107 protein-coding genes and 1 riboswitch (2 of these 108 running past the window's edge) are annotated in these 115343 nt (G+C 63.8%); of the genes, 45 read left to right on the forward strand and 62 right to left on the reverse strand.

Features of this window, described 5'->3' with window-relative positions; genetic code table 11:
- From B4400_RS04645 to B4400_RS04680, 8 genes are all read right to left on the reverse strand, one after another.
- On the reverse strand, positions 1–61 hold the start of the coding sequence (locus B4400_RS04645; protein WP_078307917.1) for an MCE family protein. The gene continues 1343 nt to the left of window position 1, outside the view; 61 of the gene's 1404 nt are visible here — the first part of the coding sequence; its start codon is at positions 59–61; the stop codon falls past the left edge of the window.
- Positions 58–1116 carry an MCE family protein gene (locus B4400_RS04650; RefSeq protein WP_078307915.1) on the reverse strand — a complete coding sequence of 353 codons (1059 nt, stop codon included), beginning with the start codon at positions 1114–1116 and terminating at the stop codon, positions 58–60. The genes B4400_RS04645 and B4400_RS04650 overlap by 4 nt, the downstream gene beginning before the upstream one ends.
- Entirely contained in the window at positions 1109–2143 is a 1035-nt protein-coding gene (locus B4400_RS04655) for an MCE family protein (protein WP_078307914.1), read from the reverse strand. Before B4400_RS04655 ends, B4400_RS04650 begins: the two co-directional genes overlap by 8 nt.
- Positions 2143–3342, reverse strand: a complete 1200-nt coding sequence (locus B4400_RS04660) for an MCE family protein (protein WP_078307912.1) — start codon at positions 3340–3342, stop codon at positions 2143–2145. The genes B4400_RS04655 and B4400_RS04660 overlap by 1 nt, the downstream gene beginning before the upstream one ends.
- 7 nt (positions 3343–3349) lie before the next feature.
- Positions 3350–4156 carry an MlaE family ABC transporter permease gene (locus B4400_RS04665; protein ID WP_078290273.1) on the reverse strand — a complete coding sequence of 269 codons (807 nt, stop codon included), beginning with the start codon at positions 4154–4156 and terminating at the stop codon, positions 3350–3352.
- A 53-nt stretch (positions 4157–4209) separates the two neighbouring features.
- The gene (locus tag B4400_RS04670; protein WP_078290254.1) at positions 4210–4977 is read right to left on the reverse strand and encodes an MlaE family ABC transporter permease; all 768 of its coding nucleotides are present in this window, start codon (positions 4975–4977) and stop codon (positions 4210–4212) included.
- 236 nt (positions 4978–5213) lie between these two features.
- Positions 5214–6119 carry a 3-oxoacyl-ACP reductase gene (locus B4400_RS04675; protein ID WP_078307910.1) on the reverse strand — a complete coding sequence of 302 codons (906 nt, stop codon included), beginning with the start codon at positions 6117–6119 and terminating at the stop codon, positions 5214–5216.
- Positions 6120–6213: 94 nt separating this feature from the next.
- Positions 6214–6405: a ferredoxin gene (locus tag B4400_RS04680; RefSeq protein ID WP_005062259.1), complete on the reverse strand. Its 192-nt coding sequence runs from the start codon at positions 6403–6405 to the stop codon at positions 6214–6216.
- A gap of 242 nt (positions 6406–6647) precedes the next feature.
- On the opposite strand from B4400_RS04680, the gene B4400_RS04685 reads away from it, so the two are divergent.
- The 3 genes from B4400_RS04685 to B4400_RS04695 are packed head-to-tail and all read left to right on the forward strand — an operon-like array spanning position 6648 to position 10494.
- Positions 6648–7826 carry an acyl-CoA dehydrogenase family protein gene (locus B4400_RS04685; protein WP_078307908.1) on the forward strand — a complete coding sequence of 393 codons (1179 nt, stop codon included), beginning with the start codon at positions 6648–6650 and terminating at the stop codon, positions 7824–7826.
- A gap of 16 nt (positions 7827–7842) precedes the next feature.
- Positions 7843–8940 carry an acyl-CoA dehydrogenase family protein gene (locus tag B4400_RS04690; RefSeq protein WP_078307906.1) on the forward strand — a complete coding sequence of 366 codons (1098 nt, stop codon included), beginning with the start codon at positions 7843–7845 and terminating at the stop codon, positions 8938–8940.
- A 9-nt stretch (positions 8941–8949) separates the two neighbouring features.
- A complete protein-coding gene (locus tag B4400_RS04695) occupies positions 8950–10494 on the forward strand; it encodes a long-chain-fatty-acid--CoA ligase (RefSeq protein ID WP_078307904.1) in 1545 nt (514 codons plus the stop codon).
- Between the two features lie 24 nt (positions 10495–10518).
- Here the strand turns inward: B4400_RS04695 and B4400_RS04700 are convergent, their stop codons facing one another.
- Complete coding sequence (locus tag B4400_RS04700) at positions 10519–11634, reverse strand: NAD(P)H-dependent flavin oxidoreductase (RefSeq protein ID WP_078307902.1); 1116 nt, start codon at positions 11632–11634, stop codon at positions 10519–10521.
- Between the two features lie 3 nt (positions 11635–11637).
- Positions 11638–13290, reverse strand: coding sequence for an acyl-CoA synthetase (locus B4400_RS04705; RefSeq protein ID WP_078307901.1), 1653 nt, complete (start codon positions 13288–13290; stop codon positions 11638–11640).
- Positions 13291–13372: 82 nt separating this feature from the next.
- On the opposite strand from B4400_RS04705, the gene B4400_RS04710 reads away from it, so the two are divergent.
- A complete protein-coding gene (locus tag B4400_RS04710; protein WP_078290246.1) occupies positions 13373–14182 on the forward strand; it encodes a crotonase/enoyl-CoA hydratase family protein in 810 nt (269 codons plus the stop codon).
- A 32-nt stretch (positions 14183–14214) separates the two neighbouring features.
- Complete coding sequence (locus tag B4400_RS04715) at positions 14215–14832, forward strand: LON peptidase substrate-binding domain-containing protein (protein ID WP_078307899.1); 618 nt, start codon at positions 14215–14217, stop codon at positions 14830–14832.
- A 5-nt stretch (positions 14833–14837) separates the two neighbouring features.
- Here B4400_RS04715 and B4400_RS04720 read toward each other — a convergent pair whose 3' ends face one another.
- The gene (locus B4400_RS04720) at positions 14838–15869 is read right to left on the reverse strand and encodes an LLM class F420-dependent oxidoreductase (protein ID WP_078308514.1); all 1032 of its coding nucleotides are present in this window, start codon (positions 15867–15869) and stop codon (positions 14838–14840) included.
- Positions 15870–15946: 77 nt separating this feature from the next.
- On the opposite strand from B4400_RS04720, the gene B4400_RS04725 reads away from it, so the two are divergent.
- Genes B4400_RS04725 through B4400_RS04740 form a run of 4 tightly spaced genes read left to right on the forward strand, consistent with a single transcriptional unit; the run spans position 15947 to position 19609 of the window.
- Positions 15947–16945 carry a Zn-ribbon domain-containing OB-fold protein gene (locus B4400_RS04725; protein ID WP_139359990.1) on the forward strand — a complete coding sequence of 333 codons (999 nt, stop codon included), beginning with the start codon at positions 15947–15949 and terminating at the stop codon, positions 16943–16945.
- On the forward strand, positions 16945–18012 hold the full coding sequence (locus tag B4400_RS04730) for a thiolase family protein (protein ID WP_078307896.1): 1068 nt from the start codon (positions 16945–16947) through the stop codon (positions 18010–18012). Before B4400_RS04725 ends, B4400_RS04730 begins: the two co-directional genes overlap by 1 nt.
- A 2-nt stretch (positions 18013–18014) precedes the next feature.
- On the forward strand, positions 18015–19211 hold the full coding sequence (locus B4400_RS04735; protein WP_139361259.1) for a thiolase family protein: 1197 nt from the start codon (positions 18015–18017) through the stop codon (positions 19209–19211).
- Positions 19208–19609 (forward strand): nuclear transport factor 2 family protein, encoded by a 402-nt coding sequence (locus tag B4400_RS04740; protein ID WP_078307891.1) that lies wholly within the window; start codon positions 19208–19210, stop codon positions 19607–19609. Before B4400_RS04735 ends, B4400_RS04740 begins: the two co-directional genes overlap by 4 nt.
- Before the next feature lie 61 nt (positions 19610–19670).
- Here B4400_RS04740 and B4400_RS04745 read toward each other — a convergent pair whose 3' ends face one another.
- Entirely contained in the window at positions 19671–21017 is a 1347-nt protein-coding gene (locus B4400_RS04745) for an FAD-dependent oxidoreductase (RefSeq protein ID WP_078307888.1), read from the reverse strand.
- Between the two features lie 122 nt (positions 21018–21139).
- Between B4400_RS04745 and B4400_RS04750 the strand changes: the two genes are divergently transcribed.
- On the forward strand, positions 21140–21628 hold the full coding sequence (locus B4400_RS04750) for a nitroreductase family deazaflavin-dependent oxidoreductase (RefSeq protein WP_078307885.1): 489 nt from the start codon (positions 21140–21142) through the stop codon (positions 21626–21628).
- Positions 21629–21633: 5 nt separating this feature from the next.
- On the opposite strand, the gene B4400_RS04755 is transcribed toward B4400_RS04750, so the two are convergent.
- On the reverse strand, positions 21634–22155 hold the full coding sequence (locus B4400_RS04755; RefSeq protein ID WP_078290238.1) for a gamma carbonic anhydrase family protein: 522 nt from the start codon (positions 22153–22155) through the stop codon (positions 21634–21636).
- 140 nt (positions 22156–22295) lie between these two features.
- Here B4400_RS04755 and B4400_RS04760 point away from each other — a divergent pair, with 140 nt between their 5' ends.
- Together B4400_RS04760 and B4400_RS04765 are read left to right on the forward strand one after the other, a co-directional pair.
- Entirely contained in the window at positions 22296–23483 is a 1188-nt protein-coding gene (locus tag B4400_RS04760) for a 3-ketosteroid-9-alpha-monooxygenase, oxygenase component (protein ID WP_078307883.1), read from the forward strand.
- A 61-nt stretch (positions 23484–23544) separates the two neighbouring features.
- A complete protein-coding gene (locus B4400_RS04765; RefSeq protein WP_078307880.1) occupies positions 23545–23985 on the forward strand; it encodes a hypothetical protein in 441 nt (146 codons plus the stop codon).
- A 1-nt stretch (position 23986) separates the two neighbouring features.
- Here the strand turns inward: B4400_RS04765 and dtd are convergent, their stop codons facing one another.
- From dtd to B4400_RS04790, 5 genes are read right to left on the reverse strand one after another with little or no spacing between them, the layout of a single operon-like run.
- Positions 23987–24418 carry a D-aminoacyl-tRNA deacylase gene (gene dtd, locus B4400_RS04770; protein WP_078307877.1) on the reverse strand — a complete coding sequence of 144 codons (432 nt, stop codon included), beginning with the start codon at positions 24416–24418 and terminating at the stop codon, positions 23987–23989.
- A gap of 1 nt (position 24419) precedes the next feature.
- On the reverse strand, positions 24420–25724 hold the full coding sequence (locus tag B4400_RS04775; protein WP_078307875.1) for an FAD/NAD(P)-binding protein: 1305 nt from the start codon (positions 25722–25724) through the stop codon (positions 24420–24422).
- A gap of 28 nt (positions 25725–25752) precedes the next feature.
- Positions 25753–26928, reverse strand: coding sequence for a sulfotransferase family protein (locus tag B4400_RS04780; RefSeq protein ID WP_078307872.1), 1176 nt, complete (start codon positions 26926–26928; stop codon positions 25753–25755).
- Between the two features lie 16 nt (positions 26929–26944).
- Positions 26945–27730 (reverse strand): SDR family oxidoreductase, encoded by a 786-nt coding sequence (locus B4400_RS04785; RefSeq protein ID WP_078307869.1) that lies wholly within the window; start codon positions 27728–27730, stop codon positions 26945–26947.
- The gene (locus B4400_RS04790) at positions 27730–28902 is read right to left on the reverse strand and encodes a DUF1214 domain-containing protein (RefSeq protein ID WP_078307866.1); all 1173 of its coding nucleotides are present in this window, start codon (positions 28900–28902) and stop codon (positions 27730–27732) included. Before B4400_RS04790 ends, B4400_RS04785 begins: the two co-directional genes overlap by 1 nt.
- A gap of 119 nt (positions 28903–29021) precedes the next feature.
- On the opposite strand from B4400_RS04790, the gene B4400_RS04795 reads away from it, so the two are divergent.
- The 3 genes from B4400_RS04795 (at position 29022) to cysC (ending at position 32967) form a co-directional block, all read left to right on the forward strand.
- Positions 29022–29933 carry a helix-turn-helix domain-containing protein gene (locus B4400_RS04795; RefSeq protein WP_078307864.1) on the forward strand — a complete coding sequence of 304 codons (912 nt, stop codon included), beginning with the start codon at positions 29022–29024 and terminating at the stop codon, positions 29931–29933.
- 170 nt (positions 29934–30103) lie between these two features.
- Positions 30104–31057 carry a sulfate adenylyltransferase subunit CysD gene (cysD, locus tag B4400_RS04800; RefSeq protein ID WP_078307861.1) on the forward strand — a complete coding sequence of 318 codons (954 nt, stop codon included), beginning with the start codon at positions 30104–30106 and terminating at the stop codon, positions 31055–31057.
- Positions 31057–32967 (forward strand): adenylyl-sulfate kinase, encoded by a 1911-nt coding sequence (cysC, locus tag B4400_RS04805; RefSeq protein WP_078307858.1) that lies wholly within the window; start codon positions 31057–31059, stop codon positions 32965–32967. The genes cysD and cysC overlap by 1 nt, the downstream gene beginning before the upstream one ends.
- Here cysC and B4400_RS04810 read toward each other — a convergent pair.
- The 4 genes from B4400_RS04810 to napA all read right to left on the reverse strand — a co-directional run bounded on the left by B4400_RS04810 (position 32949) and on the right by napA (position 35750).
- On the reverse strand, positions 32949–34085 hold the full coding sequence (locus tag B4400_RS04810) for a glutamate--cysteine ligase (RefSeq protein ID WP_078307856.1): 1137 nt from the start codon (positions 34083–34085) through the stop codon (positions 32949–32951). The two genes, cysC and B4400_RS04810, sit on opposite strands and share 19 nt — an antisense overlap.
- A gap of 8 nt (positions 34086–34093) precedes the next feature.
- On the reverse strand, positions 34094–34813 hold the full coding sequence (sodC, locus tag B4400_RS04815) for a superoxide dismutase[Cu-Zn] (RefSeq protein WP_078307853.1): 720 nt from the start codon (positions 34811–34813) through the stop codon (positions 34094–34096).
- A gap of 63 nt (positions 34814–34876) precedes the next feature.
- Positions 34877–35341 carry a LytR C-terminal domain-containing protein gene (locus B4400_RS04820; protein ID WP_078290226.1) on the reverse strand — a complete coding sequence of 155 codons (465 nt, stop codon included), beginning with the start codon at positions 35339–35341 and terminating at the stop codon, positions 34877–34879.
- Positions 35342–35402: 61 nt separating this feature from the next.
- Positions 35403–35750: a nucleoid-associated protein NapA gene (gene napA / locus B4400_RS04825; protein WP_078290225.1), complete on the reverse strand. Its 348-nt coding sequence runs from the start codon at positions 35748–35750 to the stop codon at positions 35403–35405.
- A 177-nt stretch (positions 35751–35927) separates the two neighbouring features.
- Here napA and B4400_RS04830 point away from each other — a divergent pair, with 177 nt between their 5' ends.
- From B4400_RS04830 to B4400_RS04840, 3 genes are read left to right on the forward strand one after another with little or no spacing between them, the layout of a single operon-like run.
- Complete coding sequence (locus B4400_RS04830) at positions 35928–36521, forward strand: peptide deformylase (RefSeq protein ID WP_078307850.1); 594 nt, start codon at positions 35928–35930, stop codon at positions 36519–36521.
- 14 nt (positions 36522–36535) lie between these two features.
- Entirely contained in the window at positions 36536–37435 is a 900-nt protein-coding gene (locus B4400_RS04835; protein ID WP_078307847.1) for an N-acetylglutamate synthase, CG3035 family, read from the forward strand.
- A 9-nt stretch (positions 37436–37444) separates the two neighbouring features.
- Complete coding sequence (locus B4400_RS04840) at positions 37445–38245, forward strand: exodeoxyribonuclease III (protein WP_078307844.1); 801 nt, start codon at positions 37445–37447, stop codon at positions 38243–38245.
- Positions 38246–38378: 133 nt separating this feature from the next.
- Here B4400_RS04840 and B4400_RS04845 read toward each other — a convergent pair whose 3' ends face one another.
- Positions 38379–41039 carry a MinD/ParA family ATP-binding protein gene (locus B4400_RS04845; RefSeq protein WP_502688382.1) on the reverse strand — a complete coding sequence of 887 codons (2661 nt, stop codon included), beginning with the start codon at positions 41037–41039 and terminating at the stop codon, positions 38379–38381.
- A 425-nt stretch (positions 41040–41464) separates the two neighbouring features.
- On the opposite strand from B4400_RS04845, the gene B4400_RS04850 reads away from it, so the two are divergent.
- The 4 genes from B4400_RS04850 to B4400_RS04865 all read left to right on the forward strand — a co-directional run bounded on the left by B4400_RS04850 (position 41465) and on the right by B4400_RS04865 (position 44096).
- Positions 41465–42229 (forward strand): DUF5336 domain-containing protein, encoded by a 765-nt coding sequence (locus tag B4400_RS04850; RefSeq protein ID WP_078307819.1) that lies wholly within the window; start codon positions 41465–41467, stop codon positions 42227–42229.
- A gap of 166 nt (positions 42230–42395) precedes the next feature.
- Positions 42396–42695: a hypothetical protein gene (locus B4400_RS04855; protein WP_078307817.1), complete on the forward strand. Its 300-nt coding sequence runs from the start codon at positions 42396–42398 to the stop codon at positions 42693–42695.
- A gap of 38 nt (positions 42696–42733) precedes the next feature.
- Positions 42734–43048 (forward strand): hypothetical protein, encoded by a 315-nt coding sequence (locus B4400_RS04860; protein ID WP_052616297.1) that lies wholly within the window; start codon positions 42734–42736, stop codon positions 43046–43048.
- A gap of 238 nt (positions 43049–43286) precedes the next feature.
- The gene (locus tag B4400_RS04865) at positions 43287–44096 is read left to right on the forward strand and encodes a DUF6585 family protein (protein WP_078307816.1); all 810 of its coding nucleotides are present in this window, start codon (positions 43287–43289) and stop codon (positions 44094–44096) included.
- A gap of 167 nt (positions 44097–44263) precedes the next feature.
- On the opposite strand, the gene B4400_RS04870 is transcribed toward B4400_RS04865, so the two are convergent.
- The 13 genes from B4400_RS04870 to B4400_RS04935 form a co-directional block, all read right to left on the reverse strand.
- Positions 44264–44995: a hypothetical protein gene (locus B4400_RS04870; protein WP_078307814.1), complete on the reverse strand. Its 732-nt coding sequence runs from the start codon at positions 44993–44995 to the stop codon at positions 44264–44266.
- 100 nt (positions 44996–45095) lie between these two features.
- Entirely contained in the window at positions 45096–46259 is a 1164-nt protein-coding gene (locus tag B4400_RS04875) for a hypothetical protein (RefSeq protein WP_139361262.1), read from the reverse strand.
- Complete coding sequence (locus B4400_RS04880) at positions 46256–46975, reverse strand: hypothetical protein (protein ID WP_078307809.1); 720 nt, start codon at positions 46973–46975, stop codon at positions 46256–46258. The genes B4400_RS04875 and B4400_RS04880 overlap by 4 nt, the downstream gene beginning before the upstream one ends.
- A complete protein-coding gene (locus B4400_RS04885; RefSeq protein ID WP_139361263.1) occupies positions 46972–48189 on the reverse strand; it encodes a hypothetical protein in 1218 nt (405 codons plus the stop codon). Before B4400_RS04885 ends, B4400_RS04880 begins: the two co-directional genes overlap by 4 nt.
- Positions 48190–48446: 257 nt before the next feature.
- A complete protein-coding gene (locus B4400_RS04895) occupies positions 48447–49376 on the reverse strand; it encodes a sensor domain-containing protein (RefSeq protein WP_078307797.1) in 930 nt (309 codons plus the stop codon).
- A gap of 596 nt (positions 49377–49972) precedes the next feature.
- On the reverse strand, positions 49973–50551 hold the full coding sequence (locus B4400_RS04900) for a hypothetical protein (RefSeq protein WP_078307794.1): 579 nt from the start codon (positions 50549–50551) through the stop codon (positions 49973–49975).
- Complete coding sequence (locus B4400_RS04905; protein WP_139361265.1) at positions 50548–56331, reverse strand: putative adhesin; 5784 nt, start codon at positions 56329–56331, stop codon at positions 50548–50550. The genes B4400_RS04900 and B4400_RS04905 overlap by 4 nt, the downstream gene beginning before the upstream one ends.
- Before the next feature lie 91 nt (positions 56332–56422).
- A complete protein-coding gene (locus tag B4400_RS04910; RefSeq protein ID WP_078307788.1) occupies positions 56423–56698 on the reverse strand; it encodes a hypothetical protein in 276 nt (91 codons plus the stop codon).
- Positions 56699–56802: 104 nt separating this feature from the next.
- The gene (locus B4400_RS04915; protein ID WP_078307785.1) at positions 56803–57312 is read right to left on the reverse strand and encodes a YbaB/EbfC family nucleoid-associated protein; all 510 of its coding nucleotides are present in this window, start codon (positions 57310–57312) and stop codon (positions 56803–56805) included.
- A gap of 28 nt (positions 57313–57340) precedes the next feature.
- Positions 57341–57604, reverse strand: a complete 264-nt coding sequence (locus B4400_RS04920; protein ID WP_078307782.1) for a hypothetical protein — start codon at positions 57602–57604, stop codon at positions 57341–57343.
- A gap of 134 nt (positions 57605–57738) precedes the next feature.
- The gene (locus B4400_RS04925) at positions 57739–59229 is read right to left on the reverse strand and encodes a 9-bladed beta-propeller domain-containing protein (protein ID WP_139361266.1); all 1491 of its coding nucleotides are present in this window, start codon (positions 59227–59229) and stop codon (positions 57739–57741) included.
- Between the two features lie 37 nt (positions 59230–59266).
- Positions 59267–59728, reverse strand: coding sequence for a hypothetical protein (locus B4400_RS04930; protein WP_078307776.1), 462 nt, complete (start codon positions 59726–59728; stop codon positions 59267–59269).
- A complete protein-coding gene (locus tag B4400_RS04935) occupies positions 59728–60600 on the reverse strand; it encodes a hypothetical protein (protein ID WP_139361267.1) in 873 nt (290 codons plus the stop codon). Before B4400_RS04935 ends, B4400_RS04930 begins: the two co-directional genes overlap by 1 nt.
- Before the next feature lie 85 nt (positions 60601–60685).
- Here B4400_RS04935 and B4400_RS04940 point away from each other — a divergent pair, with 85 nt between their 5' ends.
- From B4400_RS04940 to mbtN, 3 genes are read left to right on the forward strand one after another with little or no spacing between them, the layout of a single operon-like run.
- Complete coding sequence (locus B4400_RS04940; RefSeq protein ID WP_078307771.1) at positions 60686–60955, forward strand: acyl carrier protein; 270 nt, start codon at positions 60686–60688, stop codon at positions 60953–60955.
- Complete coding sequence (mbtM, locus tag B4400_RS04945; protein WP_078307768.1) at positions 60952–62544, forward strand: long-chain-fatty acid--ACP ligase MbtM; 1593 nt, start codon at positions 60952–60954, stop codon at positions 62542–62544. Before B4400_RS04940 ends, mbtM begins: the two co-directional genes overlap by 4 nt.
- Positions 62545–62558: 14 nt before the next feature.
- The gene (mbtN, locus tag B4400_RS04950) at positions 62559–63707 is read left to right on the forward strand and encodes a mycobactin biosynthesis acyl-ACP dehydrogenase MbtN (RefSeq protein WP_134073672.1); all 1149 of its coding nucleotides are present in this window, start codon (positions 62559–62561) and stop codon (positions 63705–63707) included.
- Positions 63708–63725: 18 nt separating this feature from the next.
- Here mbtN and B4400_RS04955 read toward each other — a convergent pair whose 3' ends face one another.
- The 13 genes from B4400_RS04955 to B4400_RS05015 all read right to left on the reverse strand — a co-directional run bounded on the left by B4400_RS04955 (position 63726) and on the right by B4400_RS05015 (position 72856).
- On the reverse strand, positions 63726–64508 hold the full coding sequence (locus tag B4400_RS04955; protein ID WP_078307762.1) for a hypothetical protein: 783 nt from the start codon (positions 64506–64508) through the stop codon (positions 63726–63728).
- Positions 64505–65383, reverse strand: a complete 879-nt coding sequence (locus B4400_RS04960) for a beta-ketoacyl-[acyl-carrier-protein] synthase family protein (protein ID WP_078307759.1) — start codon at positions 65381–65383, stop codon at positions 64505–64507. Before B4400_RS04960 ends, B4400_RS04955 begins: the two co-directional genes overlap by 4 nt.
- 119 nt (positions 65384–65502) lie before the next feature.
- Positions 65503–66351, reverse strand: a complete 849-nt coding sequence (locus B4400_RS24290) for a hypothetical protein (protein WP_134072930.1) — start codon at positions 66349–66351, stop codon at positions 65503–65505.
- Positions 66352–66899: 548 nt separating this feature from the next.
- Positions 66900–67181, reverse strand: coding sequence for a hypothetical protein (locus B4400_RS04970; protein ID WP_078307754.1), 282 nt, complete (start codon positions 67179–67181; stop codon positions 66900–66902).
- 118 nt (positions 67182–67299) lie between these two features.
- Complete coding sequence (locus B4400_RS04975) at positions 67300–67590, reverse strand: hypothetical protein (RefSeq protein ID WP_078307751.1); 291 nt, start codon at positions 67588–67590, stop codon at positions 67300–67302.
- 39 nt (positions 67591–67629) lie between these two features.
- Positions 67630–67896 carry a hypothetical protein gene (locus B4400_RS04980; RefSeq protein ID WP_052616321.1) on the reverse strand — a complete coding sequence of 89 codons (267 nt, stop codon included), beginning with the start codon at positions 67894–67896 and terminating at the stop codon, positions 67630–67632.
- A 59-nt stretch (positions 67897–67955) separates the two neighbouring features.
- Positions 67956–68774: an ESX secretion-associated protein EspG gene (locus tag B4400_RS04985; RefSeq protein ID WP_078307748.1), complete on the reverse strand. Its 819-nt coding sequence runs from the start codon at positions 68772–68774 to the stop codon at positions 67956–67958.
- Positions 68771–69859 (reverse strand): PPE domain-containing protein, encoded by a 1089-nt coding sequence (locus B4400_RS04990; protein WP_078307745.1) that lies wholly within the window; start codon positions 69857–69859, stop codon positions 68771–68773. The genes B4400_RS04985 and B4400_RS04990 overlap by 4 nt, the downstream gene beginning before the upstream one ends.
- Positions 69860–69902: 43 nt before the next feature.
- Complete coding sequence (locus B4400_RS04995) at positions 69903–70190, reverse strand: PE family protein (protein WP_078307742.1); 288 nt, start codon at positions 70188–70190, stop codon at positions 69903–69905.
- A gap of 44 nt (positions 70191–70234) precedes the next feature.
- Positions 70235–71575, reverse strand: a complete 1341-nt coding sequence (locus tag B4400_RS05000; protein WP_078307840.1) for a hypothetical protein — start codon at positions 71573–71575, stop codon at positions 70235–70237.
- Positions 71576–71658: 83 nt separating this feature from the next.
- Positions 71659–71973, reverse strand: coding sequence for a hypothetical protein (locus tag B4400_RS05005; protein ID WP_057964170.1), 315 nt, complete (start codon positions 71971–71973; stop codon positions 71659–71661).
- A gap of 83 nt (positions 71974–72056) precedes the next feature.
- Positions 72057–72482, reverse strand: coding sequence for a YbaB/EbfC family nucleoid-associated protein (locus tag B4400_RS05010; RefSeq protein ID WP_502688376.1), 426 nt, complete (start codon positions 72480–72482; stop codon positions 72057–72059).
- A complete protein-coding gene (locus tag B4400_RS05015) occupies positions 72479–72856 on the reverse strand; it encodes a hypothetical protein (protein WP_286151029.1) in 378 nt (125 codons plus the stop codon). Before B4400_RS05015 ends, B4400_RS05010 begins: the two co-directional genes overlap by 4 nt.
- A 149-nt stretch (positions 72857–73005) precedes the next feature.
- On the opposite strand from B4400_RS05015, the gene eccA reads away from it, so the two are divergent.
- From eccA to B4400_RS05030, 3 genes are all read left to right on the forward strand, one after another.
- On the forward strand, positions 73006–74820 hold the full coding sequence (eccA, locus tag B4400_RS05020; protein ID WP_078307739.1) for a type VII secretion AAA-ATPase EccA: 1815 nt from the start codon (positions 73006–73008) through the stop codon (positions 74818–74820).
- A gap of 232 nt (positions 74821–75052) precedes the next feature.
- Positions 75053–76081 (forward strand): MinD/ParA family ATP-binding protein, encoded by a 1029-nt coding sequence (locus B4400_RS05025; protein ID WP_502688377.1) that lies wholly within the window; start codon positions 75053–75055, stop codon positions 76079–76081.
- Positions 76078–76641 (forward strand): hypothetical protein, encoded by a 564-nt coding sequence (locus B4400_RS05030; protein WP_078307736.1) that lies wholly within the window; start codon positions 76078–76080, stop codon positions 76639–76641. Before B4400_RS05025 ends, B4400_RS05030 begins: the two co-directional genes overlap by 4 nt.
- 77 nt (positions 76642–76718) lie before the next feature.
- On the opposite strand, the gene eccE is transcribed toward B4400_RS05030, so the two are convergent.
- On the reverse strand, positions 76719–78368 hold the full coding sequence (gene eccE / locus B4400_RS05035) for a type VII secretion protein EccE (RefSeq protein ID WP_078307733.1): 1650 nt from the start codon (positions 78366–78368) through the stop codon (positions 76719–76721).
- Positions 78369–78557: 189 nt separating this feature from the next.
- Here eccE and eccB point away from each other — a divergent pair, with 189 nt between their 5' ends.
- On the forward strand, positions 78558–80063 hold the full coding sequence (gene eccB / locus B4400_RS05040) for a type VII secretion protein EccB (protein WP_078307826.1): 1506 nt from the start codon (positions 78558–78560) through the stop codon (positions 80061–80063).
- Positions 80064–80066: 3 nt separating this feature from the next.
- Here the strand turns inward: eccB and eccD (B4400_RS05045) are convergent, their stop codons facing one another.
- Positions 80067–81560: a type VII secretion integral membrane protein EccD gene (gene eccD, locus B4400_RS05045; RefSeq protein WP_078307730.1), complete on the reverse strand. Its 1494-nt coding sequence runs from the start codon at positions 81558–81560 to the stop codon at positions 80067–80069.
- A 116-nt stretch (positions 81561–81676) separates the two neighbouring features.
- Here eccD (B4400_RS05045) and eccCa point away from each other — a divergent pair, with 116 nt between their 5' ends.
- Genes eccCa through mycP form a run of 3 tightly spaced genes read left to right on the forward strand, consistent with a single transcriptional unit; the run spans position 81677 to position 88649 of the window.
- Positions 81677–85711, forward strand: a complete 4035-nt coding sequence (eccCa, locus tag B4400_RS05050; protein ID WP_176112804.1) for a type VII secretion protein EccCa — start codon at positions 81677–81679, stop codon at positions 85709–85711.
- The gene (gene eccD / locus B4400_RS05055) at positions 85708–87207 is read left to right on the forward strand and encodes a type VII secretion integral membrane protein EccD (RefSeq protein ID WP_078307724.1); all 1500 of its coding nucleotides are present in this window, start codon (positions 85708–85710) and stop codon (positions 87205–87207) included. The genes eccCa and eccD (B4400_RS05055) overlap by 4 nt, the downstream gene beginning before the upstream one ends.
- A 26-nt stretch (positions 87208–87233) precedes the next feature.
- A complete protein-coding gene (mycP, locus tag B4400_RS05060; protein WP_286151025.1) occupies positions 87234–88649 on the forward strand; it encodes a type VII secretion-associated serine protease mycosin in 1416 nt (471 codons plus the stop codon).
- Positions 88650–88712: 63 nt separating this feature from the next.
- Here mycP and B4400_RS05065 read toward each other — a convergent pair whose 3' ends face one another.
- Positions 88713–89432: an SDR family NAD(P)-dependent oxidoreductase gene (locus tag B4400_RS05065; protein ID WP_286151526.1), complete on the reverse strand. Its 720-nt coding sequence runs from the start codon at positions 89430–89432 to the stop codon at positions 88713–88715.
- Positions 89419–90204 (reverse strand): 2OG-Fe(II) oxygenase, encoded by a 786-nt coding sequence (locus B4400_RS05070; RefSeq protein WP_286151024.1) that lies wholly within the window; start codon positions 90202–90204, stop codon positions 89419–89421. The genes B4400_RS05065 and B4400_RS05070 overlap by 14 nt, the downstream gene beginning before the upstream one ends.
- Positions 90205–90350: 146 nt before the next feature.
- Here B4400_RS05070 and B4400_RS05075 point away from each other — a divergent pair, with 146 nt between their 5' ends.
- From B4400_RS05075 to B4400_RS05085, 3 genes are all read left to right on the forward strand, one after another.
- Positions 90351–91031: a hypothetical protein gene (locus B4400_RS05075; RefSeq protein WP_078307713.1), complete on the forward strand. Its 681-nt coding sequence runs from the start codon at positions 90351–90353 to the stop codon at positions 91029–91031.
- A 188-nt stretch (positions 91032–91219) separates the two neighbouring features.
- Complete coding sequence (locus tag B4400_RS05080) at positions 91220–91612, forward strand: hypothetical protein (protein WP_286151023.1); 393 nt, start codon at positions 91220–91222, stop codon at positions 91610–91612.
- Complete coding sequence (locus tag B4400_RS05085; RefSeq protein WP_078307708.1) at positions 91609–92157, forward strand: hypothetical protein; 549 nt, start codon at positions 91609–91611, stop codon at positions 92155–92157. The genes B4400_RS05080 and B4400_RS05085 overlap by 4 nt, the downstream gene beginning before the upstream one ends.
- Here B4400_RS05085 and B4400_RS05090 read toward each other — a convergent pair.
- Entirely contained in the window at positions 92120–93445 is a 1326-nt protein-coding gene (locus B4400_RS05090; protein ID WP_078307705.1) for a hypothetical protein, read from the reverse strand. The genes B4400_RS05085 and B4400_RS05090 overlap by 38 nt on opposite strands.
- An 18-nt stretch (positions 93446–93463) precedes the next feature.
- The gene (locus tag B4400_RS05095; RefSeq protein WP_078307702.1) at positions 93464–95200 is read right to left on the reverse strand and encodes an MFS transporter; all 1737 of its coding nucleotides are present in this window, start codon (positions 95198–95200) and stop codon (positions 93464–93466) included.
- 281 nt (positions 95201–95481) lie between these two features.
- A riboswitch (TPP riboswitch) is annotated at positions 95482–95590 on the forward strand.
- On the opposite strand from B4400_RS05095, the gene thiC reads away from it, so the two are divergent.
- The 3 genes from thiC to B4400_RS05110 all read left to right on the forward strand — a co-directional run bounded on the left by thiC (position 95582) and on the right by B4400_RS05110 (position 98713).
- On the forward strand, positions 95582–97213 hold the full coding sequence (thiC, locus tag B4400_RS05100) for a phosphomethylpyrimidine synthase ThiC (protein WP_078307823.1): 1632 nt from the start codon (positions 95582–95584) through the stop codon (positions 97211–97213). Its footprint overlaps the riboswitch before it by 9 nt.
- A gap of 2 nt (positions 97214–97215) precedes the next feature.
- A complete protein-coding gene (thiD, locus tag B4400_RS05105; RefSeq protein WP_139360133.1) occupies positions 97216–98046 on the forward strand; it encodes a bifunctional hydroxymethylpyrimidine kinase/phosphomethylpyrimidine kinase in 831 nt (276 codons plus the stop codon).
- 31 nt (positions 98047–98077) lie between these two features.
- A complete protein-coding gene (locus B4400_RS05110; protein ID WP_078307699.1) occupies positions 98078–98713 on the forward strand; it encodes an alpha/beta hydrolase family protein in 636 nt (211 codons plus the stop codon).
- 6 nt (positions 98714–98719) lie between these two features.
- Here B4400_RS05110 and B4400_RS05115 read toward each other — a convergent pair whose 3' ends face one another.
- Positions 98720–99340, reverse strand: coding sequence for a TetR/AcrR family transcriptional regulator (locus tag B4400_RS05115; RefSeq protein ID WP_078307696.1), 621 nt, complete (start codon positions 99338–99340; stop codon positions 98720–98722).
- A gap of 106 nt (positions 99341–99446) precedes the next feature.
- A complete protein-coding gene (locus B4400_RS05120) occupies positions 99447–100964 on the reverse strand; it encodes a PucR family transcriptional regulator (protein WP_078356002.1) in 1518 nt (505 codons plus the stop codon).
- A gap of 158 nt (positions 100965–101122) precedes the next feature.
- On the opposite strand from B4400_RS05120, the gene B4400_RS05125 reads away from it, so the two are divergent.
- The 6 genes from B4400_RS05125 (at position 101123) to B4400_RS05150 (ending at position 109869) form a co-directional block, all read left to right on the forward strand.
- Positions 101123–102559 carry a gamma-aminobutyraldehyde dehydrogenase gene (locus B4400_RS05125; protein ID WP_078307636.1) on the forward strand — a complete coding sequence of 479 codons (1437 nt, stop codon included), beginning with the start codon at positions 101123–101125 and terminating at the stop codon, positions 102557–102559.
- A gap of 2 nt (positions 102560–102561) precedes the next feature.
- Entirely contained in the window at positions 102562–104505 is a 1944-nt protein-coding gene (locus B4400_RS05130) for a primary-amine oxidase (RefSeq protein ID WP_078307634.1), read from the forward strand.
- A 2-nt stretch (positions 104506–104507) separates the two neighbouring features.
- On the forward strand, positions 104508–105398 hold the full coding sequence (locus B4400_RS05135; RefSeq protein WP_078307632.1) for a universal stress protein: 891 nt from the start codon (positions 104508–104510) through the stop codon (positions 105396–105398).
- Positions 105391–106932 (forward strand): APC family permease, encoded by a 1542-nt coding sequence (locus B4400_RS05140; protein ID WP_078307630.1) that lies wholly within the window; start codon positions 105391–105393, stop codon positions 106930–106932. The genes B4400_RS05135 and B4400_RS05140 overlap by 8 nt, the downstream gene beginning before the upstream one ends.
- Positions 106933–107068: 136 nt before the next feature.
- A complete protein-coding gene (gene gabT, locus B4400_RS05145; protein ID WP_078307627.1) occupies positions 107069–108418 on the forward strand; it encodes a 4-aminobutyrate--2-oxoglutarate transaminase in 1350 nt (449 codons plus the stop codon).
- Positions 108415–109869: an NAD-dependent succinate-semialdehyde dehydrogenase gene (locus B4400_RS05150; protein ID WP_078307625.1), complete on the forward strand. Its 1455-nt coding sequence runs from the start codon at positions 108415–108417 to the stop codon at positions 109867–109869. The genes gabT and B4400_RS05150 overlap by 4 nt, the downstream gene beginning before the upstream one ends.
- Position 109870: 1 nt before the next feature.
- Here B4400_RS05150 and B4400_RS05155 read toward each other — a convergent pair whose 3' ends face one another.
- Positions 109871–110821, reverse strand: a complete 951-nt coding sequence (locus B4400_RS05155; RefSeq protein ID WP_078307623.1) for a TauD/TfdA dioxygenase family protein — start codon at positions 110819–110821, stop codon at positions 109871–109873.
- A 95-nt stretch (positions 110822–110916) separates the two neighbouring features.
- Between B4400_RS05155 and B4400_RS05160 the strand changes: the two genes are divergently transcribed.
- Positions 110917–111633: an NUDIX hydrolase gene (locus tag B4400_RS05160; protein WP_078307621.1), complete on the forward strand. Its 717-nt coding sequence runs from the start codon at positions 110917–110919 to the stop codon at positions 111631–111633.
- A 15-nt stretch (positions 111634–111648) separates the two neighbouring features.
- Here the strand turns inward: B4400_RS05160 and B4400_RS05165 are convergent, their stop codons facing one another.
- The 4 genes from B4400_RS05165 to B4400_RS05180 form a co-directional block, all read right to left on the reverse strand.
- Positions 111649–112044, reverse strand: coding sequence for a hypothetical protein (locus B4400_RS05165; RefSeq protein ID WP_078307619.1), 396 nt, complete (start codon positions 112042–112044; stop codon positions 111649–111651).
- A gap of 39 nt (positions 112045–112083) precedes the next feature.
- A complete protein-coding gene (locus B4400_RS05170; protein WP_078307689.1) occupies positions 112084–113580 on the reverse strand; it encodes a M28 family metallopeptidase in 1497 nt (498 codons plus the stop codon).
- 128 nt (positions 113581–113708) lie between these two features.
- Entirely contained in the window at positions 113709–115208 is a 1500-nt protein-coding gene (locus B4400_RS05175) for a M28 family metallopeptidase (protein ID WP_078307617.1), read from the reverse strand.
- A gap of 20 nt (positions 115209–115228) precedes the next feature.
- A protein-coding gene (locus tag B4400_RS05180; RefSeq protein WP_078307614.1) for an ABC transporter crosses the window boundary here: on the reverse strand, positions 115229–115343 show its end. It continues 638 nt past the right edge of the window; only the last 115 of its 753 coding nucleotides appear in the window; the start codon falls outside the window, past its right edge — the gene reads right to left on this strand; the stop codon is at positions 115229–115231.

Genomic DNA, 115343 nt, shown 5'->3' on the forward strand with positions numbered 1-115343 from the left:
CGAGCATCGCGTAGGCGCTCTTCCGGATCCAGGGTGTAAAACGGTTCGGTTGTGTTGTCATGGCGATTTCGGCCTCATGACTTGGCGTTCGCCGATCAGACCATTCAGGTAGTCCGAGAGGCTGGCGGGCAGCTTGCCGGGCTGGAAGTAGGTGTCGAACATGACGGCGGTCAGTGTCGCGGGCGGGAAGCCGTAGACGTTGACGTGGAAGCCCGGCCCCGAGGACACAACCTCGCCGAGAGCGGTGCCGTATCCGGGCAGACGCTTGAGCGCCTCACTGATATGCGCCTTACGGTCCAAGAGGTCATCGAGCACGACATTCAGTTTCTCCATGGTGGGCCGGAACTCTTGGCGGTTGTCGGCCACGAATCCACTGAGCTGCTGTGAGAGTCCCTGCACACGATTGATCAGCTCGCTGATGGCCAGGCGCCGCTCGTCGAGCGCGGCGAATAGCTGATTACCATCGGTGACAAGCTTGTTCACCTGCCCGGCACGCTCGGAGAGAATCCCACTCACCGACTTGGCACGGTTCAACAGCTGCTCGAGGGCGGCATCACGGTCATTCAGCGTGCGTGAGAGCGAGGCGACTCCGTCTAGGGCACCGCGCAGCTGCGGGGTGGCGTCACGCATCGCATCCGTGATGACTTGCAGCGACTGGTCGAGTTGCGCCTTGTCGATCCCGCCCGCCGACGCGCCCAGGTCGCTCAGCGCACTGTTGAGCGTGTACGGAGTTCTGGTGCGGCCCAACGGAATCTCGGTGATGCGGCCAGCTCCCGCCGGTGTCACCGATAGCGATTTCTCACCCAACACGGTAGTGGTCCTGATGGCGGCCAGCGACTGGTCACCCAGACGGATCGAGCGATCCACGGTGAAGTCCACGCGAACCGTGTTGCCCGCCAAGGACACATCCTTGACCTGACCCACCTTGATACCCGAGACGAAGACGTTACCGCCCGGCTCCAGGCCACCGGAGTCCGCGAAGAATCCGGTGTACTGCCTGCCCTGCGGCCAGAACGGAAGACCCGTATAGCCGAACGCGACCAGCACCAGCATCGCCACCACGGCGATGCCGAAGATTCCGGTGCGTACCGGATCTTTCTCCTGTAAGTCACTCATTTTTGAAGGCACACCTGCCCTTCGATGGGTCGGGTGGTCCACCAAACGGGATCAGCCAGTCGGTTCCGACGGGTCCATTGACCTTGATCCGGATGGAGCAGTAATAGATGTTGAAGAACGATCCGTAGGCGCCAAGAGCGTTGAGCCGCAGGTAGTTCTCCGCCAGGTTCTCCACGACGACGTTGATATCGGCCTTACGCTCATCCATCCGGGTTGCCAGTTGGCGCGTCTGTTCGATGGTGCCCTTGATGTACGGGCGAGTGTCCTTGAGCACGGACTCCAGCGATGAGGCCGTTGAGGCGAGTGGCGGCAGCGCTCCGGCGACCACATCGCGCTGTTGCGCCAGCCCCGAGACGAGCTGCTGTAGCTGATCGACGCTCGATGAGAATTGGCTGCTCTTCGAGTCAACGGTGCCGAGCACGTCGTTGAGGTGATTGATCACATCGCCGATCAGCTGATCGCGTTCGGCCAATCCCGAGGTGAACGAGGATGTATCGCCGAGCAATTGGGAGAGCGTTCCCCCTTGCCCCTGCAGAATCTGAATGAACGCGTTGCTGATCTCGTTGACCTTCGCGGCGTCGAATCCCTTGAGCACGGGCCGAAGTCCGCCAAGCAGTGCATCCAGATCGAGAGCGGGCTGGGTGTGCTCCTTATCCAGCGTTCCTCCGTCGGGCAGCTTACGCAGCTCTCCGGGGCCCGACGAGATCTCCAGATACCGGTCACCGACCAGGTTCTCGTACCTGACAATCGCCCGGCTGGAGCTGTAGAGCTGGTACTTGGAGTCGACGTCGAAGGTGACCTCGACCGTGTTGTCCGGATTGAGCGAGACGTCCTTGACGCGACCGACCGGCACGCCGGCGATGCGGACCTTCTGACCGGACCGCAAGTCGGATGCCGTGGTGAAGATCGCGTGGTACCGCTTGCCGGAACCGAATCGGAACTCACCGAAGGTGATGATCAGTCCCGCCGCCACCAGCAGCATCACCACGGTGAAGACGATGACCTTGATCTGTGTACCGCGCAGCATCAGAACTCACTTCGCTTCGCGAAGGCACCGTTGTAGAGGTACTGCAGAGTGTCAGGAGCGTTGACTTGCAGCTCCTCCAACGGCTTGTACGGGATATACGCGTTATCGGTCACCAGGAAGGGCGATCGGTACCACGACCCGTTTTGCGCCTTGGTGGGAATATTCGGGAGGCCACGGCAATTGGGGCCACCGGAGCCGTTCACGATGGGCAGGCTATCCGGATAGGTATAGACCGGTGCGCCGAGCGGAAAGCTGTTGCTCAGGAATAGACCGGGCCGCACACCGCCGATGAGCGGGGTGAAGGTCACCAATGCCTTGGAGATCGCCTGCAGCGTGCAGGGAATCTCCGGCGAGTATCTACCGAGCAGCGTGATGGGGGCGCGCAGTCGTTGCAGCGCCGCGGTGAGGTCCTTCTCGGCCGGAGCCAGGGTTTCGTATCCGTTGTTACCCAGTCCAATTGCCGCAAGCAGTGTGGCCTTGAGATCCTGCTGTTGATCCACGATAGTGCGGCTCAGCGTCGGCAGATTGTCGAGGATGCGCACGATATCCGGAGCGGCATCGCCATAGATCTGCCCTACCTGACCAGCCTTCTGAAAATCCTGTTGCAGGGCAGGAAGTTTGGGATTCAGTTGATCCAGGTATTGATCGAGCTCGACGAGACCCTGCCCGAAATTGTCTCCGTTGCCGCGCAACCCTTCACCGACGGCGGTCAGGGTGGCGTTGAGATTGACCGGATCGATCTTTCCGAGCAGTCGCGTCAGGTTCTCGAACACCGTGTTGACTTCCAGGGCCACCGCCTCGGCGGTTACCGTCGCCCCCGCTCGCAGCGGCGAGCTCGACGGCTGTTGCGGGGCAAGAAATTCCACCGACTTCGCACCAAAGATGGTGGTACCCGCGATACGCACCGTGGCATTGGACGGAATCAGCCGCAGATCTTTGGCATTGACCGCGAGCTCCAACTTGGCCTGTTCGTTGGCATAGGAGATCGACTTGACCTTGCCAATCTGCAGTCCGTGGAACTTGACCTTGCCGCCCTCTTCCATCACCAGGCCCGCGCGGGGCGAGACGACAGTGATGGGCTTGGTGTCGGAGAAGGCGTCGTTGTACGCCAGGTAGGTCAACACAGTCAGCGCCACCAACACGGCGGCGAGCACCGTGCCGGCTAGCCGGACGGACCGGCGCGACGAGTCTCCTGACATGTGGTTCCTAGCCCGAGAGATTGAAGTTGCCGGACCCGCCGTAGACGGCAAGTGAGATGAACAGGGTGACAAGCACAACCACGATGAGGGAGGTGCGTACGGCCTGACCGACCGCGACACCCACACCCACCGGGCCGCCGGAGGCATTGAATCCGTAACTGGTGTGCACCAGCATCACGACCACCGACATGACGATCGCCTGCAGAAACGACCACAGCAGATCGGTGGGCACCAAGAAGGTGTTGAAGTAGTGGTCGTACACACCCGGGGACTGGCCGTTGATCATCACTGTCGTGGCGCGCGATGCGAAGAACGCCGCCAGCACCGACAGCGAATACAGCGGGACGATGGCGATAAGCCCGGCCACCAAACGGGTGGATACCAGATACGAAACCGCGTGGACCGCCATCGTTTCCAGGGCGTCGATCTCCTCCGAGACGCGCATGGCGCCGAGCTGGGCGGTCGTTCCGGCACCGATCGTCGCCGCCATCGCGATGCCCGCCACCACCGGAGCGATGATGCGCACGTTCAGGAACGCAGACAGGAAGCCGGTGAGCGCCTCGATGCCGATATTGCCCAGCGAGGAGTAGCCCTGTACCGCGATGACGCCACCGGACGCCAGGGTAAGGAACACGGCGACGCCGACCGTGCCCCCGATCATCACCAGCGCACCGGTGCCCATGGTGATCTCTGCGAGCACCCGGATGGTTTCCTTGCGGTATTTCGTCAGCGCTGCGGGGATGTAGCTCAGCGACTGCGCGTAGAAAAGTGCCTGCTCGCCGAATTTGTCGAACGAGCGTCCCAGACCACGCATATACCGAACGGTATAGGAGGTCACGGTGTGCGTCGAAAGATACGGTCCGGTCACTAGTGCTTCACCAGGACCCGCACGCCAATGGCCGTCATGACCACGTTGATGACGAACAAACAAATGAAGGCGTAGACGACGGTCTCGTTGACCGCATCGCCGACGCCCTTGGGTCCGCCCTTGACGGTGAGCCCGCGATAACAGCCAACAAGGCCGGCGAAGATGCCGAACAGGAAGGCCTTGATCTCCGAGATCATCAGCTCGCCCAGGCCGGTCAGCACCGTCAGGCCGTTGATGAAGGCGCCCGGGTTAACTCCCTGCAGGAACACCGAGAACACGTAGCCGCCGACCATGCCAATGGCGCATACGAGGCCGTTCAGCAGCAGCGCGACGAAGGTCGACGCCAGCACCCGCGGTACCACGAGCCGCTGGATCGGATCGATGCCCAGCACCTGCATCGCGTCGATCTCCTCGCGGATGGTGCGGGCACCCAGGTCGGCGCAGATCGCCGTGGCGCCGGCGCCCGCGACAACGAGCACCGTCACCACCGGACCGAGCTGTGTCACGGTGCCGAAGGCGGTGGCTGCACCGGAGAGGTCGGCCGCACCGATCTCGCGCAGCAGGATGTTGAGCGTGAAGGCGACCAGGACCGTGAACGGGACGGCGACCAAGAGCGTCGGCAACAACGAGACCCGCGCGATGAACCACGTCTGATCCAGGAATTCCTGACCCTGGAACGGGCGGCGGAACATGTTACGGAACGTGGCCAACGACATGGAGACGAAGCCGCCGACGGCGCGCGCCGGCGCCGCGAGCTGCTGCTTCAACCTTTGCTCCTGTCTCACACATCCCGGTACTGCCGAAGACTCGCCCCTATGATCCGGTTAACGATCGACGTGTACCTACCACGCTGTGAGGCGCATCATATTAACGAGAAAAAATTCTTAGTGTCAATTCATGTCCGGGCAGGCAAATCGCACGCCACGTCCACTTTATGCTGGGATTTTGGTGCGATAAATAGAACCGGTTCTAATCTTGGCCGTGCCCCGTACCGTAACGCTTGTTAACCTTCAGACATCAGCGCGGTCGCCGAGAACGTTCGCTTGGGGTCATGTCCAGCAAAGAAATCGGCCAGCGCCGAATTCAGTGCCGGCGGATCCCACGCATCCAACTCCGCAGTGAACTTCGCTTCCACTGTAGGCGCTGCCAACAACGTCACGGTGGGTCCGTACACGATGAACAGCTGACCGTTCACCGCCTCGGCCGCGGGCGAGGCCAGGTAGCGCACCAAAGTCACGACGTGTTCGGGGGAAAGTGGATCGATCGAGTCCTCGGGTGCGTCACCAAAGACATCGGCGGTCATCGCCGTACGGGCGCGTGGGGCGATGGCATTGGCCCGCACCCCGTAGCGTCCGAGGGCACGCGCGGCCGACAGCGTCAGCGCGGTGATACCGGCCTTGGCGGCGCCGTAGTTGGCCTGCCCTTCCGGCCCCAGCAGGCCGGCTTCAGACGACGTGTTGATGAGGCGGCCGTACACCGGGGCTCCCGCGACCTTCGACGCTCCACGCCAGTAGGTGGCGGCGTTGCGAGTCAGCAGGAAGTGTCCGCGCAAGTGCACGTGGATAACGGCGTCGAACTCCTCATCCGACATGTTGAAGAGCATCCGGTCGCGCGTGATGCCCGCGTTGTTGACCACGACATGCAGGCCACCGAGCGATTCGGCGGTGGAGATCAGCTCGTCGGCGGTCGTGCGCTCACCGATGTCACCGGCGACCGTCACACCCTTGGATCCCACAGCGGCGATCTCGTCGAGCACATCGCTGCGCTCCAGAGCGGGCGCGATGTCGTTGACGATGACTGTCGCTCCGGATCGGGCCAGACCGATCGCCTCGGCGCGGCCGAGTCCCGCCGCGGCTCCGGTGACAATGGCGACGCGGCCACTCAGGTCGGCATCAGCAATCGCGCTCATACAAATTTCCCTTCAGTCCCATGCTTGCGACGCACCCCCATCCCGCCGGCCCCGCGCCGCCGAGTGCGGACGGGCCGGTGATTTACGAATGCCTCTAGTCTTTGCGAATCAAAGCGGCGCGCGGGCACTCCGCGATCGCCTGCTCGACCAGATCTTCCTGATCGGCCGGTACTTCCTCTTGCAGGATGACGACATAGTCGTCGTCATCGACGTCGAACACCTCTGGAGCGATCCCGAGACATACCAAGTTGCCTTCACAACGGTCAGGAACTACACCGACACGCATTGGAAACCTCTTTCCGGCGCTGTATGACTCGGCGAGCCGACGTCATCGTCTATTTGGGCTGTATCGCCAGACTACGACACGTGACCCACGACACAACCCTGGTAACACCAGGATCTCTGGGCTGAGTTTGTGCCGTGGCGCCGCATCTGGACTCCCTAGACTAGAACGTGTTACAACTCTTGTGTCAACGTGGGTCACACCTGAGGGCTCACGACAGCCGACGGGCAGCAGAAGGAACACACATGCATATCGCCTACACGCCCGAGCAGGAAGAGCTGCGCCGCGAACTACGCGCGTACTTCGACAAACTGCTGACCCCGGAGCGACGCGAGGCCTTGGCCTCGAATCAGGGTGAATACGGCACCGGCAACGTCTACCGCGAGACCGTCGAGCAGATGGGTGCCGATGGCTGGCTGGCCCTGGGCTGGCCCAAGGAGTTCGGGGGCCAGGACCGTTCGGTGATGGATCAGCTGATCTTCACCGACGAGGCAGCGATCGCCGGTGCTCCGGTGCCGTTCCTGACCATCAACAGCGTCGCGCCGACGATCATGCACTACGGCTCCGACGAGCAGAAGAAGTTCTTCCTGCCCAAGATCGCCGCGGGCAAGCTGCACTTCTCCATTGGCTACTCCGAGCCGGGCGCCGGTACCGACCTCGCTTCGCTGCGTACTTCGGCCGTCCGTGACGGCGATGACTACGTCATCAATGGCCAGAAGATGTGGACCAGCCTCATCGAGTACGCCGACTACATCTGGCTGGCGGTGCGTACCAACACCGAGGTGAAGAAGCACCGCGGCATTTCCATGCTCATCGTGCCCACCACCGCCGAGGGCTTCTCGTACACCAAGGTCCGCACCATGGCCGGGCCCGGCACCAGCGCCACCTATTACCAGGATGTGCGTGTTCCGGTGTCGAGCCGAGTCGGTGAGGAGAACGCGGGCTGGAAGCTGGTGACCAACCAGCTGAATCATGAGCGAGTGGCCCTGGTTTCCTCGGCGCCGATCATCACGGCGCTGCGCGAGGTACGCGAGTGGGCACAGAACACCAAGGGCCCGGGCGGCCGGATCATCGATTCCGAATGGGTTCAGCTGAACCTGGCCCGCGTGCACGCCAAGGTCGAGTACCTCAAGCTCATCAACTGGGAGCTGGCCTCCAACACCGATGCCGCTCCCTCCCCCGCCGACGCCTCCGCCACGAAGGTCTTCGGCACCGAGTTGGCCACCGAGGCCTACCGTCTTCTCATGGAGGTTCTGGGGACGGCGGCAACGCTGCGTCAGGGCTCCCCCGGCGCGCAGCTGCGCGGCCGCGTCGAGCGGATGCACCGGGCCTGCTTGATCCTCACATTCGGCGGCGGCACCAACGAGGTTCAACGCGACATCATCGCGATGACCGCCCTCGGCCAGCCTGCCGCGACACGCTAGAAGGGACTGCACTGCAATGGATTTCTCCCTTACCGAGGCACAGACCGATCTCGCCGGTCTGACCCGCACCATCGCGTCGGCGATCAGCACGCCGGAACGTCAGAAGGAACTCGACAAGCAGGACAGCCGGTTCGACTGGCAGCTGTGGACCAAGCTCGTCGAGGCCGACATCCTGTCCACCGCGGCACCCGAGTCGGTGGGCGGTGGGGGGTTCGGCGTCCTCGAGCAGTCCTCTATCCTCGTCGAGCTGGGCCGTGAATTGGGCGCCGTCCCGTACCTGGAGTCGGTGGTGCTCGCGGCGGGTGCACTTGCGGCGTTCGGTTCCGAGGCGCTGCAGAATGATTGGGCCGCACCGGCTGTCGCCGGCAAGAAGGTCCTCACCATTGCGCTCGAGGGTGAGCCGGGCGAGGGACCGGTGGCCGCCCGTACCGAAGGCGCCGGCTATGTCCTGACCGGTAATCGTGTCCTGGTGCCGTTCGGCGTCGAGGCCGATGCCTACCTGGTGTCTGCCGAGACCGAGACCGGCACCGCGGTATTTCTGGTGGCGGCCGACGACGCCGGCGTCACCCAGGAAACGTTGCACACCACCGGTAAGGACAGCTCCGCTGAGCTGATCCTCTCCGAGGTTCCCGTTCCGGCCGACCGCAAGGTCGGCGGCGTGGAGGTTGTGGAGTGGCTGCGGCTGCGGGAGTCCTTGGGCCACAGTGCCTATCAACTCGGAGTGCTGGAGCGGGCGCTGGAGCTGACTGCCGACTACGCACGCACCCGTGAGCAGTTCGGCAAGCCGATCGGCGGCTTCCAGGCGGTCGCTCAGCGGCTGGCCGACGGGTACATCGACGTCAAGGGCTTGCGCCTCACCTTGTGGCAGGCCGCATGGCGGGTCTCGGAAGATCTACCCGCCGATGTCGATGTCGCGACGGCCAAGTTCTGGGCCTCAGATGCCGGTCACCGTGTCGCGCACACCGCGGTTCACGTGCACGGCGGCGTGGGCATCGACGAAGACCACCCGGTGCATCGCTACTTCCTGGCCGCCAAGCGGGGCGAGTTCGCCTCCGGCAGCGCGACGGAGCAGCTGCGCCGTATCGGGCGCGAGCTCGCCAACACGCCTGCCTAGTATCTGGTTGTGAGCACCCCGGAAGACGCAACGGTCACTCAGCTGCTGATGAACCTGGCCGATGTCGAGGACCGGGGGCTGCACTTCGAAGGTTCATTCACGTCATGGCGAGATCATGTGGCTGAAAGTCGCCGCCTGGCATCAGTATTGCGCGCACGTCTGGATCTCTCGAAGCCCCCTCATATCGGAGTTCTGCTGGAAAACACCCCGGCCTTCTCCCATCTGTTGGGCGCCGCCGCGCTCGGCGGCCTGGTCTTGGTGGGCCTCAACCCCACTCGGCGGGGTACGGCGCTGCAGCGAGATATCGACTTGGCCGACTGCCAGTTGATACTCACCGACTCCGCGAGCGCATCCCTGCTGGATGGGGTCGACTACGTCGATATCGATTCTCTCGCTGGACAGTCCGCGGCTGCGGTGGATGTTCCCGAGGTGCGGCCGGATGACCTGTTCATGCTCATCTTCACCTCGGGTACCAGCGGCGACCCCAAGGCCGTCCAGATCACCCACGCCAAGGTTGCCTCTGCGGGAATCATGCTGTCCACACGCTTCGGCCTCGGCACCGCGGATGTCTGCTACCTCTCGATGCCGATGTTCCATTCCAACGCGGTGCTCGCGGGCTGGTCGGTTGCCCTCGCCGCGGGAGCGTCGATTGCACTGCGGCGCAAATTCTCCGCGTCGGGCTTCATCGAGGACGTCCGCACGTACGGAGCGACATACGCCAACTACGTGGGCAAACCCATGTCGTACGTGCTGGCGACACCCGAGCAGCCCGATGATGCCGAGAACCCGCTGAAGATCATGTACGGCAATGAAGCCGCTGCCGGGGACACCGATCGATTCGCGCAACGATTCGGCGCATTTGTCATTGACGGATTTGGATCGACCGAGGGCGGCGTCGCACTGGGGTGGGCACCCGGCACTCCCCCGGGTGCCATCGGGCCACTCACGCCGGAGGTCCGCATCCTGGACATCGAGACCGGAGAGCCCTGTCCCCCGGCAATTTTCGACGGCAGCGGCAAGTTGGTGAATGCCGCACAGGCCACCGGTGAGCTGGTGAACATCACCGGGCCCGGGCGATTCACCGGCTACTACAAGAACCCCGAGGCCGATGCCGAACGCATGGTCGAGGGCAAGTACCGTAGCGGCGATCTCGCCTACGCCGACGAAGACGGATACGTGTACTTCGCCGGGCGCCTGGGCGATTGGCTGCGCGTCGACGGCGAGAACCTGGGCACCGCCCCCATTGAGCGGGTACTACTGCGTCATCCGGATATCACCGAGGTGGCGGTCTACGGCATCCCCGACCCCACCGTGGGTGACCGGGTGATGGCGGCGCTGGTGGTACGCAACGGATTCCAGGCATCCGAACTCGGCGGATTCCTTGCCGCCCAAGAGGATCTCGGCCCCAAACAATGGCCCTCATTTGTGAGGGTGAGTCAGACTCTGCCACGTACCGCGACGTTCAAGGTGATCAAGCGACAGTTGTCCGCCGAGGCGTTGGAGACCAGCGACCCGCTGTGGCGGTTCGCTGGGGGCACCTACGTGCAACCCTGACGCCGAGTGAGTGGCAGGTAAAAGCTAGCCGCGGATCTGGTTCAGCCTGTCGACCGTGCTCTCGAAACCTGCCACCAGATCGGCCACGATCGCCGCGGTGGGCCGAATCTCGTTCATCCGCCCGACAATCTGTCCCGCCGGGAAGCAGACCGTCTCCGGGTCGTGCGCACGATTCATCCGCTCATGGGCCCCGCTGACGAGAATGTTCTGCAGCGGCATGGGCAGCGGTGTCGGCGCGTCCTCGGCGTCCCAGGCCTGCGTCCACTTGGTCTTCAGCAGCCGTGCGGGCTTCCCGGTGTAGATGCGGGTGCGCACGGTGTCGCTGGAGGTCGCCTTCAGCAGAGCCTGCTGCACCACCGAATCGCCACCGGCGGTGACGGTTCCGAGGTCGTACTCGGCAGCGGTCAGCCAGATCGAGCCGGTCCACACGCCCGAGGCGCCCAGCGCCAGGGCCGCCGCGGCCTGCCTGCCGCTGCCGATACCGCCGGCCGCCAGCACCGGGGCGCTGCCGTCAAGTGCGTCCACGATCTCCGGCCACAGCACCATGGATGCCACATCGCCGGTGTGCCCACCGGCCTCATAGCCCTGGGCGACCACGATATCGACACCGTTTTCGACATGGCGCCTGGCATGTTCGGCCTTACCCGCCAGCGCCGCCACCGGCACACCATGCTCATGCGCCTGGTCGATCACGTCCTTCGGCGGAGACCCGAGTGCATTGGCGATCAGTTTGATCGGATGCTTGAGCGCCACCTCCACATGCGAGCGGGCCACCGAATGCAGCCAGCCCAGCACACCGGCCGACTCACGTTCACCCGGCAGTGGGGGCACGCCCAGGTCGGCAAGCGTCTTTTCCACGAAGTCCTTGTGCGCCTGCGGAATCAGCTTGTCGATATCCACCGCGGTGCCCTCGGTGGGCACCTTGGCCGGCATCACGATGTCGACACCGTATGGCTTGCCGTCGGTGTTCTCGTCCATCCAGTTCAGGATCGCGTCCAACTCATCGGGATCGTTGAAGCGGACACAACCGAGCACACCCATGCCGCCCGCGCGGGTGATGGCCGCGGCGACCTTTTCCGATGGTGTGAAACCGAATATCGGGTAACGGATTCCAAACCGCTCGCACAGATCGGTATGCATGGCTCAGGCCCCCGTGTTGACGTGCTTGGTGTTCACGAGGTCTACCTTCTCGGTTTCCGAGACCTCCTTGGCCCAGCGGTAATCGGCCTTGCCCGCCGGGTTGCGCTTGACCGTGTCGACGATCCACACGCTGCGCGGCACCTTGTATCCGGCGATCTCCTTGCGCGCGTGGCTGTCCAGGTCCTCGAAGGTGAGCGGCACGCCGTCGCGCACCGCGATCACGGCTCCCACATGCTGGCCCCACTTTTCGTCGGGCACCCCGACGACAACCGCGTCGAACACCGCGGGGTGGCCCTTCAGAACGCTCTCCACCTCTTCGGGGAACACCTTCTCGCCGCCGGTGTTGATGGACACCGATCCGCGTCCGAGCATCGTGACGGTGCCGTCGGCTTCGACAGTGGCCCAGTCGCCCGGGATCGCATACCGCACACCGTTGAACGTTTTGAACGTCTCGGCGGTCTTCTTCTCGTCCTTGAAGTATCCGACCGGAATGTGGCCACTCTTGGCGATCAGGCCGCGCACCCCGGAACCGGGCTCGATCGGATTGCCATCCTCATCGAGAACCGTTGTGGTGGAACTGATTTTGACAGTCGGACCACCGGGGTGCATCTGCCCCTTGGTGACGGTGGACAGGCCGCCGGTGCCGGTCTCGGAGGCGCCGATCGCATCGGTGATCACCCGGTTGGGCAGCAGCTCCAGGTAGCGCTCCTTGACCGTCTGTGAGAACAGTGCGGCACTACTGGCCAGCACCCACAGTGAGGACAGATCGCGTGCGCGGCCCGTCTCGGTATCCAGAGCGTCGATGAGCGGTCGGCCAATGGCATCGCCCGCGAAGAACAGCATGTTGATCTTGTGCTTCTCGATGAGTTCCCACACCTCTTCGGGGTTGAACTCCGGTGCGAGCACCGTGGTCCGGCCCTGGAACAGGGCCATGAAGGTCGCCGCCTGGGTGGCACCGTGGATCATCGGCGGGATCGGGAAACCGATGAACGGTGCCGCCTCAGCACCCTGCTTGGCCAGATCCCATTCGCCTTCGATGTACTCGCCGGTGACGTAGTTGATGCCGCCGAACAGCGAGCGGTAGATGTCCTCGTGCCGCCACATCACGCCCTTGGGGAAGCCCGTGGTTCCTCCGGTGTAGATCAGGAAGATGTCATCGGGGCTGCGCTCTTCGAAATCGCGTTCCGGGGCCCCCTGGGCGAGAGCGTCCGCGAACGCGACGCCGCCGTACGACGAGTAATCCAGGTCTGTTCCGTCCTCCACCACGATCGCGGTCTTGACGTTCGGCGTGCTCGGCAGGACGTTGGCGACCTTGTCGCTGTAGCGGCGCTCGTGCACGAGGGCCGCCATATCGGAGTTCTCGAACAGGTAGTGCAACTCGGCTTCGACGTACCGGTAGTTCACGTTGACCGAGATCGCGCGGATCTTGACGATGGCGGTCAGCGCAACGACGATCTCGATACCGTTCCGGCAGTACAGGCCCACCTTGTCGCCGGGGCCCACGCCCTGGCTCTGCAGGTAGTGCCCCAACCGATTGGACTGCTCTTCAAGCTCGGCATATGTCAGCTTTCGATCGCCAGAAATGATGGCAACACGATCGGGCATAGTGTCGACTGAATGCTCAATGAGGTCGGCAATGTTAAGGGCCATGTCCATAAATTAGAACGTGTTACATTTTTAGACAAGCCCCGGCCCCGCTGAAGGGGTTCCTCTTGGACGGAAACACGGAGGAAAGACCATGACTGAGACAGTGACCGAGCAAGACGCACCCCACGCTCTGGTGGAGTTACGCGACCATGTGTTGATCGTGACAATGAACCGCCCGCACGCGCGTAACGCCCTCTCCGGGGAAATGCTGGAGATCATGACGCAGGCCTGGGACCGCGTCGACAACGATCCCGAGGTTCGCGTCTGCATCCTGACCGGCGCCGGCGGCTACTTCTGCGCGGGGGCCGACCTCAAGGCCATGAACAAGCGCGCCCCAGGTGATCAGTTCTCGGACGGCAGCTACGACCCCTCGGTCATCCCCGGGCTTCTCAAGGGCCGCCGCCTGACCAAGCCGCTGATCGCCGCGGTGGAGGGACCCGCGATCGCCGGCGGCACCGAGATTCTGCAGGCCACGGACATCCGCGTCGCCGGAGAGAGCGCCAAATTCGGTGTCTCCGAGGTGAAGTGGAGCCTGTACCCGATGGGTGGATCGGCAGTGCGCCTCCCCCGCCAGATCCCGTACACCGTTGCCGCCGACATTCTGCTGACCGGACGGCACATCAAGGCTCCCGAGGCCAAGGAAATCGGACTCATCGGGCATGTGGTGCCCGATGGGCAGGCACTGGAGAAGGCCCTGGAGCTGGCAGCGATGATCGCGGCGAACGGACCCGTCGCCGTGCAGGCCGTGCTCAAGACCATCCGCGATTCGGAGGGCCTGCACGAGAACGAGGCGTTCAAGGCCGATACCAAGGTGGGCATCGGCGTCTTCACCAGTAACGACGCCAAAGAGGGCCCACGCGCCTTCGCCGAGAAGCGCGCCCCCAACTTCACCGGGACGTAAGACACCACGCATAGTGTGGGCGGGTGACGCCCATGTTCCCGCTGCAGTCGGTACTGCTGCCCGGCGAGCCGCTGCCGCTGCGCATCTTCGAGCCGCGCTATGTCGCCCTGGTCCGCGACGTCATGGCTGCCGACCACACCTTCGGTGTCGTTCTGATCGCCCGCGGCCGGGAGGTCGGTGGCGGAGACATCCGGCATGACATAGGAACCGCCGCCCGGGTCCTCGACTGCGAGTCACTCGGGGCAGAGCGCTTCGCGTTGCGCTGCGAGGGCGCACATCGGATACGAATCACCCAGTGGCTCGATGACGATCCGTATCCGCGCGCCGAAACCGAACCCTGGCCCGATGAACTCGATGAACGGGTACTGCCGTTGAGCGCCATCAATGAGGTGCAGGCACGTATCGAGAACCTGCTGCGCCGGGTCGCAACCGCACAGCAGGTCCGGCTCCCCCGCCGCTGGTCAATCGCCACTGGACTGCCGAGTGGTGCTCAAAAGCGGTTGTACGCATTAGCATCTCGCGTGCCGATGGGTCAGGCCGACCGGCATGCCGTACTGGCCGCACCGACTCTGGCGACGCGGGTCACCGCGCTGAACGAGGCCGTCGACACCGTCAACGCGATGCTCGACTTCCGCGAGGTTCAGCGCTAGAGCTGTTACGTCAGCGCCGACAGTTGCTTGACGTGCTCGACGCTGCGGCAGCCGACCACCAGCATGGTGACCCCTGCGGCCTCCCACGCCCTGATCTGCTCACGCACCTCCGCCTCCGTTCCGACGATCGTGGTGTCGAGCACCAGCTCGTCCGGAATCGCCTCGGCCGCTTTGTCCTTGCGATTGGTGCGGAACAGCTCGGTGACCTCATCGACCACCTCGCCGTAACCCATGCGCCGATATACCTCGGCGTGGAAGTTCAGTTCGACCGCGCCCATGCCGCCGATGTACAAGGCGGAAAACGGCTTCAGCTGATCAAGCACCGAGCGGCGATCGTCGGTGACGATGACCTGCGCGGTGGCGGCAATCTCGAAATCCGCACGGCTGCGCCGGGCGCCGGGACGCGCGAAACCCTCGTCGAGCCATTCGTTGTACATGTCGGCGAGCCGCGGTGCGTAGAACATGGGCAGCCAGCCGTCGGCGATCTCAGCGGTCAGCGCGACGTTCTTCGGCCCCTCGGCCCCGAGGAAGATCGGGATATCGGAGCGCAGCGGGTGCACGATCGGCTTGAGAGGCTTGCCCAGCCCGGTGGCCTTGTCCCCGGTCAGCGGCAGCGGATAGTGCGGTCCGGCGCTGCGCACGGGCTCCTCACGGGCCAGCACCTGCCTGATGATGTCGATGTACTCACGAGTGCGAGCCAGGGGTTTGGGGAATGGCTGCCCGTACCAGCCCTCCACCACCTGGGGTCCCGATACGCCCAGCCCAAGGATGTGGCGGCCACCGGAGAGGTGATCCAGAGTCAGGGCCGCCATGGCGCACGCCGTCGGCGTTCGTGCCGAAAGCTGAATAACCGAGGTGCCCAACCGGATACGGCTGGTGTCCGATCCCCACCAGGCCAGCGGGGTGTACGCGTCGGAACCCCAGGCCTCGGCCGTGAAGACGGCATCGAATCCACCCTCTTCGGCGGCGGCCACCAGTTCAGCCGCATTGTCCGGCGGGGAGGCCGACCAGTACCCCAGCTGCAATCCGAATTTCATGGCCCGACTGTAACCGGCCGGATATGCCGCGACCACCACCCTTGCGAAAAAAACTAGAACTTGTTCTACTCGGAGGTGTGACAGTCAGCCAAAGCAGCACAACCGGGCTTACCTCCCCGCTGCCGCTCCTCTCAGCCCCCCTCGAACTGTCTTTTGATTACACCCGTTCGGTGGGACCGACCCTCTCCAAGTTCTTCACCGCCCTGCGCGATCGGCAGATTGTCGGCACCCGCGGCAGCGACGGCCGGGTTCACGTACCCGCGGCCGAATACGACCCGGTGACGTACGCGCCACTGACTGAGGTGGTGCCGGTGTCGAGCGTGGGCACGGTTCAGTCCTGGTCGTGGCAGCCCGAACCACTGGAGGGCCAGCCGCTGGCCAAGCCGTTCGCCTGGGCTCTCATCACACTGGACGGTGCGGACACCGCACTGCTGCACGCCGTGGATACCGGGGCGGCGGGTTCCGCCGGAATCGAGACGGGTGCCCGCGTACACGCGGTGTGGGCGGACGAAACCGTCGGCGCGATCACCGATATCGCCTACTTCGCACTCGGAGATCGGCCGGTTGACGTTCCGGCCCCCGCATCGGACCAGGAGCCGGTGACCATGCAGGTCACTCCCATCCGGCTGGAAGTTCAGCACATCACCTCCCCCGAAGAAAGCGCCTACCTGCGCGCGCTGGCCGAGGGCAAGCTCCTCGGCGGCCGCACCGGCGCGGGTGGACGGGTCTACTTCCCGGCTCGTGGTGCCGACCCCCTGACCGGTGAGCCCACCTCCGATCTGGTGCAGGTGGCCGACAAGGGCGTCGTGACCACCTTCGCGATTATCAACATCCCGTTCCCCGGCCAGCGCATCAAGCCGCCGTATGTGGCCGCGTATGTGCTGCTCGACGGTGCCGATATTCCGTTCCTGCACCTCGTCTACGACATCGACCCGGCGGACGTCCGCATGGGCATGCGGGTCGAGGCCGTGTGGAAACCCAAGGAGGAGTGGGGATACGGGATCGACAACATCCAGTACTTCCGCCCCACCGGTGAACCCGACGCCGACTACGAGACCTACAAGGATCGGATCTGATGAGTTCCGCTGCCCCCGCAGTAGCAGTTGTGGGCTTCGCCCATTCCCCACACGTGCGCAGCACCGAGGGCACCACCAACGGTGTCGAGATGCTGGTGCCCTGTTTCCGTCAGATCTACGCCGATCTCGGAATCACCAAGTCAGATATCGGTTTCTGGTGCTCCGGGTCGTCCGACTATCTGGCCGGGCGCGCCTTCTCGTTCATCTCCGCGATCGATTCGATCGGTGCGGTGCCGCCCATCAACGAGTCCCATGTGGAAATGGACGCGGCATGGGCGCTGTACGAGGCCTACATCAAGATCCTCACCGGACAGGTCGAGACCGCGCTCGTCTACGGATTCGGAAAGTCCTCTGCCGGCACTCTGCGCAGAGCCCTGGCCTTGCAAACTGATCCATACACCGTCGCGCCGCTGTGGCCCGATTCGGTGTCCATGGCAGCACTGCAGGCGCGACTCGGCCTGGATTCGGGCAAGTGGACCAAGGAGCAGATGGCACAGGTTGCCCTCGACGCCTTCGGCCACGCGACGCGCGTGGACTCCGAGGCCCCGGCATCGAGCGTCGACGAGCTGCTGGCACGCGATTACTTTGCCGATCCACTGCACAAACATGACATCGCGCCCATCTCTGATGGCGCCTCGATCATGGTGTTGGCCTCGGCTGACCGTGCCCGCGAGCTGCGCGAAAACCCCGCCTGGATCACCGGATTCGAGCATCGCATCGAGACACCGATACTCGGCGCCCGTGACCTGACGGCTTCTCCGTCGACAGCCGCGTCAGCGGCCGCCGCGACCGGCGGCGATACCGGCTCCATCGAGGTGGCCGAGTTGTATGCGCCGTTCAGCCACCAGCAGCTGATCCTCGCCGAGGCCATCGGCCTCAAGGACTCCACGACCATCAACCCTTCGGGTGGCGCGCTGGTGGCCAACCCGATGTTCTCAGCCGGGTTGGAGCGGATCGGCTTTGCCGCACAACATATCTGGAATGGTTCGGCACAGCGGGTGCTGGCTCACGCGACCAGCGGGCCCGTACTTCAGCAGAACCTCGTCGCCGTGCTGGAGGGTAAGTAATCGTGGGTGCATCCAAGAACCTCGCTGCCGTCATCGGCACCGGGCAGACCAAGTACGTCGCCAAGCGCCACGATGTCTCGATGAATGGCCTTGTCCGCGAGGCGATTGATCGGGCGATGGCCGATGCTGGTGTCGGCTGGGACGATATCGACGCCGTTGTCGTAGGTAAGGCCCCCGACTTCTTCGAGGGCGTGATGATGCCCGAGCTGTTCATGGCGGACGCGATTGGCGCGACCGGAAAGCCCATGATCCGGGTGCACACCGCCGGTTCGGTCGGTGGATCCACCGGTGTGGTCGCGGCCAGCCTGGTGCAGTCGGGCAAGTACCGCAGAGTCCTCGCGCTGGCGTGGGAGAAGCAGTCCGAATCGAATGCCATGTGGGCGTTGTCGATTCCGGTCCCATTCTCCGTGCCGGTGGGTGCTGGTGCAGGCGGCTACTTCGCCCCGCATGTGCGCGCATACATCGAGCGTTCCAAGGCCCCACTGGACACCGGAGCCATCGTGGCGGTCAAGGACCGGCTCAACGCGGCGAAGAACCCGCTGGCGCACCTGCAGCAGCCCGATATCACCGTCGAGAAGGTGATGGCCTCCCCGATGCTGTGGGACCCGATCCGCTTCGACGAGACCTGCCCGTCCTCGGACGGCGCATGCGCAATCGTCGTGGGAGACGAAGCGACTGCCGATCGCCGTATCACCGACGGCCATACGGTCGCCTGGGTGCACGCCACCGCGCTGCGCACCGAGCCGCTCGACTACACCGGGCGCGACCGGGTGAACCCCCAAGCCGGACGCGATGCTGCGGCAGCGCTGTGGCGCGACGCCGGAATCACCAGCCCGATCGACGAGATTGACGCCGCGGAGATCTATGTGCCGTTCTCATGGTTCGAGCCGATGTGGCTGGAGAACCTGGGATTCGCGGCCGAGGGTGAGGGTTGGAAGCTGACCCAAGCCGGTGAGACCGCCATCGGCGGCAAGATCCCCGTCAACGCCTCCGGCGGCGTGCTCTCCTCCAACCCGATTGGCGCCTCCGGACTTATCCGGTTCGCCGAGGCCGCCATCCAGGTGATGGGCAAGGCCGGTGACCATCAGGTGCCGAACGCCAAGAAGGCATTGGGTCACGCGTACGGCGGTGGCTCGCAGTACTACTCGATGTGGGTCGTAGGGGCAGAGAAGCCCGTAGTGAATGGGAGCAAGGCATGAGCCTCGCAGACGAAGCGGGCAAGCGGTCCCGCGCGGCCGTCGAAGCCCGCGACAAGCAGGCCTGGGTCGACAACTTCGCCGAGGACGGCGTGGTGCAGGATCCGGTGGGTCCGTCGCCATTCGATCCAGAGGGCAAGGGACATCGCGGCAAGGAGGCCATTTCGGCCTTCTGGGACAACATCATCGCCCCCACCGAGAATCTCGACTTCATCTTTGATGCCACCTACGATTGCGGCACCCATCAGGCCAACGTGGGCCGGATCGTCACCACGATGAACGGTTACCAGATGACGGCCGAGGGTGTTTTCACCTACGAGGCCAATGACGAGGGCAAGCTCGTCGTGTTGCGCGCCTATTGGGAATTCGACAAGGTCGCCGGGACCGCGCGCAAGATCTAAGTCCGCAGATCCACATAAAGACCCCCGCGCTCGTAGCGACGGGGGCCTTTATGTCTTCGCGCTAAGAGGCCTGGCGCCCGGCGCTGATCATCTCCTCGCGCGGTACCACTTTGATGCGTTCGCGGCCCTGTTCCTCGCCGAGGGCTACCTCGTGAGCATCGAGCCGTTCCCACTCCTCCCAGGTGGTGTAGTCAATCCCGCTGCCCCGCAGATGCGCGAAAATCGCATCAGGGTCGGAGATTTCGGCGGGTTGAATACCCGGGAGGTCTGCGAGGAGGCTGGCAATCGTCTCGGCGGCATCGGATTTGGTGTGTCCGATCAACCCCACGGGTCCGCGCTTGACCCAGCCCGTGACGTAGGTCGATTCGACCGGAATTCCGTCGATATCGAGCACCCGCCCGGCATCGTGCGGGACAACCCCGGCGTGGTGGTCGAACGGCAGATCCGCCAGATGCGAGGAGATGTACCCGACGGCCCGGTAGACCGCCTGCACCGGCCAATCGGTGTATTCGCCTGTTCCCCTGACCGTCCCGTCGCCGATGAGCTCAGTGCGCTCGGTGCGCAGGGCTTCCACCCTGTCGATTCCCAGCACCGCCGCGGGCGACTGGCACAGGTGAATGTGAATGCGATGCGGAGCGCCGGTGGGCTCCTGATCGAGGTACTTCATCATGGTGTCGACGACAAGCTTGGTGGCCTTACTGGAATTGATGGCCTGCTGGCTGCCCTCGTCAATCTCAAACCCCTCCGGGTGCACGATGACGTCCACACTCGGCGAGTGGGACAGCTCGCGAAACTCCATGGGGCTGAACTTGATCTGAGCCGGACCGCGCCGCACGAAGACGTGCACATCGGTCGCCTGGTTGAGCGCCAGACCCTGATAGACGTTGGCGGGGATCTCGGTGCCCAGCTGTTCATCGGCGGGCTTGGCCAGCATGCGCGCGATATCCAGGGCCACGTTTCCGGCACCCAGCACGGCGACGCTCTTGGCGGTCAGCGGCCAGTCCCGTGGGACATCGGGATGACCGTCGTACCAGGAGACGAAGTCGGCGGCCCCGTAGCTTTCCGGAAGGTCGATGCCGGGGATCTCGAGCTCACGGTCCGCACGCGCACCGGTCGAGAAGATCACCGCGTCATAGAAGCGCCGCAGATCCGAGAGCTTGATGTCGGTGCCGTAGTGGACATTGCCGATGAACCGAATCTCGTCACGGGAGAGCACCCGGCGCAGCGCCTTGATGATCTCCTTGATCCGGGGATGGTCAGGAGCCACGCCATAGCGCACCAGGCCATAGGGCGCGGGCAGCCGGTCGAACACATCGACCTGGGCCTGCTCGTACTCCTTGGTGAGGATGTCGGCGGCGTAGATACCGGCCGGACCTGCGCCGATAACCGCGACTCGGATCTTCCTCATGCCATCCCCTTTTGATTCGGACATCGATTAGGTAGGCAAGCCTAAAAATAATGCGAGAGAAAGTGGGACGCACGTCCAGAGATCCCGGTCACACCCCGGTCGGATCTCAGTAACCTGGCCATGTGGTCATCGCGCTGATCGTCGCCGGTGCCGTCCTCGCGGTGCCCCTCGCCCTGTTCGCCCTGCTCGTCGCGGGCATCCGCCTGCAGATCCGCCCGATTCTCAACGCAATCCGGCGATTCAACCGCGCCGTGACCAACCCGAGGGTCATGTCCGCCGCCGGAACCGACGCCACCTCCACGGCCGTCATCCGGCACAACGGCAGGCGCAGCGGCCAGGCCTACGAAACGCCAGTGGAGGCCTTCGACGCCGCGGACAGCACGGTGCTGATCCTTCTGCCCTATGGACAGTCGGCCGACTGGGTGCGCAACGTGACCGCCCAGGGCGGCGCTGAATTACTCCGCGCAGGCGAGCGACTCACGCTGGCCAACCCTCGGGTGGTCCCTACCGTGCAGGTGCGGTCGCAGCTCCCGGCCAAGGAGCTACGGATGATGCGCGTGTTCAACGTGCCCGAATGCCTGCAGCTGACCAAGACACCGGGGCGGGCGTAACGCCGCTATGTGTCCAAACCGGCCAAATAACGCGTTCCCAGCGCCTGGTAAGCGGCCGGAACGCCCTTAGTCAGGAACTCTGCCGCAGTGCCCGCGACAGGCCCCTTGACCTTCGCGGGTGAACCCATGACCAGCACATCCTCGGGGATCTGAGTGCCGCCGAGCACCAACGAACCCGCGGCCACCATGCTGCGCGAGCCGATGGAGGCGCCGTCGAGCACCGTCGCGTGATTTCCGATCAGGGCGCCGTCACCCACGGTGCAGCTGTGCACCAGACACATATGCGCCACTGTCGCGCCCTCACCGATGTCTACCGGCATCCCGGGATCGCTGTGCAGCACCGACCCGTCCTGAATGTTGGCTCCCGCCCGGATCACAATCGGGGCGTAATCGGCGCGGATGACCGTGTTGAACCAGATCGAAGCGCCGGCTTCGACTGTGACGTCTCCGATAAGACAGGCGGTCGGCGCGACGAACGCCTCCGGGTGGACGCTCGGGCTTTTTCCGTCGAGTGAGTACAAAGGCATGCGCAGACCCTAGCCAAGGCCACTATTTCCGCTTGTGGCAGGCATATTTCTTGCGCTCCGGGGGGCCAAAACTGTAACCTGTTCTAGTTGAAGATGGTCGCCACAGCGGCCAGCATCGAAACACTGGAGGCAGCCCCGCCATGAGCACAGATACCGCAGGAATCGGCGTTCGCGAGATCGACGTCGGCGAGCTTCCGACGCGCTATGCCCGTGGTTGGCACTGCCTCGGCGTCGCAGAGTCGTTCAGGGACGGGGAGCCGCACGCCATCGACGCGTTCGGCACCAAGCTGGTCGTATTCGCCGATACCCAGGGCGATATCAAGGTGCTCGACGGCTACTGCCGCCACATGGGCGGCGACCTGTCCCAGGGAACCGTCAAGGGCGACAACGTCGCCTGCCCGTTCCATGATTGGCGGTGGGGCGGAGACGGCAAGTGCAAGCTCGTCCCTTACGCCAAGCGCACGCCCAAGCTGGCCCGCACCCGCAGCTGGACCACCGACGTGAAAAGCGGTCTGCTGTTCGTTTGGCATGACGCCGAGGGCAACGGTCCGACGGATGACGTTGAGATTCCGGAGGTTCCGGAGTTCGCGGACGACGGCTGGACCACCTGGGACTGGAACACCATCGTCATCGAGGGTTCCAACTGCCGCGAAATCGTGGACAACGTCACCGATATGGCGCACTTTTATTACATCCACTTCGGATTCCCGACGTTCTTCAAGAACGTCTTCGAGGGTCACATCGCCTCGCAGTATCTGCGTACCGTCGGCCGTCCCGACGTGCAGTTGGGCGGTTCCTCGCAGTACACCGGTGAACAGATCCTTGATTCGGAGGCCTCGTACTTCGGGCCGTCCTTCATGATCAACTGGCTGCACAACAACTATGGCGGCTACAAGGCAGAGTCGATCCTGATCAACTGCCACTACCCGATCGACCAGAATTCGTTTGTCCTGCAGTACGGCGTCATCGTCCAGAAGCCCGAGGGCATGGACGAGAAGATGACCGGCAAGCTCTCGCGCGCGATGACCAAGGGTGTGGGACAAGGCTTCCTGCAAGACGTCGAGATCTGGAAGAACAAGACCCGCATCGATAACCCGCTGCTGGTCGAGGAGGACGGCGCCGTCTACCAGATGCGCCGCTGGTACTCGCAGTTCTACGTCAACAAGGCCGACGTCACTCCGGAGATGACGGACCGCTTCGAGCTCGAGATCGACACCACCAAGGCCAACGAGTTCTGGCATGGTGAGGTCGACGAGAACCTGAAGCGCCAAGCGGACGAAAAGGCCGCGGCCGAGGCCGAAGCTCCCGCCGAGGCGACGCAAAGCTAGTGCGATGACCGAAGTTTCAGCAGGGTCTTCCTTGACTGAGAAAAATACCAGCCCTCCGAGCGTGGAGGAGCTGGCTCAGTCGATGCTGGCACTGCATGGCGCCCATGGGGAAGACGAGGCTCATGAATCCGCTGGATCGGGGCGCTCGAATGGCCACTGGTCGAAGGCGCCTGCATTCGAACACGATCCAGAGCGGGCCGCGCAGCTGCATGAGGCCACCGAGGGCGACAAGCAGCGGTACCTGACCTCCGGCCTTCAGGAAGTCGACTGCCGGTTCTGCCATGGCTCGGTGATGGTGAAGAAGCTCAGTCTCAATCACACTGCTGTGCAATGGAATACCGCGGCGGCCGGGCGGTGCGCCTTCTTCGCGCAGATGCGTGAGGAGGGCACCAACACGGCGCGGGTGCGCGGGTGCCCCCGCCTGTCCGACAGCATTGCGCATGCAGTCGCCGAGGGCTGCCTCGACCAGATCTGCACGGCAGCACCGCCCGGGGACGGCTGATCTACAGCTCCAACAGCACGGTCACCGGACCGTCGTTGATCAGTTCAACCTGCATGTGCGCGCCGAAGACCCCCACCTCCACGTGTGCACCGAAGTTCCGCAGGGCGTCCGCGAACGCCGCCACGACAGGTTCGGCGACATTTCCGGGCGCAGCCGCGTTCCACGCCGGACGACGCCCCTTCTTCGTGTTGGCATACAGCGTGAATTGACTGACCACCAGTATCGGAGCACCGAGGTCGGCAGCGGACTTCTCATCGTCGAGAATGCGCAGTTGCCACAGTTTTTCTGCGAGTTGCGCGGCCATACCGGCATCGTCATCGTGGGTGACGCCCACGAGCGCCAGCAGTCCTTGACCTTCGGGGCGGATCGCGCCGACCACCGCCCCGTCCACGGACACTGACGCCGAGACAACTCGCTGCACCAGAACACGCACGTTACGACCCTATCAGCGCCGCCAATCGCTCCGCCTGCGCCCTGATCTCCGCGAATGCCGTTGTTTCCCAGAGATTTCCGCGCCGCAGCGGACCGAGTGTCCACATCGGCACCACCGCAGGAAGAAGCCGTCCTTCGGCGTCGGTATCCAACCCCAGGTTCAGTGGCCCGGGTCTCACCAAGCCGTCGGCAAGGAGTTGGCTCCACAGCGGATCGGCGGCGGCGGTGATGTCGTATTGCGGGCCGGTGCAATTGATCACCGCACCTATGTCGAGGACCTGGCCCGTCGACAACGTCGCCCGGACTCCGGTGCCGGCGGCAACGGTATTCACCAACTCCGCACAATAGAGCCGCAACCCCCCGTCGCCGAGGTACCGATCGACCTGAGCGGCGGTCCGCGGCGCCATCCGGTGGCGGTGAATATCCCACAGCCTGCGGTACTTTCGCAGGAAATGAGACCGCTCCTCGTCGGTCATGGCCATCCAGAGCGCACCGGCATGCGGGCGCAGCGCGTCCACCGCAACACACGCGTCGCCACCCTGGGCGATCACGTCCTGGACATAGCGCACAGAACGCTCCAGCACCTGCCCACGATCGATAGTGAAGGCAGGTGCCGGCACCCGCGACGACGGATCCTGACGATGCGCTCGTGGCAGCAGCCCGCTGCGGGAGATCGCGTGCACGACACGATCCGGCCGCCGCAGTGTGCAGGTGAGGTCGGCCATCGTCAGACCTGTTCCGATGAGCAGTAAATCGCCGTGCTCCGGAAGGCCGTCGAGTGCACCCGGGCGCCAGGGGTCGCTCACGAAGAGTGCACTATCACGCAACCATTTTGGCGCCCAAGACGTTCCGGGAGTATTAGGCCCGGCCGCGAGAATCACGGCGTCAGCGCGCACCCTTTCGCCATTGCACAGGGTGATCGCGAGTCCGTGGCCGTGCGTGGCTACCGCAACAACGCGGCGATGAACACGGGTCACCCGATCGCCGCGCGCCCCGTCGAAGGCGCTGGAGAGATAACGTCCGAACAGCCCCCGGGGAACGAAATCCTCGGGACCCGCGCCCGATAGACCATTGCCGCCCAGCCAGGCCACGAAATCCAGGGGCTCGCTGGCGTCGGCGCTGAGCTTGCCAGCAGGAACATTCAGGAGATGACGCGGATCGGTGGTGCGATAGGGAACTCCTGGCCCGGTACTCGCGTCGGGGTCGATCACGGTCAGACGCAGCGCCCTGGAGTCCCTGCGCCGCAGTAGATGTAGGGCAGCCATTGTTCCCGCCGCGCCGGCACCGACGACGGCGACATGTGTCATGGACGAGCCATGAGCGCGAAGACCAACATCACAGCCCCGCGAAGCGCTCCACCACCGCTTCCTTGCTCAGCCCATAGTCGGCCAGCGAGTAGACGTGCTTGGGTGCGCGCGGGCCCTTTTGGCTCTCATCGTTCATCTTCTGCATCTCGACCAGCGCGGACGCCGACAACTCCAGTCCGAAGTGTCGGTAGATGGATTCGACAGTGCCAATCGGGTCTGAGATGAAGTCGAAGTAGTCGACATCGCAGAACTGTGCCTCGTCATACTTGGTACGCGCGGACTTGAACGACTCCAGGCCGCGGGCCCACGTGTCCAGCTGATCAGCGCCGAGAGTGGCACCCACGAAGGTCTCCGACCAGCCCGCCGTCGCATGCTCGTTGAGCGAGCAGACCGAGGCAATGATGGTCTCGGCCGGGCGATGTGTCTGGATAACCAACGCGTCCGGGTATACCTCCATGAGCGCATCGAGAGCGAAAAGATGACTCGGATTCTTGAGTACCCAACGCTTTTCGATGTCGTTGAGACCGATCAGCTGCAAGTTGGCCTTGTAACGCCGGTACGCCGGTGTCCAGTCCTGTTGAGACAGCCACTGGGCGTAGGTGGGCACGTGCGCAAGACATTCATAGGACACCGAATGCACCGACTGCCGCAACAGCTGCCAGCATTCCTCGACCTCGCTGGCCGACATGTAATGCAGGCCCATGAATTCCGGGTTCTCCACATGGTGCTTGGAGAACTGCGCCTCCAGCTGCTGGTACACGGGGTTGGTGTCCCAGGTGTCGCGGGCCGGCCGGGGCTGCGGGAAGTCGGCCAGCCACATCTCCAGCCCCTGATGCATCGGGTCGGCGTTGAGGAGGCGATGCAGCGCGGTGGTGCCGGTACGAGGCAGGCCGGTGACGAAGATGGGCCGATCGATCGCTACCTGTGCATGATCGGGATGTGCCTTGAACGCAGCCTCGCTGAGCAGCCGTGCCCCCAATGCGCCGCGCAGGAAGACCCGAGACATCTTGGAGCCCAACGGAGTCAGCCCGGCCTCGCTGTGATAGGAGTCCAGTAGCACCCCTAGCGCTTCGCGATAGTTGTCGACAGACTCGTCCCCGAAGTCATCCAGACCGATGAGCCGGGTGGCCGACTCGTGTAGGTCGTCCACGGTGCCGACGCTGGTGCGCTGCGCGTTCGATTCAGAGTTCTCGTCAAAACTCATACTGATCTCCTTGAGGCTAGGCGTGGAATTCGCCGCAGTTGACATCGAGGGCCTGGCCGGTAATGCCGCTCGCCAGGTCGGACGCGAGGAACAGCACGGCGTTTGCCACCTCGTCAGTGGTCGGCAGCCGCTTGAGATCGGAGTTCGCCGCTGTGTACTCGTAGATCTGTTCGACGGTGCCGCCGTACTTCTTGGCCTGATGTTCGAAGTAGCCCTTGAGGTTTTCACCCCACATGTAACCGGGCACAACTGAATTGACCCGAACTCCCTGCGGCCCAAGCTCTGTAGCCAGCGATTGGGACATGGCCAGCAGCGCTGCCTTGGCGATCTTGTAACTGCCATAGCGGATCTGCGAGTGCCGGATGACCATCGAATTGATGTTGACCACCGCACCGTTCGATTGGGCGAGCACTGCGGCCAATTTCTGCGTCAGCCGCAGCGTACCGACCACGGTGAGTTCGACGCTATCGCGAATATGCTGGTAGTCCGTCTTCTCCAGGGATTTCATCGACGGGATGCTGAAGGCGTTGTTGACGAGAACATCAACGCCGCCGAAGGTCTCGGTCGCGCGTTCGACAAGATTGGCGACGCTGGCCTCGTCGGTGATGTCCGTGGCCACGGTGAGGGCCCTGCGTCCGGTAGCGGTGATCTGTTCGGCCACCTCGTCGAGGCGTGATTGCGTACGTGCCGCGAGAACGACATCCGCGCCGGCCGCCGCGAACTTGGTGGCCAATGTGGCGCCGAGACCGGGGCCGATGCCGGACACGACGACAACCTTGCCGGCGAAATCAAGGAGACTCATCAGCCCAACATCCTTGCGCCGATCGCGGTCTGGCGCTCGGCGATACGGCTGCGCCAGCCCTCCGCGCTGATCTGATTCAGTGCGTAGTGCGGCAGTTTCGCGGGGACATCGCCAATCGCGACCACCTCGACCGTCGGGCCGTCGTCAGCCGTGAGCTGCCGGTCGGCGCGCTGCCACCGGAACTGAAGGTACGCACGGCGGTGCCCCAGGGTCTCAATCCAGTTGGTCACACCGGGATTGGCACTACTCACCACCATCCGGATGTTGCCGTCCGGGTCGACCTGAGCCTGGCTCGAGTTCAGCGAGGTCTGATGGTTGATGTAATCGAGCGAGATGTACCAGAGGCTTCCGAGCTGGAAACCTTGGTACGGCGCATCTGATTTGGGAACGGTGATGATCATCGCCTGATCGTCGGCCAAGTCATAGTGACCCACCGAGGAGAATTGAGTGGCCAAACCACCGGGAGTGAGCCGCGGCTCCGTCATGGTGTTGACAGGCAAGTTGTCGTAGTACCATTTGGGGAACTGCAGCCACGTCTTGACTCGGTTGACCAGCTGCTTACCCGCACTCGCATAACGCTTTTCGATCTGTTCCTTCGTCAGCGGGGCCGGCGCTGTGCCTGCCGTATCCACCCGCGCGATGGCAAGACTGCCGCGTTGCTCACGCCAGTCGCTGTACACCTCGCGCATGACCAGTTGCGCCGGCCCCGGCCCGAGGGTGAAGTAGTTGGGCCGCGACTCGCTGACCGGCCCTGGCCCAAAACGAACCTCGAAGCTACCGTCACTCTCGATGTGGATTTGGCGATCATCGAAGGCGACGGCGCTGCCGGGCACATTCTTGTCGGTGTAGTCGCCGCCGCCAAGCACCTGGAAGCTCAAATCGGTAGTGGTACCCCGCTTTCCGGTGACCACGTATTCGTGTTCACCGTTGACACGAGCACCGAAGTAGAGGGTGTCGGGGTTATCCAATCCCATCTTCGTGAACGGCCCGGTGCCGGAAAGCAGGAACGGATGATCACGGTCGGTGTGAAACGCCATATGGGTGCAGGCCGCAATCCCCTGCGCCAGATACTGGAGCCCCTCAAGCAGATCGGCTTCGGTGTCGATGTGGGGTGCCGCGACGATCAGCTCCTCGGCTTCCGCAATCGCGGACGTGAATGCCTCGCTGTACATGGCGCTCCTGACTGGTACAAATTTGTACCGCAGTGGTAGAATGCCCTCCGACAGTAGAGCGCTGCGCCCGGGTACGTCAAGAATGCCAGGAACCGCACAGCGGCACAGGAGGTTTCACGTTGGCCGAAGATCGAGGCAGGACGTCCCCACCCACCGAACGCGTCATGGCCGTACTCAACTTCATGGCGCAGCACCGCACCGAACGCTTCGGGCTCTCCGAATTGGCACGTCGCCTCGACCTCAGTAAGCCCACCTGCCTGGGCATCGTGGCCACCCTTACCGACGCCGGGTACCTCATCAGGGACGACCGCGATAAGACGTACAGCCTGGGTCCCGCGCTTATCCGCGTCGGTAGAGCAGCGCAGGAGTCGCTGCGCGCGAAACCGGCGAGCCGGGATCAATTGCTCACGCTTACGCGAGAATTCGGACATACCGCGGCCTTGTCCGCGGTAGTCAGCGATCGGGTGACCGTGCTGGAAGTAGTCAGCGACCCCGATCACCCCGTGCGGGTCGAGGTCGGCCAGAGCTATCCGTTCACTCCGCCGGTCGGCCTGATGTTCGTGCTCTGGGATACCGATGACACCATCACCTCCTGGCTGGCCAAGGACCCGACCGCGCCCGGCCGCGCGGCGGATGACCGGCTACGCAAGGTCATCGAAGAATGCCGCGCCGACGGCTATCTCGTCGAACTACTGACACCCGCCGGCCGACAGCTGTATTCACTCATGGCCGGAGTGCCCGGTGACATCCCCAACGAGTTGCGCGCCCTGCTCGGGGAGATCGTGTCGGGCATCGGCGAGCGGGTGTACCTGCGCAGCGAGAACTACACCGTCGGGTCGGGGGCAAAGGTGCGCCACCGGGTGAATGTCATGTCGGCGCCGGTCTACGACCACAACGGCAAGCAGGCAATGGTCGCGAGCCTTTACATCGGCGACGACCTCACCGACGCGGAGATCACCGCCCGGGCCAGGGCGCTCGTGCGCACCGCGGACGGAATCACCGAACACATCGGCGGCATCAAACCCGCCTGACGTCGGCCCTCTCGCCGTCCCTCACCTCCCGCCGAGTGTGCGCACCACTGCCCACACTCGGCGGTTTTGTATGTGCATCCCATTGACACCCAACGAGAACACGTTCTACTCTGGGCTGGACCGAATACGAACCGATACGGTACATATTTGGACCGAATGGAGTTGTGGAAATGCCGACATCGCCAGGTGTTCTTCGCCCAAGAGGCTCATCACCAGCCAAGTCATACGAGTTATCGCACGTGAACGCCCTGGAAGCCGAGGCGGTCTATATATTCCGCGAAGTTGCGGCAACCTTTGAAAGACCCGTCCTGCTGTTCTCCGGCGGCAAGGATTCGGTAGTCATGCTGCACGTCGCAGCCAAGGCATTCTGGCCATCCCCGCTGCCCTTCCCCGTCATGCACATCGACACCGGGCACAATTTCGACGAGGTCATCGCCTTCCGCGATGAAACCGTCAGCCGCTACAGCCTGCGTCTGGAGGTCGGCAGCGTGCAGGACGACATCGACTCCGGCGCCGTCGTCGAGGAGACCGGACCAGGCGCCACTCGTAACCGTCTGCAGACCGCGACCCTGTTGCGCAGCATCAACGAGCACCGCTTCGATGCCGTGTTCGGCGGCGCGCGCCGCGACGAGGAGAAGGCCCGCGCCAAGGAGCGGGTGTTCAGCTTCCGCGATGAATTCGGCCAGTGGGACCCCCGCGCCCAGCGCCCAGAACTCTGGAACATCTACAACGGCCGCCACCGCAAGGGTGAACACATCCGGGTGTTCCCGCTGTCGAACTGGACCGAGCTAGACATCTGGCAGTACATCGAACTCGAGAACATCACGCTACCGCCGCTGTATTACGCGCACAGGCGCAACGTGGTGGAGCGCGACGGAATGCTGTTGGCAGACACCAAGTTCCTTACTCTGCAACCAGGCGAGGAGCTTATCGAGAAGTCGGTTCGGTTCCGGACCATCGGCGATGCCACCTGCACGGGAGCCGTCGAATCCATCGCGACGACCGCCAGCGCGGTAGTGGAAGAGGTTGCCGCCACCCGCATCACCGAGCGGGGAGCCACCCGTGCCGACGATCGGATCTCCGAGGCCGGTATGGAAGACCGCAAGAAAGAAGGCTACTTCTGATGTCCGTGCATGCCATCGAAACCACCGAGCCGGCCCAGGAGCTCATCCGCATCGCCACCGCGGGCAGCGTCGACGACGGCAAGTCCACCCTCATCGGCCGCCTGCTGTACGACTCGAAGTCGATCTTCGCCGATCAGCTTGCCGCCGTGGAGGCCAGCAGCAAAGCCAAGGGCGAAACACACACCAACCTGGCACTGCTGACCGACGGCCTGCGCGCCGAACGTGAGCAGGGCATCACGATCGATGTCGCACACCGCTATTTCTCCACGCCCGTGCGTAAATTCATCATCGCCGACACACCCGGGCACGAGCAGTACACCCGCAACATGGTGACCGGCGCGTCGACCGCTGACCTGGCCATCATTCTTGTCGATGCCCGTAACGGCCTCACCCAGCAGACCCGCCGGCACGCGTTCATCACCTCACTACTCGGTGTGGAGCACGTGGTGTTGTGCATCAACAAGATGGATCTGGTCGACTGGTCACCCCAGCGATTCGACGAAATCAAAGAGGAGTTCCGCAGATTCGCCACCAAACTGGAGCTGCATGACCTCACGGTCATTCCCGTGTCGGCGTTGCTCGGCGACAACATCGTCACCCGGTCTACCAACACACCGTGGTACGAGGGCCCGCCGTTGTTGCATCATATTGAGCAGGTACATATTTCGTCGGACCGCAACCTCATCGACGCACGATTCCCCATCCAATACGTCATCCGTCCTCAGGGCGGTGCGGCGGCACCCGGTGCCGATCAGATCACCGATCTGCACGACTTCCGGGCCGTGGCCGGAACGGTCGCCAGCGGTGTGTTCAAACCCGGCGATGAGATCGTCGCGCTGCCATCTGGTTTCACCTCAACGGTGTCGGCGATCTGGGGTCCTGGCGGATCCGTTGTAGACGAGGCATTCGCCGGCAGCGCGGTGAGCGTGCAACTGGCGGACCAGCTGGACCTGGGCCGCGGCGACATGCTCTGCCGTCCCAACAACCGGCCGCTGGTCGGCGCGCAGATCGATGCCATGGTGTGCTGGTTCACGGATGTGTCCACGCTGTCCGAGGGATCGCGCTTTGTGCTGCAGCATGCCAATTCGACCGTGAAGGCGACCATCGCCGGGCTTGACTACCGGCTCGATGTGAACAGCCTGCATCGCGACCAGGAGGCAAAGGAGCTGAAACTCAACGAGATCGGACGCGTGCAGCTACGGCTGCAACGGCCGATCATGTTCGACCCCTACCGGCGCAACCGGACCACGGGCAGCTTCATCCTGGTCGACGAGGCCACCAACAACACGGTGGCGGCGGGCATGATCTCCGGCCCGACACTGCACCAATCCAAGGTGGTCTGGCACTCGTCCGCGGTTTCACGCGACGAACGCTCCACCAAGGGCGGGACGATATGGATCACCGGACTCTCCGCTTCCGGGAAGTCCACCGTAGCAGTCGAATTGGAGCGACGGCTGGTGGCGATGGGCATCCCTGCCTACCGACTCGACGGTGACAATCTGCGACACGGTCTCAACGCCGACCTCGGGTTCTCCGCCGCCGACCGCGCCGAGAACGTACGCCGTGTCGGTGCCGTCGCCCAGATTCTTGCCGACTCCGGCGTTGTCGCCGTGGCCGCGCTCATCAGTCCGTATCGGGCCGATCGGGACAAGATCCGGGCCCAGCATGAAGTGGCCGGGTTGCCGTTCGTCGAGGTGTTCGTCGACACCCCGGTCGAGATCTGCGAGCAGCGCGACCCGAAGGGCATGTACGCCAAGGCGCGCGCGGGTGAAATCAGCGATTTCACCGGCGTCAACGCACCCTACGAGGCTCCCGAGGAGGCCGAACTGGTGCTGCGCCCCGACGATCACGCGGAGGGGAACCCGGAGGAGCAGGCTGCGGCGATCCTGGACTACTGGCTGTCGGTGTAGCGCTCGGGCTCCAACTCGTTGACCACCGAGTCCACCACCGCACCCAGATCGCCGTCATGCTCTTCGGCCACACGCCGCTGGCGCTGATAGGAGCCTCCGTGGCGGTAGATCTCCTCCACGGCGGCCAGTTCCGTCTCGCATTCCAGCAGCCGTGCGATGGGTTGCAGCCGCGTCAGCAGATCGTCGAGGTCTTCGGTCACCAATCTTTCGTTACTGTCCTCGTCCAGGATGATGACCGCGTCGAGGCCATAACGCGCACTGCGCCATTTGTTTTCCTGCACATGCCAGGGCGGCATGGTGGGCAGGGATTCCCCCGCCTCCAGCTTTCGATCCAGGTCCACCACCAGGCAATGAGTCAGCGCCACCAGCGCCTCGAGTTCGGCGACATTGGAAATCCCGTCGAAGATCCGAACCTCGACCGTGCCCAGCGCCGGTGAAGGCCTGATATCCCAACGAATTTCGTTGAGCTGGTCGATAATTCCGGTCTTCATCTGATCATCGACGAAGCCCTCAAACTGCTCCCAGGTCTGAAAGTGGAACGGCAGACCGGCGGTGGGCAGCTGCTGGAACATCATGGCCCGGTTACTCGCGTACCCGGTGTCTTGCCCCTCCCACATCGGGGAGGACGCCGACAGCGCCAAAAGGTGCGGGTAGTAGTTGAGCATCGATGTGACGATGGGCATCACCTTGTGCTTGGAGGAGACACCGACATGCACGTGCACGCCCCAGATCAGCATCTGCCGCCCCCACCATTGCGTGCGGGCGATCAGCTCGTCGTACCGCGGCGCATCGGTGAGCTGTTGCGCCGACCAACGGGCGAAGGGATGTGTACCGGCGCAGAACAACTCCATACCCATCGAGCGCACGGTCGGTCGCACCGTCGCAAGGGTCGCCTGCAGGTCCTGCATCGCTTCGGCGACGGACCCGCAGATACCTGTCACCACCTCGATGGTGTTACGCAGCAGCTCCTTGTGAACGTGCGGGTTCTCACCGATCGCCGCCAGCACCGCGGAGGCTTCGTTGGTGAGGTCCCTGGTCTGGGCGTCGACGAGCGCGAACTCCCACTCCACCCCCAGCGTGGGCCGCGGTGACCCGCGAAATTCAATCGGACGGGCCACCCTACCGGCTAGCCCGCGTCGATGAGACCGCAGGCCACACGCTTGCCTGCGTCACCGGTCGACTTCGTGGTGTCATCGGGGCCCGCTGTGCCGTTGGCCTGGGTGTACCGCTCCGGCGGAATGTTGGCGAAGTTGTCCGCCTTCTCGTGAATGATGATCGCGGTGCCGTTGCCGGCGGTCAGATCGTCCTTGGTGAACGAGTCCGCCGTGGTAACCAGCTCACCGGAGCCGTCCTTGAGGATGTTCAGCGACACCAGGTCGCCGCTGGACGGATGACCGGTGTAACCGGGCACGTTGAAATGTCCGCCCGCGGACAAGAAGTCACCCGGGGTGCCGCCGGCCGGTGCGGTGGAGTTCGGGTCGCACTTCTTGAAGGAGTGAATGTGCAGTCCGTGGAACCCGGGGGTGAGCTTGCCGTTCTCCGTGGTCTTCACCGTGATGGTGGCGAAACCGTCCTGGAAAACGAACTCCGCCGTCGCCACCGGCGTGCCGTCGGCGAGCTTGAGCGTGGCATTGAGCTTTTCGCCCGACGGGATCGGCCGCTCGCCGCCTCCATGACCACCGTGCTCACCCGCGCTCGACGGCGCGGTGGAACCTGTCCACACCGGAGGCGTGGTGCCCGGCGTGGTGCTGGCCGGCTGGTCCGGGGAGCATCCACTCAGGGACAAGGCAACGGCAGCAAGGGTTCCGGCGGCGAGAACGGCGGGCTTAACCATGGGCCTCATCATGCCATCTCTCCTACAGCGCGTAGCACCCAGTGGTAGACCTGAAGTGCTGATCCGTCAGATCATTCAGATGGCGACAGCGACCACGACACCCGGCGGCTGTTCGACGAGCTCAGGTGCACGCGGCGCGGCCTGAACGCCGAGCACCTTGGCGATTTCATGGGCGGCTTCTTCTTCTCCGGCAGTCTTGCCGAAGAAGACGGTCGTCACGTTCACCTCAGGCATGGGCAGGTTGCCTACTTCGGCGACCTTCCAGCCAGCAGCCGCGACCTGATCGGCGGCACCCCGCGCCAAGTCGGGCACTGAGGTGGTGTTGTAGACACGAACCTCGGGCTTCGGGGCGGGAGGCGGTGTCGTCGACTTGGGGGCTGCGGCGGCGCTGACCGACGTGGACGTCGAGTCGGACGACGCGGACTTATCGGATCCGAGGGCGTTGAAGCCGACGAGCAGGAAGATCACGCCGAGAAACAGCAGCACCATCACCATGGCACGTAGCGGCAGGCCATGAGAATCGGGTACGCGTTCGTTCATCGTGAATCCACAATACGGTCCATGGGCGCCAGCACCTATTCAGCCGGCTACGCCGAGACCTCTATGTGACCTCAAACCCCAGGCGGCGTGCCGCGCGGGCCTTCTGACGGCTTGCGCGCAGTCGGCGGAGCCGTTTGACCAGCATCGGATCCGCTGCCAGGGCCTCTTGACGATCCACCAGGGCATTCAACACCTGGTAGTAGCGGGTGGCCGACATGCCGAACAGCTCCTTGATGGCGTCTTCCTTGGAACCCGCGTACTTCCACCACTGCCGTTCGAAGGCCAGAATGTCATGCTCGCGCCGACTCAGACCGGCCGCAATCTCGACTCCGTCCGAGCCGACGACAGGCGAGTCCTGACCAGCGTCTGCAGCCTTTGACTGCTCAGCTCGCGCCTGGGCGCCGTCCATAAAAGCTCCTGACCCAACCGGGGCGTTCGTTGTCTTGTCTGTCGATCGATCGCGTTCACTGCAACACCAAAAATTACAACACTGTGGTTCGGCGATATTTAACCACGCTCAAACCGCAACGGCGGCTAGCCAACCCCGCGCGTCGGCCGCGAATACCAAGCCGATAGCTTGCCTTCCGTGGCTATTGTTCCTATTCGCATCGTCGGCGACCCGGTGCTGCACACGCCTACCGAGCCCGTCCCGGTAGGTCCCGACGGTTCGCTGCCCGCCGATCTGCCCGAGCTGATCGCGAACATGTACGAGACCATGGACGCCGCCAATGGCGTCGGGCTCGCCGCCAACCAGATCGGGGTACCGCTGCGCCTGTTCGTCTACGACTGCGCGGACACCCGCGGTGGCGGCACCCGCCATCGCGGCGTGGTGATCAACCCCGTCCTGGAAACCTCCGCGATCCCCGAGACCATGCCCGACCCGGACGACGACGAGGAGGGCTGCCTCTCGGTGCCCGGCGAATCCTTCCCGACCGGGCGCGCGGACTGGGCACGGGTCACCGGTTTGGATGCCGACGGCAAAGAGGTCACCCTGGAGGGCAACGACCTGTTCGCCCGCATGCTGCAGCATGAGACCGGGCATCTGGACGGCTTCCTCTATATAGACACGCTGATCGGGCGGAATGCCAGGGCGGCCAAGCGCGCGGTCAAGTCCAACGGTTGGGGTGTGCCCGGATTGAGTTGGACGCCAGGACAAGTCGCCGATCCGTTCGGGCATTAGGACGGCACTGCACCGTGTCCCTGCCCGAACTCGGAGCACGGGTAGCGATCCGCAGCCGGCGCCCGGCTGGTTCGGTACCCCCCTTCACCGACACCGTCGGTGAGCTGGTGGCGACCGATCCCGCGGTGCGGATACTTCATAAATCCGGTGCGGTGGTGGATATTTCACTCGCCGACATCGTCTCGGTACGCGTGCTGCCACCGGTTCCGGCGCTGAATCGGGACATCAGGTCGGTGCAGCGGGCCGCGGCCTTAGCGTGGCCGGGGATCGAGCATGATTGGGTGGACGGGTGGTTCGTCAGAGCCTCGAGCGGGCACACACATCGCGGTAACTCCGCTGTACCACTGGAGCATTCGGCTTCACCGCGCTCGCTCGGCGAGGTGGCCGCGTGGTACTCCGAACACCGGCTGCCCACCCTGTTGTGCCTGCCCGACCGGTTGATCCACCCGCCAGGCGAGCTGGCCACAAGCGGCGAGACCGTGGTGATGGTGCGCGATCTCGGCGAGGCCCGTGCGGCACCCCTTCCCCCGGAGCCATCCTCGAGTTGGCTTGCCCTGCATGGAGATAACCACCCCAAGGCGACACAGGTGCTGACGGCGGTGGTCGACGGGATACTGGGCTTCGCGTCCGTCGCCGAAAACGGTCCCGCGGTCGCCATCGCACGGGGCGCCGTCACCGAGGGCTGGCTCGGCATCTCCGCGGTGCGGGTGGCCGAGACCCATCGACGTCGCGGACTGGCTCGGCAGGTGTGTGACCTCCTGCTGGGCTGGGGCGCCGCACAGGGAGCCCGTCGTGCGTACGTCCAGGTCCGCGCGGAGAATGCCGCGGCGTTGGCGCTGTATCCAACCCTGGGCTTTACCGAGCAGCATCGGTACCGGTATGCGCATATCGAGCCTGTCAGCATCGAAAAGTAGGGTGACGTCATGCGATTGGCCACCTGGAATGTGAACTCGATCCGTGCCCGTGCCGACAGGGTGATCTCCTGGCTGGAACGCTCCGGCACCGACGTGCTCGCCATGCAGGAGACCAAGTGCTCCGACAAGCAGTTCCCCATGCAGGCGTTCACCGACGCCGGGTACGAGGTGGCACACGTGGGGCTCAGCCAGTGGAATGGCGTCGCCATCGCCTCCCGGGTTGGGCTGGAGGACGTGACCGTTGGGTTCGAGGGGCAGCCCGGGTGGGCGTCTGGTGAGGATGTCGAGGAGGCCGCCGAGGCCCGCGCACTCGGCGCCACCTGTAACGGGGTGCGGGTGTGGAGCCTGTATGTCCCGAACGGCCGGACGCTGCAGGATCCGCACTACCAGTACAAGCTGCGGTGGCTCTCGGCTCTGCGCGACGAGGCCGCCGGCTGGCTCGCCGCCGATCCCGCGGCACAGGTCGCGCTGGTCGGCGACTGGAACATCGCGCCCACCGACGACGACATCTGGAGCGTCGAGGCCTACCAGGGCAGCACCCATGTGTCCGAACCCGAACGCACCGCGTTCACCGCGATGAACGACGCCGGATACGCCGATGTGGTGCGGCCGTTCACCCCCGGTCCGGGCGTCTACACGTACTGGGATTACACGCAGCTGAGCTTCCCCAAGAAGCGCGGAATGCGCATCGACTTCGTCCTCGGCTCACCGGAGTTCGCCAAGCGAGTGGGTGATGCTCACATCGACCGCGAGGAACGTAAGGGCAAGGGCGCGAGCGACCACGCACCCGTCGTCGTCGACCTGGACTGACACCGGCGGCCAACGAGGCGAGCGCCGCGACCGCCCCCGCTCATCCAGCGCATCCATACCTGTTGCTGCACAACATCTTCCCTGAGGCCATCTACACACGCGCGACGCTGGCGAGCTAGCGATAATGATGGTGTTACTGTCGTTCTGCGGGGCCCCGGAGTCGGCCGAAATCCTCTGAAACCGACGCCGCTAGATCGAGGTAGGCGTCCATAGTCTGCTGTCGGAGCAGCCCGAAATCGATATCGGCGCCCTCGGAGAGATGCGGATCGAATGGAATCGTGTGCACCGATCGGCACCGCGACTCGAAGTGCTCGTAAAGCTTGTCGATCTTCAAGTTCGCCGACCCTGGACGCGATGTGCTGAGCACCACGCGCGCGCCCCGCACCAACCCCGAATAGCCATGCTGCATCAGCCAGTCCAACGTTGCCGATGCGCTCCGGGCAGCATCCATCGCGGGCGCACTGACTAACACGATGGTGTGCGCCAGGTCGAGGACTCCCGCCATCGCCGAATGCATGATGCCGGTGCCGCAATCGGTCAGGATGATGTTGTAGTAGTGCCGCAGAATATCGACGGTGCGCCGATAGTCGCCCTCACTGAACACCTCCGATACCGCTGGCTCCTGTTCGCTTGCCAGAATTTCCAGCCGACTGGTTGCCATCAGCGTGTGGTTGCGAACATCGGCGTAACTGTGAAGATTGGGGTCCGACAACAGGTCGCGCACAGTTGATTGTGTCGACTCGTCGCGGACTCGTTCTGCCAGAGTGCCGCGGTCGGGGTTGGCGTCGACAGCGATAACACGATCATGTCGCACCATGGCGAGTGCCGACCCCAGCCCAAGCGTGGTCGTGGTCTTGCCAACCCCGCCCTTGATGGACAGCACGGCGATACGGAAGTCGCCGACGATCGGCTGCCGGATCTGCTCCTCGAGTTCCTGCCGTAGACGATCCCTACGGGACAGACCAGGGTTGACGTGGCCACCTGTCGCCATACGCACCCTGCGTCGCCAGCCGGATTGGGGTGCGTTCGGATGCTGCCCCGTCAGCTCAGCTTCCTCTAGTGGCGTGGGCACTCGAAAGGCTTGCGGGGGGCGATAATTCGCCGGAGGCGCCGCCCGGTGTGCCTGCGGCGGAGGTCCCGGCGGCCCGGGATGACCGGCATCCGGACTCGGTTGATTGGCCACCCAACCCGGTGGAGGAGGTGGAGGCTGCGGGGGACGCCATCCCGGTGGCGGAGGCTGCGGGGGACGCCAACCCGGCGGCGGAGGTGGTAGTCGTTGCCTCCACCCCGGCGGCAGTGGAGGTGGGGGCAATCGCGGGTCCGGCATCGGCGGCTGCGGTGCATCGCGCACTACCGCGTCCGGGGATTCGTTCAACGGCTCCGCGGGCGGCTTTTGCGGTGCAGGCTTATCCGCGTGGTCGCGCTTCTCGTGGTCGCGGCGCAACCGAGGGAATGGGCCATCGTCATCGTACGAAGACGGTTTATGGGGCCCGAAACGCTCGAACTCCACTGATGTGGCCGCTCCCGGCAATTGCCAGGGCGGCAGCGCCAGCCTCCGGGTAGGCGGGCGCTGCGACTGAACGTCCTCGTCGTCAGCGTCATGGGAGTCTTCGTCGATATGTTCCGAGTAGCCCTGGGGGGTCCCGTGATGTTCCGAGAGGCCCTGGGCAACTGCGTCCGACCCTGTTGCGCTGTTGGCGTCGGCCTCGGACGGGTCGTCCGACTCGACATCGCCACTGTCTAAATCGCGGGGCGCCGGGAGATCCCGGGCCTCGCCCAACTCCGTTGGACCGCCGAGTGATAAGTCCGGCGCGGGTTCATCGTCCTGCTCGGGCTCCGAAACGGGAGCTGGAGCCTGCTCCGTTGAGTCCGATTCAGACGCAGCGGGCTGAGACCGCTTCGCCTCCATAGCCGCAAGGAGCGCGGCCGCGCGTTGATCGACTTCATCGATAGCAGGAACGTCGCCGGATGGTTCCACCTTTGGCACATCGGAGTCCGCCGCCTGGGTCGGCTGCTCGTCCAGCTGGCTCAAACCATCGGCCTCGGTTGCGGGCTCGGCGATGCTGTCCGCAGCGGACTCCCGAGCCCTCGCAACAGCGTCAAGGAGCGCTGCCGCGCGCATTTCGACCTCATCGAGTTCGGGGGCATCCGTCGATGACTCACTCTCAGCCGCAACAGGTTCTGGCTCAGGCGATTCCAGCTCCGCAAACGGGGCGGGCACATCCCACGCCGAGAGAACGTCCTCCACAGGAGCAGGAGCCACCTCGACCACCGACGAAACCTCCGGAACCCCAGGCTCCCAAGACATATCGACCCGCTCCGGCTCAGGCTCCACAACCGCATCGTCGGTCTGCGCTGAATCCACCTCGGCCGCACCCGGACGATCCTCGACCACGTCGTCCCCGATGCCGGATATCTCGATGTCGTCAACGCGCTCAAGCGCCGGTGACGTGGCCGCCGACTCCGATACCTCACCCCAGGCCGGAATCTTTATCTCCCAAGGCGTATCGACCTGCTCCGGCACCACAGGCTCAGACACCGGAGGAACCACCATCGCATCGTCCTCACCGCCCAATATCTCGATGTCGTCAGCTCGGTCAAGCGCCGATGACGACACCGCCGACTCCGACACCTCGCTCCAGGCCGGAACCTTCATCTCCCAAGGCATATCGACCGGCTCCGACACCGGCTCAGGCGCAGACGCAGACGCAGATACCGAGGGAACCGCGACCGAGTCATCAGTCTGCGCGTGCACGGGCGGACTCACCGGTTCATCAACGTCGGTAGGCGCCATCACTCCGTCCGCCTCAACGTCCTCCACGGTCGTCGTTTCTGGAACAGCGGCCGCCGACGCTTTGACCACCCGATCATCGTCCTCGTCGAGGTCGACGACTTGGGGAGCCTCGCGATCACGGCCAGGCTCGCGTTGATCTTTCTTCTTACTGCCGAGCCCCGACAGTGACCAACGCCGCTCTTTCTCCGGTGGCGGCAGCCATGGGGGACGCGCGATGGATCCCTCGCCCGGCTCCGCCGTGGGCTTGTTCTTAGCCAACGCCCCCCCTTCCAGGTACTGATACCACTCCTAAACCTATGGTAGTGGTGGCCGACGGGCACTCCCAATTCGAGATTGCTACGCCCGCTATCGGTCAGGCAAGACCACGTTTGAGTTAGCCTAAACACAGTGGCCCCATATGCCGGGCCGGGCGATGTAGGAGGGCCATGTCCTATCCGTCGGGAAACCAGGGGTACTACACCGCCGCATATAGCGACAGCTTCGGCACTGACCACAAGCGGCTGTTGCCTCGCTACATGGCGCTGGCGGTTCTCGTGCTCGGAGCCGCGTCATATCTACTGAGTTTCGGCCCAATGCCCGAAGGACATCCTGGCGCGTGGGGCGTGCGGTTTGCGGTGCTTGCAGCCTTATTATCGGGCTTCGGGCTGATTCCGCGTCAGGATTCAAACCACAAGGTGATCGCCGTACTGACGGTGGCCGGGTTCCTCGACGCACTGGCGGCGCTGATCAGCACCACAAACAGTGGCTGGGCCCTGACGGTGATCGTCGTGATCAACGGGCTGCAGTCCGTGGCGGCCATCGGCGCGCTGCTGCAGGCACATCCGGCTGGCGAGACGGAACAAGGCTCGCAGGAGGCCTACTCCGAATACTGGGCGCAGATGGCGCAGTACTACAACCAGTACCCGGACCAGCATTCCCAGCCCACCGAGACAGCGGAGCCATTGCAGAGAGAAGCACACGGGCAAGCTGCAGCACGTGCTGTGCAGCACGCTGCCGACCAGTCGGCCAGCTACTCCGACTACGTCGATAATCAGAATCCTCGGGGGGCGACTGTCGATCGCTATGCGCCCCAGACCTCCCAGCCAGCGCAGACGGGGCTGCCAAGCTTCGCCCGGGCGCCGGGTCAGGCTCCGGTCCAGCAGTACGGAACACAAGGTCAACATGACCCCGGCCCCTCTGCGACCCGGTAAATCTGCACGATGCGCAGGTTTGCGCGCCGAGTTTTGAGTTACCTGCTACTCTCGTGCTAGTTAGGGCCTTCAAGGGGGAGGACAACGTGAACGCTCCTCATCCGGCGAACGCTCATCAGTGCGGTCGGAGTTCAGCAGTACACATTGGAAGCAAAGGAAGGACACCATGGAAACCACCGGTAACGAGCTCGACAATGACAGTGGCCTGGCAGTAAGCCCGGCCGAAGCGATGGCCGCTTTCCAGACGGCCCGCCAGCACGGTGAGAATGCACACCGCATTTTCCAGGGCATCGAGGATGAGCAGCGCGCGATGGCAGCCAACTGGGGCGGCAACAGCCACGGCACGTACATGAACGCATCGGCGTCATACAACGATGAGGCCTCTGAGATCACCAAGGGCCTGTTCAACTTCATCACGGTCAGCGAAGAGGGCGTCAAGCAGCTCCAGTCCTCCGACGACGTTTAACCCACCCAGACCACAACGGATTAAGCAAGGAGACGAACATGTCCGACTCAATTCAGTACGGCAAGGCTGCTTATGGCAACCTTGATGAGCTCGCCAGCCACGCCACCAAGCTCGACGCTGCGACCCAGGAACTGCGCGACGCGTTCCGTACGCTGTACAGCGTCTTTGCTGGTCAGGGTGCGGCCGCGGTCGCCGAGGTCGAGACTGCGGTGGGCCTGAACCTGCAGGACTGGATCGCTCGCCACAGCCAGCAGACCCAGAATGCCGTCGATCAGCACGACGCAATGCATGCCCAGGATGCTTCCGTCCGCGACGCCGTGGCCGGAAGCTACGGCGGCGGTCGTGGCCTCTAACGGTTAGAGCACAACGGAACTGCCCGCCTCGTTCTACGGGGCGGGCAGTTTTGTCGTCGGGGGCAGAGCGAAAGCCGCTTCGCAGCAGTGCTTCAAAAGCCGCCTCCCACAACGGAACCTAAGTGATCTCGTCTCCGGCACCCGGAGTTCGATCGCGTGAACTCACAGGGGTGCGCGCTAGGATGCAGCCGGGACCACGGCAGCCAGGGCTTGCAGACCAAAACGGAGGAACCAGCAAATGACCGAGTCGAGGTCCCCGGGCCCCGCAGTCGGCACGGCGTTGATGAGCGCGATCCACACCGACGCCACCGATGCCGGTCTCGGCGCCCACGCCGGCGGCTACCTGTGGCGCCAATCGTGGTTTTCAGTGCCGTTCGCAGGTTTTTTCGGACTGCTGGGCCTGTACCTGGCTATGACGCCAGGCGCGCACCTCATCGGCGTGATCTTTTTAGTCCCCGCGCTGCTGGGACTGGTGTCGTTCGTGCGGGGCCGCATCCGGATGGCCAAAGGGGATCGCCGGCTGGACCTGTTCGAGCGCGGCGCCATCGTGACCAATCGCGCGCAGGACATCGCGGTGTTCCGGTACGCCACCGCGCGGGTGACACGGGACATCGTCCGACAAACCAGCTCGATCGGCAGCGCCATGGAGTACAGCTACACCCTCAGAGAACCGGGCGGCCCGAAGGTATCCGCCAACGGCGGAACACGGCTGCACAGCGGTTTTGATGGTCCCACCGAATGGGGTCCCGCCATTGTCAGCGGAATCGCCAACACCCAGCTACCCGCTGCGCGTCAGGCGATCGCGGCCGGAAACCGTCTCAATTTCGGCCCGGTGTGGATCAGCGCAACGGAGGTGGGTAACACTCTCCACACCTGGCGGTGGCCGGAAATCGCCACAATCTGGATCAACAACTACGTCAACAAGGGTCACGTCGAGCTGTTCTTACGGGTGAAACCCAAAAAGGCGGTGATGGTCGAGGCGGCAAAGCGTGTCGAGAACCTAGCCATATTTATGACTCTGGCCGACGAACTCATCGCGTGCGGATAAGCACGCGCATACACCGTCTGCCAGCCCGCTGATGCGGCCGAACTTCTTCGACAATCACGCGGGCATCTCTTCCGAGAACCCTCGTTCGATCAGTTGCTGGTATCGAGGGTGGTGTTCATCGGGTCAGGCCGGTAGAGCTGCACAACGTCAGTGGCTCCGGAAGCCAGCTAGTTGGTCAGGCCGAGATCGGAACGACCGATGATCACCCAGTCGTCATTGTCATTAACAATATGAATACCCTCCAGGGCCGGAGTACTCGCAATCATGCCGACGATGGCCCGCCAATCCATCTCGCCATAGACATAACCGGGCCGACTCCGGCTCGTATAGGCCTGCACGAGGTTGTCGACGCCACCAGCTGAGGAGGTGACCAGCGTCGGCTGTCCGGATCTCGCCGATTCCGGAGTCAGACGTACGAACAGCTGTGTTTCGCTGAGCTGGGATTCGAGTGAGGTGAACGGTTGTGCCTGCGGTTCGTTCGCAATTTTCGCGATCCGCGCGTCGAGTGTCGTCGCCGACTCGGGCGGCAAAATACCCAGGATGACCGCGATCTGGCTCTTGCGGATCGGTACGCGGCTTCCGGCATCATTCTTGATGATCACCCACTGCACCGGCGGAATTTCTGCGGCCAGTTCCAAAACCTGGCGCCACGGCGCTCCGGCATACTCTTTCCATAGTTCAGGATTGGCTCTAGAGGTAAAGACTTCCAGGGCATGGGTGCCGTCGGCCAGCTCGAGCAACGGCGTCTTGATCTGCGGTTGTCCGTCGACCTCTTCGACATCCAATGAGTAGAAGATCTCGTGTTCGTTGAGGGCAATCACGAGATCGCTGACCAACGCCGCATCCTGCTGCCCCGCGGCCCGGGTAACGAGGTCTTCAATCTCTGCTGCGGTACGCACGTCAATTCCTTCCCGGACACGCCGGCATCGACGCGGATATCTGCTCGATGATACCGCCATCGGAGACTGAATACGGTGCAGCCGATCGCGGCCTCACCGTTCAGTCGGTTGGCGGGCGGACCACGGCGGTCGCGTCGAGTTGTGCCATCGCCTCGGCCATGTCGAAAGCGTCAGGGACAACCTCACCAAACAGCCGGAGCAGGTGGCCCGGCGTCGCAATGCCCGACTCTGCGGCGAAAATCAGGGCGGTGGCAGCCGCAGTCCGATCGGACAACGCGACACCGATGTCCCTCAATAGCTCTACCGCAGCAGCGACGGTATCGTTCGCCGTCCATACCTCGGGCATCCCGGCGACAAGGTCGTCTTTAGGACTCCATGAACGGCCATTGTCGTTCAGCCCGACCGCCTCTGGTAGCTCACTGCGATACCAGTGCTGGCCGTCGAACCAATAGCAAAACGACAACATGCCCCGTGCCGCACGAGGATCCAGGTACAGGTTGTGCACCCAGGTGGGTGCCCCTTGGTACAGATCCGGCCACGAGATAGCGCCCCGGTAAGCCGCCGACAGTAAGGGTGAATCGTTGCGGCCACCCGAGAGCACCGCTCGACCGCCGGGTAACCGCGCCAATGTACATCCGCCGCTATCACCTTGATGCACTTGGTATGTGGGGTCGCAGCGCGGTCCCACTGCAGAATCGGAGCCGCGACACACCGCCGCCAATACCGCGGTGCGTGCCCACAGCAACGGCAGAGCTGGGATTTCGTCATCGGCTTCACGGGCGCCACGGACCCCGTCGTCGGCTTGCTGGAAGGCAACGCGTGCAGGGCGCAGCTGGCGGCCCTCGTTGCCCATATGTGCCAGCAGCCACACTGGCGGGCGGTCACGCGGATACTGCTGGAAGTCGCGCAGATACGCATCAGCGGGAAGCAATTGGCTGGGCGGGAGTTCGGCGTCGCCATAATCCGGCGCCCCACTGTAATTACCGTTGCTATCGCAATCGATTAAGAACCGCAGCCACGGCCCATCTCGACCAACAGTCACTCGCCGATGCTCACGCATGGGCTGCACCATCTTCGAGGTCGCCGGAATCGTGACGCTGCCGTCGGCAGTCACGGCGACGGCCTGGGCGATCTCCTCCCCACCGGCCATGCTGAATGCGGCGTGCACCGTCTGCCAGCCCGGTGACGCGGCTAACACCAGCGCCTCCAGCGTTTTCTCGATTAACGCTCGGCTGTCTGCGCCCATAGTTTCCTCTACAGTCACGCGGACGCCTCTTCCAAGAACCCTCGTTCGACGAGTTGTCGGAAGGTGGGGGTTTGGCCGTCGGGCGCGATGAACACGTATTGGGTGCCCCCACCGGGGCCGGCTGCTTCGCCTGCAATCTCGGATCGTTCGATTCGCCAGCCGGGTGGCAGTCCCTTGTCGGCACGCACTGTGAACGTACGGTGCTTGGCCCGGAACAGGTCTCGGGGAATCGCACGTTCACGACGGGAGGTGACCGTCGGTGTCAACGCGGTTCGGTCTCGCCATCCGAGGCCGTCGTCGAGTCTTAATCCATCGAGTTCGTCGATCTCGGAGTCAGCGAGGTTGTGGATAGTTCCTTGCACCGCATAGCGTTTGACCACGTCGCGGCGGCGGGGGGTGACGTTTAGTTTCGCATTTTCAAACCAGGTGTCGATGACGGTTGCGATGGCCCACCAGGATGCGCCGCCGATGGCCAGGGTGATCCACGGGTAATAGAACGTGATGCCGGGATTTCGCCAAGCCAACACGATGCCGATGAGGTATTCGGTAACGACCAGCACCGGGGGAAGGATGACGGCGACGACGACCAGGTAGGACTGAATCGCCGGAGAGTCCTCGTGGACTGCATCGCCTATCAGCATGGCAAACGGTGCGACGCTGACGACGACCCCAACTCCAATGAGCACAGCGACGAATCCGGCAATGGTCAGCACGGTATCGAGGGTGGGACTCATCCGGTCACACCGGCAAGGCGAAGTTGGTCATGCGCGGCCCGCAGGTCGACGTTGGGGTAGCCAGCGAACACAGCGGTGAGTAATTCTGGGGTGACAGTGCGAGCCTCGGCTGCGGCCAACAGTTGCCCGCAGGCCCATTCGGAGCCCGATCCGACCACGGTCGTCATAGCCGCAATGCATTCCTTGGGGGTCCAGATCGGCGGCAACGGGTCATCGAGTTCGTCGAAGGTATCGGTGTCTCCGCGCCACCACTGCCCCTCGGTCCACCAGTAGCAAAAACTCAGCAGTCCGTTTTGGTTGCGGCTGTTGAGGACGGTGTCGTTGACCCAGTCCGGGGCGCCGCGATATAAGTCCGGCAGCGGTTGGTGTCGTTGGTAGGCCGCGGCGAGTAGCGGTGAGTCCCATCGCCCACCCGAAAGTACTGCCCGCTCACCCGGCAGCAGACACAGAGTGGAGCCGCTGCGTGCATCGGATTCGTACCAGGCGACACCGGCATCGATCCGCGGACCCCACGGCGAGCGGGCTCCGCTGTATACCGCGGCCAGCACGGCCCAACAGACGAACGTCTGCGGTAGGGGTTCGATGTCGTCGGTACTGACGCCATGTCGACCGGCAGCGGTGTCGGCGACCGCATCCGCTGCGGCTTGGGCCGGTGTGCGTCCCTGGGCGGCCGGCCCGGCCATATAGCCGGCCAGCCAAATCGGCACTTGGGGGCGCGGGTAAGTGGCGATATCGGCGCGGTAGTTCTCGGCCGGTTGTAGCTGGTCATCGGGAAAAGGCTGGTCACCGTAGTCGTAACTGACCTGTAGGCGACCCTGATTGGTCACGTTCAGCAGTAGCCGCCACCACGGCCCAGCTGACATCTGTGCACTCACGTCGCGTTGTTGGGCAACCTGCGCCATGATCGACGCGGGCACCGTCACCGGCCGCGATCCCTCGGACGTGATGAACCCGCAGGTGGCACTGCCTGCCCGGATCGTCAACGCAAACACAACGGTGAATTCCAACCACCCCGGCGGGCCCAACGCCGCGATGTCCCGAACGATCGGGTCGACCATCGCCGAGGCCTGCGCCCTAATCTCTTCGTCACGGGCGGTCGTACCTGGGTCAGAATCCCCATCATCGACATACGAAACGCTGCGCACCGCACGGGGCGCGCCGCCTGCGGCAGCGTCGTGGGGACGCCCGTCAGGGCTTTCATAGTCAGATGGCACAGTACCGCTCCCCTCGCCTGATCAGGCATGATCTACTGATCAACCCTTCGTGGTCGCCTGCACTTTTCATCTGCACGTCGTCCAGGTTGCGATACGACAGCGGGATCTCCCTCAAGTAGCCAGCGTTCGCCAAGTCTACAAGCGAGTACGGGAAGTAATGCTGAATGCCACCACCCCGCCGCCGCGGTGCGGTGCGACCCGACCGGGTTATCTGAACAACGAGGAGTACGCGATCGTCCACGCCGCACGGCAGTCCACTATCCAGAACTGACGGTCGCCACAATGACCTCGAGGAGTTGGCGGGCCTGATCGTTGCCGCTCCAGAAACCGCTGACTTGAACGTCGACAACGACGGTGCCGCGGACGGTCAGCGCGCGTTGCGCAGTCCACCCGCCACCGTCCTCTTGGGTGCGGCGGATCGTCAGCATCTCCCCGGTGTTACTCAAGGGTCCGAACACCCATGAGGAGAGCTGTTCGCCGTGACGGTAGGTGACGCTGCGGCCCACGGCGGCAGCCCATAGCTGCGCCTGAGCGCGTTGCATACTCGCCGCCGCCTCAGCGGACGGGAAATCGATGACCGCCTCGATGATTTGGGCAGCTGTCGTACCGGGGCGGCCACCGGCGTTTTCAGTCAGGGTGTGGATTCGCATCCCGGTCCACCCGCAGTGGCCGTAGGCAGACAGCTGCGCCGGGGTAAAGGCGGCCAGACAATCCCGGTCCGCCAGGCATGCCGAATCGTCGAGCAAGATGTCGCTGGACGCCGACAGTTCCATGCCGGACACACCGAGTAACACAGCGGCCTGCGCGGGCGTGACGAGGAGCTCATCGAGTTTGCGTTTCGGCCAGATCCCCAAACGACTGATCACAACGAGGAAGAGGAGACCTGCACCGATCACGGAAAGCACCACACCGACCACGATCTGGACCTTGGCGCCCATGTGTTCTTGAGCCAGCTGCCCGTCGTAGTTGGTTTCCCACTGCGAAGCGCGGACGCCGTGGTTCACGCAGGTGTCTCCGCGGCTCATGGCGATACCGTTGCAGTAGGGCTGATCGCGGTTCAGGTTGTCCAAACCCCAATGTATGACCGTGATTCCAAATGGCAACGTGCCAAGGAGGATGGCCCAAAGCACGACAGTGGCAATGTTGACGAGGATGGGGGAAGGTGTGCGTTCGCTACCCGACGACATCACGGCAGCCTAGCTGTCGGCGGACAGCACATCCGGATGCTCGGCGAGTCGTTGGCTACCAGCCACAGCGGTGCTAGTCCGGCGTGGTGGACTTCGTCGGAGGCCGACGAAATACCTCACTCCTCCTACGAGGAGGTTTGGGCGACTCCATACCGGACTGCGCCGTAATCGTCATACCCGCCGCAGCAGCGGCATCCAAAAAAACCTTGCGACGCAATTATTCTGCTCCGCCAGCGGGTCCTTCTCATACGTAAGCCTGTTTATTCCAGTCGTCGCCCGCGTAACGCCACAGGTTCAACTCTGCCAAGCCTTGTTCCCGCGAGCGCACCATCGATCTCCCGAACTCTTGATCCCAGTCATCGTGAAGGCGACCACGCCATTGCAGCCCAACCCGCTCGCGGAAGTCGGAGAGATGCCCCGCCAGGTCACCTTCATTCGGACAAAGAACTGATGATGCATCAGCGGCGAGAGCCTCCGGGACAGTTAGTGATCCAGTCAGTGTCGCGGAAATGCGTCGAGATACCGGTACCCGCACCTGACTTGTCGAGCGGACCGGCAGAACCGGACAGGGCCGGCGCAACCTTCGTAGAGTCAACTCACAGTTGGGAGATGATTGAGGCCGGGAGTCCATTCAGCAGCAAGTAATTCAACTGCCTGTAAGTCAGTGGCAATAGATGATTCTCAGGTCGAATACCACCGGCTTGCAATACGAAATAGCGGCTCGGGTCAGATTTCAACTCAAATTTCGACACATAACGATCAAGCGAAACCTGACGCACTCGGGCATCGAGCCCCTCGTCCTCCCAAGCCCATTGAACGGGATCAAGACGGAAGTCCATACGTAGGCTCTCGCCGAGATCCCAGATGATGTATTTTCCAGCGTCGTCAATATCCGAAAAGAAGGCCACCAAGCTTTCGTGGGGCTCGTTGCGGCGTTCTGTTGTGGCCCGCAAAACGTTGCATCCACCGTCTTTCGGTTCGACTATTAGCGATGTCCAGCCCTCGCAGGGGTAGCCGTCGCGGAGGTGAAGTCTGCCGTCTTCCCACACTGCCGCGTTCAGTGAGAGCTGGCCAGCGTAAGAGTAGGTTCGTCGCCAATTCTCGTATTGGCTGGTTAGCTCAACAAATCTAGGATCAGCAGCCGCGGCATCCGGGTTCATGACGGTCTCTCTCATCTACCAGTGGTCTCACGAATCAGCCGGTTCTTTAGTAACTGATCAACCGACACTGGGTCTCCGGTGGCTTTGTCGATGACAGCCCACTGGTTGGCTCCGCCTGGCTGACCGAAAGCTGACTTGGCTGGACCGTAGTGCACTTCCCAGTCTAGTCCATCGGGTATTGGCTTCCCGGTGCCTTCGAATGTGTGGTACTGGTTAGCTACGCCTGGTGGCATGGCACGCGTAGCCAGCGGTGCGCCTTCATCTGCCATGAATCCACCTCCGTTAGAACCGAGTCGGTCGAGCTGATGTCCGTGAGGAATCCGGTCAATGATGGCGGGCGGTCCGGCGAATCCATTGTTGGGCGCTTGACCATCCCAGTCCCATCGGGGGTTTCCGTCGCGTCCAGGGACTGTGAATTCGTGTTCGAACTGATCAATGGTGCGGCCAGCCAGTGGGTTGTATCCGTCGGTGACCTTACTGGGGACGCCACCTTCATGAAGGCGCGCTACATCGTCTGCAGGGTTATGCATAACCTCAAAGGCATGCTGAGGCGATAAACCGTAGTCCTGACCCTCCACGGCCGGAGCCTTCGCTGGCTGTGGCACTGGGTGCTCGCTCACGTTGAGTGTCGCGGGACCACCCGAGTGGTCACCAGTGTGCTCGCCGAATGCGGCAGGTTGGGAGCTGTCGGGGTTGCCGGCAATCGCCTGCGTCGGCTCTAGCTCCCGATATCCGTCATGCCAGCGCGGATCCCAGATCTGCCGATCCGACGAATACTGGCCGCTGACATCGCGGTCGAGCTGTAGGGGCCTGCCAGCGGCAGGTTCATCGGTACGCCAACCCGCCTGCCAACCGGGGCGCTCATCAACGGTGCGTGGGGCCTCGTGATGAACCTGGTCGAACTGGCCCGCCCCGATGCGGCCAAAATTCGCCAACGATTCAGTACGCCCGCCCAGGATCGGATCGAATTTGTAGTAGGCCGTGTGGGTGCTGACAGTGCCATGTTTCCCGAGAAGGTGATCCATGTGCTGGGGGAATTCGGAAGTGACTCGCTGCCCGTTGAATCCTTCCATGGCCGGATCGAAACCCAGACCACGCCCGAAGAACCGCCCCGCCGAATCGGCGGTGCGGCCACCGAGCATGGTGACCGGGTCTCGCGAGGAAGACGCGACGAATACTTTGTCGCCGACACCGAAATCGGCAGCTTTGTGGAGAGGTCCCGCCCCTGGCGATCCGGCCAGCGTGATGCTGCGCACCTCGTTGCCCAACCTCGCCTCGTGGCCAGCGAAGCTGGTGGTCGTCGTCCCATAGGAGTGGGCGAATATGTCGTTGATGGAGAAGTGGCTGCCATCCCCGGCGATCACATCGCGCGCGGCATTGAAGGCGGTGATGTCGCCGTGCAGGATGTCACCACCGGTGCTGGCCAGTTTCGTGTGCGCGACATCCCATAGTCCCTTGATGCCTTGGGGCGCGTCATAGCCGATCCACGCGATCGACGACACCTTGGTGCCGCCTTGCTCCCAAACAGATTCGAGATGCGCCCTCGCGTTTTCGAGATTGCCTCCAATGCTGTCGATCGTCGTCGAGTAGCCCGGCACGTGCCAGGACACTGCATCCGAATGGAAGGGGTTCTCGCCGACGCTGACCACCATCCGCCCGTCGCCGCCGAAAGCGTGCGGGTCAAATGCCAGGATGTTCACCTCGCCGCCGTGCTCTCGTGCCCAACTGTGCGCGTCATCGAGGGCTCGCTGGATTCCCTCGTAGCGCTTCAGCTCTTTGCGTTCGCCGCGAGTAAGGTGCTCGCCGGCGTCTTTTCGGGCCTGCAACTCGTCGTGCAGTCGAGTCAGTTCGTGCGTGCTGGCTTCAGTACGTGCCCACGGCGGAATGCCCTCGGCGTTACCGATCTCGCGGGGATAGGTGTCGATCAGCGCACGCTGCTCTTCACCGCTCAAGCGCTCCCACCAGCGCGCATTGTCGGCCGACCGCCGCTCGCCGAACGGGTCGTTGCCCAGCTGGTTTCGCACCTCGTCTGGGGAGACCGGCGGATCTCGCCGCCACAGCGCGTCGTTGGCCATCTCGCGAGCGTGCTCGGCATCGGGATGCGATGTCACGCTCCGTCCCGCCTCGGTGGGATCACTGCCAATACTGGGCTCGGAGCGGGCCGAGGAATCGTGACCCGAGGACGCTGCCGAACCTTCCGGTGCCGGGTCGCTGCCCGTGGGTGGTTGATCCGAACGCACGCTCTCTGTTGGGGCTAACTCCGGCGACGTAGGCGGTTTGTACTCCGGGTCGGCCGCGACTGTTGGTTTAGTCTTTTGAACGGCTGATTCGTCACCGCTGCCCCGGTCTGGATGAGTCCCCCGCCCGGCCGCAGCATCGTCGACGTGATCCGCGGCGCGATTGGCCTGGAGGTCGTCTCCGAGTCCCCGGGGTCCAGACGACGGGGACTCCGGTTGCTGGTAGTGGGTCATGGACCCGGTCATCTTGTTTCCGATGCCGTCAACGCCGTACGACATGTGTCTGCCCGGCGCATTACCGTAGTCGGGGGTGAAGACGGCCTCCACGCACGCGGCCCAGTCGACCGGTCCCATATTCTCGGTGAGCAGGTGGCTGAGCTGTGTCGGACTGTCAACAGTGTGGGGCGTCCCCTGGATGTCCAGACCATCGGGAGCGTGCAGTGTGTAGTTGGGCATCTGCTCGCCGGCGGTATACGTCCGCGAATACACGCCGGAAACATCCTGTCCGGTCTCGATCCGGTGGCCCAGCGAGTCGGTGATCCTCGCGCCATGCTCGCCGTACACCGTGACCGACGTACCTTTGGGGACAACGGTCGTGCCATGCTCCGGGTTATAGGTGCCGTGGCCACTGATCTTCACACGCCCGTCGTCGGCCCTGGCTTCCTCGCCGATACCGGGCGGCGGCGCGTCAGACTCGTCGCGATGGGCCGGAACCGACGAGTCACCGTGCCCATCAGCCGCGCGGTGCTCGGCGGCGGTCACGTCGGTCACGGTGTAGCGATCGGAACTCAGCTTGCCGCCGTCGATGACGGCTTCTGACGCCCCGTCGGGCAACTTGCCGCCCGGAAGCCACTGATCGTTGGCGCCGGCCTCGTTACCCGAAGGCACGCGCACGTTGGCGTCGTGTGGTTCGGGGATGTCGATGCGGACCAACTTGTTGGAATCCAGGAACCCTTCCGGCAGGCCCAGTTCCCTTTCCATTGCCCGCGGATCGCCTTGGGTTCGGGCGAGCATCGCATCGGCTTCGCCCTTGGGCATGACGAAGGAGGTTCCATCGCGCTGAGCAATCCCATACTTGCTCAGATTGTGCTCGGGCATGAACCGGGTGGCGCCGTCCTTGAATTGGTCCAGGTGTTGCTTGATGTACTCCGGTGACAGATATTCGGCGGGATCGGGCCTGGTGCCTTTGTCCATCCCGACGATCTCTGCACGCTTCTCCGGGGTCAAGCCACTGGGGTCATTGGACTGCTCACCCGAGGAATCGTCGGCACCGCCGCGTTTGGGTTCTGCCGCGGCGTCGGGATCAACCGGGCGAGCCGACGACCTGTTGGGGTCGCCTGCGGTTTTTCCTCCCGACGGTGCAGCGCCGGCGCGACTCTCCGGTGCCCGTGCTACCGGTTCCCCGCCGATGGCAGGCATAGCTGGCGGGGCCACCGCTGGCATCGCGTCGGGATCGGCCGATTCGGGGTGTTTGGGCGCGACAGTTCCCGGGTCTCGTCTGCCCTCCTGCCCTATCTCGGAGTCCGGGGTTTGCCGCACGGCGCGGGCGTCTGAATCACCAGAAAGCCGTGCCCCGGATTTGCTTTCCGGTGGTATCTGGCCCTTCTGCGCCGCAGGTTGACTCTCGGGTGTAGGTCGGGAAGCGGCAGGTTGGTTGTCCGGCGTCGTTTTGGGCGCCGCCGGTTGACCGTCAGATGCGGTTCGGGGCGCAGCCTGGTTGTCCACCGGAGTTCTGGTAACGACCTCGTCGACTGGTCGTGGGATGGGTTGTTGCCCATCAGGTTTGGACGGCTCCAATTGTCCGGCGGGCCGGTCGGCGGGCGAAGGTTCGGTCGGCGCCCTCGGAGCTTCGGTCGGCAGTCCATTCTTGCTCGGAGATGCGGTGGGCTCGGCGCCGACATGGTCGGTGCGCGGGGAACGGGGTTGCACAGGATCGCCGCCGGAAGGTTGGCGAGGAGTCTCTCCAGCGTGCGCAGGCTGTGCAGCGTGGTCGCCGCTGTTCGCCGGACGGGATAGGGGTTGCTCGCCGGCCTGGCCGGGTCGGTCCGCGGCGGGCGCCGGACGATCAGGGGCCCCGTTGCTGGGCGCGGGGCGATCGGATGCATCGCTCCTGGGGGCCTCGCTGGCTCGTGGGACTGGTTCGCCGGTCGTGGTCGGCGCTAGGGGACGATCACCCATAGTGGATGCGGCCGCAGCGGGTCGCGCGACGCTGTCGGCGACGTGCGCGGCGGGGCTGCCGGCGTGCGCTGCCGTTGGAGTAGCACCGGTCGGTACCACACCTGCCCGGGTTCCGGCCGGGGTGTTGGTCGAACTGCTGTTGGGTTGGGGGCTCTCGGCCCGTGACGAGTTTGGTGGCCCTGCCCCCACCTCGGCACGCGGCGCCGACGGCGTGGCAGCCGAATTCGACGCGGTGGGACTGTTCGGGGTGTGCTGACCCGAGCCCGGGTCGGTGACGGTTGGCACGCTGCTTTTCTGCGGATCCGGTCCTAGCGGCACATCCCCGTTGCGCAGACCGGTCTGTGCGGTGGAACCAGTGGGCTGCGTAGTGGAGGTGGCCCGAGCCTCCGCAGACGTCGGTGATGTCGAACTGGACCTGTCCGAGGCGGTCGGCTGTACCTCGCTGGGGTTACGGTAGCCAGTGGAACCGTCGGTGTGTGTGGGGTTACGGTAGCCGCTGACACCGTCGACGCCTGCGAAGGCAACACCTTGGGCGAAGGCTTTCTTGAGGTCGAAGTGCCCCTCAGTCAGCGGCTGTGCAGCCAGTCCACCGAGGGTGTTCGCTACGGTGCTCACGCCAAAGTCCTTGGCGCCGTTCGCCCACGGGGAGCCAAGTTTGAAGTTCGCACCGACACTCGTGATCGGCGCGGCGACCGCGCCCATGATCGCCCCACCCGCCACCGCTGTACCCAACTCGCGCCAATTGAATCCACCCGGGGGGTGCGTACCGGTGGCAAATTGCAAGCCCTGTGCGGTGAGGTCGCCCGCCATGCCTCCGACGGCGCCCGCAATAGCTCCGTTGATGATGGCCTGAACGACAACATTGTCGAGAATCTTCATCACGATCGCTTCTACGACCTTCGCGGCGGCAGCGCCGAACGCACGCGTAACAGCCAGCCGTACGACGGTGAGAAGTGTGACGCGAGTCGCCGCCGCCGCCACAGCTGCGCCGCCGCCAAAGGTCCACCAGGCGGTAGCTGCGATGGTGACAGCCAACGCGGCAAGCGCGATATAGAACGCAGTCTTGGCATTGTCGATCGTGTTAGCGACGTTATCGACACTTTCAGCCATTGACTCCAGCTGACTGGCCAATTTGCTGACGTTGCCCGGAATGTCTTGGAACAGCGGGACCAGCTTCTCGTGGAACTCACCGGAGGCGAAACCCTCTAGAGACTTACTCCGCCCATCGCTAGCGATGTTTTCGAGTCGCTTGAGGTCGGCTGCAAATTTGCGCCACTGGTCCGCTTGCTCGGTGCACGCATCCTCGTCGCCATCGGGATACCGCATCCCCACGAGAACTTCGAGTATGCCGTTCAGAGTGTCTGGAAGACGCTGGCTCATACCAGGGTGTCCCGGTCAGCGATCGCGACGGTGCGGCACACGGAATTCACGGCGCATCCTAATACCCAGATCACACCGATTCGGGAAGGGTCTAGCCTTCCCGGGCGACGATGGAATTGATCGCCTTCGTGAGATTCGGTTCGAACGTCCCCAGCTGCTTGGCCAGCTCCTGCACATTCTTGATCGCCTGTGCACGGTTGGGATCGAACTTCTCGGCGAACGCAGAGCCAATCTTGTCGTCGCTCCATGGCGAATCGTTCAACCCTCCCACCCCAGCGGCTGCTGCCGATGCGATCCCGGCGGCCTCAGCCCACTTGGCGGCTCCCGCCCGGGCCGGCCCCTGATAGAACTCGAACTTCTCGGCCATCGTGATCCCCTTACTCTGCCTGAATGCGAGTCGTGGCTAATAGCGTACGACATCCCGCCCCGACGTTCCTCTTCGGTTTTTCCAAGCCCGTAGGCCCTTGGTGGTTACCGGCGATCGAACACAGTCATCGGCGATTCGGGCTCGTCACTCCCATCGCCATGATCGAGCTGCTCTGCCATCGCCTGACGCTCCCGCGAATCGGGTGGTGAGAGGGGCACGGTGGGTTGCAGTTTGGCGAAATCGTCGATGGCCCCCATGGCACCAACACCCGGCAAGCCTGCCCCCAGGGCAGACGTCTCCTTCAAAATATCGGCCTGAAATGCCTTGGACTTGTCGTTCATCTTGGCCGCCGCGGCGTGAGTGGCCTCCAACATCGAGCTCGCCACCTGGGTGCTGGTGGCGTCGGCGAACACCTCATCGTCGACCTCGACCTGTACGACGACCCCCTGCGCGTTCACCCACACCCGCACCAAATGGTCCTTGGATCGGGCATCGGCGGTCTCGATAGCCATCCGTTGAGCGGACTCGGCCAAGGCGCCCAGTGCCTTGTCCATATCGGACATGATCGTGTCGAGATCAACATCGTCTGAATCCTGGAACAGGCCGTCGAACATTCCCACGACTACTCCTCAGTGTCTCGTGTTAAACGGGCGTCCCGCGGTTACTGCCCGGTTGCTGCAGGAGCAACCCATCGTGCTCGTGCCGACGGCATGCTTCGACGAACGCGAGTGCGGCAGTGGTGTCGGCCAGAAACTCTCGGTACTGGTCGGGGGTGAGTTGGTAATATTCTTCGTAGTCGACGATTCCACTGCTGACGGGTATCGACGCGTAGTAGCGGCCCGAGGTCGATTCCACGCCAAGGGAATACCTGTCTTCTTTGGAAAAATAGGTGTCGTCGAACTTCATCGCGCCTCCGTTCGCCGCTCTGGGTTGCGGCCAGTGTATAGCGTCGCGCTCGGGAGTCCCCGAATATTGGTGTACCAACCGTCGCCTGGGAAGCCTGCGGAGGGCTGGGGTACAGAAGCCGGGAACCTGGTGATCTAGGCGGGCGCGCCCAGTTCCACGAGTGTTTTGCCTTCGTTGACAGATCCGATGAGCCGGGGGCCGACTTTCTCGAAGTATTCGCCGCCGAAGACCGGTGTCGTCCATGCAGTTTGGCAGGTGTTCAAATCGACTGCCTCCTTGACTGCGGGTGACTTATAGGGGTCGAGCCAGATCGCTGTGATGCCGTCTGATGCGACATAGTCGAGCGGTAGGAGGTGGGCTTTGCAGGTCGGTCCCGCTGTCCCAGTGCGCAGGTCCCATTGCTGCCAGCTCTCGTCCGGGCCGCGTTCCCGGGTCTGGATGTACAACTTGGTGCCGATGGTTCTGAATTTCGTGACCTCGGTGGTGGCAGGGATGCTCAGCACCGGTTGGCCGGTGCTGCTGAAGAAGCGCCATTGCCGTTTCTTCTGATCGAGGGCGGCGGGCGTTTCGGCGCTCTTGAGTAGATACAGCGTGCCGTCGGCGCGGCCGACCTGGGTGCCGTTGGTGTCGTAGAACAGGATGCCGCTCTTTTGGAGGCCGGTGCTGAATTCGTAGGCGAAGCCTCCGTTGTAGGCGACGGCCTTGTCGAAGCTGGTTCCCGGTGGCGGTTGGGGTGTCAGGTCCCGGCCGTCGGCGACCGAGAACACACGGTAGCTGGTGTCGGAAGGATTCGCGACCAGGTTCGGCGCCACCACGACCAGGGGCGATGCGGGGATGTCCTCACCTGACGCAAGCTCGGGGCTAGCTGGCACGTCACCGCCCGGGACATGCCAGGTCAGCTCGCCCTGGGCACCGATACCGTAGATGCCCTGACCCTTCACCCCGGCGACCAACCGGGATTCGTTTTTGACGGCACCGAGCCGCCGCAGTTTCGGTTCGGGCCCCACACCACCCGTGCCCGCGTGCCGTAGGTTGCTCGGGCCGGTGAACGTGATCTTGCCGTGGTCCAAGTCGATGATCCACACGGTGCCCGGTTCGGATGGTTGCTTGCCCTGCCCCAGACACAGCGCGACGCCCGGCCCGTTGCCGTAGCACTCACCGATGAGGTTGTAGCCGGGCAAGGTCACCGGGGGGAACGTCAGCGCGCCGGTGGCGGTGTCGACGCCATAGACCCAGCTGTTCTTCTCCCCGCATTCCTCTCGCGAGCAGCCGACAAGGTAGTAGGCGATCTGACCATTTCTGGCGAACACGCTGCCCGCCGTGGCCTGGGGCGGAAGTCCGATGTCGGCGGTGCTCAGAGTCCAGCCTTTGGGAACTGGCTGGCGGTTAAGCGGAAAACCCACCAACAACTCAGGGGGTGTGCCAATACTGCCGGCCTGCCCCGGTGTCGGATCGGCGCCCCGGGTGCGCCATACCAGCGCCGTGATACCGCTAGCGACAATCACCACGACCGCTATCACCAACGCCCAACGGCCCCGCCTACGCGGCTGGCCAACCTTCGGGGCCGGTGGCACCTCGGGTTGATCCCACTGGAATTGCCCTGGCACCCCAGGCGAACCAGACATCACATCCTCCTGTCACACACACAGCCACCGCGAGCCGTCATGGCACCGGTGCCGAATCAACCTGGCACACCCGCAGCTCGCCGCCGTCAATCCTGAGCTCGAACATCGAGCCCGCCTTCTGCCGGATCACGTTGACCGTCCAGATCGGATCCTTCCGGGCGAATCCGGTCACCGCTACGACCTGCATCAGTTCCAGCGGATCATGATTGCGCAGATGCTCGATCTCCCGGGCCACAGGCCCGTCGTGGACATCCGGGCAAGACAGGGCCTGCAAGTTGGCCAGGTGCCCGGCGTTGCGTTCCCGGAACCAGACCCGCACGGTGTTCTCCGCGACCACGCGCGCCTGCTCGTCAGTCATTGCTTCACTGGCCGCCATCGCCCGCAATGTCGGGCGCTCACCGATGCCCCAAAGCATCAACGATGTCACCAACAGCGTTACTGAGGCCGCTGCTGCCAGCAACCACACCCACCATCGGCCGCCACCCTCGGCTCGGCTCATCACGACTCTGACTCCACATTGCAGATCTTCAAGACGCCACCCTCCTCCTCTTCCAAGGAGAACACCTGCTTGAAGAAACCGCCTGCACGCTGGGCATCGTCGACCTCGGCGCGGACCGCATCGGTCAAAGGCCGTATCCGACTGGCGAACCGCACCCAGACCTGCGAACCCTGCTCACGGAACTCGGCGATCGCCTCGGGAAAATAGAGCTTGCCGTCCGAACCGTCGCGTTCGATAGAGATGATCCATTGTGGGACATTGGATTTGGGGTCCACACAAGCCAGCGCGCGCATCGCGGCCGTATCACCGCGGTTGTGCGCCTCATACCACCCCACGATCACATCGTGAGCCTGACGCTCACGGGCCGAGGGCGGGGGCACGTCGATAATGTCCGCGCGCGGGGGCGGCGACCACGGCCGGGCCAGCCCCACCACCACCGCCGTCGCGATCAACGCCCCGACAATGACCGCGGCCAGTGTGAACCGCAACCACCAAAGCCACTGGAGTCGCCGAGTTCCTGCACTGCGGCCACCCGAATCAACCCCGAGAGCCTTCTCAGCGGGATCGGCGCGCACCGACAACCGTCCTTCCGAATGACACTCGATCGTCAGCCGCCGCCACGCGGCGCCGGCATCAGCGGCACGCCGCTGATGCTCGGCCAGAATGTGGGTAACCCCGGCCGGAACCGTAATGGACTGCTGCACAGAATCAATGACGGCCTGGGCCACGGCTACCGGTGGCTGCTGCGACGGCTCGAACTCGCCATGCACAATACTCCACCCGACCGGTGCGGCCGTGCACAGCAGCATAATGGCCTCTTCGACCAATTCCCGGTCCCCGACCGGCACCCCCTGCTGCACGCCTGGCTGCACAAATCGAAGCCTAACAATAGCCGCGAGATGCCTGCCCAAGGTTGTTCGTCGCGAGTCCCAACCTCTGCCGGTGTACTTTTCCTGCATGGACCTGCCCGCTGCTGACTCGGTCGGTGCCGAACTGATAGCGATTCTGCGCGATGAACTGCACGTGGACACCAGTCGCATCACTGGCGAGTCTCGATTGGTAAATGACGTCGGACTGGACTCCGTTGCCTTTGCTGTTGGCCTGGTCGCCATCGAGGACAAGCTGGGCGTCGCACTATCCGAAGAGGAGCTACTGAGCGCGCATACCTTTGGAGATCTGGAACGCACGATTACCGCCAAGCTCCCTGCTGCACAGCCTAATTCGTGACTGTCCTGGCCGCGGCGCTGACCGAGGCGATGGCGTCGTCGCGCCACGACTTGGTGGTGTTGAATCGAGAGACCAACGCGTGGATTCGCCATCCATGGCCGGAGGTACTCGTGCGTGCGCAGAACGTGGCTGAATGGCTGCTCGATTCCGGCTGCGGTGGTGCCGTTGCCCTGGTCGGCGAACCTACCGTGGAGTTTGTCGCCGCCGTCTGCGGCACGTGGCTGGCGGGCCAGACCATATCGATCGTGCCCGGACCGGTTCGCGGCGCCGATGTCGAACTGTGGGCGCAGACCACCCTAACCCGATGCGCCGCTCTGGGTATCAGGACGGTCATGAGCCATGGTGCTCACCTCGGACTGTTACAACCCGTCGAAACATCGCTCGCGATCGCCGATCTGACACCGATCGGGCATGCCAGGCGCTCTACGCCGTTGGCCTCGATCGCCACAGCAGATGCGGTACCGGCGGTGATGCAGGGCACAGCCGGCTCGACCGGCATGCCGCGTGTTGCGCAATTGTCGCCGGACGCAGTGGTAAACAACGCCAGGGGGCTGATCACCCACACCCAGGTCGACCCATCGAACGACGTGGGTTGTTCCTGGTTGCCGCTCTATCACGACATGGGGCTGACTTTCCTCCTTAGCGCCGCCCTGACGGGAATCACGATGTGGCTGGCACCAACCGCAGCGTTCTCGGCCTCGCCCTTTCGCTGGCTGACGTGGCTCAGCGAAAGTTCTGCGACCATGACGGCCGCTCCTAATTTCGCCTACACGGTGCTCGGCAGGTTCGCCCGCCGCGCACCTCAGGTAGACCTCAGCCGGGTCCGCTACGCGATCAACGGCGGAGAGCCCATCGACTGCGCGGGGTTTCATCAATTCGCTACCGAGTTCTCACGGCTCGGCTTCTCTGCCAATGCGGGTGCGCCGTCGTACGGACTAGCAGAAGCAACCTGCGCAGTGACTGCTCCCCTGCCCGGAACCGGCCCGCTCTACGACGAGGTGGCCCGCGTTGATGGCGGCGGTTCGTCGCTACGCCGCTATGCACTGCTGGGTCGGCCGATACCGGGTATGGAGGTCCGTATCGCCGAGTCGCGCGCTCATTACAACGACGTTCCTGGGCGCGAAGTCGGTGAGATCGAGGTTCGCGGAACATCGCTGATGACGGGCTACGTCGGGGAAGACGCTCTGGGCCTCGACGACTGGTTCAGCACCGGCGATCTGGGCTATTTTCGTGATGACTCGCTGGTCGTGTGTGGACGCGCCAAAGAGGTCATCTCACTGGCCGGTCGCAATGTATTCCCCACCGAAGTCGAAACCGTGGCCGCGCAGGTCCACGGCGTCCGCGCGGGGGCGGTCGTCGCAGTCGGAATCAACGTGGCCGCATCGCGGCCTGAACTGGTGATCGCGGCCGAGTTCGCCGGCCTTGACGAGCCGGGAACGCACGCAGAACTCGTACGACGAGTGACTGCCGAGTGCGGCGTAGTGCCGTCAAGAGTGGTTCTCCTGGCGCCTGGCTCGCTCCCGCGCACAACGTCGGGCAAGTTACGGCGGTTGGCGATTCGTGAGCAGATGGAAGGATCGGCATCGTGACGGCTCCTCGGCGGTTGGGCGTCACCGAATACCGAGCCCTCCTGGACGAGGTGTTCGACGACCAGGTGGTTGCCTGGACCGCCGAAGCTGAAGCGCAGGAACATTTTCCACGCCCGCTGATCGAACACCTGGGCCGCGCAGGTGTCTTCGCGAACAAATGGGAAGCCGACGTCGAGCCTGATCTCGACAAGCTGCTTGCTCTCGCCTATGCGCTAGGCCGCCTGGGTTCTGCCGGGGTTGGGGTAGGGGTAAGCCTCCATGACTCGGCGATCGCGATCTTGCGCCGGTTCGGCAGATCCGAGTTCCTGAACTCTCTGTGTGCAGCCGCGATCCGTGGCGACGCGGTGTTGTGCATCGCCGCATCGGAGGAATCCGGCGGATCGGATCTGCAGATCGTCGAAACCGTGGTGCGATCGCGGGACGGCGGGTACGTCGTCACCGGCATCAAGAAGTTTGTGTCGTTATCCCCGATCGCCGACTATGCGGTGGTGGTCGCCCGGGGAGTCGATCATGATCCGGCCAGCCGTCACGGCAACGTGCTCGTCATTGCCGTACCCCTCAGCCAGTGCGAGGTGCGCCCGCCGTACCGCAAGGTAGGTGCCGCTCCGCTCGATACCGCCGAGGTGCACATCGACACATGGGTTCCCGCAGACCACCTCCTCGCCCGGCCAGGCGCGGGGCTGGCGGTGATTTCGTGGGGACTGGCGCACGAACGCATGTCAATCGCCGGGCAAGTCGCGGCATCATGCCAGCGGATCCTCGGCGTTACCCACGCCAGAATGACTCAGCGGCGTCAGTTCGGCGCAACGCTTTTCGAACATCAGGCGTTGCGGATGCGCATGGCCGACCTACAGGCTCGCGTTGATCTGCTCCGTCACGCCCTGCGCGGCATCGCCGCGCAGGGCGAACTCGACCTGCGCTCAGCCGCTGCGGTCAAAGTGACCGCCGCGCGGCTCGGAGAAGAAGTGGCCTCCGAATGCATGCACATCTTCGGGGGCTCCGGCTACCTGACGGACGAAACCCCGGTGGGTCGTTGGTGGCGCGACATGAAACTGGCCCGAATTGGCGGTGGCACCGACGAGGTTCTCTGGGAACTCGTTGCCGCCGCGATGAAACCCGACCTGGATGGCTACACCGCGCTCAGCGGGGAATCACCGCCGTGAGAGCTGGCCAATGTACGGCTACTGCCCCCGGGCTTCCCGCACCGCCACGATATCCTCGGCGATAAGACGATTTATTCGACCGATCAAGTCAGATCTGTCCATCGGTTTGGCTTCGCCGCTGAGACTAGGAACGGAAATATAGTCTCCGTCGCCTTTTCGCGTACCCCACGCAACCAGGCTCTTTTCACGGTCGAATCCCCAGAATCGTGCGGGACGCCAGTTGCTCTGAATCAGAGAAAACACCGCAATCTCGTCAACCGACACCGAAACGACCGGTACTGCATCCAACTCTAGATTCTCGCGAATGGAATGGGGGCGGTTGGGCGGTTCTTCCGGGAATAGCTCCGCCATCCCGGGGACCGATATCTCAGGGTGGCGACCGGGTTTTGTCAGCTCAATCCTGGATACGATCGCATCAGCGAGTTCGTAGGGTGACACCGCGAAGATATCAATTTCATTCTCGCCGGGAGTCTGCGTGGCCAGGTAGCCAGAATCACCAAGTCGATGCGCGAGAATCTGCGCGCCCAAACCTTCGGGATCAATGGCATTGACGTAGCATTCCACACGAATGTCGGATCGCCGATAGGTATCGAACCACGTCTGCAATAGATTCAGGTCGCCGTGACCGAGTCGGTCAGGCACGGATCGTGCATAGTCTCGGTACTCGTTCAGCGTGCTGAACTGCCCCGGCTTGACCCACGCGAAGGGATGCGGGAGGGACTCTTCTCCGTAGAAAGTGGCAGCTATTTCGAGGTCAACGATCTGAATCTGACCGAGCCGTTCCAATCTGCCGGGCTTCACGATACGGCGGTGATCAGATCGCGCACGATAAGTGCAGGGCGTCGGATAATTTCTAAAACAACCGCGGTGCTACTGAGTTGAAACTCGGTTGCCACCATCAGGATGATATTTCCTTCCTTGAGGAGTTCTAATTCTGCAAGGCGAATCAATGCTGCGGTGCCCGCACTCACGCTGAGATAGCCGTGCGCTAAATGATAGCGATACAGCAAATCAGACCACGGCAAACCCATAGTCTTTGCAATTTGCAGGCAGGGCTGGCCGCTTCCTGTCGGATGGGGAACGAAGTGGGTGACATCCGCAGGTTGGATATCAGCGTCTGCCAAAGCGCTCTCCACCGCGTCCATGACCATCCGATACGTTTCACCCGCGGATTGCAATGTCGATTCGGAAGAAGCACGCGCATAGGTGGTTGCGTAGTCCGCAAGAGTCGGATGCTCCCAGTAGTTGTCTCGTAGCCGCCACTGCTCGGCACGGCCCGGGAGACTCGTGGTTCCGGTGCCCAAAACCATGGCGAACCCCTCCGAACTCGACAGCACCTCGGCATGCGCGACATCCGAATACGGCTCGCCCCAGGTCGACGCTGATGACACGAACCGCCCGCCGAACGACCAATTGTCAGCGCCGGTACACACCACGACCCCAGCATCGTCGGTGAGCAAACCGCCGGCAACGATCCAGGACGCCAGCCCGCCGGCGCAGTACTGGCGCAGCTCCAGCGCGTTGCCGTTGGCGCCTACTATGCCGTGCTGAATGTGGTGGTGCACGGGCCACCCGATCGCACCCTGGACACTGGCCCCCGCGTGCACTACCCATCGCACCTCGGCGGGCGGCACATGCGCAGCAGCGAGGGCTGCCGAGCCCACTTCAATCGCCATCTCGGCGGGCGTGTGGCCGGGGTATTCACACACTCCGAGCCAATCCGGTGCTCCGGCTACCTCCGCCATGGTCGCTGCCCGAGGGACAGGGAGAAGAACCGATGCCGACCGGAGAAACGTCACGGCTTGGAAGGTACCGGCTTCGTCGCTTGCTCCGGCGCCGCCTCATCACCGACGACCGCAACAACGGCGTCCGCCTGGCCGACGATCTCGCTTCCGTTCTTACGATTGTTCAGCGCCTTGTTGACCTTATGTACGGCACCGCCCGCGCCTCCCTGCCGGGCACCTGCTGCCGGTGCCCCTCCAGCGGCCCCAGGTGATCCCTGCGCCGAAATACCCGCTCGCGACACCGGCGCGGCCGCCGTCGCCTTGGTGGGCGATGCCGCCAGCGCGGGATTTGCAGCCGTCTTCGGGTTGGTCGGTCCGGCCCCGGTCCCCCCCGGGCCGCCGCCGGCGCCGCGGGTCGTCCCAGTCGGACCGAGCCCGCCGGTGGGCACGCCGCCCAGCCCGGAAAATTTGTCCGGATTCAGTCCATCCGGTGGCTGTGAACCCAACAGCGAGCCCAACGAGCCGAGCCCTTGGTTCAATGCATCGGAGGCCTTGCCCGCCGCGTCATTTGCTGCACCACTGGCAGAATTGGCCGCGTCGCCGAGCCCCTTCGCGGCGTCACCGAGGCTCTTGGACGGATCGGTGGACGAGTTAGCACTCTTATTGAACTGCTGAAGATCTTTGGCGGTCGGTATTGACGGCGTCTTGACCGACGGCCCACCAACAGATGGCCCACCAACAGATGGCCCACCGACCGACGGTCCACCGGCTGGTCCTCCCGGGACGTTTACTGGAGTAATACTCGGCGGCGCGTCACGGGCGACGTTGGGATGATTCCCGGCCACCTTTTCGATTCCCGGGGCGTATACATCGGCCATTAATCCACGCGCAAACTTGTTGTACTGCTCCACGGCGCTCATATCAGCAGTTTGGCCGGTACCTGGGCCGCTATTGCTGAAAAGACTATTGTATCCCTGCTCGTTAGCAGCTAATTGCTGTCGCGTCTGCCCGATACACCGAGAAAATGCGTCGACGATGATACTCATGCGTTCTGCGTCGGTTGCAATTGAAGTCGGCACATTCAGTGACGAAGTTATGTTCCGCCAGACTGCGTCAGCCGTATCGCCCTTGGGAGCGTGCTCCCCCGTAAGCACCCCATCGATCGCGGTGTGAAAATCGTTGCTAGCGGTGCCAATGTTTCGGCTGATGTCACCCCACACGGTCGTATGCTGGGGTGCGATATCGGTCTCGGTCAGTTCCCTCATCATGGAGAGCAGTTGCACGAAGAGCCATCCAGCGAATCCCTCAACCTGAACAGGCATTACCCCGGCGATGCCACTGTCCTTGAATCGATCACCCGCCAACTCGTCGAGTCGGGTACCGTCCAATTTCTTGACCCGAGGTCCGCTGTCACCGCCGCACATTTCGCCACTATCTCATCGAGGGATTGATCATTGAGTTCGCCGTCTCATAGTTTGAGCAGGAATTGAACATCGCCATTCACCTGTGCATGCACTTTATCGAGATACTCGATGTAGGCAGTCAGTTTGGACTTGAGAGCCCGCGCGTCAATGATCAAATTATCCTTCGTCATCCGAGCCGACTCGAGTTGGCCGGTATCTCCGAAGATCGTCAGACCGTCAATCTTATTACATTCAGTCTCGAGTGCGGTCTTGAAAGTCGTTAGAGCATCGAGGACACCGCTCAGTTGCTGCTCGGTCCATTCCAGCTTCGGAGTACCTGTTCCCATGATGCTTCCTTTCGTTTATGGCGCACGGACCGGGCGTAACCCTGACGCCGCAGCCCTGGCCAGTGCGAGCACTGTGCCCGCTCGCAGCAGACCAGGCCAGCTGCTGAACGCGTCGGGGTCAGCCCCCCCAGCCACCTGCCAAAGCAGAATCGCCGGCTCGCGCCTCCTCCATGCAGTCTTCGACGTACTTTTTCTGCTCACGCAACGGCGTCAGAACCTCATCATCGATCCCACGGAACGCCTGCTTATACACGGCAGTCATTGCATCCGTTACTTTATCGGTCTTGACGGCAGCCTCAATGCCATCAACGATCGACTGGAGATCGTCTAACACGCTCTGCACTTCGTTAATGGCTTTGTCTACATCATCAACACACGCTTGCATTCCCGCGTAGTCATACTTAGTCATTTACTCCACTCCTTCAGTTGGCTCGTATCGAGTAATTGGTCAGAATCCGGCGAGGTGCTGTAGATCCGTGCGGGACCGTTCGATGTGATCCATGAAGGAATTCATCTTGGTATCGAAAGTATCTTTGATGTGCCCCATCGCACTATGGAAGGGCGGGGCCTTCTCGTCACTGACCCAGTGGGACTTGATGTCCTCGGTGTAGGTCGCGACGTTTTGCTGAGCGCTCTGCATCTCGCTCTTCTTATCTTCCATGTCGTCATACGTCTTCTTCGCCGCATCGACGTCAACGTCAATTCCCTCGGCCATATGTCACCCTCCGTCTGTGTTCGTTGAATAATGTATTTGCTCGGACAATCAAATTCATTTCAGCTGCTGACGCCCCCCCAACGTTCGACCCCGAGCTCCACCAATTGCCCGATCGCTTGCCCGATCGTGTGATCTGACCCCGGTTTGAGCGTAGACCAGATCTGTCCATTGGGTGAGGCGCTTGGCGCGCCGATAATGCGGCCGCGTTTGGTGTAGAAAACCCCGACCGCAACCGGCGCCCGCGCAATGCGGTCATCCTCGGCCGACAGTGCGTAGTACACGATCTCGGCGAACGCCGCGCGGGAGCCGAGCGCCGATCCGAGCAGCATCGCGGTCTGGGAATCGGCGCCGAGCGCCCGAATACGGTCGGCCAGCTCCGCCGAATCGTGTGTGCCGCTAAGCCGCTCGTGCATCTCCTGCTGCGGGGCACCCACCGGGGTGATTTGCGCCGCTTCCGACCGTGGCAACTCAGCGACCAACGCCGCCACCGCTGCGTCGAGCCTGGCCTCGCCCGCAATCCCCCGCAGCTCGATATCGTCGCCGATCCGCCGTGCCGTCACCAACCGAGTACCACGGCGCGCCACTGAGACCCGGGAAATACCGTCCGGAGTGACTAACCGCATGGCCAGCTCCCGGTCGGGCCGCTGCAGCACCTGCAGTAGCTCCAGCAACTCGTCGGCCACCACGCCGTCGACAATCAGACCACGTGATACCAGCATCCCGGTCGCACGGTCGATCGCCGCGTCCAGCGCCTCATCGGTGCCCTGCCGCAGCCGGATTGCCAACACCGAGGGCAGACTCTGTATCCCCACCCGCTGCGCGACAACCCGCAACTCGTCTTCACTAACGTTGAACCGCGAACCGAGCGCGGCTGTCACCGGACCGGATCCTTATCGTCCGCCCCGATAACCGGTGGCGCCACCCATCGATCGGAAACCTGCTGCAGTGTGCGCGCGGGTTCGTCCGCATAGCTCTCGGCGGTCGGCTCCGGCGTTGCCAGCTCATCGAAGATCGCGGTGTTGGGGCCCCAACTTACGTTCGCCACCGTGAACGGTGCATCGCTCTGCTGTGCGGCCGGCAACCACGACGAGCCGCCAACTTCCGAAAGCCGCGCACCCGGCTCACCGCCACCTTCGAGTGACTCGGCCGGACGGATTGACTCGTGCTCGCGGTCCTGGCTGCCGCCCTTGCCCATCATGCCCATGGGGCCCATGGCACCACGGCCCATGCCGCCGCTACTGCTCCCCGCACCACTGCCGAATGGCGTCTTTTTCAAATCCTTCGCGGCATCGCTGCTCTTGATCGGCGACGCAGCCATAGGAGCCAATGGCCTTGCGGTACCGCCACCGCCGCCGCCACCTCGGCCGCCACCGCCCTTGCCCTCGGACTTTCCTTCTTTCTCGGCCTTAAGCGCGTCACCCTTGACCACCTGCGGCGGCGGCAGCTGCTCCCACGGCTCGGCAAGCTCGGCGACGGCCTCCTCGTAGCGGACCATGACCGCGGCAGCGTCAGCCTGCTGAGCAGTGGCTGCCTCCTCTAACTCGGCAAACTTACCGTCGAGAACCGCGCCGTTGTACGCGCCAAGTGACGCCATCATGTCCGCGGAAGCCTTGGCTTCGACAGCATCCGATACGGTTGGCATCGACAGGATCGCGACGGTGTTCGCCACCGCCGCTTCCTCGATCTTCTGCCCGTTGCCCGCTGCGTTCAGCGCGAGCGACTGGATCCAGCGGCCAAACTCAACGAGCTTCTGCGAAACCGCATCCGACCCACCGCTGTCCCACGATGCCTTGAACCGTTCGACGATCGCGTCGAAGTCGGTCGATACACGCGCCAATTCGTTGGCAACCCGAACCCACGCAGCGCCCGCCTCACCGACGGATCCTGGGCCAGGTCCGTCGGTCAGGTCACGAGCCAGTTGTTCAGCGCTCCGCGACTCCCACACCACATTGGTGAACCCCATGCCATAACCCCCTTCCAGTTTCCTAGCCAGAATTCACGGCTGATCAAGCCAGATCGGTTTCCTGGATCTTGCCCGAGTGCGCCCGCAACGTCGCGGCTACTTCCCGAATCTCGGTGGAGCCCAAGGCCGCAGCCTTGCCGAAAGACTCATGCACGGCATTGGACGTCCGTGCGACGCGCTGGGATACCTCGTCGCTGCCGGGTGCCACCGTCGTCAGATGCGACGACTCGGCCTTCAGGACGGCGTCAACACGGCCAGCAAGGTCGTCAAGTTGCTTGATGACATCGCCCACCTCGCCGGGCTGGATCTTGATATCTCTTATATCGGCCATTTCATTACTCCTCTGATTGATGTCTGATTGATGCGGTTTGCGCGCTAAATACGCAGATCTACGTCCACGTCGGCGTTGGGATCGTTCTCACCGATCACCGGCGGTGCGACGGTACCCAGATCGCCAACGACCTCGCCACCCTGATCACTCGTGTGCAGGAAGGTCGCCGCGGAGTGACCGCCGTTGCCAGCCCCGGCACCACGGGCGCCCGCACCGCCCATCGGAGCGCCGCCCGCCATGCCCGCACCACTGGAGCCCACCGCTCCGACACCCGCACCGCGCACTGCGGCAGCCTGCGTCGCGGAGCCCGCCTCGCTCACACTTGCCAAATTGGCCGGCACCGCGGACGGCAATGCACGCGCCGCCAGCGTTCCCGCCGAACCGCCACCACCGATACCGGCCCCGCCACCACCGATCTTGGCGGCACCCGCTGACCCCAGCCCAGCCGTCGACAGTCCCTTAGCGGCTGCACTCACGCCCTTGCCGGCACCTTCCTTCCCCATCGCCTGCGCCATGCTGGTGGCGGCCTTGACACCCCCTTGAACCCCCTGGGTCAGCAACTGGGTACCCATCGTCAACGGCATGGTGGCCATCTGCATCGCGGGGCCCATCATGCTCATCGCGATCTGCATCATCGGGCCCATCATGCTCATCATGGAAGTTGGGCCTTGTGCGAGCGCCACCGGTGCACCCGTAGCCGTCATGTCGGCCGCCTGTGCGGTGAGCGCGGTTTCCAACTCGGTGACGATCTCGACGGCGCGCGCCGTCGCGGAGCCAGCCGTTTCGCCCATCTCTGGAGCAGTAAAGGGAATTCCGCCGGACAACGCCTCGAGGCGGTGCTGGGTCTCTTGAATGAGCTCAAGCAGCCGCGTGTAACCCTGAGACGTGTCCGCCCCGGCAGTCATCCCCTGCCCACCGAGTGCCGCGCCTTGCGCCGACACGGCCGCACCGTTACCCAGCGTCTCCGCGGTCTTGGCCGCAGTCCCGGCTGCACCGGCACCCGCCCATCCGCTGCCGCCCTGCCCCATCTGCCCCATCAAGCCCTGGAGACTCTGCGCACCCTGCTGGAACGCCTGGGTCATAGGCTGGAACATCTGTTGCGGATTAAGGCCCTGGAAGATCCCGGTACCCAGCGTGCCGAGCATCTCCAGCATCGGCGACATCAGCCCGGCAACCATGTCCCCACCCCCGGCCCCGCCCGCATCGGCGGCGGCCTGATCCTGGGCGTTACGGTCCTGGGCGTTACGGTCGGAAGGATTCAGATTCAGTTCGTCCAGAATGTTCCGGGTTGGCTTGTTCAGCCAGTCTTTGAGCCCATGCTCAAGAGCGTTGAGGTGCGGCGTCGGGTCGAAAACGACGCCGCCCGCGGCGGGTGCCGCGCCCATGGGTACTTGCATGGGCGAAAGGGGCCCTACAGGACCCGGGGGTACCTGTCCCTCTGGGTTGGTGACGGCCATGATTTCGCCGGTCAGACGGCAGTCGTCGGTCCGGAACCAGCGCCCTCGTCAACCTTGACGTAGCCGGCCTGGGCGACCTCTGTCGACGTACCCAGCAGTGCATGGTTGACAGCCGTCCCCAGCCCGCTGGTGACGTTGCTGCTCGTCGACGCAAAGAAGGCCGGAATCACGTTGGCGACGCCGAGCGGCCCGATCGCGCTGGCAAATCCGGACAGCGCGCCCGGCGTGACCACGGAGAATGCGGTGGTGATCGCCGTGGAAACGCCCTCCTGCGCCAATTGCATTGCGGACATATACGCGGGTTGTGCCTCAAAATCTTCGGTCATGATTCCCTCCTGAAATACGGCCAAAGGGCGAGCCCCGCCCCTCCTTACAGCAACGATAACTCCCCCAGCGGATGTTCTGGCTACTATTTTGCCGGATCCTTAGGGGACCCGGCAACTTCTCGGGCATCTTTTTCTGCGTCCGGATCCTCGCCGGGCACGAAAGTACTGCCGTCCCAGCAGGTCAAAGGGGTTTTTTCTAGCTCGGCCATCCGGGTATTGAACTCGTTGAAAAGAAAAGCATGCCGCTCCATAGCGAGCCGCGCGGCTTCCTGCGCAGTGTCAACGATCAGCTTTGCCAACGCATCAACCCCCAATCGTGCCGCGGAGGGGCCCAGCCACAGCCCGGACAGCGCACCGTGCGCATCGACCTCGGCGCTGACCGACTGATCGCGACTGGTCACCCGCACACTCACTGCGGCGGTGTGCTCGGCGAGGGACTGCATGAGGTCGCGCTGCTTGCGCACCCGAGCGAGCAAAGACGCCGCAAGGCTTGTGCCTGGGGCGCTCATACCGAGCGCATCCAACTGTCGGGCATGTCCTCGTCACCGAATATGCGCTCCTCGGCGTCCACCACGTCGGATTCGGTGGCCAAGCCCATGATTTCGATCGTCGGGAAGTCAACGCCCTGCGCCTGCATCTCACGGCGATGGGCCACCTGGGCACGCATGCCAGACAGACGGCAGAGCGCCAGAATCTCGTTCGCCAGGTGCTGCGGCGACTTTTTCAGCTCGCGTGGATCGATCTTGAGAGCTACCGGTAGACCCTGCTCAGTCGTGACAACTGAAATGCTGCCGCTGGGCGACCGCGCGGCACCCTGACGGCCCTGGCAGGCGCGGGTACCCGCGCCTGCGCCTGGCGGCGGTGTGACGTTATGGGCTGGCATGCGGCCAAAGTTAGTACAATGTTCTGAGCCGTGCTAGCAATACAAGGGGAATGCAAAATGGGTGGGCGCCACGGAAAACCGATCTCCTTGGTTGTGCCGGGAATTCTGTTGTCACAGAACGTCACTGACGAAGTAAGGATAACCAGCCGATGAGTGGGTCGAGGGACGCACAACGGGTGTTCGATGCTGGCGTGCTATCGCTGGGGATCCCGATCGACGGCTTGGAGACCGACCGCGACGTGCAATACGCGGGCATGGCGTTCAAGCGGGCGACAGAGTACGACCCCGAGATGAGCGACGCGTGGTTAGGCCGTGCGGCCGCCGGTGAGACCACCCCTGAGGTCTTCTACCACCTGTACCGCACCAGCAAGGCCAACCTTGGACGTGACCAGCGTCGCCTCGGCCTGCCTCGCAACGCTCTCGCTGGGCGCTTCCAGACCGGGCTGTATCTCGACTACGGCCTGAGCACACTCACCGAGGTGGGGCTGGCCTACGCGGCGGGACTGATCCAGGGTACGGACTACGGCGAGGCCGAGAAGGTGCTCAACGAGCTCGACGCCACCCGTAAAGCGATGCCCGGTGGCGATACCGAGTCCACCGAGATCTGCGCCTATGTCCGTGCGGTACTGCATTTCACCACCCAGCGCTGGCCAGATGTGCTCTCCGCATTGACCCACTCCGCAGTGTTCACCGACGAGTACCTGGCAGCGGGCGCGCACCTGATGGTCGGCTCGGCGTGCGCCCAGATGGGCCTGTTCGCCGAAGGTATCCGACGCCTGGACCAGGCGATTGAAGGACCGATCCCCGCAGCGCGGCAGGCAGCCGAGTTCTGTAAGGGCCTGACACTGCGCGAGATGGGCAAGGAACCGGAAGCCCGGATCATCTTCGAGCGCATCTACAGCGAGGATCCCGGGTTCGAGGCCAACGCGGCCGCCCTGCACGACCCGAAGTATCGGTTGATCATCAGCACCAAGGAATCGATCGACTCTCGCACCGACAAGTGGGATCCGAGCACCGCACGCGAGAACACTGACGACGCGGACGACATCGCCGAACGCAGCAACAAATACCTGCGTGAGGCCGAGGAGGAACTGAACCGCCAGATCGGTCTCAACGATGTGAAGCTCCAGGTGGCCAAGCTGAGGTCGGCGGCCAAGCTCGCCAAGGTCCGGGGCGATAAGGGGCTCAGTGCCGCATCGCGCAGCCTGCACCTGATCTTCACCGGACCGCCCGGGACTGGCAAGACCACCATCGCCCGGGTGGTAGCACAGACCTACTGCGGGCTGGGGCTGCTCAAGACGCCCAACGTCGTCGAGGCCAAGCGCAGCGATTTCGTCGGCGAGCACCTGGGCAGTACCGCGATCAAAACGTCTGCGTTGATCGACTCCGCGATGGATGGCGTGCTGTTCATCGACGAGGCGTACACACTGATCCAGACCGGGCTTTCCGGCGGCGACGCCTTCGGTCGGGAAGCCGTGGATACCCTGCTGGCCCGGATGGAGAACGACCGCGACCGCCTGGTCGTCATCATTGCCGGCTACGACGCAGAGATCGACCGATTCCTAGCCTCCAACGAGGGCCTGGCATCCCGGTTCACCAAACGCATACGCTTCGACTCCTATACCCCGGCCGAACTGGGCGACATCGCCCGACTCACCGCGCAACGACGCGACTCCGAGCTGTCCGAACCCGCGTGCGACGAGCTGGTCAAGGCATGCGAGACCCTCTACGAAACCACCTCTGCCGACGACTCCGGCCAGACTCGGCGGGGCATCGACCTGGCCGGCAACGGGCGCTTCGTCCGAAATGTGATCGAGGCCGCCGAGGAAGAACGGGAACACAGGCTCGCCGAAGAACACGAGGCCGCCCTTGAGGACCTTGACGAAGCCGAGCTGATGCGCATCGACGCTGTGGACATGCGGGCTGCCCTCAAGAACGCGTTGGCCATGCTGAAGCGCGACTGAGCCATCGGAGCCCACAGTGAGTAATTTCGACAATTCCCGGGGGCCACTGTCCGGGCATAACGCGCAGCCTGATGAAGCCGACACCGCGCCGCTGCGGATACCACGATTTACCTCGTCGACAGTCCCGACGCAGCATCAGCCACCGCCTACCTCGCCTCCAGCGCCGCCGTATCGCCAGTCAGCGTTTACCCCACCGATAGCACCACCGCAGGCACCGCCCACGTTTGAGCCAATGGCAACGCCGTTCACGACCGCCGACCGCGGAAACCTGTCCGGTTCGCCGGATACCCGGCAGCCGCGGCTGCCGACCCCCGGTGAACTCGGCCTGATCCGGCGCGTTCAGGCGGCGCCAGAACGCGGCTGGCGCAGGGCTATTCACCGGATGACAGGCATCAACCCGGGAGAATCAGACAAGGCAAATAGTCACAAGCGGTTGACCGCGCGGGTCAACCAACCCGTGCGCGGCGACTACAGCATCGCGGTGCTCTCGTTGAAGGGCGGAGTCGGCAAGACCACAACCACCGTCGGGCTGGGGTCGACGTTCGCCGCTGTCCGCGGCGACCGGGTCATCGCCGTCGATGCCAACCCGGACTTCGGCACCCTCGCACAGCGCGCACCGAAACAGAGCAACTCCACCGTGCGAGATTTGCTACTCGACGAGCGCCTGTCTCGCTATTCCGACATCCGGCGGCACACTTCGCAGAACTCCAGCCGACTGGAGATTCTGGCCTCCGAACGAGACCCCGCAACATCCGAGTCGTTTTCCGAGGCCGACTATCGGGCCGTCATGCAAACGTTGAAGCGGTTTTACAACATCATCCTCACCGACTGCGGTACCGGACTGGTGCACTCGGCGATGGCCGGAGTACTCGATGAGGCGGACGCACTGGTGTTGGTGATTTCTCCGGCGATCGACGCCGCCCGCAGCGGCCTGGCCACCCTGGACTGGCTGTCCAAGAACGGTCACGCACACCTGGTCCCCGGTGCGGTCGTGGCCGTCAGCGCCGCCCGACCGGGCGCAGTGTCTGTCGATATCGACCTGCTGGCCCGCCAGTTCCTGACCCGTGCCCGAGCTGTGCACGTCATCCCCTACGATGACCATCTCGCGCAGGGCTCCGAAGTGGTCCTCGACTTAGTGGGGTGGAAAGCGCGGCAGGCCTTCCTCGAACTGGCCGCGTCGGTGGCCGACGGCTTCTCTCATCCCAACAAACGTGACGAGTGGAACGCGTCAGGCTGGTCAACCGAAAGGCGGCGTCGATGAATGCGGGCAAGCTGTACCGGGCACCACGCCGCTGGCCAGGGATCGTCGCGGCCGCGAGTGCGGGCGTACTGGTGGGCGCAGCGGTCGGAGTAGGTGCCACGATGTTGACGCGTGAGCGCACCGCAGCCGCAGCGGTTACGGTCACCGTCACCCCAGAGCCTTCCGCGCCGCCCGCCGCGAGGCCCCTTGAGCGGGCCAACCGTCAGACCTGCGAAGGCTGGGACATCGCCGGCAAACTGATTAACGACGCGGCTGACGCGCTCACGGCAATCCCGGAAGGAACCAGCATCCTTGATCCTGCGGTGCGCAACAATCCAGAGCACGTAAGCGCTGTTATGCACGCCGGTGACCTATTCCAGCAGGCCGCCGACGCGCTGAAGCAGCGCATTACGCCCGGTGCCGCCGAGATCCTCACGCTGACCTCACAAACAACCGTAAGCTCCTTGGCCGCGTTGGCCACCGCCTACCGAAGTTTCGACGAGTCCAGCGGGGACTCCATCACCACCGCCCGGACCGCCGCACACAACATGAGTGCGCTGTGCAAACGCCTGGCCGGCTGACACAAGCACGGCGAGCTTCACCTCTTCTGAGGACCGAAGCCGTACTCGGGAATCGACCGCCAAGCCCCCTGAGCCTGTCAGGCTTTGGCGCCGCTTCGCTCGGCGGCAAATGAATCCCTGATGTAGCGCACTTCCTCATCCGTGGCGACCATCGTGACTACCGATGAGCCGGCCCGAGTGGACACCTTGACGACGTCGGCCTCAGCGTCGAGCAGTTCCAGTGCCACGTCCGCGTTCGGACTCACGGCCGAATTCGGCGGCGTGATGACCATCGCGGTGACGCCGATCCGGACCGACTGCTCAACCACTCCGTCGAACACCTCAACCGTGTAATTGCGGTCCGAACCTGCTTGCATGGTGCGGCGATTGGCGTCGGCAACCCAGAGCAGGTCATGGTCGTCGACCTCCTTGATCATGCCGTGCCACAACCGCGGCCGATGGCTGTGCACGCGCACCCTGGCACCGAGCGCCAATGACCGCAATACCGCCAGCTGCGCTAGGTGCAACGTGCCGACGATCTCCACACGATTGATCTGCGACCCGAAAAGAGGCAGTGCGACCGCTCGGCCATGCTCGTCGGCACCAATCACCTGCCCGCAACCGGAAGCCGGAACTGCGATGTTGTCCACGGCGCCATCTGCGGCCGCGTACGCCCAGCTGTTGATCTGGCGAGGCGGCTGGGGCACAGGCAGGCTCGAGGCCAGTGCCGAGTGCTGGAAGCCGCGCAAGTGGTTCAGACCCCGCAGGTGGATGCGGGCACGGTCGTGAGTGTCGAAGCGGGCCAAGCCTCGCACCTGGGTAACGCCATCGGCGTCTCGCCGCAGCGACAGGCAGACCGTGGTGGAGTAGCTCGGAATAGTCCAGACCAGTCCCAGTCCCGCGGTCGTCAGCATCGCAGGTTTGATCGCGAAGCTGCGAAGCTTGAAGCGACCTTCCTGGCAGGTCCGCCACGTTTCCTCGACGCTGGATAAGTTGACACCATCGGACAGCTGGTTGGCCGCCTGTCCGATCTCGCTGGCGGTCTGCACCCGCGAACCCAGCCCGGCCTCTGTCAACCGATTGGCCACCCGCCGTGTCGCCGTGGTGGCGGCGCGCAAGATGCCCTCCCGCCCGCCGCCGCGGCGGCGGACCGCGTCAGCACATCGTGACGGATCGAAGCGGATCGCGACCCACACGGTGCGCTGCGCGATGGCCGGCAGCGGGCCCAACACCGCGTCGTACACGGCGGCCATCTCGGTGTGACCGTGCGAGCGAGCGCCCTGACTCAACACATCGATGGAGTCGAGGGTGATATCGAATTGCCGCAAACATTCGACCAACGCGTCGACCGGGACGATGTCGCCTGAGACGGTGACACCCGGCTCCATCACCGTCATTGCCTGCGGGTTCTCGTCGATTTTCAACAGCGACAGCAACGTGCGCCCGTCCCAGCGAAATCCGATGAGAGTCCCATCCGAGGCGGGCACGTCGAACGGTTCTGCCGGACCTGCCTGCCTCCGTACACGTTTGCGGCGTTCCAGCAAGTACCCCAACCGCAAGCCAACCAGCCGCGGCAGCGTCGTACCCCGTCCGCGCACCACCAGTACCAGCGCGGCGACAAGACCCACGGCCGCACCCTGCCATCCGGGGAGCCCAGCCAGCAGCGCGATCGTCAGCCCAATCCCGATAAATACCTGCAGCAACACCAAATCCCACAGCGGTAGCACGCGCTGGGCACGAATGTCCACGGTTGAACGCAAACGGCTCGACTCCGGCGGCCTCCGCCGTTGACTACGGGGAGTCCCCGCACCGCGACCAGGCAAGTCGGCTTCCTCAGCAGCTGATGGGGCGGCACCTCGCGAGTGCGGTAAACCCCCGTGACCATGTTGTACGCTACCGACGGCTTCGATACGGAACCGATGCTGAGGGGAGCGGCAATGCCAGCGCAAGTTACCACACGTGCGCAAGTCAACGGCTATCGGTTCCTGCTGCGGCGCCTCGAGCATGCGCTGATTCGCGCAGACTCTCGAATGATCCACGACCCGATGCGCGGCCAGATCCGGTCTCTGATGGTGGGCTTCGTATTGGCCATCCTGATCACAGGGGCAGCAACCGTGCTTGCCTTTTTCAAGCCGATGCCGAACATAGGCAACGCGCAGATCCTGATCAGCAAATCCAGCGGCGGAATGTTTGTGCAAATCGGCGACCGGGTGCACCCCGTCCTCAACATCAGTTCTGCCCGGATGATCACAGGTTCGGCAGACGCACCCAAGCAGGTCGATGACCGATTCCTCAATCAGCTGCCGCGTGGCCCGATGGTGGGGATAGTCGGTGGCCCGGCGGCAATTCACGGCGCGGACGATCTGAACCTGTCGTCCTGGTCCGTGTGCGACTCTGTGACGACGCCGGATGTCCGCTCGGGCCCTGGCCCGGGCGGACTGGAGACGGCGGTCCTCGCCAATGATCCGGTACTGGGCGACGATATCCGCGCCGCCTCCGCATCCGAGATGCTGCTCGTAATGTCCGGAGACACTGTCTACCTGATTTATGACGGGGTACGCGCCGCAGTCGACCCACGCGATAAAGGCGTCGTCAACGCTCTGCACTTGCAGGACGTCTATCCGCGGCCCGTCTCCCCAGGGCTGCTCAACTCGTTCCCGCTGGCGCCACCGATCCGCCCGGTCGTCATCGACGGGCTTGGCGAACCGGCACCATACCTGCCAGCCCAGTATCCGGTGGGGTCGATGATCAGGGCCTCCGACTCCACCGGCAATCAGCTGTATGTGGTGCTGCGCGACGGACTGCAGAGGATCTCGGATGCGACCGCCGACATCATCCGATACGGCGGCCCCGCTAACGATCCGCAGGGCACCCACGAGGTCTCACCCTCGATGATCAGCAACGCACCCATCGTGCACACGCTGCCAGTGGATCACTATCCAACAGTGTCACCTCAGATCGTCGGCCTAGAGCCGGACAGGGTGGCCTGCATGTCCTGGCAGCGGCCCAAGAGCGCCGCCCAAGCCACGATACGACTACTGGTTGGGCATCGGCTGCCGCTGCCGTCCGGTGCGAAACCGGTCCCACTGGCCAGCGCCGACGGGACGGGGCCGGGCGTGGACTGGGTGTATCTGAAGCCCGGCACCGGCGAGTTCGTCGAGGCTACCGGCAACGCACCGGAGAGCAAGGCCGCCGGTGCGCTGTTCTACGTCGCCGACACTGGTCTGCGCTACCACATCAAGGACCTCCCCACGGCCGCTGCGCTCGGGGTGAGCGGGGTGACCGAGCCCAACAGCGATGCCATGTACCCGCAGCTGGCCCCCTGGTCAGTGCTCTCCCTACTGCCCGCTGGCCCGGAGTTATCCCAGGAGGCGGCGCTGGTCGCCCACGACTCGCTCGCAGCCGACCCGGCCGGGTCGAAGGTCAACCCGCCCAAGCAGTAGCGATCAGATCCGCAGTTCGCGAAAGTACCCGTAGACACCCACGATCCAGAAACACAGCGGGAACACCATCGCGATGGCGACATACTCGAGAATCTCGACCTGTCGGCGCATCACTGGTGAGAACACCAGCCGGGGTGCGACGATTCCGCACAGCACGATCAGCGCGATGAAACCAATCATGGCCGCCGTTGCAGCCACCTGGCCATCCCGCACGTACAGGCCGTTCTTGGCGATCGCCACGAGCGCGATCATCAGGCCACCGCCAACCAACGTCGCCGACTGGATCAGATCGTGATGACTGCGCCCACGAAGGCAAAGCACGGTTGCCACTGCGGCGCAGAAAGCCGAACCCTGCCAATAGAATCCGTCGCTGACATCCACACTCAGGTAGCAGCCGGCGGCGGCGGCAATCGCGGCAGCCACCAGCATGCCGGTCAGGTACGCGTTGGCGCGCCGCAGCTGCCCCACCATGCCCTCCTCGGTGGGGATGATTTGCTTACCAACGGCGTTCACGCCTTCGACCGTGGTCCCACCCTGGGTTTCGATGTCGTCGAGCGGCTCACCGGCGGTTGGCACCCGCGGTATCGGCAGCTTCGAAAGCATGATGGTGATCCGCGGCGAGATGTAAACCACCACAACCGCCAAAGTCGCGACCGCGGCGCCGACCGCACGCTGCGGCGGGTCCCACAACAGCACGGCCGTCGCACTGGCCCCACCCAGCGCGGATAGGGTCATGACGGTTGTGTGCAGCGCGCGGCCGCTCCCGGTGATTAGAACCATCGCCAGCGAGGCCAGCGCCGTCAGCCCGAACGCCATAGGCAATGCCTTGACCCCGAATGCCTCCGGCACCATGTACAAGGAACCCGCGAAAAGCAGCGGTGTCGCAACGACCGCCGCCCACTGCGAACGCACTGCCCCGCCGGATCGGTGGGCGAGCACGCACGCGACAACCACACCCAGCACGCCCAGGCCGAGTACGGTCCCGGCGAGGTACCGGTCGCCCGCGTGCCTTGGCAAGAGCAGCGCGACGGTGGTACTGGTGGCCAATCCGACCGCCAAGTAGCCGAGCATCTGCCGGTTGTCGACGAACCACCTGGTCCAGGGCAGGTCGGTCAGCGACCCAGCTTCCCCGAGTTCTTCGACGTCATCGAAGAGAAGCGGGCTCGCAGGCTGACCGATCTCCCGGATTGCCATCAGCTCCCCGGCGTAGATGTTTGCCTCCGACAACGACCGGCTCGGATCGATCGGATCGGCACCCAGGCGCGCCAGCGTCCACTTGTCCTCGGAGGCGTCGAACTGGGTGCCCGCCAACTCGGGCCGCGTGGCTATCTGGTCATTGGCGATGTCGATGACGTCGTCGATAAAATTGGCGATGCTGACGTTCGGCGGCAAGCCCACGTCGATGCGCAGGCCACCAACCACCAGAGTGATCCGGCTCAACTCGAGTTCGGGTTCAGATTCCGCATCTAGCTCCGACAGCGAAGGCGGTAGAGTCAACGCGGTGGCCCCCTCTGGCTATATTGTCGCGCCTGCGACACTTAGGCTGCTGACAATACCGAAGGGCGCCGTAGACGACCGTCGCGGACCTGCCGGGGGGAGGAGCTAGTAAAAAGGTGAGCACCCAGGGTTTCGTGCGTCGCACACGGATGCAGCCGCCCCGAATGCCCGGGGGCGAGGTGAACCTCCAGCCTCCCCCTGAAGTGCCACGGGTGATTCCCGGCAATCTGCTGATGAAGCTGATGCCGTTCGTGATGATCGTTGCGGTGGTGGGGATGATCGCACTAATGGTGACCGTCGGTGGCCGCGATATGACCAAGAACCCGATGTTCATGATATTTCCGATGATGATGATCATGTCGATGGCCGGCATGTTCATGGGTGGCGGCCAGCGACAGGGCAAGGCCGCGGCAGAACTCAACGAGGAGCGCAAGGACTACTTCAGCTACCTCGCGAACCTGCGCGACGACGCGGACTCCACCGGCGACGAACAGCGCACGGCCCTGGAATGGAGCCACCCAGACCCGCGAGCCCTCGCCGACGTCGTCGGGACCATCCGGATGTGGGAACGCCGCCCGGGAGATACCGATTTCTGCCACGTCCGCGTCGGGATCGGCACGCATCGACTTGCCACTCGTTTGCTGGCGCCCGAGACCGGCCCCCCCGAGGACCTTGAGCCGGTGTCCACGGTGGCGCTGCGCCGCTATGTCAAAACCCATTCGGTGGTGCACGCACTACCCACTGCGGTGTCCCTGCGGTCGTTTCCGGTCATCTCCTTCGAAGGCGACCGCAAGCTCGCCCAGCAACTGGTGCGTTCGATGTTGCTGGAACTCTGTAGTTTCCATGGGCCAGACCACGTCCAGGTAGCGGTGGTGACAGCCAACCCGGATGGGGACAACTGGAGTTGGGTCAAGTGGTTGCCACATGCACAGCACCCGACTACTCGTGACGGTTTGGGCCCGATGCGGATGCTGTACCCCACGCTGGAGCTGCTGGAACGCTCGCTAGCCGACGACCTCGCCCAGCGTGGACGGTTCTCCCGCAACTCCGAGCTGCCTCAGGGGCTCAAACGCTTGGTCGTCGTGCTCGACGACGGCTACATCACCGGCAACGATAGGTTGTCTGCTGATGCTGGCCTCGACGGCGTCACCGTGCTGCAGCTCAACGGCCCCGCGGAAGGGGCGGCGGCCCGGCGAGCTCTGCAACTGGTAGTGGAGGGCGACGACGTCGGCGCCCGGACCGCCGTCGGGGTTGAGCGGTTCGCCACCCCGGACACCATCACCGTCGCCGAAGCTGAGGCCACCGCCCGACGCATCGGCCGCTACCGGCTGGCCAGCGCAGCGCACATCGTCAACCTGGAGTCCGACAGCCGCAACGCCGAGGACCCCGGCCTGATGAGTCTGCTGAAGATTCCCGACGCCGCCGAGATCGTGCCCGAGCAGGTTTGGCGTCGACGCACACCGCGCGAACGACTGCGGGTACCGATCGGCTACACACCCAACGGCCTGCCGCTGGAGATCGACATCAAGGAGTCCGCCGAGGCCGGCATGGGGCCGCACGGCCTGTGCATCGGCGCGACGGGTTCGGGTAAATCGGAGTTCTTGCGAACGCTGGTTCTGTCGATGATCACCTCCCACTCTCCCGATGCACTCAACCTTGTGCTGGTCGACTTCAAGGGCGGTGCCACATTCCTGGGGCTTGAGGGTGTTCCACACATCGCCGCGATCATCACCAACCTCGAAGACGAACTGATCCTCGTCGACCGCATGCGCGACGCCCTGGCCGGCGAGCTCAACCGCCGCCAGGAGCTGCTTCGCAAGAGCGGCAACTTCCCGAATGTCACCGAATACGAGCGCGCTCGCACCAACGGTGCCGAGCTTGAGCCGCTGCCGGCGCTATTCGTCATCGTCGACGAGTTCTCTGAGTTGCTTTCCCAGAAGCCGGACTTCGCCGAGCTTTTCGTGATGATTGGCCGCCTCGGCCGGTCTCTGCACGTCCATCTGCTACTGGCTTCGCAGCGACTGGAGGAAGGTAAGCTCCGCGGGCTCGACTCCCACCTGTCATACCGCATCGGTCTCAAGACGTTCTCTGCCAGCGAGTCGCGCAGCGTACTGGGCGTGCCCGACGCCTACCACCTGCCCAGCGTCCCTGGCTCCGCGTTCCTCAAATGCGATGCCTCCGAACCGCTCCGGTTCAATGCCAGCTACGTATCCGGGGAATACGTACGGCCGCGGCGGTTGGCCCAGACTGGGCGTGCGGCAAAGCTCGGCGTGCTGGCGCCGAAACTGTTCACCGCGAGCCCCGTGAAAAAAGACGAGGCCCCAGCCCCATTAGCGCCCGCGGATACCGACGCCCCGGAGAGCCCCGCGCTGGCATCGTCGCCCACCAAGGTCACTCTGCTGGACATGGTCGTGTCGCGATTGCGCGGACACGGCCGTCCCGCCCACGAGGTCTGGTTGCCGCCGCTGGACGAGAGCCCAGCGGTGAACGAGCTACTCCCCGTGCCCAACTGGGACGCCCCGGAGAACCTGAACGGGCGCCTGTGGATGCCGATGGGACTGGTCGATCGCCCCTACGACCAGCGGCGCGATGTGCTGGCGGTAGATCTCGCCGGCGCCCAGGGCAACATGGCGATCGTCGGCGGCCCACAGTCCGGAAAGTCGACCGCATTGCGAACGCTGATCATGTCCGCCGCCGCGACCCACACCCCCGAGCAGATCCAATTTTTCTGCCTGGACTTCGGTGGCGGCACCCTGATCAGCCTGGCCAACCTGCCGCATGTGGGCGGCGTGGCAGGCCGCATGGATGCCGACGGTATCCGGCGTACTGTCGCCGAGGTTTCCGGGGTACTGCGTTCCCGGGAATTGCTGTTCCGCGATCTCGGCATCGAGTCGATGCGTGACTTCCGCCAGCGCAAGGCACGCCTGGCCACGTTGCCGCCGGAGGTTGCCGCACAGGATCCGCTGAGCCAGGACAAGTTCGGCGACCTGTTCCTGGTTGTTGACGGCTGGGCATCGATCCGCAGCGACTTCGAATTGCTGGAGCCTACGTTGCAGGCGCTGGCCATCCAGGGTCTGTCCTACGGTGTGCACCTGGTGATCTCGGCGACCCGCTGGTTCGAGATCCGTGCGGCGGTCAAGGACATGCTCGGCACCCGCATCGAGTTACGGCTCGGCGATCCACTCGACAGTGACGTGGGCCGCAAGTTCGCCGAGTTGGTTCCCGTGGGCCGGCCCGGACGCGGTATGACGCCAGAGCGGCTGCACCTGCTGGTCGCGCTGCCGCGGCTGGATTCGGACTCCGATGTGGAGAGCCTTCCCGTCGGGGTGTCGGCATCGGTGGAGGCGGTACGCGCCCATTACGGCAACCGGCAGGCGCCGAGGGTACGAATGCTGCCGCACCGCGTGGACCGCGACCAGGTTGTCCAGGCCGCGAGGTCGGCAGGGATGCTGAGCAAGTCTCGCATCGCGATCGGCATCAACGAAGAAGAGCTGCAGCCCGTCGTTATTGATTTCGATACGCAACCGCACCTGGTGGCCCTCGCTGACATCGAGTGCGGCAAGTCGGGCCTGTTGCGGAACATCGCGGCAGGGGTGATGGAGAACGCCACGCCCGAGGAGGCCAAGATCATCCTCATCGACTATCGGCGCTCGCTGCTCGGCGTGGTCGACAACGACTACTTGGGTGGCTATGCGACGGCGTCGCAGTCCTGTTCGGAGCTGCTGACAGGCTTAGCTGCTTCGCTCAAGGACCGGCTGCCCCCGAGTGACATAACCCAGCAGCAGCTGAAGGACCGGTCCTGGTGGTCAGGGCCGGACCTCTTCGTGATGATCGACGACTACGACCTCATCGGAGGTAGCGGCCTCAACCATCCACTGGGCCCGCTGATCGAATATCTACCGCAGGCACGGGATATCGGGCTGCGAGTCATCGTCACCCGGCGCAGTGGTGGTGCCGGGCGCGCGATGATGGACGCATTCATCGGGCGACTGCGCGACCTGTCCTGTAACGCTCTGGTGATGAGCGGTTCCCGAGAAGAGGGTGCCCTGTTCGGGCACAAGCCGTCTCAAATGCCTCCCGGCCGAGGAATGCTGGTATCTCGCAGCATGAAGAGCGGCGTGATCCAACTATCGACGATGCAGGACCTATGAACGACCTCGATGAATCGAACAGCCTCCGGGTGATCTCGGCCGAACCCGAGCAGATCAGGGTGTCGGTCTTCGGCGGCAACACGCAGCTCGACATTGGTCTACCGCTGGACCTCCCGGTGTCCAGCTTCATTCCGGACTTGACCAAGTTGGTCCGTTCCCGCGACGCGACGCCCAACGACGATTCGCGGGGCAAAGAAGAACGCCGAACATTCGGGGTACTCAGCCGATTCGACACCGGCGTCGAGATCAGCCCCGATAAGACGCTGCGCCAGGCCGGGGTTGTCAACGGCGAATTGCTCCGACTGTCATCGCAGCGAGCGCTGTCCCCGCCGACGCTCTATGACGACGTCGTCGATGCTGCCGCCCAGTTGAACAAGGCCGCCTACGCCGAATGGGATTCGCGTTCAGCGCGATGGATGGGCCTAGTGGGCGCAAACCTCGGCGCAATTGCGCTGGCACTGTTGTTGATTCAGCCGCTGTCGCAGGTGCAGCGCGTGACCATGACCGGGCTGGGTGTGATCGCTGTGGTGGGTTTGACGACCTTCGCCGCGGTGGCGCGCCGTAGTTTCGCCCTCGACGATGTCGCCGTAGCACTCGGCGCGGCCACTATCCCCATCAGCGCAACCCTCCTCGGAGTGCCGCTCATTGCTTTTGGGGGTTACGGGTTCGCGGGCGCGTGCGCGGCACTATTGCTGACCAATTACGTGTGTTACCGCGTGATCGGCACCGGCCATTGGGTATTCCTGGCCAGTTCGTTGACAGCAGGCCTGTGTGGGGTCGCGGTGCTGATCCATTCGGTCGGTGTACGCACCGACATAGTGTGCGTGGTGTCGGCAATCATCACCATCCTGATGTGCGCGGCAGTGCCCAGACTGACGGCCGGCATCGATCATTTTGAAGCACCAACCGCTGCAGTCGACGCGGAACGTTCCGACGACGAATGGGCCCTGGAGAATCCGTTCCCCACAGAGACTCCCCAGGTCGCTAACACCACCAACTCCGGGACGAACATGCCTACCGCGGAACAGGTTTGGGCTCGGGTCCACCAGGCGGCACTGACCCGGTCCGCGCTGCTGATGGGTTTCGCTGGTACGGCAGTTGCGGCGTCCGTGGTGCTGCTGCGCGACCGCGGCGTCGTAGCGTGGCAGGTCTTCGCCTTTGCGCTGACGTGCGCCGTGGCGCTGGGTCTGCGCGGCCGCCATCCGCGCACATGGGCCGAGCGGATCGCTCTGGCGTTGCCGGCCACCTCCCTTGCGGTCATCACGTGCGTGATTTCGCAACACGGCATCCTCCCGTTGCCGCTGGCCTCCATGGGAGTGTTGCTGACAGTGGCCGTCGGTGCCGTCGTGCTCGGTCTCACCGCCCAGCCGGCGCCAGCACTGTCCACCGGGCGGACGACGCTGCTGGGATACTTGGATTACCTGGCCGTGGGCGCGCTGATCCCTGTAGGGCTATGGGCACTCGGCGTCTACGAGCATCTAGGCCCCTGGTGGTAAAAACGCTGCGGCAGTTGGGTGCCGTGATGTCCGTGCTTACGATCCTCGCAGGTCATGCGAGCCCTGTGGCCACGGCCATTCCGCCGCCAGTAGTCGAGCCGGGGCCACCCCCGAGCGGGCCGGTGGGGCCATCAGAGCCGACCGAGCAGAAAGCCATCTGCGGTATTCCGACCGGGGTGCTTCCGCACACCGATTTCTCCGTACAAACCGCCGCTGAGGCCATGCTCGACTACAGCAGAGCCTGGCAGTACACGCGGGGCGCGGGTCAGAAGGTTGCCGTCATCGATACCGGGGTAAGCCGACATCCGCGCCTCCCGCTCCTGGAGGGCGGTGGGGACTACGTCGCCCACACTGACGGGCTTCAGGACTGCGACGCCCACGGCACACTGGTCGCCGGCATTATTGCGGGCTCACCCAGCCCATATGACATGTTCTCAGGGGTAGCCCCCGAGGCAACCATCCTGTCAATTCGACAGAATAGTGCCGTTTTCGGGGTTGCCGGTTCCGGCGGCGGTCAACGCAACGATGTGAACGCGGTGTCGACCGGATACGGCAACACACTGACGCTGGCGTATGCGATCACCCGGGCCGTCGATCTGGGAGCAACGGTCATCAACCTATCCATGGCGGCCTGCACCCCCGCGAGCGCAAAACCCGACGACGCAGCGCTGGGCCGGGCGGTGCGCTACGCGTTCGAAAGAAACGTAGTGGTCGTCGCTGCCGCAGGCAATCTCAGCAAACAAGGCGGACAGGGCGGCCTCTGTTCGATTCAAAACAGCATGACTGATCCGAACCGGCCATTGGACGATGCCTGGGACACGGTGCGCACCGTCGCGAGTCCTGCCTGGTTCGACAGCTACGTTCTCGCAGTCGCCGCGGTTACGCCGGAGGCACTGCCCGCGGACTTCAGCCTGCGCGGTCCGTGGGTTGCCGTCGCCGCACCCGGTGAGCGAATCACCTCACTCGATGCCAACGGTCCGGGACTGATCAACGCGGAGCCGGACCAGCAGGGAGCCCTGTCACCCATCAACGGCACTAGTTTCGCCGCACCGTTTGTATCCGGGCTGGCAGCCTTGATCCGCGCGTATCGACCCGATCTGAATGCCAGCCAGGTGATGGACGTGATCAAGCGGACCGCCCGCACCCCCGGTTCGAGCCCCAATCTGGCCACAGGTTGGGGCGTGATCGATCCAGTCGCGGCACTTACCTACGAGCTACCGCCGTCCGACCAGCTCCCCAACGTCCAAGTCGGCATCCAGATTCCGGGCCGCGCCGCCCATGTAGATACAGGGCGGAATGCCCGGATGATCGTCTACTCGGTGACTACCGGCAGCATCGTGCTGATGACAATCGCGTGGGCACTCGCGAGTGCTCGGCGCCGACGGCCGACAGCCGACAGCGAGGCTCGGAAGCACGCAGCCCGCCCGGAGTTGGACAGCTAGTGTTGTAGATCTGAATGACGCCGTCGCGGACTACTGACTGGTCGATCTCCACAGCGTGGACGTCTATATGTCGATCATCACGGTGGACCCAGTCGCAGTGCCACGATCAAGCTCGACAACGGCCTCCATGACACTTTCGGTGCTCACGAGGGCGGGGAAAGTATTTGGCGCAACGACATTCACACGCACCCCGAAAGAGTCGAATTCGGCAGCCATGTGTCCGCTCAATGCGTCGAACGCTGCCTTCGACGCAGCGTAACCGGCCTGCCCTTGAAACGGGTACACCTTCGATCCGGCGGTGCTTGAGATGTTGACGATGTTTCGGTTAGCTGCGCGGTTCTCCGATGCCCGGGTAGCCCAGAACTGCTGCGCTAGCCGGACCGACAACCGCAGTGGCGCAATGACATTGGTTTGCATGTGCTGTACCAAATCGATCAGGGCCGTATCGCCGTCAATCATCGTGCTTGTGTATCTGCCCATGTATGCCGCGTTGTTCACCAAGAGGTCGACCCGTCCATAACGGGCCAGTGCGACATCAACCACCCGCTCGACGTCGTGGATGTCGCAGAGGTCCGCGTGGACGACATATACGGATGCGGCAGCGTACGGTACATCTGGTTCGAGCGGGTCGACGTAGGACTCATATTGAGACGGAACCTCGGGTACGCGCGTCTTGCACACCGCGAGAATGTCGTACTCGCCAGCGTACGTGCTACAGAATTCGTTGCCCAGCAGCCCACCGGCTCCGGTGAGGAGGCACACTCGGCGATCACCAATAGACAATGCTTGCCTCTCCAAATGTCTCAATGACGTCTTGTTTCGGTCGGTGTAGCCACATCGCCACGCAGTTGCGCTCGTTGCGTGACACTCCCGCATAGCCGTGCCACGAGAAAGGCGTGCATTCGAACATCACCATTGAGTTGTTGAGCGGTGGAATCAGTGCACCGTCACCACGTTGGCCGGCGGCGAGGCTCGCGAAAAGTCCGGTCTCGCCGCCGTCTCCGGGCTCCCAGGGTGGGTTCGAAAGGTAGAACAGCACCGCTACGGCGCGAACAGTTTCGCGCGCTTCGACGCCATCGGGTCGCTTGCCGGTGTGATAGTCGACGCCGTCTACATCCTCGTGCCTGGTTTCGGTGTCGTTCGGCATGGGCCCGGCGAACCAACCGGGGCTTAAGTCGTTGTGCGGCCAGCCAGCGTTGCCGCCGGGCTCGTGATGGTGCAGGGTCGTGGTGATATCACCGGTGCACGCGACACCGGCGATGCCGGCGATCATGTCGTGCCACTCGCGCGAATTGAACACCGCGAGTGGGCCATCGAGATTGTTGTGGATGTGTGCCATCGACGCGTCATATCCAGGTGTGCTGGTGTTGAACTTGGTCCCGCCGGCTGCGATATGCCGATAGTGGTCTTCGAGAGTGTCGTAGAACGCTTGGTTGAAAACGTTCTGAACGGTCACATACGGGAAAGGTTTGAGGCGTCGCACCCAGTACCGGTGCGCGATCAACTCATCCATCGGCCAACGCCGTGTCGGTATGGATCCCCCCTCAGCGGTCACATCGCAACACGCTACCCAAGCGCAGTCTGCCTGGCCTACTTGTGGTCAAGCTGGGGCCAGTTAGCTGGCTGACGATCCAGACCCGCAGGCGGCGCTGGACTGAACTTTCCCATCTTCTCGCCGCATGCGCCCTTTATGATTTGCGCATGGCGGGGGACGGACCAGCGGCCGGGCTGAACAACGAGCCCGATGAACCGCAGAAGCGGTCTTTTCTCGACCGCTTTTCGCTCAACAACCTATGGCGCGTGGCCGTTGTCGGCGTGCTGGGCCTGACCGCAGGATTCGGAGGACTGGATCAGGCTGATCCTGCGATTCCGATCGAGCTCGGGAATGTCTACGACAACGGGCCGCTGCAGATCACCCCACGCGCCGTATTTGCGATCTGCCCGGCCTCGAGGCTGGACCCCACGATAATGAGGCGCTTCACGTACGAGGCGAGCACCTACCAGATCATCGCACTGGCCGGGACGGTCAAGAACACCGACAAGATCAACGTCACCCTGGATGACGAACGAAAGAACAGCTCGACGGTGTACCGCGAGGTATTCACTCTCACCACGCCGTCAGAGTTCAAATATTACGGTGAATACGCTTCGGACTCCGGTTCCGGAAAAATGTACTCACTGCCTCCAGGCAAAACAGTGGAGCTACTTGCCATTTGGGGAATCCCCTTCGTCCGACCGGGAATCCGCCCCGGGGACAACATCGCCATCCGGCTGAACGACCTCGAATGGAAACCTGACGCAGCGGGCTCCGAATCTTGGAAGTCTCCTAAAAATTCGTCTTACGGCGTTCTCCACACCACTCTTCGCGAGTGCGACTCATGAACATGCCGAGTAAGATCGCACCGGCCGCTCTGAGTGCACTGCTACTCGCCGGCGCAATCACGTTGTACACCAACGTCTCTACCCTCCAAGAGTCTTACGGCCCCATTACCGTCCATGGCAGCTCGTCTGATGAGACCCGCGGAAGAAACGATGCGATCTCTGTCCGGGGCGCATACTCGGCATCGGCGGTGAGGTACACATTCAAGGACCGCCGCGACAACTTCACACAGCGCACCCAGGGGCGGTGGATCGTGCTGGACGTCGTCTACGAAACCCTGACGACAGTGCAAAACCACATCATGTATCTCGACGACGACGACCTGAGAATCGAGGCCACCAGGTCCACTGCGAAGCTCTTCAATCAGCCGGGGATTCCTGAGCGTACGGCGCTGGTGTTCGATCTGCCCGAATCTCCGCGGTCCATGTCTCTCGTCGTCAGGAGCCTGCCCGGTACCAGGAACGCCGATGTCGGAGCCGCTCGCGGCTGGGGTATCGACACGCAGTTGGACATCGACATCCCGACCTCCACGCTTGTTCATCGGGACGTCATCGACCTCTACGAGGGAAAGTTCCCGGAATGACTTGGCTGAAGCGTAACGGCGTGGCGTTCCTGGTGATCGCACTAGCCCTCACCACGTATTGGTTCCTCATTGTTCAACCCCGCCGGGAGCGAGTCATCGACAGCCAGCGGCCTGCTCTCGTCGTGCGGCCGGGCGAATCCGCAACGGTCGATGGCATCGACTGGCAGCTCCGGCGGGTCGATCCGCCACAGCCTGGAAAGTACAACAGTCCGATTCCCGAGGGCACCAAAGCCGTGGTACTCGTGCTTGACCGGTCTAAAGCCGGCCACCAGCTGTCTTCCGAGGATGTCGAGAAGGTCTCCTGCGACGTCGCAATCGTGGACCGGCGCGGTCGTCGCTGGACCAAACAGAACCATGTCTCAATGTTCTCGATTCAGGATTCCCTGAAGCGGACGGGCTATCGGACGTTCTGCGCCGAACCCGGTCCGTTCATGGTGGTCGGGCTGGTCCCGCCCGACGCGACGGATCTGAGCCTGGAAGTCACCATCCGTAAGTCGAAGTCGGATATCAACGAGGTAGTGCGTTTCGAGTCTCCGCCTGGCTAGCGTGCGCCAGGCTGTACCGCTCGAGGCAATATCCGTATGTTGCCGCTACCAAGCAGACCTTCACCGGCTCGATGAACGAACCAATCGCGACGATGAACACTTGGCCATACACGGACCACCATGAGAGTTCATGCGGGCCAAGAAGATTGACCGCTGCGCGCCAGACGAAACCCTCCCCGACCTGCGGTTCGTAGTAGGAACCTGACGGGTAGAGAAACACCAGGAACATGAACGCGAACACATAAGTCGCCACTATCAGCGGACCACCGTGCAAGGTCACGCGAATAGAGTCCGCCAGCTTCTCCAATATCCCAAGAAAGCCGCGTGCGAATTCTGTAGTTCGTGCCTGAATTCCCGACGGAACGCGCGACCACCGCGGCCGGACTCGCCCCATCACCGACTGACCTGCGTTGGCGACTCGGGTCGCGTGTTTCTCGCCGAGGAATGCATGTCCACTCGTCGACCAGGTACCCATCGCCTGAATCCCGTAAATCGCTGCCGCAATGGCAATCCATGTCAAAGGTATGAGGACCGCGGGTATCGCGGCAGCGGCGAATTGCGTCGCTGACTCCCAAAGGTGTCTGAATGGGCCAAGATTCGCGAGCAGACTCTCCTTGTGGTCCAAATACCACATGACAACACGGCGCTCTTTGATCCACTCCGGAGTGCCAAACAGCTTGTCGGCCGCAGCCGTTACCAGAAGGAGCACCCATGTCGCCTCCGAGTACAGAGCGAGCAGTTGTGTCCAGGTGGGCAATTTGTCCCTAAATCGGGTCAGCAGCATCCTCATCGTGAATGCGATAGCAATGACGGCGTAGATACGCCAGTCCGTCGGACTCAAGTACTGGCCGATCTGTTCGCTTGTCTTAGCCGATGAAAGACCGTCCATAGTCGAGCCGTAGTACTCGAGATATCGCACGTTGAGATACCCGGCACGGTCCTCCAGATGAAGCTTCCATGCCGTAAACAGCACAAACACCGGAAGTATGGCCCGGAGAACGGTGTTGGTCGCTTCTGTCCAACTTGCCCTGGCGTTTGTCACTGCGCCACGCACCACCCAGAACATCGCGACGTAGGTAAGCAGCCGGGCCAGCGGCACCAGTGGGAATACCAGATCACCCCACAGGCCTCCGACATGTACGGACACAAAGATGGCTAGCTTCAATGCACCATAACGGGTCAGCCAGCCGACCAGATAGATCGCCACCAGCCGCGGCCAGCAGCGCCACCACAGGATCCCCGTCCGGCGCAGCAGATCCACCGGACCGGATATCCCCCACGTTGCCATGGGCAGATAGTAGCTAGCTCAGTCCTCTGCGTGGGCGTACTTGCCACCGGCACCCAGCGAGGCCAGAGCGGCGACCGCCATCATCAGTGCGGCGGCCACGAACACCACCACTAGTCCGGCATGGAACGGCTCGGTGATGAGATTCGGAAAGAACGACTGCCCGGTCAACTCGGCCGCGTTGACTCCCGGGTGGTCCAGAACACCTGACGGAGCAAGCAATTCGCTGACCGGGTTGTAACCGAGGAACGCCGCGAACAGGCTGCCCACCGGCGGCAGGCTGGACACCTCGGCTGCGGTCGAGGCAGGCACTCCCTGGGCGGTCAGCCCTGATTGCATCGCGGCGGGCATCGTGGAGGAGAGCCCGACGATCATGAGCGAGAAGAAGATTCCGATGGACAGCGAGCTGCCCGCGTTGAAGAAGGTGCCACGCACTCCCGAGGCCGCGCCGCGCTGGTGCGCGGGCACGCTCGACATGATCGCCGCGGTATTCGGCGCGGTGAAGATGGCCGATCCCAGTCCGTTGAGGAAGATGAGGGCCGCGAAGGCCCAGTAATTGAAGTTCACCGGAATGGCGATGAGCGCCAGGAACGTCACCGCCGACAGCACCATGCCGCCCGTGGCGAAGGGCCGGGCACCGTAGCGGTCCGACAGCACACCGGCGATGGGCCCGGCCAGCAGGAAGCCAAGTGTCATGGGCAGCAGGAAGATTCCCGCCCACAACGGCGTCGACTCATAGCTGTATCCGCGCAACGGCAACCAGATGCCCTGCAGCCAGATGATGAGCATGAATTGCAGACCGCCCCGACCCACCGACGCCAGCAGGTTGGCCAGGTTCCCCAGGCCAAACGCACGGTTCTTGAACAGCCGCATGTCCAGCATCGGGTCGGCCACCCGGGACTCGATCACGCAGAACAACAGCAGCAGCGCGACACCGGCGATCAGCGATCCGTAGACCAGCGGGTTACCCCATCCGGTGCTCGAATTGCCGTATGGCTGAATGCCGTATGTGATTCCGGTGAGCAGCACCGTCAGCCCCAGCGCAACGGTTACGGTGCCTGCCCAGTCCAGCTTGCCGGGTGTGGGTTGGTCGATCTCGACGAGGGAGCGATATGACCACACGGTGCCCAGCAGGCCCAGTGGCACACCCACCCAGAAGATGGCGCGCCAATCCCATTCGGAGAGCACGCCTCCGATCAGCAGCCCAAGGAAGGACCCTGCCACCGCGGCCACCTGGTTGATCCCTAGCGCCAACCCACGCTGCGTGGACGGGAAGGCGTCGGTCAGGATGGCCGACGAGTTAGCCATCAGCATGGCACCGCCCACCCCCTGCACCACTCGCCACGCGATAAGCCACACCGCACCCCCGCCGTAGTGGAACGGGTCGAAGGACAGCACCACCGCCGCGACGGTGAAGACGACGAAGCCCATGTTGTAAATGCGGACCCGCCCATACATATCGCCGAGGCGGCCGAACAACACGACGAGAACCGCGGAAGCCAGCAGGTAGCCCATGAGCATCCACAGCAGATAGCTCACGTTGCCCGCGGCAAGGGGGTTCAGACCGATCCCGCGAAAGATGGCCGGCAGCGAGATTAAGACGATCGACGAGTTGATGGTCGCGAGCAGCACACCCAGCGTGGTGTTCGACAGCGCCACCCACTTGTAGTGCGGATGGTCGCGATCCACCCGCAGCCGACGTCGTGCGGTCTCGACATCCGCAGGTGTTTCGTCGGTCTGTGTCATCAAATCAGTCATCGTCACCCTTGTTGCGCGCTTCTCCACCGACGCGGCCAGCAGGGCACCCCAGCCCGGCCGTCTCTGGATACCACCGTGTATAACTTTAGCAAGGGAAACTATATTCCCAAAACCTTCTAGTCCCCGTCTGTCAGATCGGGCTTTGGCTGCATGCCTCACGCGGTTCGAGTGCGAGCCTCACGCGTAAATCTGGCCGGAAATCCGCGTGAGGCTCGCACTCAGCGGAGAAATCGGTGACCTACCGAGTAGCGTGGCCAGTGTTCGTCAACGAACAGCCCCAAACACACAAACACGGGAGCGCGCACCAGTGCGCTGAGAGGACGGCTAGGGCCGTCGACCGTATGAACCTGACCGGGTAATGCCGGCGTAGGGAGGAAGAAAATGCCTGATCAGTCACGTACTCCGGAGACCGTCACCACGGGCCCCATCCAGGGCAGCGAGAAGATCTACCAGGACCTCGACAGTGGCCTGCGCGTGCCGCAACGCCGAGTGAACCTCACTAACGGTGAGCACCTGGACCTGTATGACACGTCTGGTCCGTACACCGACTCGGGCGCCACCATCGATCTGCAGAAGGGCCTGCCACCGCGAGCCGGCATCGTCACCGATCGCGGCACGCAGCTGCAGCGCGCCCGTGCCGGAGAGATCACCGCCGAGATGGAGTTCATCGCCGTCCGCGAGGGTGTCCCCGCCGAACTGGTGCGCAGTGAGGTCGCGATGGGCCGCGCCGTGATCCCCGCCAACCACAAACACCCCGAGAGCGAGCCGATGATCATCGGCAAGGCCTTTGGCGTGAAGATCAACGCCAACATCGGCAATTCGGCCGTCACCTCCTCGATCGCCGAGGAAGTGGAGAAGATGGTGTGGGCCATCCGCTGGGGCGCCGACAACATCATGGACCTGTCCACCGGTAAGGACATCCACCAGACCCGCGAGTGGATTCTGCGCAACTCCCCCGTGCCCGTCGGTACGGTGCCGATCTATCAAGCGCTGGAGAAGACCAATGGCGACCCGGCCGCGCTCACCTGGGAGCTGTACCGCGACACCGTGATCGAGCAGGCCGAGCAGGGCGTGGACTACATGACCGTGCACGCCGGCGTGCTGCTGCGCTACGTGCCACTGACCGCCAAGCGCGTCACCGGCATCGTCTCGCGCGGCGGTTCGATCATGGCCGCATGGTGCCTGGCCCATCACCGGGAGTCGTTCCTGTACACGCACTTCGAGGAGCTGTGCGAGATCCTGGCACGATATGACGTGACCTTCTCGCTTGGCGACGGCCTGCGTCCAGGGTCCATCGCCGATGCCAACGACGAGGCTCAGTTCGCCGAGCTGCGCACCCTCGGCGAGCTGACGAAGATCGCGAAATCCCATGGCGTGCAGGTGATGATCGAGGGCCCCGGCCACGTGCCGATGCACAAGATCGTCGAGAACGTGAAGCTCGAGGAGGAGCTCTGCGAAGAGGCCCCGTTCTATACGCTGGGCCCGCTCGCCACCGATATCGCTCCGGCCTACGACCACATCACCTCGGCCATCGGGGCGGCGATCATCGCCCAGGCCGGCACCGCGATGCTCTGCTACGTCACCCCCAAGGAACACCTGGGGCTGCCGGACCGCAAGGACGTCAAGGACGGGGTGATCGCCTACAAGATCGCCGCGCACGCCGCCGACCTCGCCAAGGGGCACCCGAGCGCCCAGCTGCGCGACAACGCACTGTCCAAGGCGCGCTTCGAGTTCCGCTGGGATGACCAGTTCAACCTCTCGCTGGACCCGGACACCGCCCGGGAGTTCCACGACGAGACACTGCCCGCCGAACCGGCCAAGACGGCACACTTCTGCTCCATGTGCGGCCCGAAGTTCTGCTCGATGCGCATCACCGCCGATATCCGGGAGTTCGCGGCCCAGAACGGTTTGGAGACCCAGGAAGACATCGACGCGATGCTGGCACGCGGCATGGAAGAGAAGTCCGCGGAGTTCGCCGAGCACGGCAACCGGGTCTATCTGCCGATCGCGTGAGCATGGCTGCCTTCCTCCCCATCCCGGAGCCGGGCGCTACCCCGGTGCGAGTGATGACCATCGCCGGGTCCGACTCCGGGGGCGGGGCAGGTATCCAAGCCGATATGCGCACCATGGCGCTGCTCGGTGTGCACGGGTGCGTGGCCGTCACCGCGGTAACCGTCCAGAACTCGGTGGGTGTCAGGGATTTTCACGAAATCCCACCACACGTGGTGGCCGCGCAGATGGACGCGGTGATCACCGATATCGGTATCCAGGCCGCCAAGACCGGGATGCTGGCCTCCGCGCCAATCATCGAGGCCATCGCGGAGACATGGTCGCGGCTGGCGACAAATGTCCCCCTGGTCGTCGATCCCGTGTGCGCATCCATGCACGGCGACCCGCTGCTGCACCCGAGCGCACTGGATGCCATCCGTGAACAACTCTTTCCGCTGGCAACGCTCGTCACTCCCAATCTGGACGAGGTACGGCTGTTGGTGGACATCGACGTCGTTGACGAGGAGTCCCAAAGGGAAGCCGCGCGAAAACTCCATGCCCTCGGCCCGCGGTGGGCTCTGGTAAAGGGCGGGCACCTTCGATCCAGCGACACCAGCACGGACCTGCTCTTCGACGGCACCGAGTTTCACTACTTCCCCGTCGAACGGGTAGACACCGGACACGACCACGGCGCCGGGGACACCCTCGCCGCATCTATCAGTTGTGCACTGGCACACGGACTTTCTGTGATCGAAGCCGTCGCCTTCGGAAAACGGTGGATCACCGAGTGTCTGCGAGCGGCCTACCCCCTTGGCCGTGGCCACGGCCCGGTATCGGCCCTGTTCAGGCTGCGATGAGCATCTGCGCGAAGAACCTTAAGCTGAGTGCGTGAGCACCGAGGAACTTCCGGATATCGCCGGAATCGCCCACCACCCCGACGGACACCCCCACGGTGCGGTAGTGCTGACCCACGGCGCCGGGGGCAGCTGCCACTCGCCCATGTTGCGTCTGCTGTGCACGGCATGGGCCGAACACGGTTGGCTGGCGATACGTTTCGACATGCCGTTCCGGCGCAACCGGCCAAGCGGTCCCCCCTCGGCCTCGTCAGCCGACAAGGACCGCGCGGGCATTGCCGAGGTGATCAACAAGGCCCGCACCCTGGTGGATGGCCCGCTGTTGGCCGGCGGTCATTCCTACGGCGGACGTCAAACCTCGATGCTCGTGGCGGAAAAGGGGCCGATCATCGACGTTCTCACCGTGTTCTCCTACCCGCTACATCCACCCGGCAAGCCCGACCGGCTGCGCACGGAGCATCTGCCCGGCATCCAGGTTCCCACGGTGTTCACCCACGGCACCTCGGATGCGTTCGGCACCATCGCGGAACTTACGGAGGCATCGGTTCTGATACCGGGCGGCGCGACAATCGTGGAGATCACCGGCGCGCGTCATGACCTGGGGTCCAAGACAATCAATGTCCCCGAGCTCGCCATCGACGCCGCGCTGGCGGCCCTGAAAGCGAACTAACAGGACCTAACGCTCGTCCACCGCGCGCCAGTCGCGCATCAACAACTGGGCCGCCCGACGCAGATCGGACTCCGCCTGCGCCACGGTGAGACCGCCGTTGAGACACACCTGAATACAGCCAAACCACTGGTGCACCAGCAGTCGGATCACGGCCTCGTCCTCATCGGTCGGGTCCGAAAGACCGGCGACCTCGGATATCAGCTCATGGAACCGCTTCTCGACCTGCATCAGATCGGGCACCTCGGCCAGTGACGCCGAGTTCGAGGACCTGATCATCGCGATCGCCAGCATGCGGCGCCGTGTCAATCCGCGCAGTGCCCGTACCAGCGCTTCGCCCACCCGGTCGGCCGCGGTTTCCTCCCCATCGGGAGACAACGGGATGCGGCCCACAAGTCGCTCCGACTCACGCACCAAAGCCGAGACGAACAGATGACGCTTCGTCGGGAAATATCGGTACAACGTGCCGATGGCGACGTTGGCGTGTTTGGCGACATCGTGCATCTGGACGTGATCGAGCTCGCGCGTCATGGCGAGTTCCTCGGCCGCATCGAGCATGCGCTTGTACTGCTCATGTTGGCGCCTGGTCGATGGCACGGCGGCTGGCCGCACCGGTGACGCTTCAACCATGGCGCTCACGATCTATTCACCTGCATAAATAACCCCGAAACTGGAACCTGTTCTAAATAAGGTAGCACTACCGTAAGCCAGCGCACTGCGAATTCGCGGTCCTGGTTTAGTTCCCGGCGCTCGGCGTTCCCGCCAGCATCGCCAGCAGCAGTTCAGCGCGCACCCTCGCGATATCGAGGTCGCAGGCCAGCAGTGACTGCACGGTTTCGATGCGTTTGCGCAGCGTATGGCGGTGGACGCCGACGGCGGCGGCCGCGGATTCCCAATGGCCGTTCGCCTCCAGATAGGCCCGCAAGGACGCCATCAGTTCGGTGCTGTGGGTGACGTCATGCTCGGCGACGGGCGCCAGGGTCGCGTTCGCGACGGCGACCAGTACCTCACGACTCGCACCGAAGGACAACAGTGCGCTACCCGCCAACGAGGTGAACTCCAGCGGCGCCCCGCCGCGTTCGGACACCGACGCTGCGAGCTTCGCATTCTGTGCCGCATCGCCCAGCCGCCCCACCGGATGCGCCCCGCTCAACCCCGCCCGCAGACCCTTCCTGGTGCGCCCGTCCACCTCCGCGAACAACTGTCGGGCAAATTCAGCAGTTTCCGACCCCGGAATCACGACGGTGAGCTGGGACTCGGAGGTATGCGCGAAGACCGGGTGGCCCGCGGACTCCATGGCCCGGTTGACTACGGGCTGCACCCGCCGCAGCGCCACCGGGGATTCCGCATCCACCACCAACACCCGGATCCGCCCACGCCCGTCGGCAGCTTGTGCGAGTTGCGCCCACACCGAGTCCAGGTTCCGTGCATCGCCGAGCAGCAGCCCCAAGGCCTGCCCGTTCAACTGGCGCTGTGCGTCCTGCAGCCGCGACGGCTTATCAAAATCCAGGGCCAACAAGGAGTTTGCATGCCCCAGTAACACCTGGTCCACGAAGCTCAACGGCGTCTTGCTGACAACAGCCAACACCCCGTACGACGTACCCCCCACGCCGATCGTCTGTTGCGCGACCGCGATTCCCGGATCCAGTTGTTGCGCACCGGCCGACGCGCCCGGCGTCACCGCACCCCGGACCAGATTGATCGTCGCGACATCCAGATTGCGCGGATGGCTCGCGATCACCGTGCCGCCCGAGTCCAACACCACAACACTGGCCCGCAGCGACCGTCCAAGTTCCGCGGTGACCGCCTGCACACCACCATTGACAATCGCTCGGGTAATCCGGGGCTGAGCCCGCGACGCACGCAGCACCGCGTCGTACTCCAGTTCGGCGATGCGGGTGCTCACCGCCTTGACCACCGCGGCAAACGGGGTGCGCAGCGGCACCTCGATCAGCGGCATACCCAGCTCGTCGGCGGCCGTCACCAATTCCGGTGGCACCTCATCGAACGTCAGTCCGGTACCGAATCCCAATGCGGCGACACCATTCTCGTCGAGCACCCGTAGGTAGCGCAGCCGCTCGCGGGTGCTCGCGGGTAGACCAATCCCTGTGGTGAGCACCAACTCTCCACCGGATAGCCACTGCGCGGGGTCGGCGAGCTCTGTGGTGAGCGCCAGATTGATCTCGCGCCCCAGACCCTCGGCGCCGCCCTTAAGGGTGAGTTTCAGGTCCTGCTGATCCATCACCCACCGCACCGGAACACTCACCTCACGGGACTGTACAGAATGGTGAAAAATACCGCGAAGATTCCCGGAATTGTCGGATGATCAGGCATGTGTCTCAGCGCACACTGGTTGTCTGCGTGCTTTCTTGACGTGCTTAGACGGATTCCCTCGACGGATGGACGTGCGATATGCCGGACTCAGTACTCCAGAACTACATCGACGGCCAGTTTGTCGATTCTTTGTCCCTGAAAACCTCCGAGCCCATCGACCTGATCAGCCCAGTCGACGAATCGTTGGTGGGCCGCGCCCCGGTGTCCAACGCCGACGACGTGAATGCGGCGGTGGCCGCCGCCGAACGCGCCTTCGCCTCCTGGGGTAAGTCCACGCCGAGCGTCCGGCAGCAGGCGCTGCTCAAACTCGCCGATGCCATTGAGGCACACATCGACGAGATCGTCGACGCCCAGTGCCGCAACACCGGGCAGCCGAAAGCCGTCATCGCCGCCGAAGAGGTGACCGTGAGCGCCGACCAGCTCCGGTTCTTCGCCGGTGCGGCACGACTCGTCGAGGGCAAATCGGCCGGCGAGTACATGGAGGGGTTCACCTCCTACGTTCGGCGCGAGCCCATTGGCGTCGTCGGGCAGGTGACACCGTGGAACTACCCGTTCATGATGGCGATCTGGAAGATCGGCCCCGCGCTGGCGGCCGGAAACACCATCGTCCTCAAGCCCAGCGACACCACACCGGAAAGCACACTGGTGCTGGCCCGTTTGACGAAGGGCATCCTGCCCGACGGCGTCTTCAACGTCGTGCTGGGCACCGCTGCCACCGGCTCCGAATTGGTGAGTCACCCCGCCATTGGCCTGGTGTCGATCACGGGCTCGGTGCGGGCCGGTATCGCAGTCGCCGCCTCGGCGGCCGAACAGCTCAAACGCAGCCACCTCGAACTCGGCGGTAAGGCACCGGTTGTGGTGTTCGGCGACGTTGATATCGACAAGGCCGCCACCGGGATCGCGCAAGCCGCCTTCTTCAACGCCGGCCAGGACTGCACGGCTGCTACCCGGGTGATCGTGCACCAGTCGATCCATGACAAGTTCGTCAGCGCCCTCAACTCCGCGGCACAGACCTTGCGGCCGGGCCTGCCCGATGACGCTGACAGCTTCTACGGGCCGATGAACAACATCAACCACTTCACCGCGGTCACCAAGAAACTCGAGAACTTGCCCGCACACGCGACGGTCGTGACCGGCGGAAAACGTTGGGGCGACAAGGGCTTCTTCATCGAGCCCACCATCGTCACCGGTGTGCGGCAGGACGATTCAATCGTCCAGGAGGAGACTTTTGGACCCATCTTGACGGTCCAATCCTTCGACGACGCGGACGAGGCCGTCCGTCTGGCCAATGGAGTGCGTTACGCACTGGCCTCCAGTGTCTGGACCAAGGACCACGAGACCGCCGAAAAGTTCACTCGCGAACTCGACTTCGGTTGCGTATGGGTCAATTGTCATATCCCACTGGTTGCCGAGATGCCGCACGGCGGGTTCAAATACTCCGGGTACGGCAAGGACCTGTCGGCCTACGGGGTGGAGGACTACACCCGGATCAAGCACGTGATGAGCGCGCACTAGACATGGCAACCGACACGTTCCATCCTCTTGATCCTCTGACCGCGGATGAATTCACCGCGACAGCCAAACTTCTGGCGCAAGCGCACGGCGTCGGGAGCGGCTGGCGGTATACGTCCATCGAGCTGTCCGAGCCCTCCAAGGCCGAGATCGCCGCATTCGACAGCAACGGCGCACGGCCCGAGCGCCGGGTACTCGCCACGTGTCTGGACACCCAACGGAACGCCACCTACAAGGCTGTCGTCTCGCTGACCGCCGGTGAAGTGCAGTCCTGGGATCACATTCCCGGAGTGCAACCCAACTTCACGGTCGACGAGTGGGAAGAGGCCGACGCCGCCCTGAGGCGCCATCCGGAGGTCATCGCCGCCCTGGCCACCCGCGGAATCACCGACATGGACCTGGTGTTCATGGATACCTGGACCTACGGCGACGCGGTCATGCCCGAGAAGTACAAGGGCCGGCGCCTCGGATGGTCGGACACCTGGGTGCGTTCCACCGAAGGCGCCAATCCGTACGCGGGCCCTGTCAACGGATTCCACTGCATCATCGACATGAACAGCATGGAGCTGCTGGAGATCGAGGACACGTTCACCGTCCCGCGGCCCGAGATGATGGGCGAGTACGTGCCCCGGCACGTTCCGGAACGCTTGCGCCGGCAGAGCACCCGAGAGTCGCTGCAACCACTGCATATCACCCAGCCCGACGGTCCTTCCTTCACCATCGAAGGCAATAAACTCGAGTGGCAGAACTGGTCATTGCGAGTTGGCTTCAACTATCGCGAGGGCATGACACTGCATGCCGTGACGTATAACGACAACGGCCGGGTGCGATCAGTGGCCAACCGCATGTCCTTCGCCGAGATGATGGTGCCCTACCGGGATCACTGCGAAGATCACTACCGAAGAACAGCTTTCGATATCGGCGAGTGGGGCATCGGCTTCATGACCACCTCACTGGAACTTGGTTGCGACTGCCTCGGCGAGATCCGTTACCTCGATGCCGTGCTGCATAACAGCAAGGGCGAGCCGTACACCATCAAGAACGCGATCTGCATTCACGAAGAAGACAATGCCGTCCTGTGGAAGCACGTCGATCACGACCACGGTGCCGAGGTACGCCGGATGCGCCGGCTCACGGTGTCCTTCCACGTCACCGTCGCCAACTACGAATACCTCACGTACTGGCGGTTCTATCAGGACGGAAATATCGAATGTGAGGTCCGTGCAACGGGAATCATGGTGGTGAGCAACTTCGCCGAGGGCGCCGCACACCCACACGGAACCCTGGTCGACAACCGGACCTACGCGCCGTACCACCAACATTTCCTTGTCGCGAGACTGGACCTGGACGTCGACGGCACCGAGAACACTGTGTACGCCACCGAGACCGAGATCGAGCCGGTTGGCCCCAACAACCCGTACGGGCTGTCTCTGCGGCAGCGCAACACCCCATTGCGCACCGAATCGGAAGGCAAACAGGACTTCTGCTGGCAGACGCAGCGCGCCTGGAAGGTGGTCAACGACAACACCCGCAACGGCATCGGCACCGCACCGGCCTACAAATTGGTACCTGGTGCTGCCATCCCGGCGATGTTCGACCCGTCCTCACCGGTGCTGGCGCGCTGCCGCGCCATCGAGCACACCCTCTGGGTGACCCCCAACTCACCCGAGGAGCGCTGGCCCGCAGGAGAATTCGTTACACAGAGCAAGGAAGACCATGGTCTGCCTTCCTGGACTGAGCACAACCGCTCCATCGAGAACACCGACGTGGTGCTCTGGTATGTGTTCGGCATTCACCACATCACCCGCCCCGAAGACTGGCCGATCATGCCCGTCGACACCGTGAATTTCTGGCTCAAACCGGTCGGATTCTTCGACCGCAACCCCTCGCTCGACGTCGCACCCACCCCGCCGAAGAGCTGTCACACATCCGGACACCAGGAGGCTTAGCCATGAACACCGCCGCCAAGAGGATTGCCGTTGCATACCTGGCCACTCCGGGCGGCGATGACGCGCTAGCGGTGGGAGCGCAGATCGCACGCTCACTGGGCGCGCATCTCGATCTGTGCATGGTGCTCCCCCAGGACCGCCCTATCCTGGCGCCGCTCCCGCAGCAGGAGCGCCAGGACATATTGTCCGAGAATGCCACTCACTGGCTGAACCATGCCGAAGCCACCATTCCCGACGACCTCACGGTCCAGACGCATATCAGCTTCCACGAGTCGATTGCCGAGGGACTCATCGCGCAGTGCGAGGCTCTGGGGGTCGAGGCAGTCGTGGTGGGTGGTTCAGGCGGCGGTCTGGTCGGCAGTCTCTCGCTGGGATCGGTAGTCAACGAGCTGGTGCACTCCTCACCGATACCACTGGTGATCTCGCCGCGTGGTGCGCGCTATCAGAAGAACCTCCGCGTCCGCGAAGTCACCTGCGCCATGGGAACGCGGCCGGGCGCGCGCGTGCTGCTGGACACGGCGCTGCGGGCCTGCCAGCGCGCCGGCGCACCGCTGCGCCTGGTCTCACTGGTCTCGTTCGACCCGATCCCCGGGGGTGACGACGATCAGTCGGCGCGCGAACGCGCCACCATTCATGCTCAGCAGTCCCTCGAAACCGCAAAACTGTTTCTGCCAAAAGATTTTCCGGTCACGTCAATGGTCGCCGAGGGACCCACCGTCGAGGCTGCGGTGAACAAGCTCGACTGGCACGAGGGCGACATCATCATGGTCGGTTCAAGCCGCTTGGCACAGCCGCGACGACTCTTCCTCGGTTCGACGGCCGCGAAGATGCTCCGCGTGCTGCAGGTCCCGATGGTTGTGATTCCCAAGGAAGAAGGGGGCGATAGTGACTGAGGACGTCGCTCACGCCGAGCTGGAGAATGCCGAGCGGTCCGAGGGACTTGTCTCAAAAGGCTTGGCGGCCGGACGCATCGGCACCTTTACCGGCGCCATCCTCGGTATCTCCACAGTGGCACCGGGATACACGCTCACGGCCAGCATCGGCCTGATTGTGGCCGCGGTCGGCCTCAAGATGCCGGCCATCCTGATCGCGGGGTTCATCCCGATGTTCCTCACCGCGTACGCCTACCGCGAGCTCAACTCGCGCGCGCCGGACTGCGGCGCCTCCTTCACCTGGTCCACCAAGGCATTCGGCCCGTACATCGGCTGGATGTGTGGCTGGGGCATGGTGATCGCCACCATCATCGTCTTGTCCAACCTGGCATCCATCGGTGTGCAATACGGATATCAGTTTCTGGGCGCCATCTTCCACAATCAGACGGTCGGCGACCTCGCCAGCAACAAGGCGGTCAACATCATCTCGACCGTCGCGCTGTTGGCCATCGCCACCTACATCTCCAGCCGCGGCATCACCACGAGCGAAAAGGTGCAGTACGTCCTCGTCGGGTTTCAGATGATCGTGCTGGTGATCTTCGCCGTCGTCGCCATCACGAAGGCGCCTGGCGCGGCCGGGCATCTCGACTTCGATCTGGACTGGTTCAACCCGCTGACGGGACTAACCCTGAGCGCCTTTGCCATTGGGCTCGTCGGCTCGATCTTCGCATTCTGGGGCTGGGACACCTGTCTGACACTCGGCGAAGAATGCAAGGACCCGACAAAGGTACCCGGCCGTGCCGGCCTGCTGTGCGTGCTGTCGATCTTGCTGACCTACCTGCTGGTGGCTGTCGCCGTGATGATGTTCGCCGGTGTCGGCGACACCGATCTGGGCCTGGCCAATGAGGAGAACAAGGACAATGTCTTTGGCGCCCTCGCCAATCCGGTGCTAGGCAGCTGGTTCGGCCCGCTGCTGCTGTTGGCGATCTTCGCCTCAGCGGTGGCGAGCCTGCAGACCACTTCCCTGCCCGCCGCCCGCACCATGCTCGCCATGGGCACCTATGGCGCCTTCCCGAAGCAGTTCGCCAGTGTCAGCCCGCGATTCCTGACGCCGACCTTCAGTACCGTGGTGGCCGGCGCGGTGACAGCCGTGTTCTACACCGTTGTCAGCCTGCTGTCCGATCGCACCCTGCTGGATACCATTGCGGCACTGGGCATCATGATCTGCTGGTACTACGGCATTACCGCTTTCGCCTGCGTGTGGTACTTCCGCACGGAGCTGTTCCAGAATGCCCACAACGTGGTGTACAAGTTCCTCTTTCCGCTGCTGGGCGGGCTCATGCTAGCTGCGGTGTTCGTCATCTCCGTGCGCGAAAGCATGGATCCGGAAAAGACGGGCAGCGGCGCCTCGATCGGCGGTATCGGCCTGGTGTTCTATCTGGGCTTCGGCATTCTGGCCTTCGGGGCGGTGCTCATGGTGATCATGCGCGTCAAGAGCCCGGACTTCTTCCTCGGGCGCACCCTGACTCGCGACACCGCGCCGCTCGTGGAATAGCAGCCATGTGGTCCGCGCGAAGGGGGAACGTACGCCAAAACGGCGTACGTGTGGGCCTTCGGTGGACAATCCGTCCATTCACAGAAACACACCGCAGCGGCAGACTGAGATCGCCGGATCGACGACAGGAAGCGCTATGACCGACATCGCCTATCGCCTCGCGCAGAAGCGCAACATCGTGACGCCCCTGCCCGGACCTCGGTCCAGCGCCTTGGCCGAGCGCCGCCGCGCCGCGGTATCCGCGGGCGTCGGATCCACCGCACCGGTCTACGCCGTGGATGCCGATGGCGGCGTGATCGTCGATGCCGACGGCAACTCCTTCATCGACCTCGGGTCGGGTATCGCGGTCACCACCGTCGGCGCCTCACATCCCGCGGTGGCCGCCGCCATCGCCGACCAGGCGGCCCATTTCACCCATACCTGTTTCATGGTGACGCCCTACGAGGGGTACGTACGGGTCGCCGAGCTCCTCAACGCCCTGACACCCGGCGATCACGAGAAGCGCACCGCACTGTTCAACTCCGGCGCCGAGGCCGTGGAAAACGCCATCAAGGTGGCGCGACTTGCCACCGGTCGCCCGGCGGTCGTCGCCTTCGACAACGCCTACCACGGCCGCACCAACCTGACGATGGCACTGACCGCCAAGGCGATGCCCTACAAGTCGCAGTTCGGGCCCTTCGCGCCCGAGGTTTACCGGATGCCGGCCTCCTACCCCCTGCGTGACGAGCCGGGTCTGTCCGGCGAGGACGCCGCACGGCGCGCGATCTCTCTCATCGAAACCCAGATCGGTGCGCAGTCGCTGGCCGCGATCATCATCGAGCCCGTCCAGGGCGAGGGTGGATTCATCGTCCCCGCACCCGGATTCCTGTCCACGCTGACGGCCTGGGCCCGGGACAACGGCGTCGTCTTCATCGCCGACGAGGTACAGACCGGATTCGCACGTACGGGTGCCTGGTTCGCCTCCGAGCACGAGGGCATCGTCCCTGACATCATCACCATGGCCAAGGGCATCGCCGGGGGCATGCCGCTGTCCGCCGTCACCGGTCGCGCTGATCTCATGGACGCGGTGTACACCGGCGGCCTGGGCGGAACCTACGGCGGCAACCCGGTGACCTGCGCGGCCGCCATCGCCTCGCTGGGTGCCATGCACGATCTGGACCTGCCGGCCCGCGCCCGGGCCATCGAGACCTCGGTGGTGTCTCGCCTCCAAACGCTGGCGCGCACCGTCGACGTCATCGGTGAAGTACGCGGCCGAGGCGCCATGCTGGCCATCGAGATCGTCAAACCCGGCACTCTCGAACCCGATGCGGCCCTGACCAAAGCCATTGCCGCCGAGGCGCTCTCCCAAGGTGTTCTGATCCTCACCTGCGGGACCTTCGGCAACGTGATCCGCTTGCTCCCCCCGTTGGTGATCGGGGACGATCTATTGGACGAGGGCATCACCGTCCTCACCGACATCATTCGTGAGAAGGCGAGCCACCAGTGACTGACCACTCAGCCCTGATCGATGCCATCCCCACCGATCTATGGATCGGCGGCAAGCAGGTGCCGTCCTCGACCGGCGCCCGGTTCCCTGTGCACAACCCGGCCACGGGTGCCGTGCTGACCACCGTGGCCGATGCCGCAACGGCCGACGGTGCCACGTCGCTTGATGAGGCTGTGGCCGTGCAACAGTCCTGGGCGGCGACCGCACCCCGTGAACGAGCCGAAATACTCCGGCGGGCCTGGGAATTGGTGATGGAGCGGCGTGATGACTTCGCGCTGGCGATGACCCTGGAAATGGGCAAGCCGCTGGCGGAGAGCCAGGGCGAGGTCGCCTACGGCGGAGAGTTTCTGCGCTGGTTCTCCGAGGAAGCGGTGCGCATCAACGGCAGGTACACCTCATCGCCAACGGGCACCGGCCGGATCCTGGTGACCAAGCAGCCCATCGGTCCGGCACTGGCCATCACTCCCTGGAACTTCCCGCTGGCCATGGGTACCCGCAAGATCGGTCCGGCGTTCGCCGCCGGATGCACCATGATCGTCAAACCCGCCGCCGAGACGCCACTCACCATGCTGCTGCTGGGCCAGGTATTCGCCGACGCCGGGCTGCCCCCGGGCGTGCTGTCGATTCTTCCCACCACCAGCTCCTCCGGCCTGACCGGCCCGCTGATCGAAGATTCCAGATTACGCAAGCTGACCTTCACCGGCTCCACCGCCGTGGGCAAGGTACTGCTGTCCCAGTGCGCCACAAGGGTTCTACGTTCGTCGATGGAGCTCGGCGGCAATGCCCCGTTTGTGGTGTTCGACGATGCCGACGTGGACGCCGCGGTCGACGGCGCGATGGCGGCCAAGATGCGCAATATCGGCGAGGCATGCACCGCGGCCAACCGCTTTCATGTCGACAACGCGGTACGCGCTGAATTCGCCGAGAAGCTCACCGCCCGCATGGGTGCGCTCACCATCGGCCCCGGCGACGAAAGCGGCGTACAGGTAGGCCCGCTCATCACCGCCAAGCAGCGCGCCTCGGTCGACGAGTTGGTGCAGGATGCCGTCAGCAAGGGAGCTGTCATCACCACCGGAGGTGCCATCGCCGACGGCGAGGGCTACTTCTACCCGCCGACCGTGCTCACCGATGTGCCTTCGAACGCAAGAATTCTCCGCGAAGAGGTGTTTGGTCCTGTTGCCGCGATCACCGGGTTCGACGGCGAGGACGCGGGAGTCGCGGCCGCCAACGACACCGAGTACGGGCTCGCCGCGTACGTGTACACCACCAACCTGGATCGTGCGCTACGCGTTTCGGAGTCTGTCGAGTCGGGAATGATCGGCGTCAACCGCGGTGTGATCTCCGATGTGGCCGCGCCGTTCGGCGGGATCAAGGAATCGGGCATCGGGCGCGAAGCCGGCAGTGAGGGCATCGAGGAATACCTCGAAACGAAGTACATAGCATTGCCATAGATCAGGCGGCGAACAATTCCAGTCGCCGCGGCTCCTCGATACCGGAGTAGTGACTGGCATCGCCGCTGAGGACCTGGCTTCGCCTGCCGTAGATGTCGACCGGCACATCCCCTGCCAACGTGACGCGATGTAGCTCGCGCTGTTGGTCTCCGAAGTCGGCGATACCGTAGTGCTGGGTGGCCCGGTTGTCCCAGATGGCCACATCGCCTAACCGCCAGTTCCACCGGAAGGTGTTCTCCAGTTTCGTGATACGCGATTGCAGCAGCTGGAAGAGCGCCGCGAACTCGGCACCGTGCAGGTCTTGGAAACTCTTGACGAACTGCCCGAGCAGCAGGCTGCGCTCACCGGTCTCCGGGTGCACCCGCACTACCGGATGCAATGTTTCGTACAGAGAGCTGGTGAACTCGTTGTAGTACGCCGCGCGGCGCTCGGCGCTCACGCCACCCGATGCACCGGCGCCCACGTAGTCGTACAGATTGGTATGTATGGCCCATAGGTCGTCGGCGAGCGCACGCAACGGTGTCGGCAGCTGCTCGTACGCGGCGACGGTCGACGCCCATGTCGTAGCGCCACCGTAGGACGGCAACGTCACCGGGCGCAGCACCGACGCCTTCGGGATGCGGTCGACGAAGGTGACATCGGTATGCCAGCCGTTGGCCGCCCCTTCGAGGTTCAGCAGCTCGCTGCCGTGCGAAGTCACCGTGGGGTGCGGCAGCGTCGGCTCCCCGAGCAGACCGGCGAATGCGTACTGCTGCGCGTCATCCAGATGATGCTGCCCGGTGAATACCAGCACCTTGTGGACGGCCAGCGCGAGGCGGATTGCCTCGGCCCGTTCGGCCGGCACATCGGCGCCGAGCTGTACACCGTCGACCCGAGCACCAATGTGTTCACCGAGCTTTTCGACGGTGATTCCGGCGTCACGATAGATACGTCGTGTTTGGTCGTCACTCATTCCCGCATCACAACAATCCCGGCGCGGTAAGCCCAGGGATAGAGCCAAGTCGATTCGAAAGGGCCGCCGCCGGCGGCGGCAGATATGGTCGAACGGTGATCGCGTACGACGAGGAACTGCGGGACCGGATTCGCGAGCACCTGGCGGGTCACGAACGCAGGACCGTCGAGGACCCGCAGAAACGCCGCGCCGCGGTGGCCGTGGTGCTGGTCGACTCGGATCTGGGCGAAGACCGCATCGACCCGGCACCGGTGGACGAGTGGATAGGCGGCCGGGAGATACCCGAGCAGGGGTTAGACGGCCGGATGGTCGATGTCTCGGGCGGCGCGGCATTCCTGTTGTGCCGCAGAACCTCCCGGCTCAACTCTCATGCCGCGCAATGGGCGCTGCCCGGTGGACGATTGGATCCGGGCGAGGACGCGGTGCAGGCCGCGCTGCGTGAGCTGGATGAGGAACTGGGCGTCGCATTGCCGGATTCGACGGTGCTCGGCCTGCTCGATGACTATCCGACACGTTCGGGATACGTGATCACCCCGGTGGTGGTGTGGGGTGGCGGACGTCTGGAAATGCGTCCCTCGCCCGACGAGGTGGTGGCTGCCTACCGGGTGGGATTGCATCAGCTGCAGCGCGACGATTCGCCGCGCTACGTCACGATTCCCGAGAGCCCACGCCCCGTAGTGCAGATCCCGCTGGGCAACGACCTCATCCATGCCCCGACCGGGGCCGTCTTGCTCCAGGTGCGATGGCTCTGTCTGGAGGGCCGCGGCGACCGCGTCGACGAGCTGGAGCAGCCGGTCTTCGCCTGGCGATAGGTGTCGGCGCAGGCTCTAGGACACGTCGGCGCGTGCCAACAACGTCGGCGCCCCATAAGGCGCGCCCTGTTCGGCCACCCAGCCCGGGTCGAGATACACCGAATTGGATGCGATGACATTGCCGTCGCGCAGGATCTCGCCGAGGTAGTTGCCACCCTGGTCGCTGAATATGCTCACCTGCGCTTCACGAGCCGTCATCGATATGTCGTGCGTCCAGGGCACGAAGGGGTCAAGCCAGGTGTACTTGACCGCCTTCTCGCCCTTACCCGTGCGGTAGGAGATGACCACTTGGCGGTTGCTCCCCGGATCCTGCGCGGTCACCCGGTAAGTCATTTTCACCCCGGGGTCGGCCTGCGCTACCGCGGCTGACGGCAATCCAAGAACGGCGCTCGACGCCAGAGCCACCAGCAACGCGAGAATTCTCCTCATGCGCTGGGATGCTAGCTGGACCTAACGCTCCTGTGGAGAGTGTCGCCGAACTTTGCGCTCCGGCACCCCGTTGGGCCCAGTGGTAGACAGTGCATAGGTGCCGACCGCAAAGGCCACGGCCGAGCCGTTGATCCCCAGTGCCACCTTGCCGACGTTCGCGAGATTGTCCTTCGGGCCGTGGTAGTTGGGGTCGAACGGTTGACCCGCGCGGCCCTGCCACATCTTGGCTTCCGGGCCGCTCATTCTCTCCAGCGCACCCGAGCTGATGCCGCCGACAGGGATACCCGCGGCCAGAAACGGACCGTAATCGGATCTGCCGTTGAACTCCTCGGCCGCCGGCCGCTTGCCGGCCAGGTTGAGATATCCAGCGAAGGTCCGTTCGATGCCCGCGGATCCCTCGGGTACGTCCAACGGCGGCCGGTTCGGATCCGGTTTAGCGGCCGACTGGTCACCGTCGAGCACGAAGTACCCCGCATTGGGCGAGCCGAGCATGTCGAAGTTCAGATACAGCGCGATGTCGTTGAGCTCTTCGGCGCTGCGGCCCTTCGCATACTCGATCGACCCTGCCAGCCCATCTTCCTCGGCGGTCCAGAACGCGAACCTGACGGCGTTGTTCACCACCGGCTTGGGTCCCAGCTGCAGTGCGGTCTCCAAGACCGCGGCCACACCGGTTCCATTGTCGTTGATCCCCGGGCCCTTGGCCACACTGTCCAGATGTGCCCCGGCGACCACCACATTTGCCGGATCACCTGTTGCTGTCTGGGCAATAATGTTGCGTGAGCGCACCTTCGCGATGCTCATATCCAGCACCAGGGTTACTGGCGACGAGTTGCGGCGCAGCAGGGTGTCGACTCCCGAGTCGATGATTCCGACCGGAATAGACAGCTGCTCATAGTAATTCGGGGTGAACAGGCCCTCGCCGGCGCCCGCCTGCATCGTCACCAGCACCGCCGCCGCGCCCTTCTCCTTGGCGACATTGTGCTTGTCGACCACCGAACACCCGGCACCGTCGACTACCGCAATCTGACCGTCCAGCTTGAGGGTGCCGTAATCCGCCGCGGCGCAACCACTGGCCTTGCCCGAAGGGCGGAGGATGTTGGCCTTGAGCCCATCCTTGGGGGTCTGAGCGAAATAGGAGGCCTGATCCACCGCGTAAGGCCGTCCGCCGATATCGACGAGCGGCTTGCCCTCGGTGAGCACCTTGAGCCTGGACAGCTCCGGCGTCTGAACCTCGAACCCGCGATCTTTCAATGCCTTTGTCACGTAGTCGGCGCTGGCGTCGTAGCCCGGCGTTCCCTCGGCACGGTTCCCGCCGTTGGCGTCGGCGGCCTGCTGCAGCTGTTGCAGGTGCGCCACCATGGCGTCCACGGTGACGGTGCGTGCCAGATCCGCCGCCAGGTTGGGGTTGGGCGGCACCGCGGTGGCACCCGGTGTCGGGTGCGCACAGCAGCTCGCCACCACCGCAATCGCGAGCAGGGCGCAACCGCGCGCTAGCCCCCGGGCGCGAAACAGCGCCATCAAAAGAACCTCAATGAAACCTCTTGGAACCCCAGTGGACTTGTGCGAATCGAGCAATCGCACACGCTACCGCACCAGCGTTGGTTCCCAAGGCCTTTCGGGACGTTGCAACGAACCTGTTACCGCGGTTAGTCCTTCAGCTTGTGACGGGTGCGGTCCTCGTGAACGGGTACCCCGTTGCGTCCGTCGATGCTCTGCGCATACAGGCCAATCGTGTAGGCGACTCCGCCCGCGTTGATCTTGAGCGCGTCCTTGTTCACGTTGGCCAGGGTGTCGCCCGCCTGGTGGTAGTTCGGATCGAAGGGCTGGTCCGCCTTGCCGCCCCAGTCCCGCGCCTCTTCGGACGACATCTTGTCCTCGGCGCCGGAGAAGATGCCGCCGGTGGGAATGCCCGCCCTGCTGAATCCGTCGTAGTCCGAACGGCCGTCGTACTCGGTGTCATGGGCCTTCTTGCCCTGCTCGGCGAGGTACGCGACCTCTGTCCGCTCGATACCGGCCGACCCCTCGGGGATCCGCACCGGAACCTCATTCGCGTCGAGCTCTTCGGACTGGTCGCCGTCATAGGTGAGGTATGCGGCATTCGGGGACCCGAGCATGTCGTAATTCAGGTACAGGGCAATGTCTTTCAGTGCGTCCACGTCGAGGGACTTGACGTAGTCGGTGGAACCGATCAGCCCTTCCTCTTCGGCACCCCAGAACGCGAACCTCACCGCGTTCTTGACGTCCGGGCTCGGCCCCAGCTGCAGCGCGGTCTCTAGAACCGCCGCGGTACCGGTGCCGTTGTCATTGATACCCGGTCCTTCGGGAACGCTGTCGAGGTGAGCGCCGGCCATCACGACATCCGTGGTGGCACCCGTCTTGGTCTGCGCGATCACATTGCGCGCCTTGACGTCCTTGGTCTCCGCGTCGACCTTCAGGACAACCTGATCGGGATGTGCCCGCAGATCGGCTCCGGTCGACTTCGTGACGCCCACCACCGGGATCTTCGGAGCGGAGTCCTCACCGAGGGTGCCACCCGACTGGCTCTCGTCGACGTTGTCCGCGACGATCAGACCCACCGCACCGCGCTCGGCGGCAGCCTTCTCCTTCTCGGAGAATGGGCACGATCCCCGGTCGACCAAGACCACCGCACCCTTGATGTCCAGTCCGTCGTAGTCCGCGGCGGTGCAACCCGGCGACTCTTCCGCCCGCGCCGCGACCAATCGTCCCTGCACCTGGCCGCCCGGCGAGTACGAGAGCACCGAAGCGTCAACCTTCTTGGGACCAACCGTCAGCTCAAGGGATTTAGCCTGAAAGTACTTGAAACTGAACTCGGGTGTCTGTACGTCGAACCCCTTGTCCTTCAGTGCCTTTACTACATAATCGACACTCTGATCAAAGCCGGGAGTACCCGCCGCCCTGGTGTTCTTGTTCTTGTCGGCGATCTCTTGAAGCGCCGAGAGATGCTTCACGACATTGTCGACGGTCACCTTCTCGTGCAAGGAGTGCGCGAAGCCGACCGCCTCCTGGGATCCGGCCTGGGGCGCCGAACGGGGTGCCTCGCCGCCGTCTCGATCGCATGCCGTCACAGTCGCCAGTGCACATGCCGCGGACACCGCGACCGCGTACACAACCCGCTTGGTCCCCATCGTTCTCCCTTGTCCCGACCTTAAACGTCGCGTCGCTGCACCACGGCCAGGGCCGCAGCGAGCGTGATGACAACCACGGTAGCAAAGTAGATGAGGGAACCGGTCGTGCCCCAAACGAAGCGGACGCCGTCCGAG

Origin of the sequence: Mycobacterium sp. D16Q13, assembly GCF_002013375.1 — a bacterium.
Classification (GTDB): Bacteria; Actinomycetota; Actinomycetes; order Mycobacteriales; family Mycobacteriaceae; genus Mycobacterium.

Excerpts from the sequence above, each read along its gene's own strand:
- B4400_RS04650 (WP_078307915.1), bottom strand. The coding sequence starts at position 1,116 with ATGAGTGACTTACAGGAGAAAGATCCGGTACGCACCGGAATCTTCGGC.
- B4400_RS04655 (WP_078307914.1), bottom strand. The coding sequence starts at position 2,143 with ATGCTGCGCGGTACACAGATCAAGGTCATCGTCTTCACCGTGGTGATG.
- B4400_RS04660 (WP_078307912.1), bottom strand. The coding sequence starts at position 3,342 with ATGTCAGGAGACTCGTCGCGCCGGTCCGTCCGGCTAGCCGGCACGGTG.
- B4400_RS04665 (WP_078290273.1), bottom strand. The coding sequence starts at position 4,156 with ATGCGTGGTCTGGGACGCTCGTTCGACAAATTCGGCGAGCAGGCACTT.
- B4400_RS04675 (WP_078307910.1), bottom strand. The coding sequence starts at position 6,119 with ATGAGCGCGATTGCTGATGCCGACCTGAGTGGCCGCGTCGCCATTGTC.
- B4400_RS04680 (WP_005062259.1), bottom strand. The coding sequence starts at position 6,405 with ATGCGTGTCGGTGTAGTTCCTGACCGTTGTGAAGGCAACTTGGTATGT.
- B4400_RS04685 (WP_078307908.1), top strand. The coding sequence starts at position 6,648 with ATGCATATCGCCTACACGCCCGAGCAGGAAGAGCTGCGCCGCGAACTA.
- B4400_RS04690 (WP_078307906.1), top strand. The coding sequence starts at position 7,843 with ATGGATTTCTCCCTTACCGAGGCACAGACCGATCTCGCCGGTCTGACC.
- B4400_RS04700 (WP_078307902.1), bottom strand. The coding sequence starts at position 11,634 with ATGCATACCGATCTGTGCGAGCGGTTTGGAATCCGTTACCCGATATTC.
- B4400_RS04705 (WP_078307901.1), bottom strand. The coding sequence starts at position 13,290 with ATGGACATGGCCCTTAACATTGCCGACCTCATTGAGCATTCAGTCGAC.
- B4400_RS04710 (WP_078290246.1), top strand. The coding sequence starts at position 13,373 with ATGACTGAGACAGTGACCGAGCAAGACGCACCCCACGCTCTGGTGGAG.
- B4400_RS04715 (WP_078307899.1), top strand. The coding sequence starts at position 14,215 with ATGTTCCCGCTGCAGTCGGTACTGCTGCCCGGCGAGCCGCTGCCGCTG.
- B4400_RS04720 (WP_078308514.1), bottom strand. The coding sequence starts at position 15,869 with ATGAAATTCGGATTGCAGCTGGGGTACTGGTCGGCCTCCCCGCCGGAC.
- B4400_RS04730 (WP_078307896.1), top strand. The coding sequence starts at position 16,945 with ATGAGTTCCGCTGCCCCCGCAGTAGCAGTTGTGGGCTTCGCCCATTCC.
- B4400_RS04740 (WP_078307891.1), top strand. The coding sequence starts at position 19,208 with ATGAGCCTCGCAGACGAAGCGGGCAAGCGGTCCCGCGCGGCCGTCGAA.
- B4400_RS04745 (WP_078307888.1), bottom strand. The coding sequence starts at position 21,017 with ATGAGGAAGATCCGAGTCGCGGTTATCGGCGCAGGTCCGGCCGGTATC.
- B4400_RS04755 (WP_078290238.1), bottom strand. The coding sequence starts at position 22,155 with ATGCCTTTGTACTCACTCGACGGAAAAAGCCCGAGCGTCCACCCGGAG.
- B4400_RS04760 (WP_078307883.1), top strand. The coding sequence starts at position 22,296 with ATGAGCACAGATACCGCAGGAATCGGCGTTCGCGAGATCGACGTCGGC.
- B4400_RS04775 (WP_078307875.1), bottom strand. The coding sequence starts at position 25,724 with ATGACACATGTCGCCGTCGTCGGTGCCGGCGCGGCGGGAACAATGGCT.
- B4400_RS04780 (WP_078307872.1), bottom strand. The coding sequence starts at position 26,928 with ATGAGTTTTGACGAGAACTCTGAATCGAACGCGCAGCGCACCAGCGTC.
- B4400_RS04785 (WP_078307869.1), bottom strand. The coding sequence starts at position 27,730 with ATGAGTCTCCTTGATTTCGCCGGCAAGGTTGTCGTCGTGTCCGGCATC.
- B4400_RS04790 (WP_078307866.1), bottom strand. The coding sequence starts at position 28,902 with ATGTACAGCGAGGCATTCACGTCCGCGATTGCGGAAGCCGAGGAGCTG.
- cysD (WP_078307861.1), top strand. The coding sequence starts at position 30,104 with ATGCCGACATCGCCAGGTGTTCTTCGCCCAAGAGGCTCATCACCAGCC.
- cysC (WP_078307858.1), top strand. The coding sequence starts at position 31,057 with ATGTCCGTGCATGCCATCGAAACCACCGAGCCGGCCCAGGAGCTCATC.
- sodC (WP_078307853.1), bottom strand. The coding sequence starts at position 34,813 with ATGATGAGGCCCATGGTTAAGCCCGCCGTTCTCGCCGCCGGAACCCTT.
- B4400_RS04820 (WP_078290226.1), bottom strand. The coding sequence starts at position 35,341 with ATGAACGAACGCGTACCCGATTCTCATGGCCTGCCGCTACGTGCCATG.
- napA (WP_078290225.1), bottom strand. The coding sequence starts at position 35,750 with ATGGACGGCGCCCAGGCGCGAGCTGAGCAGTCAAAGGCTGCAGACGCT.
- B4400_RS04840 (WP_078307844.1), top strand. The coding sequence starts at position 37,445 with ATGCGATTGGCCACCTGGAATGTGAACTCGATCCGTGCCCGTGCCGAC.
- B4400_RS04845 (WP_502688382.1), bottom strand. The coding sequence starts at position 41,039 with ATGGCGCCTACCGACGTTGATGAACCGGTGAGTCCGCCCGTGCACGCG.
- B4400_RS04850 (WP_078307819.1), top strand. The coding sequence starts at position 41,465 with ATGTCCTATCCGTCGGGAAACCAGGGGTACTACACCGCCGCATATAGC.
- B4400_RS04855 (WP_078307817.1), top strand. The coding sequence starts at position 42,396 with ATGGAAACCACCGGTAACGAGCTCGACAATGACAGTGGCCTGGCAGTA.
- B4400_RS04860 (WP_052616297.1), top strand. The coding sequence starts at position 42,734 with ATGTCCGACTCAATTCAGTACGGCAAGGCTGCTTATGGCAACCTTGAT.
- B4400_RS04865 (WP_078307816.1), top strand. The coding sequence starts at position 43,287 with ATGACCGAGTCGAGGTCCCCGGGCCCCGCAGTCGGCACGGCGTTGATG.
- B4400_RS04880 (WP_078307809.1), bottom strand. The coding sequence starts at position 46,975 with ATGAGTCCCACCCTCGATACCGTGCTGACCATTGCCGGATTCGTCGCT.
- B4400_RS04895 (WP_078307797.1), bottom strand. The coding sequence starts at position 49,376 with ATGTCGTCGGGTAGCGAACGCACACCTTCCCCCATCCTCGTCAACATT.
- B4400_RS04900 (WP_078307794.1), bottom strand. The coding sequence starts at position 50,551 with ATGAGAGAGACCGTCATGAACCCGGATGCCGCGGCTGCTGATCCTAGA.
- B4400_RS04905 (WP_139361265.1), bottom strand. The coding sequence starts at position 56,331 with ATGAGCCAGCGTCTTCCAGACACTCTGAACGGCATACTCGAAGTTCTC.
- B4400_RS04910 (WP_078307788.1), bottom strand. The coding sequence starts at position 56,698 with ATGGCCGAGAAGTTCGAGTTCTATCAGGGGCCGGCCCGGGCGGGAGCC.
- B4400_RS04915 (WP_078307785.1), bottom strand. The coding sequence starts at position 57,312 with ATGTTCGACGGCCTGTTCCAGGATTCAGACGATGTTGATCTCGACACG.
- B4400_RS04920 (WP_078307782.1), bottom strand. The coding sequence starts at position 57,604 with ATGAAGTTCGACGACACCTATTTTTCCAAAGAAGACAGGTATTCCCTT.
- B4400_RS04925 (WP_139361266.1), bottom strand. The coding sequence starts at position 59,229 with ATGTCTGGTTCGCCTGGGGTGCCAGGGCAATTCCAGTGGGATCAACCC.
- B4400_RS04930 (WP_078307776.1), bottom strand. The coding sequence starts at position 59,728 with ATGAGCCGAGCCGAGGGTGGCGGCCGATGGTGGGTGTGGTTGCTGGCA.
- B4400_RS04940 (WP_078307771.1), top strand. The coding sequence starts at position 60,686 with ATGGACCTGCCCGCTGCTGACTCGGTCGGTGCCGAACTGATAGCGATT.
- B4400_RS04960 (WP_078307759.1), bottom strand. The coding sequence starts at position 65,383 with ATGGCGATTGAAGTGGGCTCGGCAGCCCTCGCTGCTGCGCATGTGCCG.
- B4400_RS24290 (WP_134072930.1), bottom strand. The coding sequence starts at position 66,351 with ATGAGCGCCGTGGAGCAGTACAACAAGTTTGCGCGTGGATTAATGGCC.
- B4400_RS04970 (WP_078307754.1), bottom strand. The coding sequence starts at position 67,181 with ATGGGAACAGGTACTCCGAAGCTGGAATGGACCGAGCAGCAACTGAGC.
- B4400_RS04975 (WP_078307751.1), bottom strand. The coding sequence starts at position 67,590 with ATGACTAAGTATGACTACGCGGGAATGCAAGCGTGTGTTGATGATGTA.
- B4400_RS04980 (WP_052616321.1), bottom strand. The coding sequence starts at position 67,896 with ATGGCCGAGGGAATTGACGTTGACGTCGATGCGGCGAAGAAGACGTAT.
- B4400_RS04990 (WP_078307745.1), bottom strand. The coding sequence starts at position 69,859 with ATGGGGTTCACCAATGTGGTGTGGGAGTCGCGGAGCGCTGAACAACTG.
- B4400_RS04995 (WP_078307742.1), bottom strand. The coding sequence starts at position 70,190 with ATGGCCGATATAAGAGATATCAAGATCCAGCCCGGCGAGGTGGGCGAT.
- B4400_RS05000 (WP_078307840.1), bottom strand. The coding sequence starts at position 71,575 with ATGGGCGCGGCACCCGCCGCGGGCGGCGTCGTTTTCGACCCGACGCCG.
- B4400_RS05005 (WP_057964170.1), bottom strand. The coding sequence starts at position 71,973 with ATGACCGAAGATTTTGAGGCACAACCCGCGTATATGTCCGCAATGCAA.
- B4400_RS05010 (WP_502688376.1), bottom strand. The coding sequence starts at position 72,482 with ATGAGCGCCCCAGGCACAAGCCTTGCGGCGTCTTTGCTCGCTCGGGTG.
- B4400_RS05015 (WP_286151029.1), bottom strand. The coding sequence starts at position 72,856 with ATGCCAGCCCATAACGTCACACCGCCGCCAGGCGCAGGCGCGGGTACC.
- eccA (WP_078307739.1), top strand. The coding sequence starts at position 73,006 with ATGAGTGGGTCGAGGGACGCACAACGGGTGTTCGATGCTGGCGTGCTA.
- B4400_RS05025 (WP_502688377.1), top strand. The coding sequence starts at position 75,053 with ATGGCAACGCCGTTCACGACCGCCGACCGCGGAAACCTGTCCGGTTCG.
- B4400_RS05030 (WP_078307736.1), top strand. The coding sequence starts at position 76,078 with ATGAATGCGGGCAAGCTGTACCGGGCACCACGCCGCTGGCCAGGGATC.
- eccB (WP_078307826.1), top strand. The coding sequence starts at position 78,558 with ATGCCAGCGCAAGTTACCACACGTGCGCAAGTCAACGGCTATCGGTTC.
- eccD (WP_078307724.1), top strand. The coding sequence starts at position 85,708 with ATGAACGACCTCGATGAATCGAACAGCCTCCGGGTGATCTCGGCCGAA.
- mycP (WP_286151025.1), top strand. The coding sequence starts at position 87,234 with ATGTCCGTGCTTACGATCCTCGCAGGTCATGCGAGCCCTGTGGCCACG.
- B4400_RS05075 (WP_078307713.1), top strand. The coding sequence starts at position 90,351 with ATGGCGGGGGACGGACCAGCGGCCGGGCTGAACAACGAGCCCGATGAA.
- B4400_RS05085 (WP_078307708.1), top strand. The coding sequence starts at position 91,609 with ATGACTTGGCTGAAGCGTAACGGCGTGGCGTTCCTGGTGATCGCACTA.
- B4400_RS05090 (WP_078307705.1), bottom strand. The coding sequence starts at position 93,445 with ATGGCAACGTGGGGGATATCCGGTCCGGTGGATCTGCTGCGCCGGACG.
- B4400_RS05095 (WP_078307702.1), bottom strand. The coding sequence starts at position 95,200 with ATGACTGATTTGATGACACAGACCGACGAAACACCTGCGGATGTCGAG.
- thiC (WP_078307823.1), top strand. The coding sequence starts at position 95,582 with ATGCCTGATCAGTCACGTACTCCGGAGACCGTCACCACGGGCCCCATC.
- thiD (WP_139360133.1), top strand. The coding sequence starts at position 97,216 with ATGGCTGCCTTCCTCCCCATCCCGGAGCCGGGCGCTACCCCGGTGCGA.
- B4400_RS05115 (WP_078307696.1), bottom strand. The coding sequence starts at position 99,340 with ATGGTTGAAGCGTCACCGGTGCGGCCAGCCGCCGTGCCATCGACCAGG.
- B4400_RS05125 (WP_078307636.1), top strand. The coding sequence starts at position 101,123 with ATGCCGGACTCAGTACTCCAGAACTACATCGACGGCCAGTTTGTCGAT.
- B4400_RS05130 (WP_078307634.1), top strand. The coding sequence starts at position 102,562 with ATGGCAACCGACACGTTCCATCCTCTTGATCCTCTGACCGCGGATGAA.
- B4400_RS05135 (WP_078307632.1), top strand. The coding sequence starts at position 104,508 with ATGAACACCGCCGCCAAGAGGATTGCCGTTGCATACCTGGCCACTCCG.
- gabT (WP_078307627.1), top strand. The coding sequence starts at position 107,069 with ATGACCGACATCGCCTATCGCCTCGCGCAGAAGCGCAACATCGTGACG.
- B4400_RS05155 (WP_078307623.1), bottom strand. The coding sequence starts at position 110,821 with ATGAGTGACGACCAAACACGACGTATCTATCGTGACGCCGGAATCACC.
- B4400_RS05170 (WP_078307689.1), bottom strand. The coding sequence starts at position 113,580 with ATGGCGCTGTTTCGCGCCCGGGGGCTAGCGCGCGGTTGCGCCCTGCTC.
- B4400_RS05175 (WP_078307617.1), bottom strand. The coding sequence starts at position 115,208 with ATGGGGACCAAGCGGGTTGTGTACGCGGTCGCGGTGTCCGCGGCATGT.